General features: G+C 67.7%; 84 protein-coding genes, 8 pseudogenes and 1 riboswitch. Of the genes and pseudogenes, 24 read left to right on the top strand and 68 right to left on the bottom strand.

What is annotated here, in order from left to right; all coding sequences use genetic code 11:
* Nucleotides 1-91 precede the first annotated feature (91 nt).
* From DFQ15_RS11555 to cyoA, 11 genes and pseudogenes are all read right to left on the bottom strand, one after another.
* Nucleotides 92-1,792, bottom strand: a pseudogene (locus tag DFQ15_RS11555) (MFS transporter).
* A gap of 179 nt (nucleotides 1,793-1,971) precedes the next feature.
* The gene (locus DFQ15_RS11550; RefSeq protein ID WP_110466122.1) at nucleotides 1,972-2,610 is read right to left on the bottom strand and encodes a DsbA family protein; all 639 of its coding nucleotides are present in this window, start codon (nucleotides 2,608-2,610) and stop codon (nucleotides 1,972-1,974) included.
* A 14-nt stretch (nucleotides 2,611-2,624) separates the two neighbouring features.
* On the bottom strand, nucleotides 2,625-2,903 hold the full coding sequence (locus DFQ15_RS11545) for a DUF1289 domain-containing protein (RefSeq protein ID WP_110466121.1): 279 nt from the start codon (nucleotides 2,901-2,903) through the stop codon (nucleotides 2,625-2,627).
* 25 nt (nucleotides 2,904-2,928) lie between these two features.
* A pseudogene (locus DFQ15_RS11540) lies at nucleotides 2,929-3,576 on the bottom strand (hydroxymethylglutaryl-CoA lyase); the annotation flags it as partial.
* Between the two features lie 153 nt (nucleotides 3,577-3,729).
* Nucleotides 3,730-4,266 (bottom strand): response regulator transcription factor, encoded by a 537-nt coding sequence (locus DFQ15_RS11535; RefSeq protein WP_110466119.1) that lies wholly within the window; start codon nucleotides 4,264-4,266, stop codon nucleotides 3,730-3,732.
* Nucleotides 4,256-5,599 carry an ATP-binding protein gene (locus DFQ15_RS11530; protein WP_110466118.1) on the bottom strand — a complete coding sequence of 448 codons (1,344 nt, stop codon included), beginning with the start codon at nucleotides 5,597-5,599 and terminating at the stop codon, nucleotides 4,256-4,258. Before DFQ15_RS11530 ends, DFQ15_RS11535 begins: the two co-directional genes overlap by 11 nt.
* 8 nt (nucleotides 5,600-5,607) lie before the next feature.
* A complete protein-coding gene (locus DFQ15_RS11525; protein ID WP_110466117.1) occupies nucleotides 5,608-6,438 on the bottom strand; it encodes an SURF1 family protein in 831 nt (276 codons plus the stop codon).
* Between the two features lie 38 nt (nucleotides 6,439-6,476).
* The gene (gene cyoD, locus DFQ15_RS11520; protein ID WP_110466116.1) at nucleotides 6,477-6,923 is read right to left on the bottom strand and encodes a cytochrome o ubiquinol oxidase subunit IV; all 447 of its coding nucleotides are present in this window, start codon (nucleotides 6,921-6,923) and stop codon (nucleotides 6,477-6,479) included.
* Nucleotides 6,920-7,549 (bottom strand): cytochrome o ubiquinol oxidase subunit III, encoded by a 630-nt coding sequence (gene cyoC / locus DFQ15_RS11515; RefSeq protein WP_233504427.1) that lies wholly within the window; start codon nucleotides 7,547-7,549, stop codon nucleotides 6,920-6,922. Before cyoC ends, cyoD begins: the two co-directional genes overlap by 4 nt.
* 19 nt (nucleotides 7,550-7,568) lie before the next feature.
* Entirely contained in the window at nucleotides 7,569-9,578 is a 2,010-nt protein-coding gene (gene cyoB, locus DFQ15_RS11510) for a cytochrome o ubiquinol oxidase subunit I (protein ID WP_110466114.1), read from the bottom strand.
* A gap of 86 nt (nucleotides 9,579-9,664) precedes the next feature.
* On the bottom strand, nucleotides 9,665-10,732 hold the full coding sequence (cyoA, locus tag DFQ15_RS11505; RefSeq protein WP_110466113.1) for a ubiquinol oxidase subunit II: 1,068 nt from the start codon (nucleotides 10,730-10,732) through the stop codon (nucleotides 9,665-9,667).
* Between the two features lie 153 nt (nucleotides 10,733-10,885).
* Here cyoA and DFQ15_RS11500 point away from each other — a divergent pair, with 153 nt between their 5' ends.
* Nucleotides 10,886-12,226, top strand: coding sequence for an MFS transporter (locus tag DFQ15_RS11500; RefSeq protein WP_374941026.1), 1,341 nt, complete (start codon nucleotides 10,886-10,888; stop codon nucleotides 12,224-12,226).
* 126 nt (nucleotides 12,227-12,352) lie between these two features.
* Here the strand turns inward: DFQ15_RS11500 and xopAI are convergent, their stop codons facing one another.
* The 10 genes and pseudogenes from xopAI to DFQ15_RS11455 all read right to left on the bottom strand — a co-directional run bounded on the left by xopAI (nucleotide 12,353) and on the right by DFQ15_RS11455 (nucleotide 20,082).
* A complete protein-coding gene (gene xopAI / locus DFQ15_RS11495; protein WP_199399862.1) occupies nucleotides 12,353-13,216 on the bottom strand; it encodes a type III secretion system effector XopAI in 864 nt (287 codons plus the stop codon).
* A 335-nt stretch (nucleotides 13,217-13,551) separates the two neighbouring features.
* A pseudogene (locus DFQ15_RS11490) lies at nucleotides 13,552-14,444 on the bottom strand (2-hydroxyacid dehydrogenase).
* Nucleotides 14,441-15,088 carry a DUF4276 family protein gene (locus DFQ15_RS11485; protein ID WP_110466111.1) on the bottom strand — a complete coding sequence of 216 codons (648 nt, stop codon included), beginning with the start codon at nucleotides 15,086-15,088 and terminating at the stop codon, nucleotides 14,441-14,443. Before DFQ15_RS11485 ends, DFQ15_RS11490 begins: the two are co-directional and overlap by 4 nt.
* Entirely contained in the window at nucleotides 15,039-16,235 is a 1,197-nt protein-coding gene (locus DFQ15_RS11480; RefSeq protein ID WP_110466110.1) for an AAA family ATPase, read from the bottom strand. Before DFQ15_RS11480 ends, DFQ15_RS11485 begins: the two co-directional genes overlap by 50 nt.
* Before the next feature lie 95 nt (nucleotides 16,236-16,330).
* Nucleotides 16,331-16,626, bottom strand: a pseudogene (locus DFQ15_RS11475) (acetyl-CoA carboxylase biotin carboxyl carrier protein subunit); the annotation flags it as partial.
* A gap of 20 nt (nucleotides 16,627-16,646) precedes the next feature.
* A complete protein-coding gene (locus DFQ15_RS11470) occupies nucleotides 16,647-16,880 on the bottom strand; it encodes a biotin carboxylase N-terminal domain-containing protein (protein WP_110466109.1) in 234 nt (77 codons plus the stop codon).
* A complete protein-coding gene (locus tag DFQ15_RS11465) occupies nucleotides 16,873-17,544 on the bottom strand; it encodes a DUF4126 domain-containing protein (protein ID WP_110466108.1) in 672 nt (223 codons plus the stop codon). Before DFQ15_RS11465 ends, DFQ15_RS11470 begins: the two co-directional genes overlap by 8 nt.
* A gap of 147 nt (nucleotides 17,545-17,691) precedes the next feature.
* Nucleotides 17,692-18,160 (bottom strand): annotated as a pseudogene (locus tag DFQ15_RS11460) (enoyl-CoA hydratase-related protein).
* Between the two features lie 35 nt (nucleotides 18,161-18,195).
* Nucleotides 18,196-18,708 carry a hypothetical protein gene (locus DFQ15_RS17135; RefSeq protein ID WP_146228724.1) on the bottom strand — a complete coding sequence of 171 codons (513 nt, stop codon included), beginning with the start codon at nucleotides 18,706-18,708 and terminating at the stop codon, nucleotides 18,196-18,198.
* A gap of 8 nt (nucleotides 18,709-18,716) precedes the next feature.
* Nucleotides 18,717-20,082 (bottom strand): annotated as a pseudogene (locus DFQ15_RS11455) (carboxyl transferase domain-containing protein).
* Nucleotides 20,083-20,147: 65 nt separating this feature from the next.
* Here DFQ15_RS11455 and DFQ15_RS11450 point away from each other — a divergent pair.
* The 3 genes from DFQ15_RS11450 to DFQ15_RS11440 all read left to right on the top strand — a co-directional run bounded on the left by DFQ15_RS11450 (nucleotide 20,148) and on the right by DFQ15_RS11440 (nucleotide 23,790).
* Entirely contained in the window at nucleotides 20,148-21,836 is a 1,689-nt protein-coding gene (locus DFQ15_RS11450; RefSeq protein ID WP_110466127.1) for a Na+/H+ antiporter, read from the top strand.
* A 164-nt stretch (nucleotides 21,837-22,000) separates the two neighbouring features.
* Nucleotides 22,001-23,569: a cryptochrome/photolyase family protein gene (locus DFQ15_RS11445; RefSeq protein WP_110466107.1), complete on the top strand. Its 1,569-nt coding sequence runs from the start codon at nucleotides 22,001-22,003 to the stop codon at nucleotides 23,567-23,569.
* Nucleotides 23,570-23,580: 11 nt separating this feature from the next.
* On the top strand, nucleotides 23,581-23,790 hold the full coding sequence (locus tag DFQ15_RS11440) for a DUF2256 domain-containing protein (protein ID WP_110466106.1): 210 nt from the start codon (nucleotides 23,581-23,583) through the stop codon (nucleotides 23,788-23,790).
* Nucleotides 23,791-23,831: 41 nt separating this feature from the next.
* Here DFQ15_RS11440 and DFQ15_RS11435 read toward each other — a convergent pair whose 3' ends face one another.
* Complete coding sequence (locus DFQ15_RS11435) at nucleotides 23,832-25,859, bottom strand: TonB-dependent receptor (RefSeq protein WP_110466105.1); 2,028 nt, start codon at nucleotides 25,857-25,859, stop codon at nucleotides 23,832-23,834.
* An 85-nt stretch (nucleotides 25,860-25,944) separates the two neighbouring features.
* On the bottom strand, nucleotides 25,945-27,219 hold the full coding sequence (locus DFQ15_RS11430; RefSeq protein ID WP_110466126.1) for an Nramp family divalent metal transporter: 1,275 nt from the start codon (nucleotides 27,217-27,219) through the stop codon (nucleotides 25,945-25,947).
* A 328-nt stretch (nucleotides 27,220-27,547) separates the two neighbouring features.
* Here DFQ15_RS11430 and mntR point away from each other — a divergent pair, with 328 nt between their 5' ends.
* A complete protein-coding gene (gene mntR, locus DFQ15_RS11425; protein WP_110466104.1) occupies nucleotides 27,548-28,024 on the top strand; it encodes a manganese-binding transcriptional regulator MntR in 477 nt (158 codons plus the stop codon).
* A 194-nt stretch (nucleotides 28,025-28,218) separates the two neighbouring features.
* Nucleotides 28,219-28,581: a virulence factor gene (locus tag DFQ15_RS11420; RefSeq protein ID WP_233504423.1), complete on the top strand. Its 363-nt coding sequence runs from the start codon at nucleotides 28,219-28,221 to the stop codon at nucleotides 28,579-28,581.
* Between the two features lie 62 nt (nucleotides 28,582-28,643).
* Here DFQ15_RS11420 and DFQ15_RS11415 read toward each other — a convergent pair whose 3' ends face one another.
* Entirely contained in the window at nucleotides 28,644-30,251 is a 1,608-nt protein-coding gene (locus tag DFQ15_RS11415) for a glucan biosynthesis protein (protein ID WP_110466103.1), read from the bottom strand.
* A 158-nt stretch (nucleotides 30,252-30,409) separates the two neighbouring features.
* Here DFQ15_RS11415 and DFQ15_RS18060 point away from each other — a divergent pair, with 158 nt between their 5' ends.
* On the top strand, nucleotides 30,410-30,532 hold the full coding sequence (locus DFQ15_RS18060; protein ID WP_259292655.1) for a hypothetical protein: 123 nt from the start codon (nucleotides 30,410-30,412) through the stop codon (nucleotides 30,530-30,532).
* 71 nt (nucleotides 30,533-30,603) lie between these two features.
* On the opposite strand, the gene thiD is transcribed toward DFQ15_RS18060, so the two are convergent.
* The 6 genes from thiD to DFQ15_RS11385 all read right to left on the bottom strand — a co-directional run bounded on the left by thiD (nucleotide 30,604) and on the right by DFQ15_RS11385 (nucleotide 38,162).
* Nucleotides 30,604-32,262: a bifunctional hydroxymethylpyrimidine kinase/phosphomethylpyrimidine kinase gene (thiD, locus tag DFQ15_RS11410; RefSeq protein WP_110466102.1), complete on the bottom strand. Its 1,659-nt coding sequence runs from the start codon at nucleotides 32,260-32,262 to the stop codon at nucleotides 30,604-30,606.
* A complete protein-coding gene (locus DFQ15_RS11405; RefSeq protein ID WP_110466101.1) occupies nucleotides 32,259-33,077 on the bottom strand; it encodes a thiazole synthase in 819 nt (272 codons plus the stop codon). The genes thiD and DFQ15_RS11405 overlap by 4 nt, the downstream gene beginning before the upstream one ends.
* 163 nt (nucleotides 33,078-33,240) lie before the next feature.
* Complete coding sequence (thiS, locus tag DFQ15_RS11400; protein WP_110466100.1) at nucleotides 33,241-33,477, bottom strand: sulfur carrier protein ThiS; 237 nt, start codon at nucleotides 33,475-33,477, stop codon at nucleotides 33,241-33,243.
* On the bottom strand, nucleotides 33,470-34,630 hold the full coding sequence (locus DFQ15_RS11395) for an FAD-dependent oxidoreductase (RefSeq protein ID WP_110466099.1): 1,161 nt from the start codon (nucleotides 34,628-34,630) through the stop codon (nucleotides 33,470-33,472). Before DFQ15_RS11395 ends, thiS begins: the two co-directional genes overlap by 8 nt.
* A 142-nt stretch (nucleotides 34,631-34,772) precedes the next feature.
* Nucleotides 34,773-36,677, bottom strand: a complete 1,905-nt coding sequence (thiC, locus tag DFQ15_RS11390) for a phosphomethylpyrimidine synthase ThiC (protein ID WP_110466098.1) — start codon at nucleotides 36,675-36,677, stop codon at nucleotides 34,773-34,775.
* An 86-nt stretch (nucleotides 36,678-36,763) separates the two neighbouring features.
* A riboswitch (TPP riboswitch) is annotated at nucleotides 36,764-36,865 on the bottom strand.
* Between the two features lie 307 nt (nucleotides 36,866-37,172).
* Nucleotides 37,173-38,162 (bottom strand): sodium-dependent bicarbonate transport family permease, encoded by a 990-nt coding sequence (locus DFQ15_RS11385; protein ID WP_110466097.1) that lies wholly within the window; start codon nucleotides 38,160-38,162, stop codon nucleotides 37,173-37,175.
* A gap of 87 nt (nucleotides 38,163-38,249) precedes the next feature.
* Between DFQ15_RS11385 and DFQ15_RS11380 the strand changes: the two genes are divergently transcribed.
* Complete coding sequence (locus DFQ15_RS11380) at nucleotides 38,250-39,149, top strand: LysR family transcriptional regulator (RefSeq protein WP_110466096.1); 900 nt, start codon at nucleotides 38,250-38,252, stop codon at nucleotides 39,147-39,149.
* 27 nt (nucleotides 39,150-39,176) lie between these two features.
* Here the strand turns inward: DFQ15_RS11380 and DFQ15_RS11375 are convergent, their stop codons facing one another.
* The 10 genes and pseudogenes from DFQ15_RS11375 to DFQ15_RS11330 all read right to left on the bottom strand — a co-directional run bounded on the left by DFQ15_RS11375 (nucleotide 39,177) and on the right by DFQ15_RS11330 (nucleotide 45,708).
* Nucleotides 39,177-40,058, bottom strand: a complete 882-nt coding sequence (locus DFQ15_RS11375; protein ID WP_233504422.1) for a hypothetical protein — start codon at nucleotides 40,056-40,058, stop codon at nucleotides 39,177-39,179.
* Between the two features lie 19 nt (nucleotides 40,059-40,077).
* Nucleotides 40,078-40,743: an HAD family hydrolase gene (locus DFQ15_RS11370; RefSeq protein WP_110466095.1), complete on the bottom strand. Its 666-nt coding sequence runs from the start codon at nucleotides 40,741-40,743 to the stop codon at nucleotides 40,078-40,080.
* 264 nt (nucleotides 40,744-41,007) lie between these two features.
* Nucleotides 41,008-41,418, bottom strand: a complete 411-nt coding sequence (locus tag DFQ15_RS11365; protein ID WP_110466094.1) for a YchJ family protein — start codon at nucleotides 41,416-41,418, stop codon at nucleotides 41,008-41,010.
* Entirely contained in the window at nucleotides 41,402-41,842 is a 441-nt protein-coding gene (locus DFQ15_RS11360) for a hypothetical protein (protein ID WP_110466093.1), read from the bottom strand. The genes DFQ15_RS11365 and DFQ15_RS11360 overlap by 17 nt, the downstream gene beginning before the upstream one ends.
* A gap of 18 nt (nucleotides 41,843-41,860) precedes the next feature.
* Nucleotides 41,861-42,070, bottom strand: coding sequence for a hypothetical protein (locus DFQ15_RS11355; RefSeq protein ID WP_110466092.1), 210 nt, complete (start codon nucleotides 42,068-42,070; stop codon nucleotides 41,861-41,863).
* 124 nt (nucleotides 42,071-42,194) lie between these two features.
* Nucleotides 42,195-42,434 (bottom strand): annotated as a pseudogene (locus DFQ15_RS11350) (acyl-CoA dehydrogenase family protein); the annotation flags it as partial.
* A gap of 109 nt (nucleotides 42,435-42,543) precedes the next feature.
* The gene (locus DFQ15_RS11345; protein ID WP_110466090.1) at nucleotides 42,544-43,212 is read right to left on the bottom strand and encodes an SDR family oxidoreductase; all 669 of its coding nucleotides are present in this window, start codon (nucleotides 43,210-43,212) and stop codon (nucleotides 42,544-42,546) included.
* 68 nt (nucleotides 43,213-43,280) lie between these two features.
* Complete coding sequence (locus tag DFQ15_RS11340) at nucleotides 43,281-44,462, bottom strand: acetyl-CoA C-acyltransferase (protein WP_110466089.1); 1,182 nt, start codon at nucleotides 44,460-44,462, stop codon at nucleotides 43,281-43,283.
* A 127-nt stretch (nucleotides 44,463-44,589) separates the two neighbouring features.
* On the bottom strand, nucleotides 44,590-45,255 hold the full coding sequence (gene can / locus DFQ15_RS11335) for a carbonate dehydratase (RefSeq protein ID WP_110466088.1): 666 nt from the start codon (nucleotides 45,253-45,255) through the stop codon (nucleotides 44,590-44,592).
* 27 nt (nucleotides 45,256-45,282) lie between these two features.
* A complete protein-coding gene (locus DFQ15_RS11330) occupies nucleotides 45,283-45,708 on the bottom strand; it encodes a MerR family transcriptional regulator (RefSeq protein ID WP_110466087.1) in 426 nt (141 codons plus the stop codon).
* Nucleotides 45,709-45,853: 145 nt separating this feature from the next.
* On the opposite strand from DFQ15_RS11330, the gene DFQ15_RS11325 reads away from it, so the two are divergent.
* The 3 genes from DFQ15_RS11325 to DFQ15_RS11315 all read left to right on the top strand — a co-directional run bounded on the left by DFQ15_RS11325 (nucleotide 45,854) and on the right by DFQ15_RS11315 (nucleotide 47,672).
* Entirely contained in the window at nucleotides 45,854-46,909 is a 1,056-nt protein-coding gene (locus DFQ15_RS11325; protein WP_110466086.1) for an MBL fold metallo-hydrolase, read from the top strand.
* An 89-nt stretch (nucleotides 46,910-46,998) separates the two neighbouring features.
* Nucleotides 46,999-47,253, top strand: coding sequence for a FitA-like ribbon-helix-helix domain-containing protein (locus DFQ15_RS11320; RefSeq protein ID WP_055843298.1), 255 nt, complete (start codon nucleotides 46,999-47,001; stop codon nucleotides 47,251-47,253).
* Nucleotides 47,250-47,672: a type II toxin-antitoxin system VapC family toxin gene (locus DFQ15_RS11315; RefSeq protein WP_110466085.1), complete on the top strand. Its 423-nt coding sequence runs from the start codon at nucleotides 47,250-47,252 to the stop codon at nucleotides 47,670-47,672. The genes DFQ15_RS11320 and DFQ15_RS11315 overlap by 4 nt, the downstream gene beginning before the upstream one ends.
* Nucleotides 47,673-47,712: 40 nt before the next feature.
* Here the strand turns inward: DFQ15_RS11315 and DFQ15_RS11310 are convergent, their stop codons facing one another.
* Entirely contained in the window at nucleotides 47,713-48,147 is a 435-nt protein-coding gene (locus tag DFQ15_RS11310) for a rhodanese-like domain-containing protein (protein ID WP_110466084.1), read from the bottom strand.
* 128 nt (nucleotides 48,148-48,275) lie between these two features.
* Here DFQ15_RS11310 and DFQ15_RS11305 point away from each other — a divergent pair, with 128 nt between their 5' ends.
* Nucleotides 48,276-49,052, top strand: coding sequence for an SDR family NAD(P)-dependent oxidoreductase (locus tag DFQ15_RS11305; RefSeq protein WP_110466083.1), 777 nt, complete (start codon nucleotides 48,276-48,278; stop codon nucleotides 49,050-49,052).
* Nucleotides 49,053-49,368: 316 nt separating this feature from the next.
* Here the strand turns inward: DFQ15_RS11305 and DFQ15_RS11300 are convergent, their stop codons facing one another.
* The 6 genes from DFQ15_RS11300 to glyQ form a co-directional block, all read right to left on the bottom strand.
* Entirely contained in the window at nucleotides 49,369-50,370 is a 1,002-nt protein-coding gene (locus DFQ15_RS11300) for a M48 family metallopeptidase (protein ID WP_110466082.1), read from the bottom strand.
* Nucleotides 50,371-50,382: 12 nt separating this feature from the next.
* Nucleotides 50,383-51,081 carry a lysophospholipid acyltransferase family protein gene (locus DFQ15_RS11295; RefSeq protein ID WP_233504425.1) on the bottom strand — a complete coding sequence of 233 codons (699 nt, stop codon included), beginning with the start codon at nucleotides 51,079-51,081 and terminating at the stop codon, nucleotides 50,383-50,385.
* A gap of 105 nt (nucleotides 51,082-51,186) precedes the next feature.
* Complete coding sequence (gene gmhB / locus DFQ15_RS11290) at nucleotides 51,187-51,747, bottom strand: D-glycero-beta-D-manno-heptose 1,7-bisphosphate 7-phosphatase (protein ID WP_110466080.1); 561 nt, start codon at nucleotides 51,745-51,747, stop codon at nucleotides 51,187-51,189.
* Nucleotides 51,748-51,886: 139 nt separating this feature from the next.
* Nucleotides 51,887-54,067 (bottom strand): glycine--tRNA ligase subunit beta, encoded by a 2,181-nt coding sequence (gene glyS / locus DFQ15_RS11285; protein ID WP_110466079.1) that lies wholly within the window; start codon nucleotides 54,065-54,067, stop codon nucleotides 51,887-51,889.
* The gene (locus DFQ15_RS11280) at nucleotides 54,051-55,283 is read right to left on the bottom strand and encodes an STAS-like domain-containing protein (RefSeq protein WP_110466078.1); all 1,233 of its coding nucleotides are present in this window, start codon (nucleotides 55,281-55,283) and stop codon (nucleotides 54,051-54,053) included. Before DFQ15_RS11280 ends, glyS begins: the two co-directional genes overlap by 17 nt.
* A 4-nt stretch (nucleotides 55,284-55,287) precedes the next feature.
* Nucleotides 55,288-56,196 carry a glycine--tRNA ligase subunit alpha gene (gene glyQ / locus DFQ15_RS11275; RefSeq protein ID WP_110466077.1) on the bottom strand — a complete coding sequence of 303 codons (909 nt, stop codon included), beginning with the start codon at nucleotides 56,194-56,196 and terminating at the stop codon, nucleotides 55,288-55,290.
* A gap of 282 nt (nucleotides 56,197-56,478) precedes the next feature.
* On the opposite strand from glyQ, the gene DFQ15_RS11270 reads away from it, so the two are divergent.
* Genes DFQ15_RS11270 through DFQ15_RS11260 form a run of 3 tightly spaced genes read left to right on the top strand, consistent with a single transcriptional unit; the run spans nucleotide 56,479 to nucleotide 59,130 of the window.
* Nucleotides 56,479-57,459 carry a diacylglycerol/lipid kinase family protein gene (locus DFQ15_RS11270; protein WP_110466076.1) on the top strand — a complete coding sequence of 327 codons (981 nt, stop codon included), beginning with the start codon at nucleotides 56,479-56,481 and terminating at the stop codon, nucleotides 57,457-57,459.
* Complete coding sequence (locus tag DFQ15_RS11265; protein ID WP_110466075.1) at nucleotides 57,456-58,322, top strand: metallophosphoesterase family protein; 867 nt, start codon at nucleotides 57,456-57,458, stop codon at nucleotides 58,320-58,322. Before DFQ15_RS11270 ends, DFQ15_RS11265 begins: the two co-directional genes overlap by 4 nt.
* Nucleotides 58,303-59,130, top strand: coding sequence for a phosphatase PAP2 family protein (locus DFQ15_RS11260; RefSeq protein ID WP_158529057.1), 828 nt, complete (start codon nucleotides 58,303-58,305; stop codon nucleotides 59,128-59,130). Before DFQ15_RS11265 ends, DFQ15_RS11260 begins: the two co-directional genes overlap by 20 nt.
* Nucleotides 59,131-59,389: 259 nt before the next feature.
* Here the strand turns inward: DFQ15_RS11260 and DFQ15_RS11255 are convergent, their stop codons facing one another.
* From DFQ15_RS11255 to DFQ15_RS11230, 6 genes are all read right to left on the bottom strand, one after another.
* Entirely contained in the window at nucleotides 59,390-60,457 is a 1,068-nt protein-coding gene (locus DFQ15_RS11255) for an asparaginase (RefSeq protein WP_110466073.1), read from the bottom strand.
* Between the two features lie 127 nt (nucleotides 60,458-60,584).
* Nucleotides 60,585-61,871 carry a Glu/Leu/Phe/Val family dehydrogenase gene (locus DFQ15_RS11250; RefSeq protein ID WP_110466072.1) on the bottom strand — a complete coding sequence of 429 codons (1,287 nt, stop codon included), beginning with the start codon at nucleotides 61,869-61,871 and terminating at the stop codon, nucleotides 60,585-60,587.
* A 214-nt stretch (nucleotides 61,872-62,085) separates the two neighbouring features.
* A complete protein-coding gene (gene lnt / locus DFQ15_RS11245; RefSeq protein ID WP_110466071.1) occupies nucleotides 62,086-63,660 on the bottom strand; it encodes an apolipoprotein N-acyltransferase in 1,575 nt (524 codons plus the stop codon).
* Nucleotides 63,660-64,532, bottom strand: a complete 873-nt coding sequence (locus DFQ15_RS11240; RefSeq protein ID WP_110466070.1) for an HlyC/CorC family transporter — start codon at nucleotides 64,530-64,532, stop codon at nucleotides 63,660-63,662. The genes lnt and DFQ15_RS11240 overlap by 1 nt, the downstream gene beginning before the upstream one ends.
* A gap of 123 nt (nucleotides 64,533-64,655) precedes the next feature.
* Complete coding sequence (locus DFQ15_RS11235) at nucleotides 64,656-65,381, bottom strand: GNAT family N-acetyltransferase (RefSeq protein WP_110466069.1); 726 nt, start codon at nucleotides 65,379-65,381, stop codon at nucleotides 64,656-64,658.
* 83 nt (nucleotides 65,382-65,464) lie between these two features.
* Nucleotides 65,465-65,938: an Lrp/AsnC family transcriptional regulator gene (locus DFQ15_RS11230; protein ID WP_110466068.1), complete on the bottom strand. Its 474-nt coding sequence runs from the start codon at nucleotides 65,936-65,938 to the stop codon at nucleotides 65,465-65,467.
* A 110-nt stretch (nucleotides 65,939-66,048) separates the two neighbouring features.
* Here DFQ15_RS11230 and hppD point away from each other — a divergent pair, with 110 nt between their 5' ends.
* Complete coding sequence (hppD, locus tag DFQ15_RS11225) at nucleotides 66,049-67,176, top strand: 4-hydroxyphenylpyruvate dioxygenase (RefSeq protein ID WP_110466067.1); 1,128 nt, start codon at nucleotides 66,049-66,051, stop codon at nucleotides 67,174-67,176.
* 60 nt (nucleotides 67,177-67,236) lie between these two features.
* Here hppD and DFQ15_RS11220 read toward each other — a convergent pair whose 3' ends face one another.
* The 10 genes from DFQ15_RS11220 to DFQ15_RS11175 form a co-directional block, all read right to left on the bottom strand.
* On the bottom strand, nucleotides 67,237-69,819 hold the full coding sequence (locus tag DFQ15_RS11220; protein WP_110466066.1) for a PepSY domain-containing protein: 2,583 nt from the start codon (nucleotides 69,817-69,819) through the stop codon (nucleotides 67,237-67,239).
* A 185-nt stretch (nucleotides 69,820-70,004) separates the two neighbouring features.
* Nucleotides 70,005-70,967: an esterase/lipase family protein gene (locus tag DFQ15_RS11215; protein WP_110466065.1), complete on the bottom strand. Its 963-nt coding sequence runs from the start codon at nucleotides 70,965-70,967 to the stop codon at nucleotides 70,005-70,007.
* 251 nt (nucleotides 70,968-71,218) lie between these two features.
* On the bottom strand, nucleotides 71,219-71,551 hold the full coding sequence (locus DFQ15_RS11210) for a hypothetical protein (protein ID WP_110466064.1): 333 nt from the start codon (nucleotides 71,549-71,551) through the stop codon (nucleotides 71,219-71,221).
* A complete protein-coding gene (locus tag DFQ15_RS11205; protein ID WP_110466063.1) occupies nucleotides 71,538-72,227 on the bottom strand; it encodes an AzlC family ABC transporter permease in 690 nt (229 codons plus the stop codon). The genes DFQ15_RS11210 and DFQ15_RS11205 overlap by 14 nt, the downstream gene beginning before the upstream one ends.
* Nucleotides 72,227-73,120, bottom strand: a complete 894-nt coding sequence (locus DFQ15_RS11200) for a sugar phosphate isomerase/epimerase family protein (protein ID WP_110466062.1) — start codon at nucleotides 73,118-73,120, stop codon at nucleotides 72,227-72,229. The genes DFQ15_RS11205 and DFQ15_RS11200 overlap by 1 nt, the downstream gene beginning before the upstream one ends.
* A 2-nt stretch (nucleotides 73,121-73,122) precedes the next feature.
* Nucleotides 73,123-74,280 (bottom strand): ATP-grasp domain-containing protein, encoded by a 1,158-nt coding sequence (locus tag DFQ15_RS11195; protein ID WP_110466061.1) that lies wholly within the window; start codon nucleotides 74,278-74,280, stop codon nucleotides 73,123-73,125.
* Nucleotides 74,267-75,496, bottom strand: a complete 1,230-nt coding sequence (locus DFQ15_RS11190) for an ATP-grasp domain-containing protein (RefSeq protein WP_158529056.1) — start codon at nucleotides 75,494-75,496, stop codon at nucleotides 74,267-74,269. The genes DFQ15_RS11195 and DFQ15_RS11190 overlap by 14 nt, the downstream gene beginning before the upstream one ends.
* 34 nt (nucleotides 75,497-75,530) lie before the next feature.
* Nucleotides 75,531-76,808: a PLP-dependent aminotransferase family protein gene (locus DFQ15_RS11185; RefSeq protein WP_110466059.1), complete on the bottom strand. Its 1,278-nt coding sequence runs from the start codon at nucleotides 76,806-76,808 to the stop codon at nucleotides 75,531-75,533.
* 2 nt (nucleotides 76,809-76,810) lie between these two features.
* Nucleotides 76,811-77,509, bottom strand: coding sequence for a 2OG-Fe dioxygenase family protein (locus DFQ15_RS11180; protein WP_158529055.1), 699 nt, complete (start codon nucleotides 77,507-77,509; stop codon nucleotides 76,811-76,813).
* A complete protein-coding gene (locus tag DFQ15_RS11175; protein ID WP_110466057.1) occupies nucleotides 77,496-78,230 on the bottom strand; it encodes an autoinducer binding domain-containing protein in 735 nt (244 codons plus the stop codon). The genes DFQ15_RS11180 and DFQ15_RS11175 overlap by 14 nt, the downstream gene beginning before the upstream one ends.
* Before the next feature lie 155 nt (nucleotides 78,231-78,385).
* Between DFQ15_RS11175 and DFQ15_RS17840 the strand changes: the two genes are divergently transcribed.
* Complete coding sequence (locus DFQ15_RS17840) at nucleotides 78,386-78,763, top strand: hypothetical protein (RefSeq protein ID WP_110466056.1); 378 nt, start codon at nucleotides 78,386-78,388, stop codon at nucleotides 78,761-78,763.
* 229 nt (nucleotides 78,764-78,992) lie between these two features.
* Here the strand turns inward: DFQ15_RS17840 and DFQ15_RS11165 are convergent, their stop codons facing one another.
* Nucleotides 78,993-79,931, bottom strand: coding sequence for a 2-hydroxyacid dehydrogenase (locus DFQ15_RS11165; RefSeq protein ID WP_110466123.1), 939 nt, complete (start codon nucleotides 79,929-79,931; stop codon nucleotides 78,993-78,995).
* Between the two features lie 60 nt (nucleotides 79,932-79,991).
* Nucleotides 79,992-81,934, bottom strand: a pseudogene (locus DFQ15_RS11160) (ABCB family ABC transporter ATP-binding protein/permease).
* 52 nt (nucleotides 81,935-81,986) lie between these two features.
* Here DFQ15_RS11160 and DFQ15_RS11155 point away from each other — a divergent pair.
* The 4 genes from DFQ15_RS11155 to DFQ15_RS11140 all read left to right on the top strand — a co-directional run bounded on the left by DFQ15_RS11155 (nucleotide 81,987) and on the right by DFQ15_RS11140 (nucleotide 86,197).
* Nucleotides 81,987-82,421, top strand: coding sequence for an acyl-CoA thioesterase (locus DFQ15_RS11155; protein ID WP_110466055.1), 435 nt, complete (start codon nucleotides 81,987-81,989; stop codon nucleotides 82,419-82,421).
* Between the two features lie 229 nt (nucleotides 82,422-82,650).
* Nucleotides 82,651-84,783 (top strand): TonB-dependent siderophore receptor, encoded by a 2,133-nt coding sequence (locus DFQ15_RS11150; protein WP_110466054.1) that lies wholly within the window; start codon nucleotides 82,651-82,653, stop codon nucleotides 84,781-84,783.
* A gap of 20 nt (nucleotides 84,784-84,803) precedes the next feature.
* Complete coding sequence (locus tag DFQ15_RS11145) at nucleotides 84,804-85,970, top strand: PepSY-associated TM helix domain-containing protein (RefSeq protein ID WP_110466053.1); 1,167 nt, start codon at nucleotides 84,804-84,806, stop codon at nucleotides 85,968-85,970.
* Nucleotides 85,967-86,197, top strand: a complete 231-nt coding sequence (locus DFQ15_RS11140; RefSeq protein WP_110466052.1) for a hypothetical protein — start codon at nucleotides 85,967-85,969, stop codon at nucleotides 86,195-86,197. The genes DFQ15_RS11145 and DFQ15_RS11140 overlap by 4 nt, the downstream gene beginning before the upstream one ends.
* Nucleotides 86,198-86,271: 74 nt before the next feature.
* Here DFQ15_RS11140 and ylqF read toward each other — a convergent pair whose 3' ends face one another.
* On the bottom strand, nucleotides 86,272-87,282 hold the full coding sequence (gene ylqF, locus DFQ15_RS11135) for a ribosome biogenesis GTPase YlqF (RefSeq protein WP_110466051.1): 1,011 nt from the start codon (nucleotides 87,280-87,282) through the stop codon (nucleotides 86,272-86,274).
* A 184-nt stretch (nucleotides 87,283-87,466) separates the two neighbouring features.
* Between ylqF and gloA the strand changes: the two genes are divergently transcribed.
* Nucleotides 87,467-88,006 carry a lactoylglutathione lyase gene (gene gloA / locus DFQ15_RS11130; protein ID WP_110466050.1) on the top strand — a complete coding sequence of 180 codons (540 nt, stop codon included), beginning with the start codon at nucleotides 87,467-87,469 and terminating at the stop codon, nucleotides 88,004-88,006.
* On the opposite strand, the gene DFQ15_RS17130 is transcribed toward gloA, so the two are convergent.
* On the bottom strand, nucleotides 87,955-88,266 hold the full coding sequence (locus DFQ15_RS17130) for a hypothetical protein (protein ID WP_146228723.1): 312 nt from the start codon (nucleotides 88,264-88,266) through the stop codon (nucleotides 87,955-87,957). The genes gloA and DFQ15_RS17130 overlap by 52 nt on opposite strands.
* A 70-nt stretch (nucleotides 88,267-88,336) precedes the next feature.
* Here DFQ15_RS17130 and DFQ15_RS11125 point away from each other — a divergent pair, with 70 nt between their 5' ends.
* Complete coding sequence (locus tag DFQ15_RS11125; protein WP_110466049.1) at nucleotides 88,337-88,609, top strand: hypothetical protein; 273 nt, start codon at nucleotides 88,337-88,339, stop codon at nucleotides 88,607-88,609.
* Nucleotides 88,610-88,626: 17 nt separating this feature from the next.
* Here the strand turns inward: DFQ15_RS11125 and DFQ15_RS17430 are convergent, their stop codons facing one another.
* Nucleotides 88,627-88,797 (bottom strand): hypothetical protein, encoded by a 171-nt coding sequence (locus DFQ15_RS17430; protein WP_158529053.1) that lies wholly within the window; start codon nucleotides 88,795-88,797, stop codon nucleotides 88,627-88,629.
* Nucleotides 88,798-89,162: 365 nt separating this feature from the next.
* Between DFQ15_RS17430 and DFQ15_RS11120 the strand changes: the two genes are divergently transcribed.
* Nucleotides 89,163-89,390, top strand: a 228-nt coding sequence (locus DFQ15_RS11120) for a hypothetical protein (protein ID WP_146228722.1), incomplete at its 3' end; no start/stop codon positions are given.

Here is an 89,390-nt window from a genome sequence, read left to right as displayed (position 1 = left end):
CCTGATCTGGTCATCTTTGTAGTTTCCTGGACTTGGAAACTCATGGATAACCATTCGTCAACTTAGTTCGGCTTATTTTTGAGACACCACACTAGTCGTTGGCGTAGATGTCGACGTCTTTTGTCTCGCGCATGAACAGCGTGCCGATCACCAGCGTGGTGCCCGCGATGATGATCGGGTACCAGAGGCCGTTGTACATGTTGCCGGTGGAGGCCACGATCGCGAACGAGGTGGTCGGCAGCAGGCCGCCGAACCAGCCGTTGCCGATGTGGTACGGCAGGCTCATCGAGGTGTAGCGGATCCGGGTCGGGAACATCTCGACCAGCATCGCGGCGATGGGGCCGTAGACCATCGTCACCAGCAGCACCAGGTAGAACAGGATCGCCACCATCAGCAGCGTGTTCATCTTGGCCGGATCGGCCTTGGCCGGGTAACCGGAGGCCTTGAGGTCGTCGCCCACTTCCTTCTTGAAGGCGGCGATGCCCTTGACAGAGGCGTCGTCAAACTTCAGGTCGACCACGTTGCCGGTCGGGGCCGCCACGGTCTTGCTGCCGATCTTCACCTGGGCCGGGGAGCCGGCCGGACCGGCGACGTTCTCGTAGCTCACCGAGTTCTGCACCAGGTAGCGCTTGGCGATGTCGCAGGAACTCTTGAAGTCGATCTCGCGGGCCACCGGATTACCTTGGAAGGAGCAGGTGGCCGGGTCCGCCGTGACGGTGACGGCCGCGGTGTTCTGCGCTTTGGCCAGATCGGGGTTGGCGGCCCAGGTCAGCGCCTTGAAGACCGGGAAATAGGTCAGCACCGCCAGCAGGCAGCCGGCCATGATGATCGGCTTGCGGCCGATCTTGTCCGACAGCGTGCCGAAGACCACGAAGAACGGCGTGCCTAGCAGCAGGGCCGCGGCGATCATCAGGTTGGCGGTGACCGTATCCACCTTGAGCTGTTGCGTCAGGAAGAACAGCGCGTAGAACTGGCCGGTGTACCAGACCACGGCCTGGCCGGCGGTCAGGCCGATCAGGGCCAGGATCACGATCTTGAGGTTCTTCCACTCGCCGAAGGATTCCTTCAGCGGCGCCTTGGAGGTCTTGCCCTCGACCTTCATCTTCTGGAAGGCGGGTGATTCCGACAGGGACAGCCGGATCCACACCGACACGCCCAGCAGCAGGATCGACACCAGGAACGGAATGCGCCAGCCCCAGTCGCCGAAGGCCTCCTCGCCGACGGTGGTGCGCACGCCCAGGATGACCAGCAGGCTCAGGAACAGGCCGAGCGTGGCCGTCGTCTAGATCCACGAGGTATAGGCGCCGCGCTTGCCGTGCGGCGCATGCTCGGCCACGTAGGTGGCGGCACCGCCGTACTCGCCGCCGAGGGCCAGGCCCTGCAGCATGCGCAGCGCGATCAGGATCACCGGCGCGGCGACGCCGATGGCGGCGTAGCTCGGCAGGATGCCCACGATGAAGGTGGACAGGCCCATGATCAGGATCGTGACCAGGAAGGTGTACTTGCGCCCGATCATGTCTCCCAGGCGGCCGAACACGATGGCGCCGAACGGCCGCACCAGGAAGCCGGCCGCGAAGGCCAGCAGCGCGAAGATGAAGGCCGCCGAAGGATCCAGCCCGCTGAAGAACTGCTTGGCGACGATCGCCGCCAGCGAGCCGTAGAGGTAGAAGTCGTACCACTCGAACACCGTGCCGAGCGACGAGGCGAAGATGACTTTCTTCTCCTCGGCGCTCATCGGCCGCGGCGCCGGCTGCTGCGGTACGCGTCCGCTGCCCACAGGGATTGATGACATGCTTGTCTCCTTATTGGATGTCGCCGGACCGGCGAGCCCCTATTCTTAGGCGCTGCACTGACGCTGTTCTGACGCGAAACCAACACCAGCTTTCACCAGACTGACGCGCATCTGACAACCCTAGGGCAAACCATCTCCTTCGGTTTTGCAATGTGGGAGCTGGGTGGCTTCGGCCCGCTTCAGCCGGCTTTCAGACCGGTCGGCAGATCGCGTGCCGCGGCCCATGCCGGGCCGGAGAACCAGGGGTCGCCGTCCAGGCAGGCGCGCAGCATCGGCAGGCTCTCGAAACCCCAGAACTGCTGCTCGCCCACCGCCATGGTCGGCACGCCGAAGACGCCGCGCGCCACCGCGGCATCGGTGTTGGCGCGCAGCAGTGCCTCGACCTCGGGGCCGGCAGGGTCGTGGCGCAGCGGCAGCGCCGCCGCCAGCGCGGCCAGGCGCCCGGGATCGTTCGCATCGGCCCCGCCCTGCCAGACATGCGCCAGCACCCGGCCCGCCACGAAACGGTTGACGCTGCCGTCGTCGGAAGTCGCCAGTGCCAGCCGCAGCAGCGGCAAGGGGCCGAAGGGGTGGGCCGCCGGCAGCTGCAGATCGACGCCGTGCGCCCGGCCCAGCCACTGCGCCTGCCGGTAGGTCCAGTGCCGCTTCGGCTCGATGCCCGCAGGCCCGGGATTGGCGTGCTTCTGCAGCAGCGCGCCGAGCAGCACCGGCCGGTACTCCACCGCGTAGCTCAGCCCCTCCAGCACCTGCGGCAGGCGGGCGAACGCCAGGTGGGCGTAAGGCGAGACGAAATCGAGATGGAAGACGATGGCGTGCATGGGACGGGCCTCGGCTACGGTGGTGTGGTGGCGTCCATCCGCTTCAGCAGCCGGGCCCAGACGGTGCGTTTGTGCGCATCGTCCGAACGCGACCAGGCGCGGATCTCGTCGATCGACCGGAAACAGCCTTCGCAGAAACTCCGTTCGGCGTTCATGCGGCAGACCGACACGCAGGGCGACGGCACGTCGGGCAGGCCGCCGGCGACGGTGGCGGCGCGCTCCAGCAACAGCGCGCGGGCGCGCACCGCCGGGTCGACCGCGGTCGTTTCGGGCTCGGAGACGGATTCGGTCATCGGCTCAGGCCTGGCGTTTTTCGAGCAGCGCCTGGCCGTAGGTATCGTGGTGGTGGCCCGACACGTCGGCCGGCGCGTAGTGCGCCAATGCCGCATCCAGCGCGCGCTGGGTGGAGCGCGGATTGCCGACGCCGATGGTGTCGGCCACGCCGACGTGCTGCACCCCACGCTCCTTCATCCGCCGGGAGACCATGCCGACCCGCTCGGGCGCCACGTCGCCTTCGTAGGGGCAGCCGACGGCGCAGGAGATCGCGCCGCGCACATGGATGTCGGCGGCGCGCGCCGAGGCCGCCAACGGGGCGAAGCGCTCGCTGCTCTCTGCGATCGAACAGTTGATGTTGCGCTGGCTGAACGCCTGGCTGGCGGCACCGAAGACGACGATCTCGTCGGGCTTCCAGGCCAGCGCCGCTCGGTAGCCTTCGAGGTTGGGCGTCAGCACCGAATAGCGCATGCCCGGCCGGCGGCGGATGCCGGCCATCACCTCGGCCGCGTCGGCCATCTGCGGCACCCGCTTGGGGCTGACGAAACGGGTCACCTCGATGTCCCGCAGGCCGGCGGCCTGCAGGAGGTGCACCAGTTCGATCTTGGTCGCGGCGGGCACCGTCCGCTTCTCGTTCTGCAGGCCGTCGCGGGGGCCGACGTCGACGATCTTGACGCGGGTGGGCAGGGGCATGGGAGTTTCGCTGGGTGGATGTCCGGCTCGGATTGTCGGCGGTCGGCAGGCACCGCCGGCCGGCCCGACAGGGTATCCACACCTCCGGCATAGATGGCGCCGACGGGATTGCGGATCGCGCCACCCCGCGCCGCTGCCGCTGTGCCGGGCGCGCTACTTGACCTGCTGCTTGCCCAGCTTGCGGGCCAGGGTGCGGCGGTGCATGCCGAGCCGGCGCGCGGTCTCGGAGATGTTGAAGCCGGTCTCGGCCAGCGTCTCGTGGATCCGCTCCCACTCGAGCGTCTTGATCGAGGTGGCGCGGTTGGTCAGCTCGACCTCGACCGTGCCCTCGGCCCGGCCGAAGGCGGCCTCGATGTCGTCGGTGTTCGACGGCTTGGCCAGGTAGTGGCAGGCCCCGAGCTTGATCGCCTCGACCGCGGTGGCGATGCTCGCGAAGCCGGTGAGAACCACGATCAGCATCGCCGGGTTGCAGGCATGCAGTTCCTGCACGCAGGCCAGGCCGGTGGCCTCGCCGCTCAGCTTCAGGTCGACCACCGCGTAGCCCGGCTGGTGCGAGCGCAGCAGCACCGCCATTTCTTCCTGGCTGGCGGCCAGCAGCACGGTGTAGCCCCGGCGCTCGAAGGAGCGGCCCAGGGTGCGGGCGAAGGCGGCGTCGTCCTCGACGATCAACAGCAGGCGTTCAGCTTCCATCGGGTGCCTCTTCCTCCTCGAGCGTGATCGCGGCCAGCGGCAGGGTGATGGTGACGGCCGCCCCGCCCTGCGGCCGGTTGGCGGCGCTCACATGCCCGCCCACGGTGCGGGCCACGTTGACCACAAGGAACAGCCCCAGCCCGCCGCCGGGCCGGCCCTTGCTCGACTGGTAGGGCTTGCCGAACTGGGCCAGCATCGCCGGCGCGAAGCCGGGGCCGGCGTCGGTCACCGTGAGGCGCAGCACGTCGGCGTCGCGCTCGGCCTCCAGCCGCACCCAGTGGGGCGAGGCATCCAGCGCGTTGTCGAGCACGTTGCAGATCATCTGCTGGAGGGCCGAATCGGACACCATCGGCAGGTCGTCCGCCACCCGGTTGTCGTAGGCCAGGGTGGTCTGCGGCCGGGTGGCGCACCAATCGTCCACCAGGTCGTCGAGGAAGTCGCAGATCGTCGTCTCCTCCGACGACTCGCCGCGCGCCTCGCCGGCCGACAGCAGGATGCCGCTTACGATCGACTTGCAGCGCTGCACCTGTACCTGCATTTCGGCCACCTCCTGCAGCAGCTCCGGGTCGGAGCTGAAATGCGGCAGCCGGCGCCAGTCGCCCAGGATCACCGCCAGCGTGGCCAGCGGCGTGCCGAGCTCGTGCGCCGCGCCCGAGGCCAGCAGGCCCATGCGCACGATGTGTTCTTCTTCCGCCGCGCGCTGCCGCAGGTCGGCCAGCCGGCCGTCGCGCTCCCGCAGGTTGCGGCCGATGCGGGTGATGAAGACCACCAGCAGCGTGGCGTTGAGCGCGAAGCAGATCAGCAGGCCCAGCACGTAGGGGCTGAGCAGACCCTGCGCCTGGTCGGGCGGGAACGCCAGCGGCGGGCCGAAGAAGGTCAGGCCGGCGAAGCAGAGCGCGGTGATCGCCACCATCGTCCAGGTCGACCAGGCATCGAGCAGCACCGCGGCCAGCGTGACCTGCAGCAGGTACAGGAAGACGAACGGGTTGGTGGCGCCGCCGCTCAGGCACAGCTGGGCGGTGAGCATCGCCACGTCGACCAGCAGCGCCAGGAACAGCTCGCCGTTGGAGACATCGCTGCGGCGGCGCCAGCGCAGCAGGCTGGCGATGTTGAAGGCGGCCAGGCACAGCAGCACTACCAGCATCGGTTTCAGAGGCAGCGCGATACCGAAGCCGAAATGCACCACCAGGATGGCGAACACCTGGCCCACCACCGCGATCCAGCGCAGTTGCACCAGCTGGTGCATGTTCTTGCGGACGGTGGCGTTGTCGACCCTCGCGGCGGAGGGGGCACGGGCCGGAAAGCGCGGAAGGTGGTCGGAAAAGCTGGCCATGGCCGACTCTACCCGCGACCGCCCCCTTCCCCGGCATCGGATTCGGCTGCCGTCCCGGCCGCGCGGCGGCGTACCCGCAGTTCGTCCCTCGCCACATGGGCCGCCGCGGCGGCCACCATCAGCGCAAGGGCGAACCACGTCAGCGCATAGACGGTGTGGTTGTTGGGAAACTGGACGACGGTCAAGCCGCCGACCGGGGCACCGGTGGCGGACGGGCCGGTGGGCACCGCGGGGCCGGCCGCCGCATCGACGAAGTACGGCGCCACCGGGCCCAGCGACCGCAAGCCGCGCGCTTCGGCGATCGCCTGGACATCGCGCGAATGCCAGCGGTCGGTGGCAGGGTCGTTCTCGCGCAGGAACCCGCCGTGCGGCTCGGTCAGGCGCAGCAGGCCGACGACGTCGACGGTGCCGGATGGCTGGCCGGCCGGCCGCGTCGCGGGATCACGCCTTTCCGGCGGCACGAAACCGCGGTTGACCAGGACCACCATGCCGCCGGTGGTGCGCATCGGAGTCAGCACCCAGAAGCCGGGTCCGAGCGCAGTGGTCGCCTGGACGATGGTTTCGCGGTCGTGGAGGAAAACGCCGGCGAGGCGCAGGCGTCGGTACTCGTCCGATGCGGCCGACAGCGCCGGCCAGGCGGCCGGGCCGGGCGGCGGCGCCGGCGCGGCATGCACCCGCTGATCGACCCGGGCGATCAGGTCTCGCTTCCACGCCAGGCGCTGGACCTGCCAAATGCCGAGCGCCAGGAAGCCGGCGAACAATATCAGTGAAACCGCGGCCACCACCCCCAACAGCAGCGGGCTGCGCGGCCCGCGCGCGGTCGCGTCGTCCGCGCTCATACGGTTGTCACGCCACCAGGCACTCGCCGCCGCGCCCGTCAGGGCATGTTCTTCATTTCGTGGGCCGACATCGGCATCATGTTGGCGTTCATATGGAACATGACCCACAGCGAACCGCTCAACGTGATGACGACCACCACCAGGGTGAAGATCAGCGCCAGCATATTCCAGCCGCCTTCGGACTTGGTGTTCATGTGCAGGAAGTAGACCATGTGCACCACGATCTGCACCGCGGCGAAGCCCAGGATCACCAGCGCGGTCGTGCTCGACTTCTCGAACACGTTGCCCATCACCAGCCAGAACGGGATCGCGGTCAGGATCACCGACAGGATGAAGCCGGTGACATAACCCTTCAGCGTGCTATGCGCGGCCCCGTCGTCTTCGTGGTCGTGACCGTGGTCGCCGTCGTGGGCATCGTGGCCGTGACGGCCCGCGTGGGCATCGTGCATGCCGTGTGCCGGCTTGGTGTTGTCGTGCGCGCTCATGGCAGCACTCCCATCAGGTAGACGAAGGTGAAGACGCCGATCCAGACGACGTCCAGGAAGTGCCAGAACAGGGAGAGGCACATCAGCCGGCGTCGGTTTTCCGCGACCAGGCCGCGCTGCCTGAGCTGCGTCATCAGGACCACCAGCCAGACGACGCCGAAGGCCACGTGCAGGCCGTGGGTGCCCACCAGGGCGAAGAACGACGACAGGAAAGCGCTGCGCTGCGGCACCGCGCCTTCGTGGATCAGGTGGGCGAACTCATAGAGCTCCAGGCTCAGGAAGGCCAGGCCGAACAGGCCGGTGATGCCCAGCCAGACCATCGTGGCCTTCACCCGCTTCTTTTGCATCTCCAACATCGCGAAGCCGTAAGTGATCGAGGACAGCAGCAGCATCGCGGTGTTGAGCGCGACCAGTTTCAGGTCGAACAGCTCGCCTCCCGAAGGGCCTGCCGCGTAGCTGCGGCCCAGCACGCCGTACACCGCGAACAGGCAGGCGAAGATGAGGCAGTCGCTCATCAGGTAGAGCCAGAAACCCAGCAGCGTGCCGTTCTGCGGATGGTGCTCTTCGGGGACGTAGAAGCGCAGGTTGTCCGGCTCGCTCACGGAGCCGGAATGCGTCGGGGGCATCGTCGGGGAAAGGGTGGTATCAGACATGGCGGGCCAGCATGCGGGTGCGGTCTTCTTCGGTGACGACGATCTGGTCGACGGGGATGTAGAAATCGCGCTTGTAGTTGAAGGTATGGACGATGGCAGCGGTGACGACCGCCACGAAGCCCAGGATGGCCAGCGGCCACATCTGCCAGATCATCGCGAAGCCGAACACCGTCGACAGGCCCGCGATCACGATGCCGGCCGCGGTGTTGGCAGGCATGTGGATCGGCAGGAAGCCCTGCAGCGGACGGCCGTAGCCGCGCTTCTTCATGTCGTGCCAGGCGTCGCCGTCGTGCACCATCGGCGTGAAGGCGAAGTTATAGGCCGGCGGCGGCGACGACGTCGACCATTCCAGCGTACGGCCACCCCACGGGTCGCCCGAGAAATCGCGCAGCTTCTCGCGATTGCGGAAGCTCACGAACAGCTGGATCAGGAACGACGCGATGCCGAGCGCGATAAGGAATGCGCCGAAGGCGGCGATCTGGAACCAGATCTGCAGCGACGGGTCTTCGAAGTGGCTCATGCGGCGGGTCACGCCCATCAGGCCCAGCACATAGAGCGGCATGAACGCGACCCAGAAGCCGACCAGCCAGAACCAGAACGAACACCGGCCCCAGAAATCGTCGAGCTTGTAGCCGAAGGCCTTCGGGAACCAGTAGTTGATGCCGGCGAACATGCCGAATATCACGCCGCCGATGATCACGTTGTGGAAGTGGGCGATCAGGAACAGGCTGTTGTGCAGCATGAAGTCGGCCGGGGGCACCGCCAGCAGTACGCCGGTCATGCCGCCGATCACGAAGGTGACCATGAAGCCGATGGTCCAGAGCATCGGCACCTCGAAGCGGATGCGGCCCTTGTACATCGTGAACAGCCAGTTGAAGATCTTCGCCCCGGTCGGGATCGAGATGATCATGGTGGTGATGCCGAAGAACGAGTTCACGCTGGCGCCGGAGCCCATGGTGAAGAAGTGGTGCAGCCACACCAGGTACGACAGGATGGTGATCACGATCGTGGCGTAGACCATCGACGCGTAGCCGAACAGGCGCTTGCCGCAGAAGGTGGAGACGATCTCGGAGAACACGCCGAAGGCCGGCAGGATCAGGATGTAGACCTCGGGGTGTCCCCAGATCCAGATCAGGTTCACGTACATCATCGGGTTGCCGCCGAAGTCGTTCGTGAAGAAGGCGGTGCCCACGTAGCGGTCGAGCGACAGCAGGGCCAGCACGGCGGTCAGCACCGGGAAGGCGGCCACGATCAGCACGTTGGTGCAGAGCGCGGTCCAGGTGAAGATCGGCATCTTCATCAGGCCCATGCCCGGCGCGCGCATCTTGACGATGGTGACCAGCAGGTTGATGCCCGACAGCAGCGTGCCGATGCCGGCCAGCTGCAGCGACCAGATGTAGTAGTCCACGCCCACGTCCGGGCTGAAGTCGATGCCCGACAGCGGCGGATAGGCCAGCCAGCCGGTGCGGGCGAATTCGCCCACGAACAGCGAGGCCATCACCAGCGCCGCGCCACTGGTCGTCATCCAGAAGCTGAAGTTGTTGAGGAACGGGAAGGCCACGTCGCGCGCGCCGATCTGCAGCGGCACGACGTAGTTCATCAGGCCGGTCACCAGCGGCATCGCCACGAAGAAGATCATGATCACGCCGTGCGCGGTGAATATCTGGTCGTAGTGGTGCGGCGGCAGAAAGCCGGCCGAGTCGCCGAAGGCGAAGGCGAAGGCCTGGTGCGCCCGCATCATGATCGCGTCGGCGAAACCACGCAGCAGCATGACGATGCCCAGCACCATGTACATGATGCCGATCTTCTTGTGGTCGATGCTGGTGAACCACTCGCGCCACAGGTAGCCCCATTGCTTGAAGTAAGTCAGCCCGCCGACCACCGCCGTGCCGCCGAGCACCACCATGACGAAGGTCGCCAGCAGGATCGGGTCATGGAGCGGAATCGCCTCCCATGAGAGGCGGCCGAAGATGAGCTTCGTGAAGTCGAGTTGATCGAACATGGTGAGCCAATTGCCAAGAATGAAGCGGTGGTGGTCGTCCGGGTCGGGCGGCTGCCTCCGCCGAAAGGGTCAGGAAAGCGTGCCGGTCAGAGGGGCTGGCCGGTCGGTGCGGGCAGGATGCCGGTCGGGTCGGTCGGGGTGCACAGCGCGCCGACGTAGACCTTCGACTTGTCCAGGCCCAGGCGCTCGCGGGTGGCGGCGTCGATCGACGCCCGGTTGTGGGTGCCGGCCACGCCGCCGATGCCGCCTCTGGCGTCGATCGCCATCATGTCCTTCATGCACATGCGGTTGGCCTCGACGCAGCGGTTGAGCACCGCGTCGTACAGGCCCGCGTCCACCGTGGCGTAGCGCCGCACCGGCTCGCGCTCGCTGGGCTTTTCCAGCAGCAGGTAGCCGTCGCGGTCGAGCTGCTTGCCTTCGGACTTGGCGGCCTGCACCCAGCGGTCGAAGTCGGACGGGGCGTAGCCGTGGAACTTGAAGCGCATGCCCGAGAAGCCCGCGCCGCTGTAATTGGCCGACATGCCTTCGTACTCGCCCGGCTTGTTGATCACCGCGTGCAGCTGGGTCTGCATGCTGGGCATCGCATAGATCTGGCCGGCCAGCGCCGGGATGAAGAACGAGTTCATGACCGACGACGCGGTGATCTTGAAGTGGATCGGCCGCTCGACCGGGGCCGCCAGCTCGTTGACGGTGGCGATGCCCTGCTCGGGGTAGATGAAGAGCCACTTCCAGTCGAGCGCCACCACTTCCACCACCAGCGGCTTGGTGCCTTCGGGCACGCTGCGACCGGCCTGCAGCCGGTCGAGTGGCCGGTACGGGTCGAGCGTGTGGGTGCTGATCCAGGTGACCGCGCCCAGCGCGATGATGATCAGGAGCGGCGCCGCCCAGATCAGCAGCTCGAGCAGGGTGGAATGGTCCCAGTCGGGCTCGTAGCGCGCCTCGGTGTTCGCCTTGCGGTACTTCCACGCGAAGACGAAGGTGAGAGCGATCACCGGGACGATGATGATCAGCATCAGCACGGTGGAGACGATGATCAGGTCGCGCTGCTGCAGCGCAACGTCACCCGAAGGGCTGAGCAGCACGGCGTTGCAGCCCGCCAGCAGCACGGCAGGCGCGACCAGGAGCAGGCGGCGGAGTGTTTGGAGGGAGGGCATGCCGGGCGGAATCGTCAGGGGTTCTAAGATGTGCAGAATCTACGCCCATCCCCTTCGGTGGGGCATTGGACGTTTTGTCCTATGGCGGCTTTGTCCAAGCAATGCGACCCTGCGGGCGTTTAGCATGACACTACACCAGAATCAAGAGTACGCATGATGGCCAGCATCAGTTCGCAGCATCCCGAAACCTCATCGCCCGGCGCGGAGAACGATGTCCGCCAGATCACGGCGAACCATTCGAAGGTCGCCCCCGGGGAAATCGCCATCGGCGTGGTCATCGGTCGCGCATCGGAGTATTTCGACTTCTTCGTCTACGGCATCGCCTCGGTGCTGGTGTTTCCGGCGATCTTCTTCCCGTTCGAGGAACGGCTGGAGGGAACCCTTTGGGCCTTCGTGGTCTTTTCGTTCGCCTTCATCGCGCGTCCGATCGGCACCACGCTTTTCATGGGCATCCAGCGCCGGTGGGGCCGCAGCACCAAGCTGACGATCGCGCTGTTCCTGCTGGGTATCTCCACCGCCGGCATCGCCTTCCTGCCCGGCTACGCCAGCCTGGGCATCACCTCGATCGTGCTGCTCTCCATCTTCCGCTTCCTGCAGGGCATCGCCCTCGGCGGTTCCTGGGACGGCCTGCCCTCGCTGCTGGCACTGAACGCGCCGGAGAATCGCCGTGGCTGGTACGCCATGCTGGGCCAGCTGGGCGCACCGATCGGCTTCATCATCGCCAGCGCGCTGTTCCTGTTCCTGCACAGCAACCTGTCGCTCAAGGACTTCCTGGAGTTCGGCTGGCGCTATCCGTTCTACGTGGCGTTCGCGATCAACGTGGTGGCGCTCTTCGCCCGGCTGCGCCTGGTGGTGACACACGAATACACCCAGCTGCTCGAGGAGCGCGAGCTGGAGCCGACCAGCGTGCGGGAAATGGTCCGAACCCAGGGCTACAACATCTTCGTCGGCGCCTTCACCGCACTGGCCAGCTACGCGCTGTTCCACCTGATCACGGTGTTTCCGCTGTCCTGGATCGTGCTGGGCACCACCCAGTCGGTGAACGAGGTGCTGGCTGTACAGGTCGTGGGCGGCTTCTTCGCTATCCTCAGCACCATCGCCTCGGGCGTGATCGCCGACCGCTTCGGCCGGCGCAACACCCTGGGCACGCTGGCGGTGCTGATCGGCATCTTCAGTCTGTTCGCCCCGTCGCTGATGGGTGGCTCCGAGGTGGCGCAGGACGCGTTCATCCTGGTCGGCTTCGTGCTGCTGGGCCTGTCCTACGGCCAGGCGGCCGGCACCGTGACCGCCAACTTCTCGTCGATCTACCGCTACACCGGCGCGGCGCTGACCGCCGACCTGGCCTGGCTGGTCGGCGCGGCCTTCGCACCGCTGGTGGCGCTGGGCCTGTCGGCCAACTTCGGCCTGGGCTACCTCACCGCATACCTGATGTCGGGCGCGGTGCTGACACTGGCGGCGCTCTGGATCAACCGCAAGCGCGCTTCGCGGGACTAGGAGTCTGGGCGGCGCATCGCAGGCGGCACGTGTGGCACGTGTGGCACGACAAGATACGGCAACGACGCCGGAAGGGTGCTGTCGGCCGCTCTCAGAGCCAGATCAGCCGGTGAAAGGTCGGGTAGTTCAGATTTCGCTCTGGTAAATTTTGATGATGGGGCGGTGCGATGAACGCTCTATCCTGTCGATCTTGAATTGGGTGCCCGGGGGAAAGAGCACCTCTTGTTCATCTTTGATGAAAGAAAATTTGGAGATTCGCTTGCCGCTCTGAGAGTCGGTCTCCCATTCCACGCGCTTGCCTTGCCAAGCGGCTTCCTTCGTCTCAGACGTTGCGAAAAAGCGCAAGTTGGTGACGGTATCCCCTTGCTTGTAGCGCTGACGTACCCACTGGTCAGACTGGTCCTCACCCGTGAAAACCGTTCCTTGATGGGAGTACGAATCAGGAAGCGAATGCAGGGCCGAAACAATGCATTTCGCGTAAGCTAAGCCTTCGACAGAACAAGGCGCGTTTGCTTCCAGTACGTCCTGCACGATCTGGTAATCGGGGGTGATGGTCCAGGCGCGCAGGGCGATCATGTCCTCGATGGGCATGTGTGCCAGTTCGGGGCTCGAATACTTCAGGCTGTCGAGGTCCCAGGCGTTGGTTTCCCATTCGTCGATGTCGTTATCGTGCTGCGACAGATATGCCAATTTGAACTGGTCCCTGTCTTCCTGCGTGCTTCGAAAGTGGACGCCTTCGCCCTGGATTCTTTCCATGACCCTGCGTTTTTCTGCCTGCAACTCTGCATGAGAAAAAGAGGGCAGGCGTGACAGCGCAGCTCGCGGCGCGATATTTCCACCAGCGAGAAAGGAGGCGCGAGGCGACAACCCCTCGGGGGTGGAGCAGTTCGAGGAGGATGCCGAGCGTGAAGGATCGGGAGATTCTGTGATCTTGAGCGAAGAAAACTGCGGCCAGTAAGAACTCGAGGAGCCTGAAATACGTTGATCCATGTGCCGTCCACCCATTGAAGATTTGGAAGTCCTGCACGCACTGACGCGATGCCTGAGCACCATCCTCGCCATTGCACGCACGGGGAACTTCTTGATTCACGAATCTTGGCGATCGATGGATGAATTGCGTACGCCGGGTGCGAAACAGCATGCGCGTAGCCGAAACATGAGGACGTGATGGAGAGTCCGCCCTGAACAATTCGGTTTCAAGTGCGCATGGGTTGAGTGCGGGCCACCGGCGGTGCGAAGGCCGCTCATAGGACGTGCAATGTGAGCGCCCCTCCGATCGATCACCGGCCTGGCTGGAGCTGAGAGGGGGATTGTTCAAGGCGGACTCAGTAGCCGCGGCCCGGCTCCACCACGCCCGCGATCGGCCGCCCCGCCTGCAGCGCCAGGATCTTGCCGGCGATCTGGGCGATGCTTTCGTCCCGCAGGGTGCGGGCCAAGGTGTGGGGCGTGACGGTAATGCGCGGATGGGTCCAAAACGGGTGCCCGGCCGGCAGCGGCTCGGTGCGGAACACGTCGAGCGCCGCGCCGGCCAGATGGCCCTCGTCCAGCAGGGCCAGCAGGTCCTGCTCGACCAGGTGTCCGCCCCGCGCCACGTTGACCACGTAGCCACCCGGCAGCAGCTTCGACAGCGTCTCGCGCCGCATCACGCCCTGGGTTTCGGGGGGCAGCGGCAGCAGGCAGACGAGGATGCGGGTGCCGGCCAGAAAAGCGTCGAATTGCGCATCGCCCGAGAAGCCTTCGGCGACCGGCTCCAGCCACGCACCGGAAACTCGAAGCCGCGCAGCGTTTTGGCCACCCGCTGGCCCAGCACGCCCAGGCCCATCACGCCGACCGGATGCTCGGCCCGATCGCGCGGCTTGCGGTACGACCAGCAGCCGGCCGCGGTATCGGCCTCGTAGCCGTCGAACTCGCGGAAATGCCGCACCACCGCATGGGTGACGAACTCGGCCATCTGCACCGCCGTACCGCTGTCGTCGAGCCGCACCACCGGAATCCCCGCCGGCAGCCGCAAGGCCATCAGCGCGTCGACACCCGCGCCGACGTTGAAGATGCCGCGCGGGGCGGTCTGTTCGTCGAACAAGGCCTCAGACCACCGCATGGTCGGCGGCCGGTGCGCTCCAGGCACCCATTCACTGACGGCGGCATAGGGCAGCGCGGCCCGCAGTCCGTCGATCCAGGGGCCGGCCTTGGTGCCGGTGCAGCAGAACGTGATGTTCATTGATTTAAGGGAAAAGCGCGTGTCCACTCATCACATAACTTCCGGAAGGAACGACTTTTCTCGCGGGCCACCGCCAAATCCATACAGGCGGATAGTGCAGGCTGATCAGTCATCTCATGATATGGCTTACCCATCCGATGACCTACCCAACCTTTTGCATCACGACGTGCTTCAGGATCAGCGGGAATTTCTGATTCCTGAACACTAAAATCACGGCATCCGCAAAGAGACTGAGCAGCAGCGAGGAACCATGCCTCGTACTCCCGGTTTGCCAAAACTACCGATATGTCTCTATGAGGTGCCTGCGCGCGCGCTATTCTTAGGATTTCAGCACCGCAGGTTGCAGGGCAATCATCATCTGCGTCAAGCAATATGAGCAACCAGCCTTCTAAACCGCATTTGGCAGCAGCAAGTTGAATATAACGACTGAACTGTTCCGGCTTGTTAAGAAACCGATTGCGGTGAACTCGCAGCGGAGGAAGAACTCTGATTTCTCTGTGCGGAGTAAGCCACTGCGCCAACCTACGTAATAGCACAGGCAGCGCCGCGACCTCTCCATCTCCCTCGACAATACAAACTACCCGATTCAACACATCAAACTCCGAACAGATCAATTTGTCGACCGCGTTGTAATTGAAGTGCATCTTGGTCTGGTGCCAATTGATTGAGTCGAAGCAACTCTCCTGCTGAGAACAGATGATCATGCATAGCTTGGCGCGATGCAAGATCAAGTGGCGCAATGCGTGTCTCACCAAGCTCAGACACCACAGCCAAAAAGTGGTCGGGGTCAATAGACGAGTCGTCGAGGAGGTCCGGACTGTGGCTGGTCACTATAACTTGCGTCTTATCCGAAGCGCGGCGTAAAGCTTCACGCAAAGCGGCACTTGCCGCAGGATGCAAGGCGGTCTCAGGCTCTTCTATTCCAACCAACAGTGATGAGTGGTCACGGCTGGCTTGAAAAAGCGCAGTTAACACACCCAATGCCCTGAGTGTCCCATCAGACATATTTTGAGCAGGAAATTTCCAAGGGTGCTGCGCGCCCGCCATTTCCTGGCGAAACTGTAGTGATTCTAGAGGGCCTATCTGATCTCTCTTGACGCCGTGCACTGTTGGAACGACCGTTTGCAGGTACTCCTGAATAAGCTCCATGCTCTCAGGCGCTGTTCTTTCTAGATGCCCGATGACACTGGCAATGTTTTCACCGACCGGTTTCAGCAGTCGCCCATCTTGGGGTTTTTGAGGTTCGCGCATAACTTTAGGATTCAAGTTATAAAACCCCATAGCAGTCAGCGCATCAAAAACCGGACGAAATACTGTTAACCCTGACACGCCGACCAAGGCCAAGCGATCAGGCGTCACAGCAGGAAATGTGTCCTCGCTGCTTGCGATCAGCTGGCCCCTCTCGACCTTGAAGCAAGGGCCTTTACCGGCGCCACCGATTGCGCATTCCTCAACCTGAACCTCATAAGCTCTTCCTGGTAATGCACCGATGCTAAAAGCATAATGACCCGTGTTTCCATCGGGCAAGTTGAACTCCAGCCGGATACCAAAATGAGTGGGATGTCCGTTGGAGCGACGTCGCACTTCGCTCAGTCCACCGCGCTCGCTCAAAGCGTTGTCGAGCGATCCACTTAGTCCGTCACGGACCAGATGAAGAGCATCTAAAAAATTACTTTTGCCCGCGCCATTAGGACCGACCAAATAGGTGAGAGGACCCAAACGGACATCACAACTACCAATGCTCTTGTAGTTGCGCAACACGACACGTGTGAGGAAAGGAGCGGGAGTCATCAAGAGTAGCTATCCGAAGCCCAAAGATGGCGTCGGAAGTTGTTGGTCAAGGACCATCATTCTGCGGTAAGCAACATGATCCACAGCGACATATCTCAGCCGATCCGCAGCAGCTCCGCGCCTTCGATGAGCTGGTCGCCGGGCGCGTACAGCAACTCCTCCACTACCCCGTCGGCCGGCGCGGCGATAGTGTGCTCCATCTTCATCGCCTCCATCACCGCCCGCGCTGGCCCCGCGCCACCGCGTCGCCGGCCCGGACGGCGAACGACACCACCTTGCCCGGCATCGGCGCCGTCAGCCGGCCGCCTTCGGAGGGGGTGTAGGTCGCATGGACCAGCGGGTCGATTGCTATTATTTGTGTAGCATCCAGTCGGCAGAATACATGGGCTTCGGGCCCTTTCGGGTAGATATTCAACCGTTCGCGCCGGTCGCGGCGCGGCATCGGCCGGCACCGCCAGCTACTGCGCGCCGTCGCGGCCCCGCACCAGCCGGGCCTGCACCCGCCTCGTCGCAGACCTGCATATGCCGCTCATGCGCGTCGGCGTCGGAATACGCGGCGACCGTCCGGATGCCCATGCGGCGCGCGGTCGCCGCCACCTGGCAGGCGATTTCACCGCGATTGGCGATCAGGATTTTCTTAAACATGGGGCGGGTCTCCGGAAGCATTCTGGTGGGTGGAAAACGCGGGCGCGGTGCCCGGATCCGGCCGGCCGCTGAAGATGCGGGCGACGCGGCCGAACAGCGCCCGCAGGAACCGCCAGCTCTTGCGGATCAGCCAGACGCTGAGCGCCAGCGCCGCGACCAGCAGCACCATGAACACCAGCGGATGCGCCACCGCCAGCCACAGGCCGGCCGGCACGGCGGTGTCTTCGACCAGCGAAGCGCCCACGTTGGAGAAGGGCTCGGGCGAGGTGTTGATCGCCGCGCGGGTGGTGGCCTTGGCCGCGTGCGCCGTGGCCGCGAAGCCGCCGCCCACCAGCGCCGCCACCACCGCCATCGCCCCGTGGTCGGCACCAAACACGCCGGCCGCCAAGGCCGCGCCGGCAGGGATGCGGATGGCGGTGTGCACCACGTCCCACAGCGAATCCAGGCCCGGAATCTTGTCGGCGAAGAACTCGACGAACACCATGAAGCCGCTGGCCGCCAGCACCGCCGGATGCGCCAGCAGCTGCAGCCCGCCCGGCAGCGGCACCCAGTCCAGAGCGCCCGCGATGCCGGTCAGCAGCACCACCAGGTACAGCCGCACGCCGCTGGCCCAGCCGAGGGCGGCGGCCAGGGCCAGCAGTTGGGTCGTGTCGAGGCTATTCACACCAAGTCTCCTCTGCAGAGGGGGCGCGCATGGCGATGGGCATCGGCCACGCCTCGTCCCGCGGGGCCGGCTTTGCCGGACCGCCGGGATGGCCCCCGGCGAGGGGGTTGGCGCAGCGACACGCAGTGCGCGAAGACGGGGGGCGGTTCATGAGGCCAGCCAGGACGGTTTGCGCTTCTGCAGGAAGGCCCGCACACCCTCGCGGCCTTCGTCGCTGGCGCGGATGTCGGCGATTTCCCTCGACGGTGCGGGCCACCGGCGCATAGTCGATCGCGCGGCCGTTCACGTCGACGATCAGTTCCTTGCAGGCGCCGACCGCCACCGGGCCGACGGCGGTGAGTGCCTTGAGCAGCGCGGTGTCCACGCTCACCGCCATGTCGCAGGCCGCCACCAGGCCCATGCCGCCTGCATACACGTCGCCCTGCACCCGGGCGACGGTGGGCTTGGGACACTCGGCGATGGTGCGCAGCATCGTGGCCAGTTTGCCGGCATCGGCCAAGTGCGTCAGTTCGGCGATCACGGTGTCGTCGAACGCATTACAAGTGCCCGGACGGTCGAGCCGAACGCAAGCAACACAACCTTCTACCGAATATTCCACTGCTTTGAAGTCATCCATGGCCGTCTGGGCTTGATGAAATAAGAACGTGCGCTTCAGACGTCCGTCGCCGCGCGAGACTGGGTTGAGACCAGCACTTGACCGGATTCGACTCTCCCCGTCGGCATGTTTTCCGATGGCGCGACAGGCAGCACAAACTGGAAATGTTCTGTACACAATTCGTTCTGCAGTAACTCGAAGAATGTTTTGACCCGTTTAAAGTTCGTTGTCCCGCGTTTGTCCATCGCGCCGTGCCAAACCTCAACGGCACGTGCTTCTTCATCGATTGCCCTCACCCGGTTCGGCGCCACGATCAGCGCTGTGGTTGTCATCCGACGACGTGCAAGTTGACGTTGCTCACGAGCGCCTTCCCGAAAGGAAAAGTGCACGTATTCATCGATCTCTTTGAGAAAGTGGACGAGCAACTCTCTCTTGTTGCGCTCGTTTTCGACACTTCTCGCGGCATCCGTCTGCACTTTTGCTGCCCATCGGGCCACGAACCATGCAATCAAACCGCCAACCAGACTGCCAGCCACGGAACCCCAAAAACTCCACGCCGCATCGCTCATCAATTTCCTCACATTCTGAAGATGCCGAAATTTGGCGCATCGATCTTCGCATGCCGCGCCGCCGCCAGCCCCGGCGCCAGCACCCGCCGGGTGTCGGCCGGGTCGATGATCCCGTCGTCCCAGAGCCGCGCGGTGGCGTAGTAGGGGTGGCCCTGTTCCTCGTATTGCCGGCGCAGGGGCGCCTTGAAGGCCTCTTCTTCCTCGGCGCTCCACTGGCCGCCCCTGGCCTCGATGCCGTCGCGCCTGACGGTCGCCAGCACGCTGGCCGCCTGCTCGCCGCCCATCACGCCGATGCGGGCGTTGGGCCACATCCAGAGAAAGCGCGGACCGAAGGCGCGGCCGCACATGCCGTAGTTGCCGGCACCGAAGCTGCAGCCGATGATGATGATGGTGAACTCGGGCACGTGTGCCTTCGCCACCGCGGTCACCATCTTGGCGCCGTGGCGGGCGATGCCCTCGTGCTCGACCTTGCGGCCGACCATGAAGCCGGTGATGTTCTGCAGGAAGACGAGCGGGATCTTGCGCTGACAGCACAGCTCGATGAAGTGGGCGCCCTTCTGCGCCGATTCCGAGAACAGGATGCCGTTGTCGGCGACGATGCCGACCGGCATGCCCTCGATCTCGGCAAAACCGCAGACCAGGGTGGCGCCGAAGCGGGCCTTGAACTCGTGGAACGCGCTGCCGTCGACGATGCGGACGATGATCTCGCGCACGTCGAAGGGCTTGCGGGTGTCGGCCAGGATCACGCCGCACAGCTCCTCCGCTCCCAAAAGAGGAGCATAAGGTCGGCCTACAGCGCCGGCTTCGGGCACTTTTCGCCGTAGATTCTCGACCGCGGCACGGGCCAGGGCCAGCGCGTGCAGGTCGTTCTCGGCCAGGTGGTCCACCACGCCCGAAAGCCGGGTGTGCACGTCGCCGCCGCCCAGGTCTTCGGCGGTGACCACTTCGCCGGTGGCGGCCTTCACCAGCGGCGGGCCGCCCAGGAAGATGGTGCCCTGGTTCTTGACGATGATCGATTCGTCGCTCATCGCCGGCACGTAGGCGCCGCCGGCGGTGCAGCTGCCCACCACCACCGCGATCTGGCCGATGCCCTGGGCGCTGCACCTGGTTGTAGAAGATGCGGCCGAAGTGGTCGCGGTCGGGAACACCATCGGCGCGATCTCCAGGAAGGGCGTGCCGGTCCAGCAGCATCTCGACCCGGTAGCACGGCAACAGCTTGCCGCGGGCGGTGTGCTTGGCGCGGGCCGCCTCGCCGCCGCCCCGGGCCACGCGGGCCGCCTGGGCATGCAGGTCGTCGACCAGCGCGCGCATCGCGGCTGCGTTGGCCTGGAACTCGGCCGAGCGGGCATCGAGCCTGGAACTCAGAATCGACATGGGAGCCTTTCGGGATTCGGTTGGAAACGGTGGGCGCCAGGGCCTGCGCCGAGAATGGGCCGAAGATGCACACCGTCGAAATCGTTCTCTTGTTGCTGATGCTGGGCGCCGTGTCGGGCTTGGCGGCCCGCTACCTGGCGGCCATTGCGCTGCCGCTGCTGCAGATCGCGCTGGGCGCCGTGCTCTCGTGGCCCGATGCGGGCCTGCATGTGCGCTTCGACCCGGAGCTGTTCCTGCTGCTGTTCATTCCGCCGCTGCTGTTCGCCGACGGCTGGCGTATACCCAAGCGCGAGTTCTTCGCGCTGCGCCGGCCGATCCTGACGCTGGCGCTCGGCCTGGTGCTGTTCACCGTCATCGGCCTGGGCTATTTCGTGCACTGGATGGTGCCGGGCATGCCGCTGACCGTGGCCTTCGCGCTGGCGGCGGTGCTCTCGCCCACCGACGCGGTGGCGGTCAGCGCGATCATCCGGCGCCTGGGCATGCCCGAGAAGACGATGCATATCCTGCAGGGCGAATCGCTGCTCAACGACGCGTCGGGCCTGGTAGCGCTGAAATTCGCCGTCGCGGCCACGCTGACCGGCGTGTTCTCGTGGAGCGAAGCGGGCCGCAGCTTCCTGTTCATCGCAGTGGGCGGCGTGGCGGTGGGCACGGGCGTCGGCTGGGGCTTCGCGGTGGCGCGCAACGCGATCACCCGGCGGCTGGGCGACACGGCCGCCACGCAGACGGTGCTGCTCCTGATGCTGCTGCCCTTCGCCGCCTACATCCTGGGCGAGAACCTGGGCGTGTCGGGCATCCTGGCCGCGGTGGCGGCCGGCATCGCGACCAACTTCGCCGACCTGGAGCGCAGCGAGTCCATCGCCGAGCGGATGCAGGCCCAGGGCGCCTGGGCGGTGGTGGAATCGGCCTTCAACGGCGCGATCTTCCTGTTGCTGGGCCTGCAGCTGCCGGCGATCATGGTCGACGGCCTGACCCACGGGCCGCACGCCTGGTGGCGGATGGTGGGCTACGTGCTGGCCATCTCGGCGATGCTGGTGGTGCTGCGCGGCGTGTGGCTGGTGCTGGCGGTGCGCCGCTCGATGGTCAACGCCCGCCGCCGCGGCCAGCTGCTGGAGGCGCCCACCGGACGGCTGATGGGCGCCGCCACCCTGGCCGGCATCCGTGGTGCGATCACTCTGGCCGGGGCGCTCTCGGTGCCGCTGCTGATGCCCGACGGCAGCGCCTTCCCCGGGCGCGAGCTGCTGGTTTTTCTGGCGACCGGCGTGATTTTGGTGACCCTGGTGGTCGGCAGCGTCGGCCTGCCGCTGCTGCTGCGCGGCCTGCCGCAACCCGACGAGCCGCCGCATGCCCGCGAGGAGCGGCTGGCCCGGGTGGCCGCCTACGAGGCCGCCGTCGTCGCCCTGCAGAACGACCGGAGCGGCGCCGGCCGGCACGACGCCGAATGGCAGGGCCTGCACGACGAGGCCGCAGGCCGCGTCGCCCGCGGCTACCGTCGCCGGATCGAGACGCTGGACGATGCCGACGACGGCCCCGAGACCGACCAGGCGGAGCGCGCCGCCCTCAAACGTGGCCATGTGCTGGAGCTGGAACTGCGCCTGGCCGGCCTGCACGCCGAGCGGACCGAGCTGTACCGTCTGCGTCGGGAGCACCGGATCAACGACGACTCGCTGCGCACCCTGGTGCAGGAGGTGGATTTGTCCGAGATCTCGCTGCGCCGCCGCTTGGTGGCGGCGCAGCGCGCGTCGCAGCGCGGCTGATCCGGGGACGGGGGAGAGGCCCTGCTTTCTCGGGTACGTCCAGGTGCACAACACGCTCCAGGCACGGCCTATGCCGGCGCGGCCCGCGATTGGCTCCACAATGGTTGCAAATCGTGCCAGACATGTCCCGCACCGCCCTGCCCCCTCCACCCGGCCGCCCGGCCATGGCTGAACTGCGCCACCTGGTGCTGGTGCTGGGCGATCAGCTCGACCCGCAGGCCGCCGCTTTCGACGGCTTCGACACGGCGCGGGACGCGGTGTGGATGGCCGAGGTGGCGGAGGAATCGACCCACGTCTGGTCGTCCCAGCCGCGCATCGCCGTATTTCTTGCCGCGATGCGCCACTTCGCCGCAGCCCTGCGCGCCGCGGGCCGGCCGCTGCACTACCGCATGCTGGACGACCCCGCCAACCACGGCACGCTGGCCGCCGAACTCACGGCGACGGCGGAGGCGCTGCGCCCCACGCGGCTGGTGATGACCGCGCCCGGCGACTGGCGGGTGCTGCAGGCCCTGCGCAGCGCTGCGGCAGCGCTCGGGCTGCCGCTGGAGCTGCGGCCCGACCGGCATTTCTACGCCACGGTGCAGGACTTCGCGGCCCACGCCCGCGGCCGTGCCACGGTGCGGATGGAGTATTACTACCGCGCGCTGCGCCAACGCCACGGCGTGCTGATGGAGGCCGACGGCCGGCCCGCCGGCGGCCGCTGGAACTTCGACCACGACAACCGCGGCAGCTTCGGCGCACGCGGGCCGCGGGGCCTGCCGGCGCCGCGCCGCTTTGTGCCCGACGCCCTGACGCAGCAGGTGCTGGCCCTGGTACGGCGCCGCTTCGGCGACCACCCCGGCTCGCTCGACGCCTTCGACTGGCCGGTCACGCCGCAGGATGCGCGGGCCGCGCTCGACGACTTCGTGCAGCACCGGCTGCCGCACTTCGGCCGCTACCAGGACGCGATGTGGCCCTGCGAGCCGTGGCTCTACCACACACGCATCTCGGCCGCGCTGAACCTGAAGCTGCTCGACCCGCGCGACGCGGTCGCCGCGGCCGAGGCGGCCTGGCGCGAGGGCCGTGTGCCCCTGGCCGCGGCCGAGGGCTTCGTCCGCCAGATCCTGGGCTGGCGCGAATACGTGCGCGGCGTCTACTGGACCCGGATGCCCGGCTACCTGGAGCGCAACGCGCTCGGCGCCACCGCCGACCTGCCCGCCTGGTACTGGACCGGCGACACGCCGATGGCCTGCCTGCGCGACACGATCGGCCAGACGCTGCGTCACGGCTACGCCCACCACATCCAGCGGCTGATGGTCACCGGCCTCTACGCGATGCTGCTGGGCGTGGCGCCGCAGCAGGTGCACGCCTGGTACCTGGCGGTGTACGTCGACGCGGTGGAATGGGTGGAGTTGCCCAACACCCTGGGCATGTCGCAGTACGCCGACGGCGGCCTGATGGGCAGCAAGCCTTATGCCGCCAGCGGCCGCTACATCCAGAAGATGGCGGCCGGCTACTGCAAGGGCTGCAAGTTCGATCCGGCACAGCGCACCGGCGCGTCCGCCTGCCCCTTCACCGTGCTGTATTGGGGTTTCCTGGCCCGCCACCAGCCGCTGCTGGCCGGCAACCGGCGCATGGCCTATCCGCTGCAGGCGCTGGCGCGGATACCGGCGGCCGAGCGGGCCGAGATCGCGCTGCAGACGGCCCGCCTGCGGCAGGCCGACACCGCCTACGCCTCCGCCACCGACACCTGAGAACCGCCGCCATGCCGCCGCCACCCACGCCCGGCTTCAAGGGCAACAAATCCCACCTGCCGCAAAAGCCCTGCGCCGCCTGCGGCCTGCCGATGACCTGGCGCAAGAAGTGGGCGCGCAAGTGGGAGTCGGTGCTGTACTGCAGCGATGCCTGCCGCAGGGCGAAGAAGGCGAAGAGGCCGAAGCCGGACGCCCCTAAGCCAATGCTATCAAATAAATAGCTAGCAGTCGGCGTGGGACGCCGGCCACAGCCATTTTTAATTCAAAAGCGGTGCGTCAAACTGAGCCGCACGGTGCGCGGCTCGGCGGGGTGGAAGATGACGTCGTTCACCGCCACCGATTCGCCGCGCAGCCGGGTCGCGTAGTAGTAGTCGCTGTCGGTCACCTTGCGGTCGAACAGGTTGAACACGTCGAGCGCGATCCGGGTGCTGCGGTCGATCGCATAGCCGACCCGTGCGCTGGTCAGGGCGCTGCTGCGGGAGCGCACGCGGTTGTCCTCCACCAGCACCCGCGGGCCGAAGTAGCGCACATGCATGCCGCCGAACCAGCCGTTGACCTGCGGCACGATGACGCCCAGCGACACCACCTTGCCGATCGCGCCCGGCACGTAGGGGCCGGCCGCGTCGGCGTCGGAAAAGCGGGTGCGGGAAAGCGCCACGTCGGCGTCGATATGCGCCCAGCGGCCCGCCTGGTAGCGGTTGGTCCATTCGATGCCGTAGCGCTTCGTGGGCCGGCTGGCCTCGGTCTCGCCGGCCTCGCCGTTGAAGAGCAGCTCGGAGCCGATGTCGAGCTTCCACAGCGCCAGCGAGGTCTGCAGGCCGGGGATCGCCTCGCTGCGCACACCGACCTCCATGCCGCGCGCGCCCACCAGCGGCACCGAGGGATCGACCGCATCGCCGGTGCGCGGGTTGATCCGCGTCGTCACGCCGCGCGCATCGTTGCTGTGGAACCCGCGGCCGGCGCTGACGAAATACTCGGTGTCGGCCCACGGCCCGAAGACCAGCGCCAGCTTGGGCGAGGCGATGTGGTCGCGCGCCCGGCCGCTGTTGGCGGGCAGGCTGCTGTCGACCGCGAAGCGGAACGCGTCCACCCGCAGCCCGGCGACCGAGCGGACCTTCTCGGTCCATTGCGTGGTGTTCTCGGCGAAGACCGCCGCGCTGCCTTCGCGCACCCGGTCTTCGCGGAGGGTCTGCAGTTCGCGGCGCTGCACGGTGGTGGCGAAGACCACCGGCGCCAGCCGGTCGAGGCGGGTCTGCAGGCCGATGCGGTTCTGCATGTCGAGGCCGCCCCGCGTGGCCGACCAGCTCTGCGCCAGGTTGACGCCCGCCATCGTGCGCCGCTCGCGCTGCACGAACTGGTCGCCGTTGACCGGGTCGTCGGTGAAGTAGGTGAGGTTGCTGAACAGGTCGAGCCGCGAGCGCACCACGAAGGCTTCGAGCGTGAACCGGCCGCTGCCGCCGGCGTTGCTGCGGCGCAGAGCGTACGACAGGCTGCTGCGCGCGGTGGTGCCGCCGTCGCTCGGGTCGATCGCGCCCAGCCGGCCGATCAGGCCGCTGTCGACCGCGCGCTGCGCAATCTGGTCGGTCGCGTTCCAGCGCGAGGCATAGGCCATGGCGGTGAGGCTGTGGCCGTCGCTCTCGCTGCCGGCGCTGTAGCGCAGCAGGGCGTTGAACCGGCGCATCCGGTCGGAGTTGTCGAACGGGCCGCGGTTGGTGGCCAGCTCCAGCCCGTAGAGCAGCTTGCCCTGGTTCCAGTCGACCGAATCGGCCAGCAGCGTGCGGCCGTAGCCGCGGGTGCCGCCGGTGACGACGGCCAAGCCCTGCGGCAGCGTGTCGGGCAGGCGCATGCGGGCCGAGCCGGCCGAGGCGAAGTCGCCCTCTTCGGCGTAATACGGCCCCTTGCGATAGTCGACCCGCCCGACCAGCTCGGGGATCAGGAAGTTGAGATCGGTGTAGCCCTGGCCGTGGGCATGGGTGCGCATGTTGACCGGCATGCCGTCGACATAGGTCGCGAACTCGGTGCCGTGGTCGAGGTTGAAGCCGCGCAGGAAATACTGGTTGGCCTTGCCGCCGCCGCTGTGCTGCACCACCACCAGGCCGGGCACGAACTCGAGTATCTCGCCGGTGCGCAAGGCCGGCCGCGCGGCGATGTCGGCCGCCGACGCGCTGCCCTGGCTGGCCGCGTCCGAGCTGCCCAGCGCGTTGCCCTGGCTACCGGCCTGCACCCGGATCTCGCCGAGCTGCGGATCGGCCGCACCGCCGGCATCCTGCGCCGCGGCCAGCACCGGCATCGCCAGGCAACAGGCCGCCAGCCCCAGCCGGCCGGAAGTGGCCCCCCCCTACGCATCGCATCGGAAACGGTCATCGCTACTTTCTCTACCAAGTGGCCATGTCGAAAAGCACCTTAAGGTTGAGCACCACGATCACGCCCGAGATGCCCCAGGCCACCGCCGCCAGCAGCCGGCCTGTGACGAGCTTGCCCATCAGTTGGCGGTCGGTCACGCAGCGCACCAGCGGAATCACCGCGAACGGCAGCTGCATCGACAGCACCACCTGGCTGAACACCAGCAGCTTGGCGGTGCCCTGCGCGCCGTAGAGGCTGGTGATGACCACCACCGGCACGATCGCGATGCCGCGGGTCAGCAGCCGGCGCGCCCAGTCGGGCAGGCGGATGCGCAGGAAGCCCTCCATCACGATCTGCCCGGCCAGCGTGGCGGTGACGGTCGAGTTGATGCCCGAGGCCAGCAGCGCGACCGCGAACAGGGTCGAGGCGATGCCCACGCCCAGCATCGGCGAGAGCAGCTCGTAGGCCTGCTCGATCTCCTCCACGTCGGTGCGGCCCGAGGCATGGAAAACCGTGGCCGCGGTGATCAGGATGGCCGCGTTGACGAACAGCGCAAGCATCAGCGCGATGGTGCTGTCGGTGACCGCCCAGCGCAGCGCGCTGTGGCGGCCCTCGTCGTTGCGCGGATAGGCCCGGGTCTGCACGATGGACGAGTGCAGGTACAGGTTGTGCGGCATCACCGTGGCGCCGACGATGCCGATGGCCAGGTACAGCGCGGCTGGGTTGGTGACCACCTCGGCCTTGGGCAGGAAGCCGCCCAGCACCGACTGCAGCGGCGGCGCGGCCAGCACCATCTGCACCACGAAGCAGCTGAAGATCAGCGCCAGCAGCGCGATCACGAAGGCCTCCAGTGCCCGGAAGCCGCGCCGCATCAGCAGCAGCACCAGGAACACGTCGAGCGCGGTGATGACCGCGCCCCAGACCAGCGCAATGCCGAACAGCAGATTGAGCGCGATCGCGGTCCCGATCACCTCGGCCAGGTCGCAGGCGACGATCGCGATCTCGCAGGCCACCCACAGCATCAGGTTGACCGGTCGCGAATAGCGCGCCCGGCAGGCCTGCGCCAGGTCGAGCCCTGTCGCGATGCCGAGGCGCGCGGCCAGCGCCTGCAGCACGATCGCCATCAGGTTCGACAGCAGGATCACCGACAGCAGCATGTAGCCGAACTTCGAGCCGCCGGCGATGTCGGTCGCCCAGTTGCCCGGGTCCATGTAGCCGACCGACACCATGTAGCCCGGCCCCAGGAACGCCAGGAAGCGCCGGAACCAGTGAACGCCGGCGCCCGGCACCGGCACGCTGCCGTTCATCTCGCCCAGGCTGGCGCCGGCGGGGGCAACGCCTGCCGACGCGCCGGTGTCGCCGGGCGGTGCGTGCTTCTCTGGAAAGCCGCCGGACAGGATCGCCGCCGCACTGTGATGATCTGCCAAATCGAACTCCGTGAATCGTCGCCGCGCGCTCGTAGGCGGCTCCGTAATATAGCCTGGGCTATAAATTACAGTAAAGGCGAAGTTTTGTCTGCAGGCGGGAGCCGGCCATCGTTGAAAATACCGTCCGTTCGCACCCGCCGGGTGCCCCGCCTCCACGCCCGACACGGCTTATCGGATGCAGCCTTACCGCTGCGCGCCACGCCACACGATGCCCAAGAAGACAGCGCCCGCTCCCGTCGAACCGATCCGGATGGTCGATGCCACGGTGCACGTCGAGAGCTTTCGCCAGGCACGCGAGGCCCGGCGCCAGGAGCGGGTGGACGACTATGTAGAACTCATCGCCGACCTGATCCAGGAAGACGGCGAGGCGCGCCAGGTGGAGATCGCCGCCCGCCTGGGCGTGACCCAGCCCACCGTCGCCAAGATGCTCAACCGCCTGTCCGAGGCCGGCTACGTGGTGCGCCGCCCTTACCGAGGCGTGTTCCTCACGCCCGAAGGCCAGGAACTGGCCGAGGCCAGCCGGGCCCGGCACCGGGTGGTGGAGGATTTCCTGCTGGCGCTGGGCGTGGACGCCGACTGCGCCCGCCGCGACGCCGAGGGCATCGAGCACCACGTCAGCAAGGCGACGCTCGACGCCTTCGCGCGCTTCCTGAAGGCGCGTGCCGCCCAGACGTCGAGACAGTGATCGCCTCTATCTCTATAAAGCGATTCCCCGTCTGTCTTGGCCCAGAGCGAGTGGCTGACGAGACGAGGCAAGAAATGGAAATTAGCGTGGATACGGAGGAATTCCGCGAGTCACACCGTGCAACCGCCGAAGCACTGCCGGCATGGCCCGGGCCGTTCTGAATAAAATATGGCTTTTCAAACAGAGGATGCATCATGGGCTACTTTGACAGTGCTGTGCAAAACCTGCTCGAGCAGGTGCCCTTGCCTCAACAACTTCCGAAGGAATCGGGCCGTATGTATGCAATCGCGTTTGACCTAGACACGCAGGCGCTGCAAGCCGCTTATCCCGGCCCTTCGTATAACAACGCTTACGGCGAAATCAAAAAGATACTGGTCGCTAGAGGATTTGCATGGCAGCAGGGCAGCGTTTATTTCGGCAACGAAACGATCACAGCCGTTCAGTGTGTGCTGTCCGCCCAGGCTCTTAGTGCGGCTCTTCCATGGTTCAAAGCCTCTGTTCGAGATCTTCGGATGCTCCGTATCGAGGAACTTAACGATTTGATTCCGGCCTTGTAGGCGCTACGTGAAGGTGCCGGCGAACCTCAAGCCTCGCAAGAGGCTTTTTCTTTTGGACTGAATCACTGCGCATACCGATATAGCCAGGTCTCGGTGAGCGTCTGGTCGCCGTTCTTCAAATACATCCGCAGGTCGGCCGCCGCATTGCCGGCCGGCGTGAAATCGAACTGCGCGCGCCAGTGGCCGGGCACGCCGTTGGGCACCGCCTCGGTGAAGATGTACGAGAAGCTGCCGCTCGACGCGGTCAGCACCGGCTCCGGCTTCACGCCGAAGGGCAGGCCCTGCAGCGGACCGCCCAAGAATTCGACCATGAACTTCTGCACCCCGGCCGGCCGCGGCTGGCCCGGCTGGCCGCCGCGGCCCAGCCGCGTCGCCACGCAGACGGCCAGCGGCGACGGGTAGGGCTCCTTGTCGGTCCAGTGCAAGCGGTAGCGCAGGCTGTAGCTGCCGCCGGCCTTGGCGGGCGCCGTGGGCACCCAAAAGGCGACGATGTTGTCGTGAATCTCGTCGTCGGTCGGGATTTCGATCAGCTGCACCTCGCCTTCGCCCCAGTCGCCCACCGGCTCCACCCACAGGCTGGGGCGGCGGTCGTACCGCACGCCGTCCTGGTAGTGGTCGAAGTTGCGGTCGCGCTGCAGCAGGCCGAAGCCCTTGGGCTGCCTGTCGGCGAAGGCGGCGCCGGTGGTGGCCTTGGGGTTGTCGAGCGGGCGCCAGATGCGCTCGCCGCCGCCGGTCCACATCGCCAGGCCGTCGGAGTCGTGCACCTCGGGCCGCCAGTCGATCGCGGTCTGCTTTGTGGTCTCGGAGAACCAGTACATCGAGGTGAGCGGCGCGATGCCGAGGCGGGCGATGTCCTTGCGCACGAAGAGCCGGCATTCGATGTCCATCACCACCGCCCTGGCGCGCTGCATCACGAACTTGTAGGCGCCGGTGATGCTGGCGCCTTCGAGCAGCGCATGCACCACCACCGTGTCGCCGCCGTCGGCCGGCGAGTCGAAGTAGAACTCGGTGAAGGTGGGGAAGTCCTCGGGCCGGTCGGGCACCGCCACGTCCAGCGCCACCGCGCGGGCCGACAAGCCGTACTGGTAGAGCTCGCCGATCGCGCGGAAGTAGCTGGCGCCCAGAAAAGCCACCCAGTCGTTGCCCTTCCAGTCGAGCTTCTTCTGGTCGGCGGTGCGGCTTTCCTGGAAGCGGAAGCCGGCGAAGCCCGCGCCCTGCGGCAGCTCGCGTGCGGGGCTGTCGGCGGGCATGTCGAAGTAGCCCGGGTCGTAGACGATCTCGCGCGCGAAGAAATCGTCGCCGCTGCGCGAGAGCAGGTGCATGTGCACCGGCACCTGGAAGAACTTGCCCAGGTGAAAGAAGGTGACCGGGTACTGGCCCGGGCCGTCCTTGAAGAGGGCCGAGTCGGTGTTGAACTTGATCTTGCCGTGCGCTTCGTAGTCGATCCGCTCCAGCACCGCGGCCGGCAGCGGTGTGCCCGGCGCATAGGGCTTGCCGGCCAGGGCCTGCGCCCGCGCCACCAGTCCGTCGAAACTGAAGGGCCGCGGGCTGGAGAACTTGAGCCCGGCGGCGGCCTGCGCGTCGAGGGGGATGCCGAAGGCCGCCAGCGCGGCGGAGGCGCTGCCGGCGGCCAGGAAGGCGCGGCGGTCGAACGTGATTTTCTTGTGCATCGGTACAGATCTTGTGAAGGATTTCCGAGGAAGGCCGCCAGCACTGCGCACCGCTCGGGCGCGCGGGCGTTCGCTGCGGCGCATCATCCTAATGGCGTCGGTCGGGAAGGTGCGTAAGAGCCTGTTCGCAGGCGCTGCCCTGCGCGGCAGGGGCGGTGATGGTGGTGGTGGCCGGGCTGCGGGCCTGGCACCGGGCGGTCGATGCCGAGCGCAAGCCGCTGGAGGAGATCGCCGGGCCGGTGGACGAACCGTTGCCCCCGGCGCACGCCGAGCGGTCGTAGCCGCCGGCGCTCGCCGAATGCTCCTTTATTAATAGCAACAGGTCGCCGTAATGCGCTGGCTACAGCCCTTTTCATTCCGAATCCGGCCCGGCAGGATCTTCGGCCTGCAGACTGGGGTGCGGCCACCCCGACGCGGCCGCCACGGGCCGCGGCGCACCGTCGAGGGCCTGCCGGAAAAGCGCAACCGCCGTGGCCGGATCGTCGCCCAATCCCCGCACCACGCAGACCGCGTCGGTACCGCATCCGGCCGCCAGCGCCGCCTGCTCCGGCGCCAGGATGCCGCCGATCGCCACCACCGGCGCGCCGGCCATGCGGCACCACCAGGCGAGGTTGTCCAGGCCCTGCGGGCGCCACGGCATCGCCTTGGTCGTCGTCGGCCAGACGGGACCGCAGGCGATGTAGCGCGGCGCCAGGCTGCGGGCGCGCGCCAGTTCCCACAAACTGTGCGAGCTGATGCCGAGCGCCGGCGCGCCGGGTGCGCGGAGCATGTCGCGGCCGGCGTCGCCCAGCGCCAGCAGATCTTCCTGGCCCAGGTGGAGACCGGCGGCGCCGGCCCGCAGGGCCAAGGCGTGGTGGTCGTTGACGAACAACTGCGCGCCGGCGGCGCGGCAGTCGACGACCGCCTGCCGCACCTGGGCCTGCAGCGACGAATGCCACGCCGCGTCAGGCGACGGCGGGGTCTTGATACGCAGTTGCAGCCTGCGCACGCCGGCCTGCAGCAAGGCGGCGATACGGTCGGCGCTGTCGGCGATCGCGTACAGGTGCGACGGCCCGGATCGGGGTTGCGGTTGCGGTTGCGGTTGCGACGACGGTGGCAGTGCACACACGCCGGCAGCAGCACCTGCGCCCCATTCCCCGCCACCTTGCGCGCCGAAGGCCGCGAAACGCGGTGCTTCGCTCCAAGACATCTGCGGCATCAGTGTCGGATCGTCGGCGAAGCCGGCCCGCGCCTTGACCGGCCCGGCGCCCTGCCCGGCCGCATGGCCGTGGCGCAACGCGTGGGCGGCGGCCATCTTGGCGAGCACGGCCGCATCCGCCGCGACGAAGCCCTTCGCCATGGCGGCGGCTGCCGCGGCGGCGAAGGTACAACCGGTGGCATGGGTATGCGGCGTGGCGATGCGCGGCAGCGCCAGCCAGCCGGCGGCGTGCGGCGTGTCGAGCCAGTCGCGGGCCAGGCCGTCGGGGGCCGCGTCGTCGCCGCCGGTAACGCATACGGCCCGGGCTCCGGCCGCGCGCAGCGCCCGGGCCAGCGTGGGCGCATCGGTGCCGGGCGGCAGGCCGGTCAGGCGCAATGCCTCGCGGCGGTTGGGGGTGAGCAGGCTGGCGCGCGGCAGCAGCCATCGGCGGTAGGCGGCCACGACGGCGTCGTCGCCGAAACTGGCGCCCGAGGTGGCGCCCAGCACCGGATCGACCACCAGCGGCAGCGGCCCGCGCAGGCGCAGCCGGTCGACCGCGCGCGCCACCGCCTCGATCTGCGCCACGCCGCCCAGCAGGCCGGTCTTGACCGCACGGGGCGGCATGTCGGCCTCCAGCGCGGCGATCTGGGCCTCGATCACCGCGACCGGCATCGACTCCACATGCGACACCGCGACCGAGTTCTGCGCGGTGACCGCGGCGACGACGGTGCACAGGTGTACGCCGCAGGCATCGGCCGCGCGCTGGTCGGCGGCGATGCCGGCGCCGCCGCCGCTGTCGGTGCCGGCGATGGTCCAGACGATCCGTGTGCTCATGGCGCACCGATCAGGAAGGCCTCGCCACCGGTCGGCGTGCTGGCCACCGCGAAATCCTGACGCGCCATCACGCCGGCCCGCCGGGCGGTGCGTCCGGCCTGCACCGCGTGGTGGAAGGCGTGGGCCATCGCCACCGGGTCGCGGGCCTGCGCGACGGCGCTGTTGAGCAGCACCGCGTCGAAGCCCATCTCCAGCGCCGCCGCCGCATGCGACGGCGCGCCGATGCCGGCATCGACGATCAGCACCGCTTCGGGCAGGCGTTCGCGCAAGGTGCGCAGCGCCCACGGGTTGAGCAGGCCCTGGCCGGAGCCGATGGGTGCGCCCCAGGGCATCAGCACCGCGCAGCCGGCGTCGAGCAGGCGGCGGCAGGTGACCAGGTCGTCGGTGCAGTAGGGCCAGACGACGAAGCCGTCGCGCACCAGCGTGGCGGCGGCCTGCACCAGCTCGACCGGGTCGGGCTGCAGCGTGTGCTCGTCGCCGACCACCTCCAGCTTGATCCAGTCGGTGCCGTACAGCTCGCGCGCCATCTGCGCCAGCTGCACCGCCTCGCGCGCGGTGCGGCAACCGGCGGTGTTGGGCAGCAGGCGTGCGCCCACCGCCTGCGCGGCCGCATGCACCGTGCCGACGAAGCCATTGTCCGGCCCTGTGGCCAGCGTGCGCCGCAGTCCCACCGTGACCGCCGCCGGCCGCGCCGCCGCGATCGCATCGGCCAGCACCCTGGGCGACGGATAGCCGGCGGTGCCGAGCAGGAAACGGCTGCCGAGCGCCACCCCGCCCACCTGCCAGCCATCGAGAAAAGAGAGATCCTGAGACATGGGGCCAACGCTCCGACACCGGGCGTGCCCGGCAAAAAAAGGAATGAAGACGCACCGACGGCCCTTCAGGGCACCCGTGGGACCGGCTTGGCCGGACCGCCGGGTGCGCCCCCGGCGAGGGGGCGGGGCAAGACACGCAGTGCGCAGCCTGGGGAGTACGGATCTACCCTCCGGTGATGGGTTGGAAGAGCAGCACCGTGTCGCCGGCCTGCAGCCTGCGCGCGGCACGCTGGCCGCGCGGCACGAAATCGCCGTTGACGGCGGAGGCGACGGCTTCGGGCGCATGGCCCTGCGCGGCGACCAGGTCGGCCAGGCTGGAGCCGGCCGGCACCGCGTACGGATGGCCGTCGAGCCGCAGGTCGAGCAGCTCCGGAACATGTGTGGCGGCGGCGTCATGCATGGCGCGTTTCCTCGGGGGGGGTGTCGGGCAGCGCGGGCGTCGCGAGGCCGGCGGTGGCCAGCGCGTCGGCCACCAGGGCGGGCGCCATCAGCCAGCCGTGGCGGAACAGGCCGTTGATGCGCAGCAGGCCGGGGCCCACCTCGGTGCGCGGCAGGTTGTCGGGCAGGGCGGGCCGCAGGTTGCGGTCGAGCCGTTCGATGCGCGCCTCGGCCAGGGCCGGCAGCACGCTGTGGGCGGCAGCCATCAGCTCGACGGCACTGCGCAGCGACACCGGCGAGCGGTCTTCGCTCTCGATCTCGCTGGCGCCGACGAAGACCCGGTCGGGACCGCGCGGCACGATGTATACCGCATGGCGCGGATGCAGCAGCCGCACCGGCCGCGACAGGCCGTGGGACGGGGCGTGCAGCCAGGCGGTTTCGCCGCGCACGCCGCGCAGCGGCAGGGGCGCAGCGGCTGCGCCGTCGTGGGAGTCGGGGTCGGAGTCGGGGTCGTCGGCCGACGCATGCGGCATCGCGTCCGCACCCGCGCCCAGGCCGCGCAGGTCCAGCACCCGGTCGAAGCGCCGCCGTGTGCCGTCGGCCAGCGTCAGCTGCCCGGCCGTCGCCTGGGCCACCGGCCTGCCCCAGTGCCAGCGCACCGTGTCGGCGGCGCGGGCGTGCAGCAGGGCCAGCGTGGCGGGCGGGTCGATCTGCCCTTCCTGCGGCAGCAGCCAGGCATGGGCGATGCGGTGCAGCGACGGCTCCAGCGCCTGCAGCGCGTCCGCATCCAGCGTTTGCGGCTGCGGCCAGGCAGCCGATGCGCGCGCCAGCCGGCCCAGCACCCGCTCGGCGGCACCCCGGTCGGTGCGGTGGGCCAGCAGCAGGCTGCCGCGCTGCGCGAACAGCGCGGGCGCACCCAGCGCCGCGGCGATGCGCGGCCACAGCGCCAGCGAACGCCAGCCGAGGGCGGCGATGGCCGCGTCGGCATGGTCGAGCTCGGCCAGCGGGCTCAGCATGCCGGCGGCGCTGAAACCCGCGGCGCCATGGCCGTCGTAGGTGGGCACGGGGCCGGACGCCGGGTCGAAGACATCGACGCGGTGGCCGGCCCGGCCGAGCTGCCAGGCCGTCAGGCGGCCGAGCAGGCCGGCGCCGGCGATGCCGAGGGTCAGGGGCATGGAGAAGGTGCTCCGGTATGGGCGGCGAACGGGCCGATCGCGGCGGGCGAGGCCCTCACCCCCGCCCTCTCCCGGGGGGAGAGGGAGCAAGTCCCGCACAACCGGACATCTCGGTCGTCAGGAGGTAGCCCCATGCGTCGCCTCACGACGTGGTGGAGTGCGGCTGGATCGGGATGTAGAACTCGCCGCCGCCGGCCTTGAACTCGGCGGATTTCTGCGCCATGCCCTCGGCCAGCACCTGCTGCTCGGCCACGCCCTTGGCGGCGGCGAACTCGCGCACCTCCTGGGTGATCTTCATCGAGCAGAACTTGGGGCCGCACATCGAGCAGAAGTGGGCCGATTTGCTCACGTCCTTGGGCAGCGTCTCGTCGTGGAAGTCGCGGGCGGTGTCGGGGTCGAGGCCCAGGTTGAACTGGTCCTGCCAGCGGAACTCGAAGCGGGCCTTGCTGAGTGCGTCGTCGCGGGCCCGGGCGCCGGGAAAGCCCTTGGCCACGTCGGCCGCGTGCGCGGCGATCTTGTAGGCCACGATGCCCTGCTTCACGTCGTCGCGGTCGGGCAGGCCCAGGTGTTCCTTGGGCGTCACGTAGCAGAGCATCGCGGTGCCCATCCAGCCGATCATCGCGGCGCCCACGGCGCTCGCGATGTGGTCGTAGCCGGGCGCGATGTCGATCGTCAGCGGGCCGAGCGTGTAGAACGGCGCCTCGTGGCAGTGCCTCAGCTGCTCGTCCATGTTGGACTGGATCAGGTGCATCGGCACATGGCCCGGGCCTTCGATCATGGTCTGCACGTCGTGCTTCCAGGCCACCTGCGTCAGCTCGCCCAGGGTGCGCAGTTCGGCGAACTGGGCCTCGTCGTTGGCGTCGGCGCCGGAGCCCGGCCGCAGGCCGTCGCCGAGCGAGAAGCTCACGTCGTACTGCTTCATGATGTCGCAGATGTCCTCGAAATGCTCGTAAAGGAAGCTCTCCTTGTGGTGGGTGATGCACCACTTGGCCATGATCGATCCGCCGCGCGAGACGATGCCGGTCATGCGGTCGGCGGTCAGGTGGATGAAGGGCAGGCGCAGGCCGGCGTGGATGGTGAAGTAGTCCACGCCCTGCTCCGCCTGCTCGATCAGCGTGTCGCGGAAGATCTCCCAGGTCAGGTCCTCGGCCACGCCGCCGACCTTCTCGAGCGCCTGGTAGATCGGCACCGTGCCGATCGGCACCGGACTGTTGCGCACGATCCAGTCGCGGGTGGTGTGGATGTTCTTGCCGGTGGAGAGATCCATCACGTTGTCGGCGCCCCAGCGGATCGCCCAGACCAGCTTCTCGACCTCTTCCTCGATGCTGGAGGTGACGGCCGAGTTGCCGATGTTGGCGTTGATCTTGACCCGGAAGTTGCGGCCGATCGCCATCGGCTCGACCTCGGGATGGTTGATGTTGGCCGGGATGATCGCGCGGCCCCGGGCCACCTCGTCGCGCACGAATTCGGGGGTGATGACGCGCGGGATCCGGGCGCCCATCGGGTTGCCCACGACCCGCTTGGCACGCTCTTCGTGCGCCAGGTATTCGGCCATCCATTCGCGCCTGCCGTTCTCGCGCAGGGCCACGTATTCCATCTCGGGGGTGACGATGCCGCGGCGGGCGTAGTGCATCTGCGTTACGTTGCCGCTCAGGTTGGCGCCGCCCTTCGCGCGGCGCGGCGTGCGCTGCAGGCCGGCGGCCTCGGCGCGCAGCCGGGCGACGCGGGCCTGGTCGCGGTCTTCGTGCCTGCCGCCGTCGTCCAGGATGTGCGTCAGCCGGCCGGCATAGCTTTCGGTGTCGCCGCGCTCGGCGATCCAGCCGCCGCGCAGGTCGGCCAGGCCGCGGCGCACGTCGATCTGCGCAGCCGGGTCGGTGTAGGGGCCGGAGGTGTCGTAGAGCGAGACCACCTCGCCGTTGGTGAGCGCCACGTCGCGCACCGGTACCTGGATGTCGGCGCGGCTGCCGGCGATCCGGCCTTTGCTGGAAGCGGGAAAGGGCTCGCGGGTCAGCGAGAGAAGTTGGGCGAGCTTGTCGGGGGCGTTCATCGCGGTGGCACTCCTTCGGTCGTGGGACGGGGGTGCTCCGCGATCGTTCAGCCACCACGCGCACGGACGGCGAACGCCCGCGGGTGGTGGAGAACTGCAGCTCTTCTTACGCCGGTACTAGCCGGTTCAAGTTCGCGGGTTCGGCCGTGTCGGCCATCTCAGCGCAGTGCGCACCCCGGAGCGAGGGCGATTGTAGTGCCGGGGCTGCGCGGCGCAAGCCTGGGCCCCGGGGGCATGGCCCCGTTTCCGCGCAGCGACGGACGACGACGACGACGCGGGGGTCGGTTCCTCCAGCAGCGCCGCGTTCTGCTGCGTCATCGGGTCGAACGCATGGACCGGTCCGCTCGTCCGGCCGATGCAATTGCGCTGCTCGACCGCCGACGTGCTGATCTCGCCCACGATATCGGTCACCCGGCGCCCTCCACCGACGATCTCCTGCATCGCGCGGCCGGCGTCGCCCACCGTGGCCGGTCGGACGCTCCGGCCCCGCCCGCATCATGGCTGCCAGATCCGCTGCACCGCATGGGCGTACAGCGGAATGCCCAGCACGATGTTCAGCGGAAAGGTGACGCCCAGCGATAGGCCGACATAGAGCGAAGGCTCGGCCTCGGGTATCGCGTAGCGCACCACGGCCGGCACGGCGATGTAGGAGGCACTGGCGGCCAGCACCATCAACAGCACCGCATCGCCCGCCGGCACCTGCAGGCACCAGCCCAGTCCCAGGGCCAGGCCGGCATGGACGAGCGGACCCAGGACGGCATAGGCCAGCAGCCAGCGCGACGACATCTTCACCGCCGACAACCTGCGGGTCGCGACCAGTCCCATCTCGAGCAGGAATAGGCACAGCATGCCCTTGAACAGGTCGCCGAAGAACGGCTGCAGGGCCACCTTGCCGTCGTGCCCGGTGGCCATGCCGATCACCAGAGCGCCGAGCAGCAGCAACTGGGTGCCGTCGGTCAGCGAGTCGTGCAGGATGCGGCCGATCGACATGCCCCGCGCAGCGGCAGGCCCACCCGCGGCGGTGGCCTGCGCAGGCTGCCGGTGCCGCAGCGTGTTGGCGATGAGCACGCCGATCAGGATGGCGGGCGACTCCATCAGTGCCATCGCCGCAGCCATGTAGCCGCCGTAGACGATGGCGTGCGTCTCCAGGTATTGGGTCGCGGTGACGAAGGTCACGGCACTGACCGATCCGTAGGTGGCCGCGACCGCGGCGGCATCGAACCCCGACACGACACGGCGCAGCAGCAGGTAGCCCAGCAGCGGCACCGCCAATGCCAGCAGCACAGCGATGCCCAGGCTGGAGGCGATGCTTGCGGTGACGCCCGATTCCGCCAGGGCGAAACCGCCCTTCAGGCCCAGCGCCACCAACAGGTACATCGACAGCAGCCGCGAGACGGCCGACGGAAACTCCAGGTTGGAGCGGACCAGGCCCGCGAACGCGCCCAGAACGAAGAACAGGACCGTCGGGTCCACAAGACCGTGCATTGCATATCTCCCTTTGCGCCCGATGCTAGGCCGCGCGCAGCCGCAAGTAAAATCGATTCGATCGCTCTTATATATAGATAAATTTCTATGACCATCACCTTTCGCCAGCTACGGCTTTTCCTGGCGCTGGCAGAAACCGGCAGCGTCAGCGCCGCGGCCAAGGTAATGCATGTCACCCAGCCGACGGCGTCGATGCAGTTGCGCGAGGTGGCGCGATCGGTCGGCCTGCCGCTCTACGAGGTGATCTCGCGCCGCGTCTGGCTCACCGCGGCGGGCCAGGAGCTGGCACGCACCGCCCGTGCGATCGCCGGCGAGTGGGATGCCTTCGAGCAGCGGGTCGCCTCGGCCAAGGGGTTGACCCACGGCCGCCTGAAAGTGGCGGTGGTGAGCACCGCCGAATATTTCGTGCCGCGGCTGCTGGGCAGCTTCTGCAAGCTGCATCCGGGCATCGACATCTCGCTGGAAATCCTCAACCGCGACCACGTCATCACGCGGCTGCGCAGCAACCTCGACGACCTGTACGTGATGTCGATGCCGCCCGACGACCTGCTGCAGGAAGACCAGATCCTGATGCCCAATCCGCTGGTCGTGGTCGCCGCCGCCGGCCACGCGCTCGCCCGGCGCAAGCGCATCACGGTGCAGCAGCTGCAGGGCGAGCGTTTCCTGCTGCGCGAGAAAGGCTCGGGCACCCGTCTGGCCACCGATGCCCGGCTGCGCAGGATCGGCTTCGCGCCGGCCAACGTGCTGGAACTGGGCAGCAACGAGGCGATCAAGGAATCGGTCGAGGGCCAGTTGGGCATCGCGGTTTTGTCGATGCACGCGCTGGGCGCCCACCACCCGGGCATCGCGGTCCTGAACGTGCAGGGCTTCCCGATCCAGTCGCAGTGGCACCTGGTCTGGCCTAAGGGCAAACAGCTGTCGCCGATCGCCGACGTGTTCCGGCGGCACCTGCTGCACGAAGCCCGCCAGTGGCAGGCGATGCGCTGACGGTGCGCTGTCAGCGCACCGCGATGGTCAGAAGCGCGTGCCCACCGACAACCGCCACTGGTTCTGCGGCGTGAAATTGACCTTCGGGTCGTAGGCCAGCCGCACGAAGATCCGCGGCCAGCTGTAGGTCATGCTGGCGCCGTAGCGGTGGATGTAGCGACCGTCGTCCAGGCTGCCGCGCTTGTCGAGCAGGTCCACGAACACCGCATGGCCGGCGTCGGTCGGCAGGCGGGCGACCAGGTGCACATGTTGCTGGTCGGGGTGTTCGCGGTTGTCGCGCACCACCTGCAGGCCGGCATAGCGCCCCTCGCTCCAGCGGTAGCCGGCCGACAGCATCCAGGCGTCGTTCGGGTCGAAGTTGAGGTTGACGTAGTTGCGCAGGTTGGTGCGCCCCAGGCCGGCGCCGGCGTACCAACGGATTCCGACCTCCACGTTGACACTGCCGCCCACGAAGCCGCCGGAAGCCCATTGCACCGACGGCAGCAGGCGCAGCGGGCCGAGCGCGAAGCCGCGGTCCCAGCCGCCGCGCAGCTGCGACAGATCGCCCACCGGCGCGCGGAGGGCACCCACCCACAGGTCGCCCACGCCGCCCTGATAACGCAGGTTCGAATCGAGCCCGGTGCCGGTGGGCTGGCCGGCGCCGGCGGTACGGTAGAGACCGGTGGTGAACTTGAAAGGAGCGGCGGGTGCGTCGTCGGCCGGTGCCGACATGGCGGCCGCGGTATCGCCCTCGCGCTGGGCGGCGGTGCGGGTGGCCAGGGCAATCGCCGGCAAGCCCGCCAGCAACATCGCCAGGAAACAGGACATGCCGCCCCGGCCCCGCGCCATGCGGCGGCGCGGGGCCCGCCGCATCAGGGGCCGGCCATGCACGGCCGGGCCGGCGGGCGTCGCGGAGGTCGGGTACGGCACGGCGGCAGGCATCGGCGTACTAGCCCAGCAAGGCCGGCAGCGCGTCCATCGAATGGAACAGCGTCCGCACGCCGATCGCCTGCATCTCCCGCGCGCTGCCGTGGCCCGGGCCGCCCGGGCAATAGCCGAAGACGGTGGCACCGGCGGCGAGGCCGGCGGTGGCACCGGTGACCGAATCCTCGACCACCGCGCAACGGGCCGGGTCCACGTCCAACGCCGCGGCCGCGGCCAGGTACACGTCGGGAAAGGGCTTGCTGCGCGGCGTTTCGTGGCCGCTGAAGATGCGGCCGTCGAACCACGCGACCAGGCCGGTCTTCTCCAGTTGCAGCACCACTTTTTGACGGTCGGCACCGGAGGCGCAGGCGATGCGGCCGCCGTAGGCCGCGTGGATCGCGCGCACCGCGTCGGGCGCACCCGGGACCGCCTCCAGATCGCGCCGCAGCGCCAGGTTGCGCTCCTCCCAGAACGCGTGCAGCCAGGCATCGGTCAAGGGCTGGCCGGTGCGCGCCTCCATCATGGCACGCTCGTCCTTCACCGCCTTGCCGACGAAGATGCGCATGCACTCCTCGGCCGTCATGACCCAGCCGCGCAGGGCCAGCCGGTCGCGCAGCACGCGGTGGGTGATCGGTTCGGAATCGACCAGTACGCCGTCGCAGTCGAAGAGAACGGCGTCGAAACGGGGCATGGGGAAAGTCCTTCGGCTCGGTGGGAAATGCGGTGCCGTCGAATCTACCGCATGGGATTTCCGCGATGCGCCGTCGGCGCCAGCTCGGCCACCGCACGCGACGCGCAAAAGGAATGCGCCTGTCGACCTCTAAAGATCCGAGACGGAAATCGGGGACGCGTTACGGCAACACCGGGCCCGGCAGCGGATTGCCCACGGACAGAGGCGGCCGCACCGGGCCGCAGAAAGAAAACCGTGCGGGCACCGGCCGCCGCCCGTGGCGGCTCAGAGGGTGTCGCCGTCGCGGTAGAACCAGCGCTCGCCCTCGCGCTCGAAGCGGCTCTTCTCGTGCAGGCGGTGGGCCAAGCCGGTGGCGTCGCGCTGCCGGGCGACGAACTCGACCTCGGCGTGGGCGTCGTCGATCACCCGGCGGGTGCGCACGTCCAGGCCCAGCCAGCGGACATCGGCATCGAAGGTCACCGCGGCCGGCCGGGTGGCCGGATGCCAGGTGGCTACCAGGTAGTCCTCGCGCTCGCGGACGTAGGCGGTGTAGCGCGAGCGCATCAGCGATTCCGCATCCGGTGCCGGCACCGTGTCGAAATGGTCGAGGTAGCGCCCGCAACACAAGACGTAGTGCAGCACATGGCTGCGGCGGTCGGTGCGGCCGCAGGGGCAGGCATTAGGATGCGCTGGCACGTGGCTCTTCCGACGCAGGTTCGAGCGCGATGTAGTGGATATTCAAGGTGATGGCTTCGCTGTAGCGTGTCACACATCTCCGCAACCATGTGGGCAGGGCGAACGACGCTGCCAGCCGCGAGGCGAAGTACACCACGACAGCGGACTGGCGCCGTCCCACGGCTGCGATCGCACCGCTCTGCCCCGCCGGGTCGGACGACAGCAGCAGCATCAGGATTTTCAGAGCGAGGGACTCGTTCGCCAGAAAGGCGACCAAGAGCCGGACCATACGCAGAACGCAGGCCCGGAGCACCGCCTCGGCCACGACCTGACCAAAAGGAGAATAGTCGAACGTTACCCGCTCCGAGCGCTTGAGCCCTGCGCGAAAAACGAAGCCGGGCAGCAGGATGAGGAAGACGATAAGGGCGGGGAGCGCAACGTTCACAACAGTCCGGGATCGGTGTCAGCCGGCTTTGGCAACGACACGGGGCCGCAGGCGCCGCACGCCCCCGGCCTCCCTGAGCTCGATGATGACCGTCCCCGTCCCCGTCGTCGTCGTCGTCGTCGTAGTAGGGCCTGCACCCGGTCCACGCGACCAGAACTCGCGCAGCTTCCTGCTCGCCTGGGGGTCGGCCAGAACGCGTTTGGCTGTTTCGCTTTTAAGTGCCTTCATGGCGTTACTCCGAAAGGGTTGGGTGCCTGAGGTCCGTTTGCACCGCTCGAGCCGTCTCCGCGCCATGCGCCGCAGGGCGCCGACCGCAAAACTATGCCACATCCACCGCAAACGCGTGGACCGATCAGGCCAGCGCGCGCGGGATCGGCCGCTGCTGGACGTCCGAGGCGCCTTCGTGGATCTGGCAGACCCGCACGTCGCGGTGGACGCGCTCGACCCGTAAATCGTGGACGATGCCGTAGCCGCCGAGCGTCTGGATCGCGGCACCGCAGCAGGCCCGCTCGGCCATCTCGCCGGCGAAGGGCTTGGCCATGGCGGCCTGCTTCAGGCGGGGCAGGCCCGCGTCGCGCGAGGCGGCGGCATGCCGCGTGGATGCGGCAGGCATCGAACCGGATCAGCGCGGTGTCGCTGCCGTGCCGGCCATCCGGCCCCAGGCCCGCGACTCCGGTCGGTCACGCTGCTGCCGTGGCGCTTCACCAGGTCGGGTAGCGGGTGCCGTCGTGCAGGAAGAAGCCGCCGCGGTCGGCCGGCGTCAGCCGGGCCAGCACGTCGCGCATGCCGGCCACGCTGGCCTCGGCCGTCAGCGCGGCTCCCTCGCCGCCCATGTCGGTCCGCACCCAGCCGGGTGAGAGCGCGACCAGCGTCGCCCGCGGATAGTCGGCCTGCGCACTGGCCACCGCCATGTTGAGCGCGGCCTTGCTGACACGGTAGGTCCAGGGGTCGCTCGACGCGGCCTCGGCGATCCGGCCCAGGGTGCTGCTGACGAAGCCGAAGACGCCGCCCGCGTTTTCCACCAGCGGGGCCACTTGCGGGATCGCCTGCATCGCGCCCAGCACGTTGGTGTGCATGGTGCGGTCGAAGTCCGCGTGGGTGGGCGGCGACAGGGCGTTGCCATGGACGATGACGCCGGCCACGTACAGCGCCAGGTCGATTTTCTCGCCATCCAGCGCCCAGGCCAGGCCGCTGATGCTCGCAGGGTCGGCCACGTCGAGCCGCAGCGCCTCGGCGCCCAGGCCGCGCAGCCGGTCCAGGCCGGCGTCGTCGCGGGCGGTGGCGATCACCCGGTCGCCCGCCTCGGCGTACTGTCGCGCGAACTCCAGTCCGATCCCGCGCGACGCCCCGATCACCAACACCGTGCCCATGCCCTGCCCCTTTTACGAATGAAAAGATGCCGAAGCCGGCGTTCCGCGCCGACCATAAGCTACTATTTTTATAGCAATTCGACCGCCATCGCGGTGCCTTCGCCGCCACCGATGCAGAGCGTCGCCAGGCCGCGCTTCTTGCCACGCGCCTGCAGTGAGTGGATCAGCGTCACCAGGATGCGGGCGCCGCTGGCGCCGATCGGATGGCCCAGCGCGCAGGCACCGCCGTTGACGTTGACGATCTCGTGTGGCAGCCGCAGCTCCCGCATCAGCGCCATCGGCACGACGGCGAAGGCCTCGTTGACCTCCCACAGGTCCACGTCCGATGCCGACCAACCTGCCCTCGCCAGCACCTTCTGCGTGGCGCCGACCGGCGCGGTGGTGAACCACGCGGGCGCCTGAGCGTGCGTCGCGTGCGAGACGATGCGGGCCAGCGGCCTGGCGCCCAGACGCTCCGCGGTCGAGGCACGCATCATCACCAGCGCGGCCGCGCCGTCGTTGATCGACGAGCTGGAGGCGGCGGTGATCGTGCCGTCCTTCTTGAAGGCCGGGCGCAGTTGCGGGATCTTGTCGAGCTTGATCTTGCCCGGGCCTTCGTCGATCGAGACCACCGTCTCACCGCCGCGGCCCTCGACCGTCACCGGCGCGATCTCGGCGGCGAAGCTGCCGTCTACCGTGGCGGCATGGGCGCGGCGCACGCTCTCCATCGCGAAGGCGTCCTGCGCTTCGCGGGTGAAGGCGTAGTGGGCGGCGCAGTCCTCGCCGAAGGTGCCCATGGCGCGACCGGCCTCGTAGGCGTCTTCCAGGCCGTCGAGCATCATGTGGTCGAATATCTGGCCGTGGCCGATGCGGATGCCGCTGCGGCCCTTGGGCAGCAGGTGCGGCGCGTTGGTCATGCTCTCCATGCCGCCGGCGACGATCGCCTCGTGGCTGCCGGCCAGCAGCATGTCGTGCGCGAACATCGCGGCCTTCATGCCCGAGCCGCACATCTTGCTGAGCGTGACCGCGCCCGCGCTCTGCGGCAGCCCGCCCTTGAACGCCGCCTGCCGCGCCGGGGCCTGGCCCTGCCCGGCCATCAGGCAGTTGCCGAGCAGCACCTCGCCGACGCTGTCGGGCGCGATGCCGGCGCGCTCCATGGCGGCACGGATGGCCACGCCGCCCAGATCGTGGGCGGCCAGGCGGGCGAAATCGCCCTGGAAGCCACCCATGGGGGTGCGGGCCGCGCCGACGATCACGATGGGGTCCGTCATGGGAGTGTCTCCTGTCGTGGCAAGGGGCACGGGGCCGGAAAAAGGAGCGTCGGCTCCCCTGCGGCCCGCGGGCACGCATCGAAGCGTTGCGGGAACATCGCGGCGGCCTCCGGCGGGCGCGGGCGCGTCAGGCGCCCCGGCGTTTGAGCGCGATGCGCTCCAGGGCCGCGAGGTACATGCCGTCGAGCGAATCGCCGCCGCTCACGTTCATGCCCAGGTCCTGCAACAGGCCGTCGTGCACGCCGAAGGTCCAGCCGTGGATCGTCACCTTCTGGCCGCTGGCCCAGGCGTCGAGCATCACCGTGCTGACGCAGACGTTGACCACCTGCTCGATCACGTTCAGGTCGCAGAGCGTATCGGCGCGGTGCGCGGGCGAGACGCCGTCGATCAGCGTGCGGTGGCGGTCGCGGGTGCTCTGGATGTGGCGCAGCCAGTTGTCGGCCAGGCCGATGCGAGCGCCCTCGAGAGCGGCCTGCACGCCCGAGCAGCCGTAGTGGCCCACCACCATGATGTGCTCCACCTTCAGCCGCTCCACCGCGAACTGGATCGCCGACAGCGCGTTCAGATCCGAATGCACCACGATGTTGGCGACGTTGCGGTGGACGAACACCTCGCCCGGCTCCAGCCCGGTGATCTGGTTGGCCGGCACGCGGCTGTCGGAGCAGCCGATCCACATGTACTTGGGCGTCTGCTGCTTGACCAGGCCGGTGAAGAAGCCGGGGCGCTCGCGCTCCATCTGGGCGGCCCACTGCCGGTTGTGTTCGAAGAGGTCGTCGGGGGTGAGGTTTTTCATGGGGCGCAATGGTAGCCAAAGCGCGCATCAACTTTTGCGGGGCGCGGCGCGGGCCGGCCGGGCGGTGCGGGCCAGGGTGGCGCGGGCATCCTTCTCGTGGGTGCGCACCTCGTCGATGTTGGCCTGCAGCTCGGCCAGCTGACGCTCCAGCCGCGCGCGGTGCGTCTCCAGCAGCGCCAGGTAGCGGCGCAGCTGCGGGGCGGTGTCGCGCGGGCTGTCGTACATGTCGAGCAGCTCCCTGGCCTCCTGCAGCGAGAGGCCCAGGCGCTTGGCGCGCAGGGTGAGCTTGAGCCGGGCCCGGTCGCGCGCCGAATACACCCGGGTGCGGCCGCCGGGGCCTTCGCGGCCCGGCTGCAGCAGGCCCATGTCCTCGTAGAAGCGGATCGCCCGCGTCGTGAGGTCGAACTCCTGCGCGAGATCGCGGATGCTGAAGGTGGCGGTGGTCGTCGTCATGCGTCTGGGAAGGCGGCCGCCGGGGCCGCGAGCGGAGGAGACAGCGTACGGCGCCGCCGCTCCTTACAATGGACCGCATTACAGCTTACGTTTACGTCAACGTCAACCGGGACGCGTCCCGGCGCGGCGTGGCGCAGCCCCTGCCATGAACGCACTCGAACAACGGCTCCACTACCCCTTCGGAGACACCGTTCCCGCGCCCGGCACGGCGGTCGAGGTGGCGCCCGGCATCCGCTGGGTACGCATGAGCCTGCCCTTCGCGCTGGACCATGTCAACCTCTGGCCGCTGCGCGACACGCTGGACGGCCGCGAGGGCTGGACGGTGGTCGATTGCTGCATCGACGCGCCCGAGCCGCGGGGCCAGTGGGAGCAGGTCTTCGCCAGCGGGCTCGACGGCCTGCCGGTCCTGCGGGTGATCGTCACCCACATGCACCCCGACCACATCGGCCTGGCGCACTGGCTTTGCGAGCGCTGGGACGCACGGCTGTGGATCAGCGCCACCGACTACTATGCGGCGCGGCTGGGCTCCCTCGGCGCGGGTTTCGGCGGCGGCGGCGACGGCGCGGCCGCGTTCTTCCTGTCGCACGGCCTGCAGTCGCCCGAGGCGATGGAGAAGATCCGCAGCCGCCAAAACTACTACAAGAGCATGGTGCCCGCGGTGCCGATGCAGTTCCGCCGGCTGCAGGGCGGCGCCACGGTGCGCATCGGCGACCACGACTGGACCTGCATCGTCGGCCATGGCCACGCGCCGGAACACATCGCCCTCTACTGCGCCGCCACCGGCATCCTGCTGGGCGGCGACATGATGCTGCCGCGTATCTCCACCAACGTGAGCGTGTTCGACGCCGAGCCCGAGGCCGATGCGCTGACCCTGTTCCTGCAGTCGATCGACCGCTTCGCGCCGCTGCCCGCCGACACCCTCGTCCTGCCCGCCCACGGCAAGCCTTTCACCGGCCTGCACGAACGCATCGCCCAGCTGCACGACCACCACCGCGACCGCCTGGCCGAGCTGCTGCAGGCCTGCGCCACCGCGCCGCGTTCGGCCGCCGACGTGCTGCCGATCCTGTTCCACCGCACGCTCGACGCCCACCAGATGACCTTCGCCATGGGCGAGGCGGTGGCGCACCTGCATGCGTTGTGGCTGGGCGGGCAGGTGCAGCGGGTCCGGGGCGAGGATGGCATCTGGCGGTTCAGGGTCTAGCGATCCAAAGGTCAGGCCGGGGAGTCGCTCGCACGGGCTGCATGCACTCTGTAAAATGCATGCAATCCCACCCCATCAGGAGGATCGCCATGGCCATGCTGACCGTCCGCAACCTGTCCGACGAAACCCACCGCGCCTTGCGCGCCCGCGCAGCGCGACACGGCCAGAGCATGGAGGCCGAGGTGCGCGAGATCCTGGAATCCGCGATCAGCGCCACCGGGCGGGTGAAGCTGGGGTCGCTCTTGGCCGACATCGGTCGCCAAGCCAAGCTGAGCGAGGAAGAGTTCGCGGTGTTCGAACAGGCCCGCGACAAGGCGCCCGCCCGCCCGGTGAGCTTCGAATGATCCTGCTCGACACCAACGTGGTGTCGGAGCCGCTCCGCCACGCTCCCGAGCCGCGGGTGATCGAATGGATCGACGCCCAGGCGATGGAGACCCTGTTCCTCTCCGCCATCACGGTGGCGGAACTTCGAGCAGGTGTGGCCCTGCTGCCGGCCGGCGAGCGGCGAGCAGGCCTGCAGGAGAACCTGGAAAAGCGCGTGCTGCCCCTGTTCGCCGGCCGGGTGCTGCCCTTCGACTTCGCCTGCACACAGGCCTACGCGGCACTGACGGCGAAAGTCCGCAGCAAGGGCCTGGCCATCGCCACGGCCGATGGCTACATCGCGGCCATCGCCGCCGCCAACGGCTTCGCGGTGGCGACCCGGGACACCGGCCCCTTCGAGGCAGCGGGCGTGACCGTGGTCAACCCCTGGACGCAGGCGTAAGCCAGCACAGAACCGGGGCGTGGCAGCTCCGATGCCACCCCTACTTCTGCTGCCAAGGCAGCCCGCGCATCCGCCATCCGCCGGTGCGGCCGCGGTGCTGCTCGGCATCGGCATCGCCCTCGAAGCCTTCGAGGATGTTGTAGGCCTCCACACCCAACTCGGTCGCGCGGCGCGCAGCCGCCACCGAACGCACGCCGCTGCGGCACAGCAGCACCACGACCTTGCCGCCCTGCGCGGCGGCCTGCACGCCCGCGTCGAATGCCGGGTTGGGCGCCATGCCGGGCCACTGCTTCCAGGCCAGCGGCACCGCACCGGGCACGAAGCCGACCCACTCGCGTTCGGCATCGGTGCGCACATCGACCAGCACCGCCTGGCCGGATTGCACCCAGTCCCAGGCCTGGACGGGGGTGACGTCGCCGGCGTAGCCGTCGGCGGGGGTAGGGGACGGGGTGGCGGATGGGGTGGGTTGGGTCATGGCGGAAATTCTGCCAGTCCTGGGCGATGCGCTGTTCGTACCTTCGGTGGCACGCAGGCGACCGGCCGCGCATCGCCCGCGCCGTAAGCTGCCGCAGCACACCGACAAACAGAACAGGAGACAACGGCATGCAGGATCTGTTCTCGCTCGCAGGGCGCACCGCGCTCGTCACCGGCGGATCACGCGGCATCGGCCGCATGATCGCCGCCGGCTTTTTGGCCCAGGGCGCCCGGGTCTACATCTCGGCGCGCAAGGCCGAGGCCTGCGAGCAGGCCGCGCGCGAGCTGTCGGCACACAGCGGCGGCCGCCAATGCATCGCCCTGCCCGCCGACGTGGCGACGCTCGCCGGCGCGCAAGCTCTCGCCGCGACCTTCCAGGCGCTGGAGCCGGGCCTGGACATCCTGGTCAACAACGCCGGCGCCGCCTGGGGCGCGCCGCTGGCCGACTTTCCGGAGAACGGCTGGGACAAGGTGGTCGACACCAACCCGAAGGCGCCCTTTTTCCTTACCCAGGCGCTGCTGCCCGCGCTGCGCGCCGCCGCCAGCGCCCAGCGGCCGGCCAAGGTGATCAACATCGCCTCGATCGACGGCATCTCGGTCAACCCGCTGGAGACCTACTCCTACGCCGCCAGCAAGGCCGGCCTGATCCAGCTGACCCGCCGCCTGGCGCTGACGCTGGTGAAGGACCACGTCGTCGTCAGCGCGATCGCCCCCGGCGCCTTCGCCTCCGACATGAACCGCGCCGCCCGCGACGAGGCCGACGCCACCGCCGCCCGCATCCCCGCCGGCCGCATCGGCCGCGACGACGACATGGCCGGCGCCGCAATTTACTTGGCCGCCCGCGCCGGCGACTACGTCGTAGGTTCGACCCTGGTGGTCGACGGCGGCGTCACCCACGCGCGATAAAAGTCCCGCCCATGCGCAACGCCGCGACCGTCGAAAAACGCAGCTAGGCCGCAGAGCGCCGCGACCGCGAAATCGCCAGCGCACCAGCAAGGCAAGCGAAGGTCAAATCAGCGCGCCCGCCCTCAGGGACACCGCAGAACTGGCTCCGCCAGGCTGCCGGTGTCGCCCCCGGAGAGGGGGGGTGGCGAAGACACGAGATGCGACGCCTGGGGGTGAACTCAGTGACACCGTGGATCCGGCTCCGCCGGGCCACCGGTGTCGCCCCCGGAAGGGTGTTGGCGAAGACACGAAGTGCGAAGCCTGGGGGAGAACTCAGCTACCACCGCGGCACCGAGTCCTGCCGCAGCTCGCGCCGCATCGCCGGATGGTCGGGCACCTCGGTCGCCACCACCGCCCAGAAGCGCGGGCTGTGGTCCATGTGGCGCAAATGGGCCAGTTCGTGCACCACCACGTAGTCGACCACCTCGGGCCGGAAATGCATCAGCCGCCAGTGCAGACGGATCGATCCGTCGCTGCTGGCGCTGCCCCAGCGGGTGCGGGCGCTGGTCAGCGACAGGCGGGTGAAGCGCACCCGCAGCCGCGGCGCGAAGTGCTCCAGCCGGCGCACGAAATGCTGGCGCGCCTCCGACAGCATCCAGCTGCGCACCGCCGCCGCGATGGTCACCGGCGCGGCATCGACCGGCAGCGGCAGGCGCAGCTCGGCGGTGGCCGCTGCGCCATCGACGGCCGGTGCACCGTCCGCCGCGCCATCGCCCGCCACCGTCTCCGGCGGCGTCCACAGCACCGCCCGCGCGCCGCGGCCCGCGGCGGCGCCGGCCGGGCGCACCAGCCGCACGGTGACCGGCCGGCCCAGCAGCGGGAACTGCACCCCGTCGGCCCAGGCGATGCGGTTCTGCGCCCGCTTCTCGTGCACCGCGCCGGCCTCTGCCAGCTTGCGCAGGATCCAGGCGGCCTTGGCGACCAGGGCGTCGTCGACCTCGTGCAGCGGCACCCAGGAAGGGGCCCGCACCGCCAGGCCTTCGTGGCTGACCGAAAAGCCGATGGTGCGGCGCTTGCCCCGCAGGAATTCGTAGGCCACGCGCCGGGTGTCGAGCAGCGCCTCGCGGTTGGCGCGCGGATGCTGCGGCAGGGTGCCGTCGGCCTCGGCCAGCAGGGCTGCCGGCTGCAGGTCGTCGGCATCAGGCAGGCGCGGACGCGAGATGCGCGGCCGGGGCAGCCGGCTCGGTGCCGGGCGGCGCGGCGGCGCCATGGCGCCCGCGTCCTCTGCGGGCGGACCCAGGCCGAAGAAATCGAGCGCGAGCTGTACCAGGCGGTCCATCGACAACGCCAACTACCGGTAGGCCTCGGGATCCAGCCGGCGCATCTCGGCCTCGATCCAGGTCTGCACTTCCTGCATCAGCTCTTCGGCTTGGCGGCCGACGCTGGGGATCGCCGGGCCGATGGAGACGTGCACCGTGCCGGGCACCTTGACGAAGGCCTTGCGCGGCCAGACCTTGGCCGAGGTGACGGCCACCGGCACCACCGGCGCGCCGGTCGCGATCGCCAGGCGGGTGCCGCCGGTCTTGTAGGTGCCCTGGCGGCCGCGCGGGATGCGGGTGCCCTCGGGGAACATGATCACCCACACGCCCTGCGCCAGCAGCCGGCGGCCCTGGTCCACCACCTTGGCGAAGGCGCGGGTGCCGTCGCGCCGGTCGATGTGGACCATGTCCATCCGCGACATCGCCCAGCCGAAGAACGGCACCCGCAGGAGTTCGCGCTTGAACACGTAGGCCAGCGGATGCGGCATCAGCGTGGGCATCAGGAAGGTCTCGAAGGTCGACTGGTGCTTGACCAGCAGCACCGCGGCGCTGGTCTCGCCCGTCGGCAGGTTCTCCATGCCCTGCACCTCGACCCGGATGCCCAGCAGCACGCGCGCACCGTCGACCGCCCAGCCCAGCCAGCGGGCGGCCATCCAGTACATCGCCGGACCCTTGCGCCAGAGCGAGGCCACCAACATGACGATCGCCCACGGGACGACGGTGACCAGCATCCAGAGCGCATGCAGGACGGAGCGGAAGAAGTAGGTCGGTTTCAAGGCTTTTAGTACCGCAGCCGGCGATCCGCGCCGACTTATAGCTATCATTTTAGTAGCAGATCAGACGGCGATCTGCAGGTCGGCCATGGCGGCGCGCTCCACCACGAAGGCGGCGAAAGCGCTCAGGTCGGCATGCACCCGGGTGCCCGGCGGCAGCTCGGCCGGCACATGGGCCTGCGGGCCCGACAGCACCAGGTGCGGCTCGCAGCCGGCCGCCGCACCGGCCTGCACGTCGCGCAGCCGGTCGCCCACCAGCGGCACGCCGGCCAGCTCGATGCCGTAGCGCTCCGAAATCTGCAGGAACAGGCCCGGCTGCGGCATGCGGCAGGTGCAGGTTTCTTCCGGGCCGTGCGGGCAATAGAAAACCGCATCGACCCGGCCGCCGGCCGCGGCCAGCATCTTGTGCATCTTGGCGTGGATCGCGTTGAGCGTCGACACGTCGAACAGCCCGCGGCCGAGGCCCGACTGGTTCGACACCACCACCACGTGGAAGCCCGCGTGGTTGAGCCGTGCGACCGCCTCCAGCGCGCCCGGCAGCGGCACCCATTCCTCGGGCGTGGTGACGAAGTCCTCGCGCCCCAGGTTGATCGTGCCGTCGCGGTCGAGGATGACGAGTTTCATGCGAGAGGCTCCGTTGCGTTGCTACGTGGCATGCCAAGGGTACCGCACCATCCCAGGGAGTCCGTGGAATCGGCTTCGCCGGGCCACCGGGTTCGCCCGCTCGCGGGGGAGGCGCCGCAGGCGCTTCGGGAGGGAGTCATCACACCAGACGGGAGAGGTCCGCGACGCGGTTCATCGCATCGTGCAGCACCCGCAGCAGGCCCTGGCGGTTGAGCCGCAGGTCCATCTGCTCGGCGTTGACCATCACGCCGTCGAAGAACGCATCGACCGGCGCGCGCAGCGCGGCCAGGGTCTGCAGCGAGGCGGTGTAGTCGCCCGCGTCGAACCGGGCCTGCGCCTGCGGGCCGACCTGCTGCAGCGCGGCGTAGAGGTCCTTCTCGGCGGACTCCTGCAGCAGCAGCTCGCTCACATGCGCATCGACGGTGCCGGCCTTCTTCAGGATGTTGGAGACGCGCTTGTTCGCGGCGGCCAGGGCCTCCGCCTCGGGCAGCGTGGCGAAGGCGCGCACCGCGGCCAGGCGCCTGGGCACGTCGCCGAGCCGCTGCGGGCGCAGGGCCAGCACCGCATCGACCTCCTGCGCGCTGTAGCCCTGCTCGCGCAGGCTGCCGGCCAGGCGGTCGTAGACGAAGTCGAGCAGCGCGGCCGACGGGTCTTCTATCTTGCTGCCGAAGGCCGGCACGGCAGAGCGCACCAGCATGTCCAGATCCAGCGGCAACGCCTTCTCGGACAGCATGCGGATCACGCCCAGCGCATGGCGGCGCAGCGCGAACGGGTCGCGGTCGCCGGTGGGCAGGTTGCCGATGCCGAACATGCCGACCAGCGTCTCCAGCTTGTCGGCCATCGCGACGACGACGCCGACGTTCTCGCGCGGCAGGCTGTCGCCGGCGAAGCGCGGCTTGTAGTGGTCCTCGATCGCGTGGGCCACCTCGTGCGCCAGGCCGTCGTTGGCGGCGTAGTAGCCGCCCATGATGCCCTGCAGCTCCGGGAACTCGCCCACCATGTCGGTGACCAGGTCGGTCTTGGCCAGCAGGGCGGCGGTGTCGACGCACGACAGCAGGTAGTCGCGGGCGATCTCGCCTTCGGGCGTGTCCAGCGCCGCCGCGTTGTGCGCGCCGATGCCGGCGAAGAGCTGCTCGGCGATCGCCCTGGCGATGGCGCGCACCCGCTCGATCCGCTCGCCCTGGCTGCCCAGCTTGTTGTGGTAGACCACCTTGCCGAGCGATTCGACGCGCGAGGCCAGGGTCTTCTTGCGGTCCTGGTCGAAGAAGAACTTGGCGTCGGCCAGGCGCGGGCGCACCACCCGCTCGTTGCCGCCGACCACCGCGCTCGGGTCGTCGGGCGTGATGTTGCTCACCACCAGGAAGCGGTTGGTCAGCTTGCCCGACGCGTCCAGCAGCGGGAAGTACTTCTGGTTGGCCTTCATCGTGAGGATCAGGCACTCCTGCGGCACGTCGAGGAACTCGGGCTCGAAGGCGCAGACCAGCACGTTGGGCCGCTCGACCAGCGCGGTGACCTCGTCGAGCAGCGCGTCGTCCTCGATCGGCACCACGCCGCCGCCGATGCGCCCGGCCGCCCCTTTCAACTGCCGCGCGATCTCGGCCTTGCGCTCGGCGAAGCTGGCGATGACCGCGCCTTCGTCGCGCAGCTGCTCGGCATAGCTGTCGGCATCACGCAGCACGACCGGATCGACCCGCGCCTCGAAGCGGTGGCCGTGGGTGGCGTTGCCGGCGGCCAGGCCCAGCGCCTGCACCGACAGCAGCACCTCGCTGCCGTGCATCGCCACCAGGCCGTGCGCCGGGCGCACGAAGCTCACCGTGGTCCAGCCGGGCATCGCGCTGCCGGCGCCTAGCTGGTAGGCCATAACCTTGGGGATCGGCAGTTTGGCGATGGCCTCGTTCAATGCTTTCTGCAGGCCCTCGGAGAGCGTGGCGCCGGGCACGGTGCTTTCGTAGAAGAGCGCTTCGGCCTTGCCGTCGGCCCGGCGCTGCAGGCCAGGCACGGCGGAGGCGTCGGCGCCGAGCGCGGCCAGCTTCTTCAGCAGCGCAGGCGTGGCGTTGCCGGCGGCGTCCAGGCCCACCGAGACGGGCATCAGCTTCTGCGACTGGGCCTTGTCGGCGGCGTGGCCGGCCACGTCGGTCAGGTGCAGCGCCAGGCGGCGCGGCGAGGCATAGGCGGTGGCGCGCGACGCCTTGCCGGCCAGGCCCAGGGCGCGGAGTTGCTCGGCCAGCACGTCGGCGAACGCGTCGCCCAGTTTCTTCAGCGCCTTGGGCGGCAGCTCTTCCACGAAGAGCTCGACCAGCAGGTTAGGTTGATGGGCCATTTTTGTTTGCATAGTTATGTGCAAGCCGTGCTTGCACTACATCGTCGATGACGCCTTGGCAAAAGGCGTTGAGGCTCGGAAATCGCAATCGGCGAGAGAAACCGACGATCCCGAGGCGGGCTGCCAGCTTGCCGAACACTTCATCGGCAAAGGAGGAGGCCAGAATGGAAACGCCGCCGAAGTCGATCTCCAACACGTCGTGGGGCGCGACCTCCAGAAGGTTCTCGATCTTGGTCCTGATGCGCGCGCCGGTGATGCGGTTGCCGAAACTGGGTGCTTCGTCGCGCAGGACCAGTCGCATGACACCCGCAGGCGACTCCTTCCCGTACACCGTCTCGGCGAAATTCACGGGAACATGGCCCCACAGCGCTTTCTCGATCTCGATCGGTGCCGAGAAATCCAATTGCACGTCCACCAGGGTACCGCGCAGTGGCGGCTGGTGATCGCGCACCTTCAGACCTTCCTCGAACGCGTAGGAGACCCGTCCCTGCTGCGACGTGATGGACAGGGTTCCACCGGGACTGGCCTTGACGATGGCCAGGGTGCCGGCCAGGCCTTTGCCCTGTCCGAAGTCCGGTTTGGACGTGACACCCTTGCGCAACGCGATCTCGATGGCATCGCCATCCGTCACCCGGTCGCCGAACCGTTCGCGCAGCAGTGCCGACTCCCGGATCGATGCAGGAATCCCGATTCCATCGTCGGCGAGCAGCACGGAAAGATGCCGGGTCGCCGGATGCACCAGCACCTGCATCCACCCTTTGCCACCTGCATGCACCAGCACATTGCCCGCGATTTCGTTGAGAAACCATTCGAATGCAGGCAGCACCCCCGGGGCGTAGGCCGCCTGTCCCAAAACCTGATGGATCTTCTGATCGATCAAGGTGTTGACTTCGAGATCGTCATGAAACACATGCACCGCCGACGCTCCCAGACGCGGCCGAATGCCGCGGGATGGATCCAGGTGGGCGAGATAGTCGTGCGACAACATTGCGGGGTGCGTGTCGGCTCCCTCTACGTTCACCGTGCGACCGGCATGCCGATATCCCTCGACCAAGACGATCAGGGGAACCGCGCCATTGGGAAAAACGCGGTGCATTCGACGGAAATCGAGCGTTACCCGACGCTGCCCCGCCCGCTCGATTTCTGCAAAGAGCCGCTTCTGCAGGAAAAGATATCCCGGCCAGTTCAGATCGCCTTCGAAAGGTATGGAAACCATGTTCTCACGCCATCGGGTCGGCTGGCATTTGAGCGACCCATTCGCGCGGCGCCATCGGGAAGCCCAGGCGGGCGCGGCTGTCGAGGTAGCTCTTGGCCACGGCGCGCGCCAGGTTGCGGATGCGGCCGATGTAGGCGGCGCGTTCGGTCACGCTGATCGCGCCGCGGGCGTCCAGCAGGTTGAAGCTGTGCGCGCCCTTCAACACCTGCTCGTAGGCGGGCAGGGCCAGCCGCCGTTCCATCAGGTGCCGGGCCTGCTTCTCGTGCGCGTTGAACGCGGTGAACAGGAAGTCGGCGTCGGAATGCTCGAAGTTGTAGGTGGACTGCTCCACCTCGTTCTGCTTGTAGACGTCGCCGTAGCTCAAGCCCTCGGTCCAGGCCAGGTTGTAGACGTTGTCGACGCCCTGCAGGTACATCGCCAGCCGCTCCAGGCCGTAGGTGATCTCGCCGGTGATCGGCTTGCAGTCGATGCCGCCGACCTGCTGGAAATAGGTGAACTGGGTCACCTCCATGCCGTTGAGCCACACCTCCCAGCCCAGGCCCCAGGCGCCGAGCGTGGGGTTCTCCCAGTCGTCCTCGACGAAGCGGATGTCGTTCTTCTTCAGGTCGAAGCCCAGCGCCTGCAGGCTGCCCAGGTACAGCTCCAGGATGTCGCCGGGCGCGGGCTTGAGCACCACCTGGTACTGGTAGTAGTGCTGCAGTCGGTTGGGGTTCTCGCCGTAGCGGCCGTCCTTGGGGCGGCGGCTGGGCTGCACGTAGGCGGCCTTCCACGGCTCGGGGCCGAGGGCGCGCAGGAAGGTGGCGGTGTGCGAGGTGCCGGCCCCCACTTCCATGTCGTAGGGCTGCAGGAGCGCGCAGCCCTGGTCGGCCCAGTAGGACTGCAACTTGAGGATGATGTGCTGGAAGGTCAACATGGTTTTCGCAAAAGGAACGGCGGCCCGGGCCGCGGCCGCGGCCGCGGCGGGCCGGCCCGGTCGCAACGCCCCGCCCGGCGGGGCGCGGCAAAGCGGTCGATTCTAAAGTGCCGACCCTGCGGGGCCCCGCGCGGCCCGGCGAGCCGTGCCGCGTCGCGCGTCCGCTGCAGCGGAGCGCCGGGATTGCAGGCCTTCTCCGACAGGCGCTTCGGCCATCGTCCGCATGGGTCGGTGGCGGCACCCGCCGATACTGCAGCGGCTCGCCACCCTGCACTGCCACCCATGCCCACTCCCGCCCTCGCGCCCGACGCGCCGATCTTTCTCGTGCTGAACGCCAAGTCCGGCAAGGGCGAAGCGATGAACGCGCGGGAGGTCATCGAACGCGGATGCACCGCGGCCGGCCGCATGCTGCACACCTTCCCGATCGACAAACGCCACCGGCCGCAGCAGCAGGCGCGTGCCGCCGTGGCGGCCGCCAAGGCCGCGGGCGGCATCGTGGCGGTGGCGGGCGGCGACGGCACCATCAACGCGACGGCGCAGGCGGTGCTGGGCAGCGGATGCGCCTTCGGCGTGCTGCCGCAGGGCACCTTCAACTACTTCGGCCGCAACCACGGCATCCCGACCGAGATCGAGGGCGCGCTGGACGTGCTGCTCACCCAGGCGCCGCAGGCGGTGCAGGTGGGCCAGGTCAACGGGCGCGTCTTCCTGGTCAACGCCAGCATGGGCCTCTACGCCGCGCTGCTGGAAGACCGCGAGACCTACAAGTCGCAGTACGGCCGCAACCGGCTGGTGGCGCTCGCCGCGGCCCTGCTGACGCTGGTGCGCGGCCACCGGCCGTGGACGCTGCGCCTGTCGTGGCAGGACAAGGTGCGGGAGCTGCGCACCACCTCGCTCTTCGTCGGCAACAACGCGCTGCAGTTCGAGCAGGTGGGCGTGGCCGAGGGAGAGGCACTGACGCAGGGCGCACTGGCCGCGGTGGTCATGAAGCCCCAGGGCCTGCTGGCCCGGGTGGGGCTGCTGCTGCGCGGCGCCCTGCGGCGGCTCGACGATGCGAAGACGATCGACACGCTGTCCTTCCGCGCGCTGGACGTGGAGCCGGCGCGTGGCTCGCGCCGCCGCCGGGTGAAGGTGGCGACCGACGGCGAGCTGGCCTGGATGGAGATGCCGCTGCGCTTCCAGGTGGCGCCCGAGCCGCTCTGGCTGATCCGGCCCGCTCCGCACCGCGTGCCCGAAACCGCCGCCGCCCGGGGCACAGCGGCGTGAGCGTGCTGCTGCACCTGTCCGATACCCACTTCGGCACCGAGCAGCCCGCGGTGCTGGACGCCCTGGAGCGCCTGGTGCGGGAGCGCCCGCCGGCCCTGGCCGTGCTCTCCGGCGACGTGACCCAGCGCGCCACGCGGTCGCAGTTCGCCGCGGCCCGCGCCTGGATCGACCGGCTGACGATCCCGCGATGGGCCGTCGTCCCCGGCAACCACGACATTCCGCTGTTCGACCTGCGCGCCCGCCTGTTCGACCCCTACGGCCGCCATCGCGCCGCGATGGGCCGCGACCTGGAGCCGGTGGTGAACACTCCCGAGTTCCTGGTGCTGACCCACAACACCACCCGCTGGTACCGGCACGAGAACGGCGAGGTGTCGGCCGAACAGATCGAGCGCACCGCACAGGCGCTGGAAACCGCGCGCCACGCAGCGCCCCGGCAGGTGCGGGTGGTGGTGGTGCACCAGCCGGTCGCCGTCACCCGCGATGCCGACGCAGGCAACATCCTGCGCGGCGCCGAGGCGGCGATCGGGCGCTGGTCGGACGCGGGTGCCGACATGGTGCTGGGCGGCCACATCCACCTGCCCTTCGTGCTGCCGCTGCACCGGACGCGCACGCTGCCGCATCCGCTGTGGGCGGTGCAGGCCGGCACGGCCGTCTCCTCCCGCGTGCGGCCCGGCGCGCCCAACTCGGTCAACCTGCTGCATGCGGAATGCGCCGACGGCCATCGCCGCTGCCGTGTGGAGCGTTGGAACTACGCTGCCGCCGAGCAGCGCTTCGTGCTGGCCCAGTCCGACGGGCTGGACCTGGCAGTGCCCGCCACCGGCCCCGTCTCCCGCATCACGATCAATGGCCGCCGCTCCCACTGACTGGGTGGCCCTGGCCACGCAGGCCGGCCTGCATGCATGGCCGGCCTTCCTGGTACTGCTGGCCATCGCCTTGGCGGGCGCCGGCGCCGCCACCGCCTGGCTCACGCCCCACGACGGACAGCACGCCCCCCCGCGAACCGCGCCGCGCGGCCGCTACCTGCGCACCCTGGGCGGCAGCCTCGCGGCCGGCGGCGTGGTGGTGCTGGCGACCGCCGCAGCGTTCGCCGCCGTCGCGCGCTTGCTGGGCGACGGACGCACACTGCAGCGCGCCGACGAGGCGCTCAGCCTGCACGTCACCGCCGAAACGCCCACCTTCGCTCTGGCCGCCTTTCGCTGGCTGACCTACTTCGGCGAACCCCTGGTGCTGATCGTGATGGGCATCGCCGTGGCAATGGCTTTGTGGACCGGCCAGCGCCGCGGCCTGGCGCTGGGCTGGATCGCGGCGACGGCGGGCAACGCCGTCCTCAACCCTGCGCTCAAGCAGATTTTTCTGCGCGCCCGCCCGCTCTACGACGGCATGCCCTCTCTCGCGTCGGGCTACAGCTTTCCCAGCGGCCACAGCTCCGGCGCGATGGTCACCTACGGCATGCTCGCCTACCTGGCCTGGCGCCTGATACCCCCGCGCTGGCATGTCCCGGCCTCGATGCTGGCCGCGGCGATCGTCCTCACCACGGCGTGCAGCCGCATCTTCCTGCAGGTCCATTTCGCCAGCGACGTCTTGGCCGGCCTCTGCTCCGGCGCTGCCTGGCTCGCCGTCTGCATCGCCAGCTGCGAATACGCCCGCCACCACCGCCTCGCCCGCCGCTGAACCGCACCGGCACATGCTACGAAATCGATAGCTGGTGGCCGGCGTACCGTGCCGGCTACAGCATCTTTTCCTTCAAAACCCATCCCGAGCGCCCAACAAAAGGCCACTGCATGCAGTGGCCTCTTCAAACAAGCACCCGCCCCTCACGCCCTGCCCCCGCCCCCACCCGGGCATCCTGGATCCGGCTCTGCCGGTCCAGCGATGTCGCCCCCGGCGAGGGGGTAGGCGAAGACACGAAGTGCGTAGCCTGGGGGAGTACTCAGTACATCCAGAAGATGCGCTGCAGCTCCTTCGGATCGCGCGTCTTCGTCATCGCGACCATCGCCAGGATGCGGGCCTTCTGAGGGTTCAGGTCGTGCGCGACCACCCAGTCGTACTTGTCGTCGGGCTGCTCGGCATTGCGCAGCACGAAGCCCGCCGGCACGCGCGACGAACGGATCACGTTGATGCCCTTGGCGCGCAGTTCCTGCAGGGCCGGCACCACCCGGTCGGCGACCGAGCCGTTGCCGGTGCCGGCGTGGACGATGGCCTGCAGGCCGGGCGTGGCGCCGACGCCGTCGGTCGCCGAGCGCGGCACGTTGCCGTAGCCGTAGGCGATCTCGACCACCGGCAGCGCGCCGATCTGGTCGATGTCGAACTCGCTCTGGCTGGTATGGCGCTTGGCGAGCGAGCGGAACCAGTAGTTCTTGCCCTTGATCACCATGCCCAGCGGGCCCCACTGGCTCTTGAAGGCCTCGGTCTTGAGGTTGACCAGCTTGGCCACGTCGCGGCCCGACTGGATCTCGTCGTTCATCGTGACCAGCACGCCCTTGCCGGCCGCGTCCTTCGAGCCCGCGACGCTGACCGCGTCGTACAGGTTCAAAGCGCCGTCGGCCGACAGCGCGGTGCCGGGGCGCATCGAGCCCACGACCACGATCGGCTTGTCGGTGTGCACCGTCAGGTGCAGGAAGTAGGCGGTTTCCTCCAGCGTATCGGTGCCGTGGGTGACCACGATGCCGTTCACGTCGGGCTGCTTGGCGAGGGCCGAGACGCGCCTGGCCAGCGTCAGCAGCGCGTCGTTGGTGAAGCTCTCCGATGCGATCTGGAAGGTCTGCTCGCCGCGCACGTTGGCGATGGTCGCGAGCTCGGGCAGGCCCAGGATCAGCTTGTCGACCGCGACCTTGGCGGCGGCGTAGCTCGCGCTTTTGACGGAGCTGGCGCCGGCGCCGGCGATCGTGCCGCCGGTGGCGAGGATCACGACATTGGGCTTTGCGGCAGCGGGCGCCGCGGGGGGCGGCGTCTGGGCCGACGCCAGCCCGCCGAAGGCCGCCAGGCTGGTGCCGGCCATCCAGGCGCGGAAACGGGGGACAGGTACATGGCGAGTCTTCTCTTCGATTGAGTCATGGCTGAATGCGCAAAGCGCTGTCGCCGAAGGTCGCACGCAAGTCGCGTGCCACCGCCCCCCGTCGCCCAGTTCAAGGGTACAAACCGCGCTCTTCGCGCGCGATGAGTATGCGCTCGCACGCCACGGCGAAGGTCGCGGTGCGCAGCGTGATCTTGTGGCGGTCGGCCGTGTCCCAGATGTGCAGCAGCGCTTCGGTCATGATCTTGTCGAGCCGCACGTTGATCTCGTCCTCGGTCCAGAAGAAGCTGCTGAAGTCCTGCACCCATTCGAAGTAACTGACGGTCACGCCGCCGGCGTTGCAGATCACGTCGGGCACCACCAGGATGCCGCGATCCTGCAGCACATCGTCGCCCTCGGGCAGGGTCGGGCCGTTGGCGCCTTCGAGCACCAGCTTGGCTTTGATGCGGCCGGCGCGCTCGGCGGTGATCTGGCCTTCGAGCGCGGCAGGCACCAGGATGTCGCAGTCGGTCGCCCAGAAGTCCTCGGGGTCGGCCGCTTCGCCTTCCTTGTGGTTGCCGATGCTGCCTTCGCGGGCCAGGGTGGCGCGCACCTTCTCGATGTCGAAGCCCTTGGGGTTGACGCGGGTGCCGCTGTGATCCTGCATCGCGACGATCCTGCCGCCCGCCTGCACGAACAGCTCGGCCGCGGTGCTGCCCACGTTGCCCATGCCCTGCACCGCGATGCGGGCGCCTTCCAGCGGCAGGCCCAGGCGGCGCGCGGCCTCGCGGCCGGTCACGAACACGCCGCGACCGGTGGCCTTGACCCGGCCGAGCGAGCCGCCCAGGTGGATCGGCTTGCCGGTGACGACGCCGGTCGCGGTGCTGCCGGTATTCATCGAGTACGTGTCCATCATCCAGGCCATGATCTGGCCGTTGGTGTTCACGTCGGGCGCCGGAATGTCGCGCTGCGGGCCGATGATGATGCCGATCTCGCTGGTGTAGCGGCGGGTCATGCGCTCGAGTTCCTTGGTCGAGAGCTGGCGCGGATCGACGCGGACGCCGCCCTTGGCACCGCCGAAGGGCAGACCGACGCCGGCCGTCTTCACCGTCATCCAGGCCGACAGCGCCATCACTTCTTCCAGCGTCACGTCGGGGTGGAAGCGGATGCCGCCCTTGCCCGGGCCGCGCGAGAGGTTGTGCTGGACCCGGTAGCCCTCGAAATGCCGCACCGTGCCGTCGTCCATCTCGATCGGCACATCGACGATCAGGGCGCGCTTGGGGCGCTTCAGGGTCTCGGACCACTTGGCCAGATGGCCCAGGTAGGGCAGCACCCGGTCGACCTGAGACAGGTAGGTGGTCCAGGGACTGTCGGGGGCCGAGCGGACGTACGACAGGGGCGTGGATTTCTCGAACTTCATGACTGGCTTTCTCCGCGGCGGGCGGATGGAAGAAAATAGCGGGCAGGCCCGTTCCGGCGCAGCCGGCGGCGGCGGGACACCGTGCGGTGACCTGCCGTGCGATGTCGCCGATGCGCCAACGCAGCCCGGCGAGATCGTATGCGGCCCCCGGTCTTTCGGCGTGCGGCGGCCATGCCGTATGCGCATACCGGCATGCGCGCCGTCCGCGCAGACGCTATGCGCCGCGGCGCCGCAACGAGGTGAAAGCGGCGACGGCCGCTGCGCCCATCGACAGCAGCCAGAGCGGCACCAGCCCCCACTGCGCGGCCCAGCGGGCGAACGGCGTGATCGCGCCTGGCGCGGTGCCGTCGATGCCGCGACCGGTGACCCGGGCGAGCAGCACGCCCCGGGTCAGGCGCGGCAGGCTGTCGACGACTCGTCCGCGGTGGTCGATCACCGCGGTGGCGCCGGTGTTGGTGGCGCGCACCATCGGCCGGTCGAACTCCAGGGTGCGCATCCGCGAGATCTGCAGGTGCTGGTCGATCGCCAGGCTGTCGCCGAACCAGCCGATGTTGCTCAGGTTGACCAGGATGGTGGGCGCCCGCGCCGGGTCGGCGAAATTGCGCGCGATCTCCTCGCCGAACAGATCCTCGTAGCAGATGTTGGGCGCGATGCGCTGGCCCTGCCAGTCGAAGGGCGCCTGGCCCAGGCCGCCCCGGTTGAAGTCTCCCAGCGGGATGTTCATCATCTCGGTGAACCAGCGGAACAGCGGCGGGACGAATTCGCCGAACGGCACCAGATGGTGCTTGTCGTAGCGGTAGAGCGGCTGGCCGGGCCGGAAGCCGAGGACCGAGTTGCTGTAGCCCTCGCGCGCCGAGCCCATCGGGATGCCGACCAGCGCCGCCTGCGCGCCGGTGGAAAAGCGCGCCTGCAACGCCTCGCCGTAGCCGGCCGGCAGGTCCTGCGGCAGCAGGGGCAGGGCCGTCTCGGGCGCCACCACCAGCGAGGCGGTCGCGCCCTGCAACTGCTCGCCGTACCACTGCAGCGCGATCGGCACGCCGGTGCCGGGCTGGAACTTCTCGTCCTGCGGTATGTTGCCCTGCAGCAGGGCCAGAGAGAGCGGCGTGCCCGGCGCCTCGTCCGCACTGCGCCCGACCAGCGCAGGCCCGACCGAGACCGCCACCGCCAGCAGCGCCACGCCGCCGGCCATCGACCAGCGCCGGGCGGTCAGCAGCGATGCGACCGCCGCGGCCGCCATGGCCGCCAGCCCGCCGATGCCGTACACCCCGATCCACGGCGCCAGCCACGGCGCGGCACCGTCCACATGGGCATAGCCGCCCGCGCCCCAGGGAAAGCCGGTGAACCAGTGGCCGCGCAGCAGTTCGGCCAGCATCCACAGCAGGCCGAGCAGCACCGCGCGCGCCGTGACGCGGCGGGGCGTGAATGCCTTGTAGAAACCCGCCGCGGCGCCGTAGTAGAGCGACAGGAAGGCCGCCAGCCCCAGCACCGCCAGCCCCGCCAGCGGTGCGGCCAGGCCGCCGTAGGTGTGCAGCGAGATGAAGAGCCACCAGTAGGTGGCGCAGAGCCAGGCGGTGCCGAAGAGCCAGCCGGCGCAGGCCGCGCGGGCGATGGTGCCGGTGCGCTCCAGCAGACCGAAGAACGCCGCCAGCGACAACAGCTGCAGCCACCACAGCGGCTGGCCGTTCCAGGGAGCGGCGATCGACATCGCCTGCAAGACGCCCGCGGCGATCGCCAGGGCATACGGGCCCCAGGGCGCGCCCCGCGGGGCGGCAGGAGCGGTGGCGGCCATCAGCCGGCGTCGGCCGGCGCGACCTGCGGCATGACCTTGAACCAGCGCACCGCGCCGCCCCGGACGTGCAGCACCAGGAACTGCAGTCCGCCCATCACATGCATCTCGCCGCGGCGCGGCACATGGCCCATCTCGTGGGCGATCAGGCCGCCGATGGTCTCGAACTCCTCGTCGGCATCGGTGGCATGCAGGTTCGCCTCGAAGGCCTCCGCCACCCGCTCGACCGGGGTGTCGCCGCTGACGCGGTAGGTGCGGTCGGCCAGGGCGAAGATATCGCCCTCGTCCTCGACGATGTCGAACTCGTCCTCGATCTCGCCGACGATCTCTTCGAGCACGTCCTCGATCGTGATCAGGCCGGCCACGCGGCCGAACTCGTCGATCACCACCGCCAGGTGATTGCGGTTGCCGCGAAACTCGCGCAGCAGGTCGTTCAGGCTCTTGCTCTCGGGCACGAAGACGGCGGCGCGCAGCAGGGCGCGGATGTTGAGCTCGGGCGCTCGCTGGAGCTTGAGCAGGTCCTTGGCGAGCAGGATGCCGATGATGTTCTCGCGCTCACCGCTGTAGACCGGGAAGCGGGAGTGGGCCGTGTCGATGACCAGGTGCAGCAGCTGGTCGTACGGCGCGTCGATGTCCACCAGATCCATCCGGGGGGCCGCCACCATCACGTCGCCGGCGGTCTTGTCGGCCAGGCGCAGCACGCCTTCGAGCATGACGCGGGATTCGGCGCCGATCACGTCGTTGTTCTCGGCCTCGGCCAGGATCTCGATCAGCTGCTCTTTCGAATCCGGGGCCGGGTGGATGAACTCGGCGACTTTCTGGAGAAACGTGCGCTTGTCTTCGCGGTCGACACGCGCGGGGTGGGGTTCAGACACAGTCTGGGGGTGCAGGACGTGCGGTAGTGGAGATGGCCCGAGGATAGCGCCTAACGCCTGTCCATGCGGCTGCCAGGGCTCCGCGGCGCGGAGCTTTCGTGCCGTACCGGCCGGCGCGACGCCCTACTGCCCGGAGCGGAACCGACCCTGCCGCACGCCGGCGCGCACTTCCTGCACGCCGCCCAGCACGTCCCAGAACTGCTTGGCCTGGACCTTCAGGCGGTAGTCCACCTCGGCCAGGTGCTGCTCGACCACCTGGGCCACCCGGCTGTCGAGATCGGCCGGCGGCAGCGCCAGATAGGCCTCGGATTCCGAGCCGTCGCGCCGCACCCTGGCACCGGCCTTGCGGGCGATGCGCAGCATGGCGGTGTTCTCGCTCAGGGCGTGGATGAGTATCTCGGCCACGCCGGCGTTGCGCGCATGCACCCCCGCCCGCCGGAACAGCCGTGCACCATGGCCGCAGCCCCGGGCGGTCCGCACCACCGACACGCCGAACTCGGCACGCCGGGTGGGCTGCGCAGCGTCGCCGAAGGCCAGGTGGGCGACGGCGATCAGCTCGAGCCTGCGGTTGTAGATCCCGAAGATCTTGTCCTTGGCGAAGTCGAGCTGGTCGACGTAGCGGCGGATCTGCTCTTCGCCGGCCGCATAGCCGAAGCGCAGGTAGCGGTATTCGGGCTCCAGCGACAGCAGGTGGGCGGCGATGCGCTCGCGGTAAGCGGGGCCCAGGGTGCGGATCGGCACCAGCGCCGGCGGCAGGTCGGCCGCGCCCTCGTCCGTGGCGCGGGTGGGCCGCAGCCAGTTGCGCCCGGCATGGAAGGACGCTTGCAGGAAGTTTTTGGGCGCGATCATGCGTCGATTTTAAGGGTTTTCCCTAGTCCTTCCGATCCGGAGGAATTGCCGTGTGGCGAAAGCGCAGCGTCCGCCGCACGGCCCTACAACGGCACCGCGGTGGTCGCCTTGACCCGGTCGAGCACGAAGCTGGTCTTGCAGTCCTCCACGCTGGGGTGGCGCAGCAGCGTGTCCATGATGAAGCGGCTGTAGTGGGCCATGTCGGCCACCACGATCCGCAGCAGGTAGTCCATCTCGCCGGTGAGGGCGGCGCACTCGACCACCTCGGGCCAGGTCTGGACGCCGGCGCGGAACAGGTCCATCGGGTTGCGCTTCTGAATCTCGGCGTGTTTCTCCAGCCGCACGTTCAGGTAGGCGGTCAGGCCCAGACCCACGGCCTCGGGCCGCACCAGGGCGACGTAGCGGTCGATCACCTTGCTGTCTTCCAGTCGGCGCACCCGGCGCAGCACCGCGCTGGGCGACAGGCCCACCGATTCGGCGATGTTCTCGTAGCTGGCCCGGCCGTCGGCCTGCAGCCTGCGCAAAATCAGCGTATCGAGCTTGTCGAGTGCTTCCATGCGCGGAATTTTGCATGTTTCCTGCGCCAGGGAACGGTGCGCTCTGCCAGTTCGCAGCCAATCTGTGGAGCCGCGCCGATACAGTGGCGCATCACATCCCCAGGAGCCCCATGAACGCCCCCCTGCCCACCGCCACCGCCGACGCCGCCCGGGACAACCCGATGGGTACCGACGGCTTCGAGTTCGTCGAATTCGCCGCGCCCGATCCGGCCGCCATGGGCGAAGTGTTCGAGCGGATGGGCTTCATGCCCGTCGCCAGGCACCGCCACAAGGACGTGACGCTCTACCGCCAGGGCGGCATCAATTTCATCGTGAACGCCGAACCCGACTCCTTCGCCCAGCGCTTCGCGCGCCAGCACGGCCCGAGCGTCTGCGCGATCGCCTTCCGGGTGCAGGACGCCAAGTTCGCCTACGAGCGGGCGGTGGGCCTGGGCGCCTGGGGCTATGCCGACACCGCCGGCCCCGGCGAACTGAACATTCCGGCCATCAAGGGCGTGGGCGACAGCCTGGTGTACCTGGTCGACCGCTGGCGCGGCAAGAACGGCGCGCAGCCGGGCGACATCGGCAACATCGGTTTCTTCGACGTGGATTTCGAGGCGCTGCCCGGCATCGGCGGCGAAGCCGGCCTGAACCCGCACGGCAAGGGCCTGACCTACGTCGACCACCTGACCCACAACGTGCACCGCGGCCGGATGAACGAATGGGCCGATTTCTACGAGCGGCTGTTCAACTTCCGCGAGGTCAAGTATTTCGACATCGAAGGCCAGGTGACCGGCGTCAAGAGCAAGGCGATGACCAGCCCCTGCGGCAAGATCCGGATCCCGATCAACGAAGAGGGCAAGGAAAAGGCCGGCCAGATCCAGGAATACCTGGACAAGTACAAGGGCGAGGGCATCCAGCACATCGCGATGGGCTCGGACGACCTGCTCGCCACGGTCGATGCGCTGCGCGCCGGCGGCATGGCGCTGCTCGACACGATCGACACCTACTACGAGCTGGTCGACAAGCGCATTCCGGGCCACGGCGAGAGCGTCGAGGCGCTGCACAAGCGCAAGATCTTGATCGACGGCGTGGCCGGCAGGCTCCTGCTGCAGATCTTCAGCGAAAACCAGCTCGGCCCGATCTTTTTCGAGTTCATCCAGCGCAAGGGCGACGACGGCTTCGGCAACGGCAACTTCAAAGCCCTGTTCGAGAGCATCGAGCTCGATCAGATGCGCCGCGGCGTGCTGTCGAAATAAACGGGGCGAGGCCCGGTTTCCTGGTGGAGTCGGTCGCGTTCCGGACCGCATAGGCGCTGCTCAGTACACGTCGCGCCGGTAGCGGCCGTCGGCGATCAGGTCTTCCACCGCGTCGGCGCCCAGCAGCTCGGCCAGCGCCGCGTACACCCCTGCGGCCATGCCGTCCAGGCTGCCGCAGACGTACAGCGTCGCACCCTCGCCGATCCAACCCCGCAGCCGGTGCGCCTCGGCCCGCAGGCAGTCCTGCACGTAGACCCGCCCGGCTTGGTCGCGCGAATAGGCGAAGTCGCGGTGCGCCAGCAGGCCGCGGGCCTGCCAGCCGGCGGTTTCGTCTTCGCAAAAACTGTCGTGCGCCCGCTGGCGTTCGCCGAACAGCAGCCAGTTGCGGCCGTGGCCGGCCCGCATCCGTGCCGTCAGCAGCGCCCGCAGCCCCGCATAGCCCGACCCGCTGCCGATGAAGATCGCCGGCCCGTCGCCATCGGCCAGCGCGAAGTCCGGGTTCTCCTCCAGCCGCATCGCCACCTCGGCGCCCACTGGTGAGTGCGTGCTGAGCCAGCCCGAAGCGAGGCCGAGCCCCGCGTCGTGGCGCACCTGCCGCACCAGCAGCTGCACCGTGCCGTCGGCCGGCAAGGATGCGACGGAGTACCGGCGCGGCGCCAGCGGCCGCAGCCCGTCGGCCACCTGCTGCGGCGCGGCGTCCGGCGCCTGCGCACCGGGCGCGGGCAGCACGCTGCCGGCCAGCAGCTCCGCCAGGGTGGAGTCACCCGCAGGGCCTGCGACCGGCGCGGTGCCGTCCCACCCCTCGCGACGCAGCACCGAGGTCACCACGTCGGCCGCATGCCGGGGAAACACCTCCACCAGCGCGCCAGGCTGCCAGACGGCCGGAACGCCCGCAGGCGGCGTCAGCACCACCCGGAACAGCGGGGCACCCAGGCTGCCCGGGTTCAACCAGCGCCGCTCCGCCAAGCGCCACGGCCGGGCGGGTTCCGCCTCGGGTCCTGCGGCGGCAGTCCCCTGCGCATCCTGCGGCAACGCGAGTCCCAGGTGCCGGCCGACGGCCGACTGCCAGCGGGTCCAGGCGGCCGGGTCCTCGCCATCCATCTCGACCGGCGGAAACAGGGGCTGCGCGCCCAGCCGCTGCAGGTGGTGGACCAGCCCGTGGCCGCAGCCGCAGAACGCGGCGTATTGCCGATCGCCCAGCGCCAGCAGGCCGAATTTCAGGTGCGGCAGCACCACGCCTTCGGTCCGGGCCAGGATGCGGGCGAAGCGGCGGGCCATGTCGGGCGGATCGCCCTCGCCGAAGGTGCTGGCCACCAGCAGCACCCGGCGGTGGTGGCGCAGCCGCTCGGTGCCGAGCTGCGTCACCGGCGCCAGCGTGGCCGCCGCACCCGCCGCCCGCAGCGCGGCCACGGTGCGCACCGCCAGCCGCTCCGCCCGTCCCGACTGGCTGGCGAAGGCGACCAGCACCGACTCGCCGGCCGCTGCTGAGGACGGCGGGCCCGGTGCGGCGACCTGCAGCGCTTCGCGTTCGCGCCGCACCGCCCGCGCGGCGCGGCGCCGGCCCAGGTAAAGCATCCAGCCGGTGATCACGAAGAGCGGCAGGCACAGGCCGGCCAGCATCATGGCGATGCGGCCCGGCAGGCCGAAATAGCTGCCCAGGTGCAGCGGATAGATCGCACCCAAAAAGCGTTGGCCGCGCGGCAGGTCGGCATAACGCTCGTCGAGCAGCACGCTGCCGTCGGGTCGCAGATGCAGTCGATTGCGGGCGCGGTCGTGCGCAGCGTCTTCGCCCATCCAGAAGATCTGCACCGGCTGCCCGGCGCGCTCGGGCAGTCGCCACTGCGCCAGTTGCCAGCCGTGCGCAATACGCGCGAAGCTGATCCACGCCGACGCCAAATCCGGTGCCGCCGGCGGGCCGCCCGCATCGGCCGGGCGCGGTGCGGCCGCCCTATGCGGCGGCGCGCCGGCCCAGCGGTCGACCGGCACCCGAACCGCGTCGAAGGCCCAGTACAGGCCGCTCAGCGTGAACACGACATAGGCCGCAAGCGCCCAGGTGCCCAGCACCGAATGCAGCCCCCACAGGAACGACCGGCCGGCGAGCCGGGTGTCGAAGGTCAGCCAAGTGCGCCAGGCCAGCGGGCGCCGCGGCCAGCGCAGGTAGAGGCCCGAGAGCGCCAGGAGCAGCAGGCAGGCGGCCAGCGTGCCGGTGACCGACTTGCCGGTATCGCGCGGCAGCAGCAGCCAGCGGTGGAGCCGCTCGGCCCAGTCGAAGAAGGCCGCGCCGCGCTGCGCGGGCAGCACCTCGCCGCTCACCGGGTCGGCCCGCACCGCCAGCCCGCGCCGCTGGCCGGGCAACGGCACGAAAACGATCTGCGCCGGCAGCGTCGGGTCGGCGAACACGGTAACCCGCTGCACCGCCCGCCCCTGTCCAGCGCCGCGCGCCGCGTCGACCAGCTGCTGCGGCGTCAGCAGCGGGCGGCCGGGGCGCAGCGGCATCGACGCGCTGGCGGGGTTGAACAGGTCCAGCAGCTCGCCCTGGAACGACAGCGTCGCACCCGAGAGCCCGATCACTATCAGCACAGTGCCGGCGGTGATGCCGACGCACCAGTGCAGCTGGAACCAGATTGTCTTGAACAGCGGCATGGACGTCGGGCGAGGGAATGGAGAGGCACGGTGCCGACTCCACGGAGTACGGGCCGCACAAGGCAGGAACGCCGGTGCCCGGACGACGGTGCCCGAGGCACCGGTACCCGCCGCCCGAAGGGCGAGCACAGGAAGGCTTCGGATTCTAAGTCATTCGCATTCAGCCTACGGCATCGCCCTCGTAATCACAACGGGATCGCCCAAAGGTGCGCCGCTTCGCCGCTTCGGCCGCCCTGCCCGACCTCGTCCAACACCGCCCGCACCAGGGGCGGGTGAAACGCCAGCGCCACATGCGGCAACCCGGCGACCAGGCGGTTGTCGGCGCCCGGCAGCGCGGCGGTGCTGCAAGGAAACACGATATGGTCGCAGTTGGAGTACCAGCAGTCGAAGAGCGCCGTCTGCCCGACCGGCTCCGACCGCGCCAGCGCGGCCAGCCAGTCGCTGCCCGGCCGCATCTGCAGCGCGTGCACGCCGCGGTTGCAGTGCGCCAGCACGGTGCCGTGGTGCGGGGTGCCGATGGTGACGATGCGGTGCACCCGGGCGGCAGCGTTCCCATCGCCCTGCGCCCGCGCCCGGCGCAGCCACGCGCGCGCCGCCAGGCCGCCCATGCTGTGGCAGACCAGCACCGGCGGGCGGCCGGTGAGGGCCTGCAGCCGGGCGACGGCGGCGTCGATCGTGGGCGCGTAATCGTCGATCGAGCAGAAGACCGGCTCCAGACTCACGGCCACGAAAGGATGGCCGCTTCGGCGCAGTCGCTGCATCCACGGCGTCCAGAAGCCCCGGTTGCCGAACAGGCCGTGCACCAGCACCACACCGCGCCGGCCCTCGGCGCTGCCGTCGGCCGGCAGGTGGTCGGGCACGGCGCGGTATCGAAACGGCTGACGCCAATAAAACACGCGCGGTGAGGTGACGCATTCGTGCAGCCAGGCGCGCAGCACCTGGCCGGGCCGGGGCGCGGGTGCTGGATCGCCCCGGTGCGCGCCCACCATCAGCATGCATTCGACCGCCAGGAATACGGTGTAGCCGAACAGCGTCGCCAGTGCACCCACCACAGCGACCACAGGGCAATACCGCCACCAGGCGGCCAGCCAGACGACCGCGACCGTGAGCAATCCGAAGGTAATGCATTGCTGCAGGCGGGCGAGCATGGGAGTGGGCGAGACGAGCTGCCTGAAAGAGGCAGATCCTCGCACACCCCTTTGCGGCAAAGCGCCGAACCGATCGGCTCTACCGAAAGGAATCCGTAAGATGACAGGTCTTGGGAAAACGATAGCTTGCAAAGATTGTGCATCGACCCGACGAACTGAGAGGCAGATCCAGGGCTCGCGGCTGATCGGAGCGTACTGCCGACAGCGTTAGACAACCCACGTGTTGCGCTCGAGTCCTGCCCCCGGCGGCTTCATTGCGCGATGACTTGACAGAAAACGTAGATGGACAGACCTATAAAAAATGCCACGTAAGGCTTGAGGCCGCGCATCGACAAGAAGATTGCGCCGGCCGCACCGATGAACAATCCATGGTGCGTTGAAAGTCCCGGATTCAATCCGGCCATCACGTTCAACAGGATGATCGTCAGAAGGACGACTGCGGCATATCGTCCCAGCCGCTCGATAAAACGACGCGGGCCCGTCCCCAGGGAGTCGATATCGAGAAGCAACGGCAGTAACCGACACATCAATGAAACGCCCGCGCAGATCAGAACGTAAAACCAAATTGAATTATGCGCGGTCATATATATATGTGAATGCGACGGCACCGAGAAACGAAAACATCAGGCTGATGCCTCCAAATAGCCAAAGTTGACACATGCCGGTAAAACCGACGAAGAGCATCGTGTAGAGGAGGTTCCGACTCGATGACATCTTGCCAAGCTGCGAGCAAATAAAAATCGCGAGTGCTGCTGTTGCGTGCTCGGTCATATGGCTGCCTAGATGCAGCCCCGCGGCATACCCCACGACAGTGCCCGTCAGCGCTGCTCCGTAGAGCGAGAAGCAGACGGCATTCGTATACTTCACGCTGACCACCTGAGACTGCTGACGCAGGGATATTAATGTGTAAGCCGCATTCGCCATCACGGCCAGCGCCGGAACATGCCGGGCCAGGGAACCAGCCAGTTGCCTCCTTATGGAAATAGTGAATATCACAAACCGCAGGTTGGCGCTCAACGCAGAAACAGCCACACCGGTGAGACTCAACGATTCGACGGGCGCATTGAGAAGCGTGAGTTGCAAAGGCTCCGACATCATCGAACCGGTTATCAAACAGAGTGCAAGTCCGTCAAACCCTTTTTTTTGGCCGATTATTCCGAACAGCAAAAAAGAGATGAAAATAGAAAAAACAAAGGGGGCCGTATCGGCGAGCCCGTCCCATGCCTCCTTATCGACCACCCGATGTTCGATAGTATTCATCAATGTATTTGAGCGATTAAATCTTCGATATTTTTACGGTATTCTATTGCTCGATCGAGATAGAACTGCGTGGCGTAGCTCCTGATGAACTCCTCCACCACGGCGACCCCTCGGTAACCGCTCATCGCAAACCTGTTGAGGACATCGGTGAGCGGTAAATTTCCTTCCCCCAGCGGCAAATGCTGGTGCTTCATGCCGTCAAGGTCCGCGACGTGCAAATGACGGGTAATCGGTGCGATCGCCTCGATGGCCGAAAACAACTGAGGACCATATGCAAAAAGCGAGCAAAGGTGCGTTACGTCGATGGTGACATGGCACCCTGTTTGCTCATGAAATCGACGGTGCTCCGCCATCGAGAATATCGGATAGCGGGGGCGCTGGTCTCCCATGTTTTCGAGACATAAGTGCAAATTTTCATGGTCGCAGATAGCCTTGGTCGCATTCAGTGCCTGGATTAAATTTTCGAGCAACACGGCATTTTCGTGTGAGTCCTTATAGCCTGGATGAAAGCTCACGCTGGTTGCGCCCGCGATGCGCGAGAATTCGACTGTGTCGGCAAGCTTCTGAATGGCCACGGCGCGCTCGGACATGTCGGCAGAACAAAGGTTGTATTCCCGCCCCCACCAACCGGCATGGACGGTCAATTCGATGCCCGATTCCTGCGCATAGTCCGAAATCCGTTGCGCGAGTTCTTTTCGTTGTGCCGGACTCAGCGACCAGAATACCTTCTCCGCTGCCTCGCCCACCTCGAACTCGACCGCGTCGAAATGCTGACCAAGGCTTTTGATGGACCCGAGAATGTCGGCGGGATTGTCGTAGACGTTGGTCGAAAATGAGATTCTGGGGAAGTGCCGGACAACATCGAAGTCGGTTCTATAGAGTGCTTGCACCATGACTACTCCTTGCAGTTTAACAAAAAATCACGCTCGATCGCCGCCCGAAATTCGGCGCGGTCATCGGATCTACAACCGAACATGACGTAGCCATGGCGTCGCGATGACGACAGGAAGGGCGTGCCAAAATTCACTTCTTTTAATTCGGCTCTGATTGCGAAAGCTTGCCGCTCAAGGGTGTCTCGCAGGCGAACTGCATCGGTGCCGGCCGGAAGCTGCGGAAACCTTACCGCCATGGCTGAAAACTCGACCGGCGAAGGCAGATAAGGCCTGCGGGCGAGCGCACAGACGGTCGCGGCCGCAAGGTGCACACCCGTCGTACGCCAAACCATTTCCCAAATCTGGTCTCCTCCGAATCGCGTCTGGGTCTCGATGAAATGAACTCCGTCCTCTGCGACCTTCACTTCGGTGTGACACGGACCCCAAACATGACCGATCCGATCCAACAACCAGACGACTGCGTCCCGAATGCGTTCCTGCACCTCTGCCGGGAGGTCCGCGGGGAAGTCATGGCCTGTTTCGACGAAGTTCGAGGCTCCCGTCGTGTACTTCTTCGTGACGCCGAGAAGCCGGTGCCGCCTGTCGTGTGTGAAGGTCTCAACGCTGTATTCGGCTCCTTCCAGGAATTTCTCGGCCAGGAATTCGCGGTTCAGGGTCGGCAGTGAAAAACGTTCGCTTTCCACTTTGTGGATCTCGACGCTTCCGGACCCGTCCACCGGCTTGACGATGCAACATCCATGCGTGCGAAAGAACGTGCGCACCGCTTCGTCGTTGCGCACGAGGGCGAACGGGACTTCGTGGGAAGTTCCGATCAGCAGTTCTCGAAGGTCGGTTTTGCATCTCGTAGTCTCGACGCTGAAGCGGCTGTTGTGGGGTATGTCGAGCAGTTCGCCAATCTCTGCAGCCGGCAACAGTCCTTTTTCGAAGAAGGAAACGACTCCCGCAAACCGAAGATCGTGATGGAGTTTTTTCAATACCGGCAAATAAGAATCGACGAACGAAAGATCGCCGACCTCGACGACGGATGCAATCTCGGCTTGACGAGGACTGACATGCGCATGTTCCTGTACCAGGAACAGTTCGAAGTCTTCCCGCCCGGGCCAGTCCACACCGGAGTCGCGACCTCCTACTATGAGCACGCGGGGCTTACTCGTCTTCATAGATGTCGAAGCCGGCGACCGCGAGAAGTGACGCGCGCAGTTGCGCGACCGTATCGCGGCGGAACTCGAAGTAAACCGCGTTCTGAAATCCTTCTGCAGCCGGCCCGACCATGTCGCCCGGCTTTACGAACGTGTAGCTGCGAACGAAGCCGGGAATCTGGGAAATCTCAGCCAACCGGTGGACGGCTGTGAACTGCATCGTCCTGCGTGGAAAGGGCGTCGCGATGCCGAACGGTATTGCGGACTTTCCAGTCTTCGGTGGCGATACGCCCGAAAGTGCTCGGTGGTACGCGACGTCCATGTGGATGCCCCACGCGTTTCGAAGAACGTGAATCCGATTTCCGCCCGGTCGAGCACCGACCTCGAGAATCCTTGGGCCGATCGGCGTGCGGATGAACTCGACGTGCGCGAAGGTCCCCCGCAGTTCGAGGGCGCGAACAGCATCACGCGCCAGCTGGTGGCAACGGGCCTGCAGTTTCGGATCCTCGTCTATGAGCGATGGGCAATAGCGTGCGAAGTGATGGAAGTCGCGATACCCCAGGTCTCTTCCGGTGATGACGTCTACGATGGGAAACGTCATCACCTCGCCTGCGAGACCGACGGCGCAGTCGATGGAGTGGTTGGAGCCTTCCAGGAACTCTTCGATCAGAACACCGTTGACCATCGTGCCGTGATCCTGCTCGTAAGAGATCAATCGTGGGACATCTGTACGCAGGTATTGACGCAAATCGGCTTCGTTTCTGATCACGCTGACGAAGAGGCTGCTGTAGAGATTGGCCGGCTTGACCACGAATGGATATTCGAATGCCGAACCCGACGCGCAGGCAAGTTCCTCAAACGTGGCCAAACGCGAGGCGACAGGCAGATCGGGGTTGGGGGAACGGTTGTAGAGCTGTCGCTGACGCTGCTTGTCCAGCGCGTTCTCGACATTGCGGTGAAATCCCCTGAACCTCGTTGTGCCAGTGCATACCTCGCTTGTCTGCTTGACGTAAATTTCCCTGAAATTCAGGATGCTGCTGAACCGGTGTTCCGAATAGAGGTCTTCGATTCGCTTGACCAGTGCCGAAAGATCGATCGTGGCGAAGTCCACCACATCCACCGTTTGGACACGGCTATCGCTTGCGATCTTCGAGGTGGACTTCGTGTCGCCCAGCAGCAGCGGCGTGATCCCGTTCGCCAGGAGACCCTCGTATTCCCCATCGCGTACGTTGCCCATCACAAGACACGGGCTTCTGCTCACGGGCTTCTGCTCATTGGTGCAAATCCTGCTGCTCGTCGAAGCTGTAGTGAACGCGTCGCAGCTGGCAGGCGATATCGTTGAACAGCCTTCGCTCATGAGACCCGTCGAGCCCTCTTCCTACGCTGCCTATCAGTTCGCATAAACATGCCAGTTCGTCAGCGTCGATTCCCAGGCGTGTCACCTCCTGGGTGCCGAGGCGAATGTACGATCGACCGTCGAGCACCTTGTTGTTCGCCCGGATACCGAACTCGTTGAGCCGCCGCACGATCGCCGCACTTCTGTCCGATTGCACCAGAACCATGTGGGTGGCTGTCGCCTGTGGCGCCCACCCCTGCTCGCCGCAGAGCGCATCGGTGATCAAGCTCGCGTTGTCGATCATGCGTGCTGCGTACCGGCCCGCGAAGCGCTCCATCTCCAGCAGGCTTACGAACAGTTCGATGAGGCTGTGCAGGCCCGGAGATGAAGTGAAGCCGAAGCTGATCCCTTCGGACAACTGCCGAAATATCCGCTCGTCACGCGTGAGCATGAGCGCCCGGTGCGGACCGGGAAAGGACTTGTGCGTGTTTCCCTGCAGCACCGCTGCAGCCTCGTCGAGCGGATTCGGAAAAACCCCGCCCGCGATCAGGCCCAGGGTGTGCGAAGCGTCGTAGATGATGGGAATGCGAGCCAAGCCCCACTCGTCGAGAAAACTCCGCAGACGTCGTACGGGAATCGGCGAGGTGGTCATCCCGTGGTCGATCAAAACCATGCCTACCGTACCCAACACCGGTGCGATCGTGCGTTTCAACGCGTCGAGATCGAACTCGAACCCGTTCAGCCGCAATCCAAGTGAGCGCCGCCCCAGTTTCTCTACGATGTGCGGAGTGGCGAAATGCCCGCCGGAGTCGCTGGCGATCGAAATTACGGCCTGCCCCGCCTTGGTCAATGACGCGATGGAGGAAATTGTGCAGTGAACGCCGGATAGCACGCGGTACTCGACATAGGGTGCCCCGAAGAGGGCGGCCGCTGCATGCGATGCACAGAGCTTGAGCATGTCGATTTCGGGGAACGACTCGACTTCCATGCCATTGTAGTTTCCGGCATATCGAGAGTTGATTGGAAACCGGCAGTTGAAATAGTATCGGTCGTACTCCGGCCCGGTTCCCAGCATGCGAGCCGTATTCGAGAGGACGTTTTCGTTGGCGGTCAGCGATATCGTGCGACGACGCCTCTTCTGTTCCGAGCGAACCAGAGAGAGAACGCTCTCATGCGAAGGGCGCAGAACGGAAGCAGGGCTGGATGCATTCATGGCTATGCCTCCACAGCGTCGAAGTCGACGATGAGCATGTCCCGGAAACCCTCTCGGACCGACTCCGGAGCGAGCGCGAGCGAACTGACTTCATGCAAAAGTTCCCGGTCGTCGAGAAAGATGGTTTCCAGAAACGTATCGAGTGTCAAGAGCGCCAGCGTCGTGCCATTTCTGGAACAGATGCGGCTCTGCCCGCCCACGACGGAATTTTTTTGAATGAAATGCTGGAAGACGAAGGAATGGCCATCACAGTGCAATCCTTCGGGCGTCGGCTGCCCGAACGCTCCGGCCCGGCAGTGAATCCGAAACTGGTGGCAGGTAATGAGCCACGATTTACGGTCGTCGATATCGCAGACATGCCGGCAATCTTGATCGAGAATATCTTTCAAAACGGGGGAGCCGAGGAATGCGGCTTCGCTGCGCTCGTAGATTCGATTGATGCCTCCCAGCAGCGAATTGATCGCGCTTTTCTGAAAAAAGCAGGTATCCGAAATGGGTCGAATTATCTCGTCATCGTGTGAAAAGACGAACTTCGCAACCCTGCGAGATCTATTGGCGGGATTTTCGAGATATTTATCCGGCTTAAGTCGCGACCAGGTTTCCACAAATGCCTCTATCTCGTGGCGGCTCGGTGCGTTGCGGAAGAGATGCTTACGATGAAAATACTGCACCGGCGCGCGTGATGCTTCAGCGGTATGCATCGCGAAGTCCCTGTACGTGTGGGTACACTTCGGCCGCTGACAGACGCCCCTCGGCAGGCGTCGATGATTGACACGCTTGCTGGAATGACCCGATGGGCCATCGAGAACGATTTCCGAGTGGAAGCGACATTCTGGTTTCCTCCATGGCGAAGCGCCCATTTGACATTCGCGGCGAACCTCGTACCACTATCAATTTTGATGGGCCAAGGTATGAGAAATAGGCGCAACTCGCGAGCACTTTGCCGGCCGCGATCAACAGCTCGGTTTCCCCGATCTCAGCGGTCAACGGCTTGTCTCGGACCAATCTGATCATGCTTTTGACGCCCCCACGGGCTTCGCACACCGGCACGCTGAAGCAGAATTCGACGCCTTGCGATGTGGTGTGCTCCGGAAAATCGAGAGCGTCGGTATTCTCGAACAGATGTGTTGTCCAGGCAAGAGCATCGGTACTCGTTCGACAGTGAACGATCGTCGGATCGGGCACGATGCATTCTCGCTCCGCGCAGATCCGCGGCCATTCGACCGGGTAATTGCTGGCGATCTGATGGACAAGCGCACCCTTCTGGTCGTACCAGTGAGCATCGACGAGGAAGCGGTCGAACCCGATCTTTCGGGTAGCAGCCATCATCGTCCAGAGAAAATCTGGCTTGGTCTTTTCATCAAATACTATAGCCATGAGGTTGATGGCGCTGGACAGCGGAGAGCCTGTTGGCATCGTCATTCTTCGACTATCCAATCAGGTCCGGCTCCGTGATAAGAGCGGCCTCCGAAACCGCTCGACAAAGCGCATGCAGGTGAGGTGATGGCGCAGGCGCGCTTGAGGCACACCGATGGAAGCGCGGCCGGCTCCCGGCGAACGGCATCGTCTTCGTGCGCATGGGCGACGGCGCCGCGGCCCTGATCGACGCGCGGCTACTGCACCGATGCCGACCAGACCGTGGCGCTGGCGGCGCATGCACCGACCGGTCGGCCGCTCGCATTGCGAGCCGAACCACCTTCACAGCGACTACGGGCCGGTCGCGGGTGCCGATCGCCGCCGATGCGCTCCGGCAGAAAGGCTTCGGCGTGTTGTTCCCGGAGATCGCGGACGCCCGTGCCTTCGCCGAAGTCGCGGCCACGCCGGACACGATAGACACGCCGGTGCCGGCCTTGGCGGTGCCCGGACACGGCACGATGTTTCAACACTCTTTTTTCGGGTTTTGGTTGGTCACGATTTTATCGAACCCCTGCCAGCTCCAGCAAGAATGGTTTTGAACAATGTGTTCAATAACGAGACCAGAAGGAAGTCCATAAGTAAGCACCGGTCGGCATTCAAATGCTTCGCAGAATATTTTCTCCAATGAAACCAATGAATATGAAAACCATACCGGTGATGCAATGCTTGATGCCGAGCGCTCGCACGCGAGGGATCGACGCGCGCCCTCGAGCCCTGCCGACGATCGCGCGCAAGCGCCGGCACGGGCACGCGCGCGCCGAGCCCCACTCAGATCGGCGCCACCACGCCCCGGCCGGCGAAGTGGCCGTCGGCGTTGTGCAGGAACTGGTCGAGCGACCGCTGCACCGCCTCGGGCGACCAGCCGGCCACGTGGGGCGTGATGACCAGGGTCTCGAGGCCGACCAGCGATGCGGGCCGGTGCGGCTCGCTCTCGTACACGTCGAGGCCCGCGCCGGCGATGGTGCCGGCCTGCAGGGCGGCGGCGAGCGCGGCGGTATCGACCACGCTGCCGCGGGCGATGTTGACCAGCACGCCGCGCGGACCCAGCGCGGCCAGTACCTCGGCGTTCACCAGATGGCGCGTGGCCGGGCCGCCGGGCGTGGCGACGACGAGGAAATCGGCCCACTCGGCCAGCGCGCGCACCGAATCGAAATAGGTGTAGGCGCTGCCCTCCACCGCGCGGCGGTTGTGGTAGCCCATCGCCATGTCGAAGCCCTCGGCGCGGCGGCCGATCTTGCGGCCGATGGTGCCCAGGCCGACGATGCCCAGTCGCTTGCCCGACACGTTGGGCGGAAACGCCAGCCCGTCGCGCCAGCCGCCTGCGCGGGTGTATTGGTCGAGCTTGACGATGCCGCGCACCGCGGCGATCAGCAGGCCGAAGGCATGGTCGGCCACACAATCGTCGTTGGTGCCGGCGCCGTTGGCCAGCGCGATGCCGCGTGCGCGGGCCGCGGCCGAATCTATGTTCTCGTGGCCCGCGCCCATCGCGCAGACCAGTTCCAGCACCGGCAGCGCCTCGATCTCGGTCGCGGTGAGGCCGACGGTGCCGTTGGTCAGCACCGCGCGTATGCGGGTGCCGTGGGCGGCGATGGCGGCGGCGCGCTCGGCGGCGGTGGGCGCATACAGCGTGTCATAGCGCTCCGCCACCTGGGCGCGGTGCGCATCCGACAGGGCGATGGTCACCAGCAAGGTCGTCTTTTCTGTCATGTCGATCACTCCTGAAATGATAGCTAGAGGCCTGCGCCGCAAGCCGGCTTCCAGCACTTTCTACTCTGAAAGAATACCCGGAGCAACGCCGGCCGGCGGCGCATCGGCCTCGGGGCTTTCGTTCTGCTGCAGACGCCACATCCGGGCATAGCGGCCGGCCGCGGCCAGCAGCGCAGCATGGGTGCCGCGCTCGACGATGCGGCCGGCCTCCATCACCAGGATCTCGTGCGCGTCGGCCACGGTGGAGAGCCGGTGGGCGATCACGAGTGTCGTCTTGCCGAAGGCGACCGCCTGCAGTTCGGACTGGATCGCCCGTTCGTTGGCCGAATCGAGGGCCGAGGTCGCCTCGTCGAAGATCAGCACCGGCGGGTTCTTCAGCAGGGTACGGGCGATGGCCACGCGCTGCTTCTCGCCGCCCGAGAGCTTCAGCCCCCGCTCGCCGACCGGCGTGTCGTAGCCCTGCGGCAACGCCTGGATGAAATCGTGGATGCTCGCCGCGCGGGCCGCCGCCTCGATCTGTTGCCGGGTGGCGCCGGTGCGGCCGTAGCCGATGTTGTAGCCGATGTTGTAGCCGATGCTGTCGTTGAACAGCACCGTGTCCTGCGGCACGATGCCGATCGCCTGGCGCAGGCTGGCCTGGGTCACGCCGCGGATGTCCTGCCCGGCGATGGAGATGCCGCCCGCCGCGGCCGGCGTATCGACGTCGTAGAAGCGGAACAGCAGCCGGGCCAGCGTCGACTTGCCGGCGCCCGAGGGGCCGACCACCGCCACCGTCCTGCCGGCCGGTATCTCGAACGTCACCCCGTGCAGGATCGGCCGCGACGGGTCGTAGGCGAAGCGCACGTCGTCGAAGCGCACCGCGGCGCCAGCGGCGGGGCTCCGGGCGCGTCGGCGATCTCGCGCTCGCGCTCCATCAATACGAACATCTTGTCGAGGTCGGTCAGGCTCTGCTTGATCTCGCGGTAGATCACGCCCAGGAATCCCAGCGGAATGTAGAGCTGGATCATGAAGGCGTTGACCATGACCAGGTCGCCCAGCGTCATGCGGCCGTCGGCCACGCCCTGCGTCGCCCGCCAGAGCATCGCCACCAACCCGATGGCGATGATCGCCTGCTGGCCGCCGTTGAGCAGGCTCAGCGTGGTCTGGCTCTTGACCGCCGCGCGGCGGTAGCGCTCGAGCCGCTCGTCGTAGCGCTGCGCCTCGTAGTCCTCGTTGTTGAAGTACTTGACCGTCTCGTAGTTGAGCAGCGAGTCGATCGCGCGGCTGTGGGCCGACGAATCCAGCTCGTTCATCTCGCGCCGGAACCGGGTGCGCCATTCGGTCACGGTGACGGTGAAGGCGATGTAGACCGACAGCGCGATGCCGGTGATGACCGCGAACCATACATCGCACTTCACTGCCAGGATCGACAGCACCAGGGCCACCTCGATCAGCGTCGGGATGATGCTGTAGAGCGAATACGAGATGAGCGAGTTGACGCCGCGGGTGCCGCGCTCGATGTCGCGCGTCATGCCGCCGGTCTGCCGCTCCAGGTGAAAGCGCAGGCTGAGCGCATGCAGGTGCCGGAACACCTGCAGCGAGAGGCTGCGCGACGCGCCCTCGGTCGCCTTGGCGAAGACCAGCTCGCGCAGTTCGGTCAAGAGCGAGGTGGACAGCCGCAGCAGCCCGTAGCCCAGCAGCAGCGCCGCCGGCACCACCAGCGCCACCTGCGCGCCGGTGGTGCCGCCCGCGGGCGTCATCCGGTCGACCAGGGTCTTGAGCAGCAGCGGAACGCCCACGTTGGCGCCCTTGGCCCCCACCATGAACGCCAGCACCCGCCACTTGTACTGCCAGAGGTAGGGAAACAGCCTGCCGAGCGTGGCCCAGTCGCTGCGCCGCGGCCCGGGGGCGTTCGCGGCGGCCTGCAGCGGTGCGGCACCCGACGGCGAGAATGAGGAGGAAGCGGCGGCCGCGGGCGAGGCGGCGTGCGCGGAGGAAAGGGCGGTCTCGCCGTAACGTCGCATGGGGTAAGAGAAAATAACAAGCTGTGTTTTTGTTCTAGCCGGAATTGTGCCCATGACCGACCTCCGCAGCCCCCACGGCCTTCCTTTGCCCACCGACAAGGAACTGGTACTGAAGGTGATACCCCAGCCGTCGGACTGCAACTCCAACGGCGACATCTTCGGCGGCTGGGTGATGGCCCAGGTAGATCTGGCCGGCTCGGTGATGCCCATGCGCCGAGCCAAAGGCCGCATGGCGACGGTGGCGGTGAAGGAATTCGTCTTCAAGCAGCCGGTGCGGGTGGGCGACATCCTGTCGTTCTACGGCTCGCTGGTGCGCGTCGGCCGCACCTCGGTCACAGTGCAGATCGAGGTGTTCGCCGAGCGTTTCATCGACCAGGGCCGCTACTTCAAGGTGACCGAGGCGACGCTCACCTACGTGGCCATCGACGAGCGGGGCCGGCCGCGGGCGCTGCCGGGCATCGGCGCGGCCGCGGGTCCCGACGGCTGACGGAGGCCGACCGGGGCACTTGGCGATCAGCCATGCGGCGTGCAACCCACCGGCGGCATGCGCAGGTGCCGGGCGGGGCGGGGCGGGGCGGCGGACGCTGACGCTGACGCGGGATAGGCCGCGTCGGGACCGGCGCAGGCCGTCGGATGTGCGCAACAGGGCCTTTCCCGTTCAGACAGCGTTTATAAAAGACAATGCGAATACATCTTATTAATTTTCCAAAGCTGCCATGCCCCTTCTCCCGCATCGTGCCCATCCCATCCACCGGGCGATCCTGATCGTGGGTGCCGGCCTGTACGCCCCCTTCGCCGCGCAGGCCCAGACGGCCACCGGAGCGTCCACCCTCAAGGAAGTGGAAGTGCGCTCCGACGCCGCCGCCGAAACCGCCACCGGCCCGGTCAACGGCTACCGCGCCAAGCGCTCGGCGACCGCCACCAAGACCGACACGCCGCTGGCGCAGACGCCGCAGTCGGTGACGGTGGTGACGCGGGACCAGATCGTGGACCAGGGCGCGACGAACGTGCAGGACGCGCTCAACTACGCCGCCGGCGTGCGCTCCGACGCCTACGGCTTCGACAGCCGCACCGACAGCGTGCGCATCCGCGGTGCCGACCCGTCGGAGTTTCTCGACGGCCTGCGCAAGACCAACAGCTACTACACCGGCAACGGCCGGACCGACCCGTACACGCTGGAGCGCATCGAGGTGCTGCGCGGCCCCTCGGCGATGCTGTTCGGCCAGGGCAGCACGGCGGGCGTGGTCAACCTGGTGAGCAAGCGCCCACAGGCCGAGCGCCAGGGCGAGGTGGGCGTGCAGATCGGCAACTTCGGCCGCAAGCAGATCCAGGCCGATCTGACCGGGCCGCTGACCGCCGACGGCCAGTGGCTCTACCGGCTGGTGGCGGTGGGCCGCAACGCGGACACGCAGACGCAGCAGGTGCCCGACGACCGCACCCTGGTCGCACCCTCGCTGACCTGGCGGCCCAACGGCATGACCAGCGTGACCTTCCAGGGCCTCTACCAGAAGGACAAGACCGGCTCCAGTTCGCAGTTCTTCCCGTGGTCGGGGACCTTGCTGCCCAATCCCAACGGGGCCCTGTCGGCCGGCGCCTTCATCGGCCAGCCGGGCGACCATTACGACACCGAGCGCCGCACGCTGGGCTACCTGGCCGAGCACCGCTTCAACGACCAGTGGAGCGTCCGGCAGAACGTGCGCTTCGCGCGCAACGAGGTGAGCTACCTGAGCGCCTACGGCGACTCGTTCTCGCTGCCCGGCGGCTGGGCCGCGGACCCGGTCGGGCAACGGCTGCTCGGCCGCTTCTACTACCACGAGCAGCGGCGCACCGACACCGTCAACGCCGACCAGCACATCGAAGGCCGGCTCTCCACCGGCGCGGTGCAGCACCAGCTGCTGGCCGGGGTGGATTTCGCGCGGTTCAAGACGCGGTCGGCGACCGGCTCCGACGCCTCGGTCGACCTCGGCGGCTCCCTCCCGTTGGTCGACGCCTACCGGCCCGTGCCCACGCCCGGCGTCGTGCCGGCCCTGACCGCCGCGCCGCGCAACACCATGCGCCAGACCGGCCTCTACCTGCAGGACCAGATGAAGCTGGGCCCTTGGATCGTGGTGGCCGGCCTGCGCCACGACCAAGTGAACGACCGCAGCGTCGGCTCCGACCCCCGCGAGGACAGCGCCAACTCGAATCGCCTGGGCGTGATGTACGCGCTGCCCGCCGGCTGGTCGCCCTATGTGAGCTACAGCGAATCCTTCACCCCGCAGGCGCCCACCGCCGCCGGCCTGCAGTTGCGGCCGCTGCGCGGCGAACAGTGGGAGGCCGGCGTGAAATACGAACCCGCCGGCGGCGCGATGGCCTTCAACGCCGCGGTCTACGACCTGAAGGAAAAGAACCGCAACGCGTCGCCGCTGCCCAACGTCGTCAGCCAGCTGGGCAAGACCCGCAACCGCGGCGTAGAGCTGGAGGCCCGCGGCGCGGTCACGGCGGCGCTCGACGTGATCGCCCACTACAACTACATCGATCTCGACCGGCAGCTCGAAGGCTTGCCGAGCCACCAGGCCTCGGTGTGGAGCAAGTACCGGTTCGCGCTCGGCGGCCAGGGCGGCTTCTCGGTGGGCGCGGGCCTGCGGCTGATGGGCGACTTCCGCGACACGTCCAGCGGCACCGGCCCGCGCATTCCCGGGGTCACCCTGGCCGATGCCATGCTGGCCTACGACACCGCGCAGTGGCGCCTGGCGCTCAACATCAACAACCTCGCCGACAAGCGCTTCTTCAGCACCTGTCTCTCCCGCGGCGACTGCTGGTTCGGCTCGCGCCGCACCGTCGTCGCCAGCGCCACCTACCGGTTCTGACGCGCCACCCGAGCCCCACCATGCAGACCCTCCCCACGACGACGACCACCACCATTCCAGACGGCACCGCAGTGCCGCAGGCGCGTGCGCCGCACCGCTACCTCAGCTCCTCGGCCATCCGCAAATGGACCTGGGTGCACAAGTGGTCCAGCCTGGTCAGCACCACCTTCATGCTGCTGCTGTGCCTGACCGGCCTGCCGCTGATCTTCCACCACGAGATCGGCCACCTGCTGGGCACCGAGGTCGAGCCGCCCGCGATGGCCGCCGACACGCCGCGGGTGAGCGTCGACACCACCATCGCCCGCGCCAAGGAAATGCATCCCGGCAAGGTGATGCAGTTCTACGGCCCGGACGAGGACGACGACCGCATGGCCTTCGTCACCCTCAACACCATGGCCGACGCCACCGACGGCTTCACCAGCCTGATGTTCGACACCCGCACCGGCCGCGAGCTGGCGCACCCGCCGTTCGACGAAGGCTTCATGTACGTCATGTTCAAGCTGCACGTCGACCTGTTCGCCGGCCTGCCGGGCAAGCTCTTCCTGGGCTTCATGGGCCTGCTGCTGCTGGTGGCGATCGTCTCGGGCGTGGTGCTGTACGCGCCCTTCATGCGCAAGCTCGCGTTCGGCACCGTTCGGCGCGACCGCAAGGCCCGCACCCAATGGCTCGACCTGCACAACCTGCTGGGCGTGGTGACGCTGGTGTGGGCGTTCGTCGTGGGCGGCACCGGCACGATCGCCACCTGGGCCGATCTGATCTTCAAGTACTGGCAGAACGACCAGATGGCGCAGATGGTCGCGCCCTACAAGGGCCTGCCGCCGGCGACGAACCCGGCCCCGCTGCAGCAGGCGGTCGATGCGGCCGAGGCCCTGCTGCCCGACATGAAGCTGCGCTTCGTAGCGTTTCCCGGCAGCAATTTCTCCAGCCCGCACCACTACGCGGTATTCATGAAGGGCAACACCCCGCTCACCTCGCGGCTGCTGCAGCCGGTGCTCGTCGACGCGCAGACCGGCAAGGTCACCGATAGCCGTCCGCTGCCCTGGTACGCCACCGCGCTGCTGGTGTCGCAGCCACTGCACTTCGGCGATTACGGCGGCCTGCCGCTGCAGATCCTGTGGGCGCTGCTCGACATCGCCACGATCTTCGTGCTGGGCTCGGGCCTGTACCTCTGGTTGAAAAAACGATGAGCCATTCGCACTCCAACATCCACGCCCGCGAGCGGCGTGCCCAGGCCCTGGCGCTGTGGGGCTGGCCTGTCGTGATGGGCCTGCTGTCGATCTTCGGCCTGCTGGCCGCGCTGGTCTACGACGGCTGGGGCGACACGGTGTCGTCGATCGCGCTGGCGGTTCCGGTGCTGGTGATCGTGTGGTTCGGCTGGGTGCGCAAGCCTGCCCGGCAGGACGGCGACGACTGATTTTTTAGATGAGAAGTGGCTGTAGCCTTCTCAAAACAACGACCTATCGCTATATTTTTTATAGCAATTCAACCTCAGCACTGGTCGGGACTGCCGGGTCCGGCGGAACCACCGATCGATCGGGCCGGACCCTCGCCCTCGCAGTCGCCGTCGCCGGTCGAAGACTTGCGTTCCTTGCGCGCATCCTTTTTCGCCTGCCGCGCCGCCTCCTGCCGCTCGCCCTCGGCCCACCACACGGTGAACTCCTCGGGGGTCTCCAGCGTGATGCGGCCCAGGATGGCGCTGCGGAAATCGTGGATCACGATTTCGGCGGCTTTCTGAAGGTCGATCCGGCCCTTGCCGCGCAGGGCTCCGCGCTGGCGGCCGATGCTCTCCAGCACCTCTTCGTCCTTCATCCCGGCGATATCGGCCGCGCTGCCGGGCAACTTGTAGCGGGCCTGCAGCAGGGCGGCGTAGGGCTGTCTGGTGTAGTTCAAAAATTCCAGCGCCACCTCTTCCTCGTCGTAGGCGTTGCGGCCCACCGCGCCGCCCGCGGCCAGGTTGAAGCCGCTCTGCACGACCGAGATGCGCGGCCACAGCATGCCGGGGGTGTCCCACAGGTAGAAGTCGTCGGCCAGCACGATGCGCTGCTCCAGCCTGGTGATGCCGGCCTCGTCGCCGGTCTTGGCCTTGCGGGATCCGGTGAGGGTGTTGAGCAACGTCGACTTGCCGACGTTGGGCACGCCGCAGATCAGCACCCGCATCGGCTTGGCCATGCCACCGCGCAGAGGGGCCAGCGCATGGCAGGCGGCGACGATCTGCCTGGCGGGCATCGACTGGCTGGCGTCGAGGGCGATGGCGCGGGTGTCCGAGAAAGCGTTGTAGTGCGCCAGCCACTGTGTCGTGCGGGCGGGGTCGGCCACGTCCTGCTTGTTGAGCACCTTCAGCGCCGGGCGGCCAGCCGTCAGCTCGGCCAGCAGCGGGTTGGCGCTGGAGCCGGGCATGCGGGCGTCGAGCAATTCGATCACCACGTCGATGTCCTTCACCCGCTCGGTGATCGCCTTGCGGGTCAGGTGCATATGACCAGGGAACCATTGGATGGCCATGCGGGAGTTCTTTCTTCGGAGAAGCGGCGGTGCGCCGCGACGGACACGTACATCGAGAGGCGGCGCAGCGCCGGACAGCGGGTATTTTCCCCGCTACCGGCAGCGCGCCCTTCTGCGACCGGTTACGCCTGGGAGGCAGGGGCTGCGGCATCATGGCCGATCCCCCGAACGCACCCAGCCTGCCATGACCTTCCGCACCGAAACCCAGCCCGGCGTCGCCGCCGAAACGCCCGCCGCCGCCCGCGGCTTCGTCTTCAACCACACCATGTTGCGGGTGAAAGACCCGGCGGTGGCGCTGGCCTTCTATACCGGCACGATGGGCATGCGGCTGCTGCGCAGGCTCGACTTTCCCGAGATGAAGTTCTCGCTGTATTTCCTGGCGCATGCCGACGGCACCGGCCCCGGCGCGCCCGACGATGTGGCGGACCGCACCGAGTACACCTTCTCGCAGCGCGGCGTGCTGGAATTGACGCACAACTGGGGCACCGAGGACGACCCGGCCTTCCGCTACCACGACGGCAACGCCCAGCCCCAGGGCTTCGGCCACATCTGCTTCGCGGTACCCGACCTGCAGGCCGCGGTGCAGTGGTTCGACGCGCAGCGGGTTCCGTTCAAGAAGCGGCCCGAGCAGGGAAAGATGAAGGACGTCGCCTTCATCACCGATCCCGACGGCTACTGGATCGAGATCGTGGAGCCATCCCTGTCGCGCAATCTCGGTTCTTGACGCTCTTCACCCCAGACGTGCGCCAGTTCTGGCCGCTTTGCTAGCTCCAGCTCCTTGATTGTCTCGGCAAATGGCAGTCCGGCTTTCTGGCTGAAATAGTAAACCTCAGTTGCTGTCAGAGCACACTTTCCGTTCTTTAGCTTCGTGATGCGGTCTTTCCTGTAGTTCAGCTCTGACGCCATAGATTGCAGTTCCATACCACTGCGGTCTTTGGCCATCTCTATCAGACTGGTTGGGGTGATAGCGAAATTCAATAGCATATTTTTACTCCTGGTGGCACATTTACGCCATTGGCTACTAGCCGCAACAAATGGCTACTGAGGGGTAATTATGCAACTCGATCTGCTGTCCAGCAATCCCGGGAACGAAAAGCGCAAGGGCCGTCCGCCTATCCATGCCGACGCTGCAGCCCGCAAGCGCGCTCACCGGGCCAATGTCTCGCGGATCGACTACTCGGACGACGCGGCCCACGTCGCCAAGATGCAGGAAATCGCTGACCAGCTCGGTTGCAGCCTTGCAGAACTGATGCGCTCCATGACCCGGGTTGCCCTCACCAATCGCAATTGGAGGCAACTCGGCCTGTACGGCTCCAAGGGTCACTGATCAATGGCGCTCGACCGTCACCAGCGATCCATCTCGCCCCGCTTCATGCCGTATGCCCGTTCAAGCTTCCGGCGTGCCTTCTTGCGCATCTCCCACCAGACAAGCGCAACCATCGCTACGCTGACAACGGCAATCACGGCCCAAAGCCAGGTCATCAATAACGAAAAGATCGGGTCGAACGGGTCCATAGCTAGCGCTCCTGATTCGTTTTGGAGGGTTGGTGAAATCGTCGTTGGCTGTTCGTTTCTGGTCTTCGTCATTGTCCTTGCTGCACTGATCGTTTTCCGGCTGTACATCGCCCCATTGCTCAGGGGGTCCGAGTGATGGCTATCCGCGCAATCACCGGCCAATCCGGCGCCGGCATGCTGTATTTCGCCATCGGTCGTCCCGATGGCGCTAACCGCACGCGGCAACGAAGTGCCGTCCCCGCGCTGCCCGCCGATCACCAGCGCGCCAGCAGCCCCGCAAGCCATTCGGCCCCATCGCGTGGCCTTCGCCCATCTAGCCGCAGAGCGTCCCCCGCGCATCAAGACGGTATCCCTGGAGTCCTCCTATGACCCCCGCAGAAAAGCTCGCTTTGAAGGTTCGCGCCCGTGCGCTCCTTTCCGCTCCGGTGCCCGATTCCGTCCGCATCGGATCGGCCGTCCGTGCTGCTCAGTACCGCGACGATGCAGCCGTCATCGCGGCCTATGTGCTTCGTGGCGTCAATGCAGAAAAAGCGCTGCTTGCCGTGCTGCGCATGGAGGGTTATCAGCCGACGGCCGCTGCGGCGGGAGGGTCC

This window comes from Xylophilus ampelinus (genome assembly GCF_003217575.1).
GTDB lineage: Bacteria > Pseudomonadota > Gammaproteobacteria > Burkholderiales > Burkholderiaceae_C > Xylophilus > Xylophilus ampelinus.
Note: the sequence above shows the minus strand (reverse complement) of the source record. Positions and strands in the feature narration are given on the sequence as shown.

Excerpts from the sequence above, each read along its gene's own strand:
- DFQ15_RS11550 (WP_110466122.1), bottom strand. The coding sequence starts at position 2,610 with ATGCACGCCATCGTCTTCCATCTCGATTTCGTCTCGCCTTACGCCCAC.
- DFQ15_RS11545 (WP_110466121.1), bottom strand. The coding sequence starts at position 2,903 with ATGACCGAATCCGTCTCCGAGCCCGAAACGACCGCGGTCGACCCGGCG.
- DFQ15_RS11535 (WP_110466119.1), bottom strand. The coding sequence starts at position 4,266 with ATGGAAGCTGAACGCCTGCTGTTGATCGTCGAGGACGACGCCGCCTTC.
- DFQ15_RS11530 (WP_110466118.1), bottom strand. The coding sequence starts at position 5,599 with ATGGCCAGCTTTTCCGACCACCTTCCGCGCTTTCCGGCCCGTGCCCCC.
- DFQ15_RS11525 (WP_110466117.1), bottom strand. The coding sequence starts at position 6,438 with ATGAGCGCGGACGACGCGACCGCGCGCGGGCCGCGCAGCCCGCTGCTG.
- cyoD (WP_110466116.1), bottom strand. The coding sequence starts at position 6,923 with ATGAGCGCGCACGACAACACCAAGCCGGCACACGGCATGCACGATGCC.
- cyoC (WP_233504427.1), bottom strand. The coding sequence starts at position 7,549 with ATGCCCCCGACGCATTCCGGCTCCGTGAGCGAGCCGGACAACCTGCGC.
- cyoB (WP_110466114.1), bottom strand. The coding sequence starts at position 9,578 with ATGTTCGATCAACTCGACTTCACGAAGCTCATCTTCGGCCGCCTCTCA.
- cyoA (WP_110466113.1), bottom strand. The coding sequence starts at position 10,732 with ATGCCCTCCCTCCAAACACTCCGCCGCCTGCTCCTGGTCGCGCCTGCC.
- DFQ15_RS11500 (WP_374941026.1), top strand. The coding sequence starts at position 10,886 with ATGATGGCCAGCATCAGTTCGCAGCATCCCGAAACCTCATCGCCCGGC.
- xopAI (WP_199399862.1), bottom strand. The coding sequence starts at position 13,216 with ATGGATCAACGTATTTCAGGCTCCTCGAGTTCTTACTGGCCGCAGTTT.
- DFQ15_RS11485 (WP_110466111.1), bottom strand. The coding sequence starts at position 15,088 with ATGCACTTCAATTACAACGCGGTCGACAAATTGATCTGTTCGGAGTTT.
- DFQ15_RS11480 (WP_110466110.1), bottom strand. The coding sequence starts at position 16,235 with ATGACTCCCGCTCCTTTCCTCACACGTGTCGTGTTGCGCAACTACAAG.
- DFQ15_RS11470 (WP_110466109.1), bottom strand. The coding sequence starts at position 16,880 with ATGTTTAAGAAAATCCTGATCGCCAATCGCGGTGAAATCGCCTGCCAG.
- DFQ15_RS17135 (WP_146228724.1), bottom strand. The coding sequence starts at position 18,708 with ATGAGCGATGCGGCGTGGAGTTTTTGGGGTTCCGTGGCTGGCAGTCTG.
- DFQ15_RS11450 (WP_110466127.1), top strand. The coding sequence starts at position 20,148 with ATGCACACCGTCGAAATCGTTCTCTTGTTGCTGATGCTGGGCGCCGTG.
- DFQ15_RS11445 (WP_110466107.1), top strand. The coding sequence starts at position 22,001 with ATGGCTGAACTGCGCCACCTGGTGCTGGTGCTGGGCGATCAGCTCGAC.
- DFQ15_RS11440 (WP_110466106.1), top strand. The coding sequence starts at position 23,581 with ATGCCGCCGCCACCCACGCCCGGCTTCAAGGGCAACAAATCCCACCTG.
- DFQ15_RS11435 (WP_110466105.1), bottom strand. The coding sequence starts at position 25,859 with ATGCCGGTGCTGGCCGCGGCGCAGGATGCCGGCGGTGCGGCCGATCCG.
- DFQ15_RS11430 (WP_110466126.1), bottom strand. The coding sequence starts at position 27,219 with ATGAACGGCAGCGTGCCGGTGCCGGGCGCCGGCGTTCACTGGTTCCGG.
- mntR (WP_110466104.1), top strand. The coding sequence starts at position 27,548 with ATGCCCAAGAAGACAGCGCCCGCTCCCGTCGAACCGATCCGGATGGTC.
- DFQ15_RS11420 (WP_233504423.1), top strand. The coding sequence starts at position 28,219 with ATGGGCTACTTTGACAGTGCTGTGCAAAACCTGCTCGAGCAGGTGCCC.
- DFQ15_RS11415 (WP_110466103.1), bottom strand. The coding sequence starts at position 30,251 with ATGCACAAGAAAATCACGTTCGACCGCCGCGCCTTCCTGGCCGCCGGC.
- DFQ15_RS18060 (WP_259292655.1), top strand. The coding sequence starts at position 30,410 with ATGGTGGTGGTGGCCGGGCTGCGGGCCTGGCACCGGGCGGTCGATGCC.
- thiD (WP_110466102.1), bottom strand. The coding sequence starts at position 32,262 with ATGAGCACACGGATCGTCTGGACCATCGCCGGCACCGACAGCGGCGGC.
- DFQ15_RS11405 (WP_110466101.1), bottom strand. The coding sequence starts at position 33,077 with ATGTCTCAGGATCTCTCTTTTCTCGATGGCTGGCAGGTGGGCGGGGTG.
- thiS (WP_110466100.1), bottom strand. The coding sequence starts at position 33,477 with ATGCATGACGCCGCCGCCACACATGTTCCGGAGCTGCTCGACCTGCGG.
- DFQ15_RS11395 (WP_110466099.1), bottom strand. The coding sequence starts at position 34,630 with ATGCCCCTGACCCTCGGCATCGCCGGCGCCGGCCTGCTCGGCCGCCTG.
- thiC (WP_110466098.1), bottom strand. The coding sequence starts at position 36,677 with ATGAACGCCCCCGACAAGCTCGCCCAACTTCTCTCGCTGACCCGCGAG.
- DFQ15_RS11385 (WP_110466097.1), bottom strand. The coding sequence starts at position 38,162 with ATGCACGGTCTTGTGGACCCGACGGTCCTGTTCTTCGTTCTGGGCGCG.
- DFQ15_RS11380 (WP_110466096.1), top strand. The coding sequence starts at position 38,250 with ATGACCATCACCTTTCGCCAGCTACGGCTTTTCCTGGCGCTGGCAGAA.
- DFQ15_RS11370 (WP_110466095.1), bottom strand. The coding sequence starts at position 40,743 with ATGCCCCGTTTCGACGCCGTTCTCTTCGACTGCGACGGCGTACTGGTC.
- DFQ15_RS11355 (WP_110466092.1), bottom strand. The coding sequence starts at position 42,070 with ATGAAGGCACTTAAAAGCGAAACAGCCAAACGCGTTCTGGCCGACCCC.
- DFQ15_RS11345 (WP_110466090.1), bottom strand. The coding sequence starts at position 43,212 with ATGGGCACGGTGTTGGTGATCGGGGCGTCGCGCGGGATCGGACTGGAG.
- DFQ15_RS11340 (WP_110466089.1), bottom strand. The coding sequence starts at position 44,462 with ATGACGGACCCCATCGTGATCGTCGGCGCGGCCCGCACCCCCATGGGT.
- can (WP_110466088.1), bottom strand. The coding sequence starts at position 45,255 with ATGAAAAACCTCACCCCCGACGACCTCTTCGAACACAACCGGCAGTGG.
- DFQ15_RS11330 (WP_110466087.1), bottom strand. The coding sequence starts at position 45,708 with ATGACGACGACCACCGCCACCTTCAGCATCCGCGATCTCGCGCAGGAG.
- DFQ15_RS11325 (WP_110466086.1), top strand. The coding sequence starts at position 45,854 with ATGAACGCACTCGAACAACGGCTCCACTACCCCTTCGGAGACACCGTT.
- DFQ15_RS11320 (WP_055843298.1), top strand. The coding sequence starts at position 46,999 with ATGGCCATGCTGACCGTCCGCAACCTGTCCGACGAAACCCACCGCGCC.
- DFQ15_RS11315 (WP_110466085.1), top strand. The coding sequence starts at position 47,250 with ATGATCCTGCTCGACACCAACGTGGTGTCGGAGCCGCTCCGCCACGCT.
- DFQ15_RS11310 (WP_110466084.1), bottom strand. The coding sequence starts at position 48,147 with ATGACCCAACCCACCCCATCCGCCACCCCGTCCCCTACCCCCGCCGAC.
- DFQ15_RS11305 (WP_110466083.1), top strand. The coding sequence starts at position 48,276 with ATGCAGGATCTGTTCTCGCTCGCAGGGCGCACCGCGCTCGTCACCGGC.
- DFQ15_RS11300 (WP_110466082.1), bottom strand. The coding sequence starts at position 50,370 with ATGGACCGCCTGGTACAGCTCGCGCTCGATTTCTTCGGCCTGGGTCCG.
- DFQ15_RS11295 (WP_233504425.1), bottom strand. The coding sequence starts at position 51,081 with ATGCTGGTCACCGTCGTCCCGTGGGCGATCGTCATGTTGGTGGCCTCG.
- gmhB (WP_110466080.1), bottom strand. The coding sequence starts at position 51,747 with ATGAAACTCGTCATCCTCGACCGCGACGGCACGATCAACCTGGGGCGC.
- glyS (WP_110466079.1), bottom strand. The coding sequence starts at position 54,067 with ATGGCCCATCAACCTAACCTGCTGGTCGAGCTCTTCGTGGAAGAGCTG.
- DFQ15_RS11280 (WP_110466078.1), bottom strand. The coding sequence starts at position 55,283 with ATGGTTTCCATACCTTTCGAAGGCGATCTGAACTGGCCGGGATATCTT.
- glyQ (WP_110466077.1), bottom strand. The coding sequence starts at position 56,196 with ATGTTGACCTTCCAGCACATCATCCTCAAGTTGCAGTCCTACTGGGCC.
- DFQ15_RS11270 (WP_110466076.1), top strand. The coding sequence starts at position 56,479 with ATGCCCACTCCCGCCCTCGCGCCCGACGCGCCGATCTTTCTCGTGCTG.
- DFQ15_RS11260 (WP_158529057.1), top strand. The coding sequence starts at position 58,303 with ATGGCCGCCGCTCCCACTGACTGGGTGGCCCTGGCCACGCAGGCCGGC.
- DFQ15_RS11255 (WP_110466073.1), bottom strand. The coding sequence starts at position 60,457 with ATGGCCGGCACCAGCCTGGCGGCCTTCGGCGGGCTGGCGTCGGCCCAG.
- DFQ15_RS11250 (WP_110466072.1), bottom strand. The coding sequence starts at position 61,871 with ATGAAGTTCGAGAAATCCACGCCCCTGTCGTACGTCCGCTCGGCCCCC.
- lnt (WP_110466071.1), bottom strand. The coding sequence starts at position 63,660 with ATGGCCGCCACCGCTCCTGCCGCCCCGCGGGGCGCGCCCTGGGGCCCG.
- DFQ15_RS11235 (WP_110466069.1), bottom strand. The coding sequence starts at position 65,381 with ATGATCGCGCCCAAAAACTTCCTGCAAGCGTCCTTCCATGCCGGGCGC.
- DFQ15_RS11230 (WP_110466068.1), bottom strand. The coding sequence starts at position 65,938 with ATGGAAGCACTCGACAAGCTCGATACGCTGATTTTGCGCAGGCTGCAG.
- hppD (WP_110466067.1), top strand. The coding sequence starts at position 66,049 with ATGAACGCCCCCCTGCCCACCGCCACCGCCGACGCCGCCCGGGACAAC.
- DFQ15_RS11220 (WP_110466066.1), bottom strand. The coding sequence starts at position 69,819 with ATGCCGCTGTTCAAGACAATCTGGTTCCAGCTGCACTGGTGCGTCGGC.
- DFQ15_RS11215 (WP_110466065.1), bottom strand. The coding sequence starts at position 70,967 with ATGCTCGCCCGCCTGCAGCAATGCATTACCTTCGGATTGCTCACGGTC.
- DFQ15_RS11210 (WP_110466064.1), bottom strand. The coding sequence starts at position 71,551 with ATGACCGCGCATAATTCAATTTGGTTTTACGTTCTGATCTGCGCGGGC.
- DFQ15_RS11205 (WP_110466063.1), bottom strand. The coding sequence starts at position 72,227 with ATGAATACTATCGAACATCGGGTGGTCGATAAGGAGGCATGGGACGGG.
- DFQ15_RS11200 (WP_110466062.1), bottom strand. The coding sequence starts at position 73,120 with ATGGTGCAAGCACTCTATAGAACCGACTTCGATGTTGTCCGGCACTTC.
- DFQ15_RS11195 (WP_110466061.1), bottom strand. The coding sequence starts at position 74,280 with ATGAAGACGAGTAAGCCCCGCGTGCTCATAGTAGGAGGTCGCGACTCC.
- DFQ15_RS11190 (WP_158529056.1), bottom strand. The coding sequence starts at position 75,496 with ATGGGCAACGTACGCGATGGGGAATACGAGGGTCTCCTGGCGAACGGG.
- DFQ15_RS11185 (WP_110466059.1), bottom strand. The coding sequence starts at position 76,808 with ATGAATGCATCCAGCCCTGCTTCCGTTCTGCGCCCTTCGCATGAGAGC.
- DFQ15_RS11180 (WP_158529055.1), bottom strand. The coding sequence starts at position 77,509 with ATGCATACCGCTGAAGCATCACGCGCGCCGGTGCAGTATTTTCATCGT.
- DFQ15_RS11175 (WP_110466057.1), bottom strand. The coding sequence starts at position 78,230 with ATGACGATGCCAACAGGCTCTCCGCTGTCCAGCGCCATCAACCTCATG.
- DFQ15_RS17840 (WP_110466056.1), top strand. The coding sequence starts at position 78,386 with ATGGGCGACGGCGCCGCGGCCCTGATCGACGCGCGGCTACTGCACCGA.
- DFQ15_RS11165 (WP_110466123.1), bottom strand. The coding sequence starts at position 79,931 with ATGACAGAAAAGACGACCTTGCTGGTGACCATCGCCCTGTCGGATGCG.
- DFQ15_RS11155 (WP_110466055.1), top strand. The coding sequence starts at position 81,987 with ATGACCGACCTCCGCAGCCCCCACGGCCTTCCTTTGCCCACCGACAAG.
- DFQ15_RS11150 (WP_110466054.1), top strand. The coding sequence starts at position 82,651 with ATGCCCCTTCTCCCGCATCGTGCCCATCCCATCCACCGGGCGATCCTG.
- DFQ15_RS11145 (WP_110466053.1), top strand. The coding sequence starts at position 84,804 with ATGCAGACCCTCCCCACGACGACGACCACCACCATTCCAGACGGCACC.
- DFQ15_RS11140 (WP_110466052.1), top strand. The coding sequence starts at position 85,967 with ATGAGCCATTCGCACTCCAACATCCACGCCCGCGAGCGGCGTGCCCAG.
- ylqF (WP_110466051.1), bottom strand. The coding sequence starts at position 87,282 with ATGGCCATCCAATGGTTCCCTGGTCATATGCACCTGACCCGCAAGGCG.
- gloA (WP_110466050.1), top strand. The coding sequence starts at position 87,467 with ATGACCTTCCGCACCGAAACCCAGCCCGGCGTCGCCGCCGAAACGCCC.
- DFQ15_RS17130 (WP_146228723.1), bottom strand. The coding sequence starts at position 88,266 with ATGCTATTGAATTTCGCTATCACCCCAACCAGTCTGATAGAGATGGCC.
- DFQ15_RS11125 (WP_110466049.1), top strand. The coding sequence starts at position 88,337 with ATGCAACTCGATCTGCTGTCCAGCAATCCCGGGAACGAAAAGCGCAAG.
- DFQ15_RS17430 (WP_158529053.1), bottom strand. The coding sequence starts at position 88,797 with ATGGACCCGTTCGACCCGATCTTTTCGTTATTGATGACCTGGCTTTGG.